The sequence below is a fragment of the Pseudomonas sp. FME51 genome (assembly GCF_014897305.1).
This window is the reverse complement of sequence record NZ_JABUYN010000004.1, coordinates 57672-173014: the sequence shown is the minus strand read 5'-3', so window position 1 is coordinate 173014 and position 115343 is coordinate 57672. Positions and strand designations below refer to the sequence as shown.

110 protein-coding genes, 1 other RNA gene and 2 pseudogenes (2 of these 113 cut by a window edge) are annotated in these 115343 nt (G+C 59.6%); 51 read left to right on the top strand and 62 right to left on the bottom strand.

The window, feature by feature from the left end; genetic code table 11:
- A protein-coding gene (gene argE / locus INT39_RS09085; RefSeq protein ID WP_193073586.1) for an acetylornithine deacetylase crosses the window boundary here: on the top strand, positions 1–127 show its final stretch. It extends 1019 nt beyond the left edge of the window; the window shows 127 of its 1146 coding nt (coding positions 1020–1146); its start codon lies beyond the left edge, outside the window; it ends in the stop codon at positions 125–127.
- Positions 128–193: 66 nt separating this feature from the next.
- On the opposite strand, the gene amn is transcribed toward argE, so the two are convergent.
- Complete coding sequence (gene amn, locus INT39_RS09080) at positions 194–1666, bottom strand: AMP nucleosidase (RefSeq protein ID WP_193073585.1); 1473 nt, start codon at positions 1664–1666, stop codon at positions 194–196.
- A 145-nt stretch (positions 1667–1811) separates the two neighbouring features.
- On the opposite strand from amn, the gene argA reads away from it, so the two are divergent.
- Both argA and ilvD read left to right on the top strand, forming a co-directional pair.
- On the top strand, positions 1812–3095 hold the full coding sequence (gene argA, locus INT39_RS09075) for an amino-acid N-acetyltransferase (RefSeq protein ID WP_193073584.1): 1284 nt from the start codon (positions 1812–1814) through the stop codon (positions 3093–3095).
- 113 nt (positions 3096–3208) lie between these two features.
- Complete coding sequence (gene ilvD, locus INT39_RS09070; protein ID WP_193073583.1) at positions 3209–5047, top strand: dihydroxy-acid dehydratase; 1839 nt, start codon at positions 3209–3211, stop codon at positions 5045–5047.
- A 25-nt stretch (positions 5048–5072) separates the two neighbouring features.
- Here ilvD and INT39_RS09065 read toward each other — a convergent pair whose 3' ends face one another.
- The 7 genes from INT39_RS09065 to INT39_RS09035 all read right to left on the bottom strand — a co-directional run bounded on the left by INT39_RS09065 (position 5073) and on the right by INT39_RS09035 (position 9993).
- Positions 5073–5432, bottom strand: a complete 360-nt coding sequence (locus INT39_RS09065; RefSeq protein WP_193073582.1) for a DUF1090 domain-containing protein — start codon at positions 5430–5432, stop codon at positions 5073–5075.
- 322 nt (positions 5433–5754) lie between these two features.
- Positions 5755–6126 (bottom strand): DUF1090 domain-containing protein, encoded by a 372-nt coding sequence (locus INT39_RS09060; protein WP_193073581.1) that lies wholly within the window; start codon positions 6124–6126, stop codon positions 5755–5757.
- A 77-nt stretch (positions 6127–6203) separates the two neighbouring features.
- Positions 6204–6719, bottom strand: a complete 516-nt coding sequence (locus INT39_RS09055) for a dihydrofolate reductase (protein ID WP_193073580.1) — start codon at positions 6717–6719, stop codon at positions 6204–6206.
- A 38-nt stretch (positions 6720–6757) separates the two neighbouring features.
- Entirely contained in the window at positions 6758–7531 is a 774-nt protein-coding gene (locus INT39_RS09050) for a ParA family protein (RefSeq protein WP_193073579.1), read from the bottom strand.
- 85 nt (positions 7532–7616) lie between these two features.
- The gene (locus INT39_RS09045) at positions 7617–8411 is read right to left on the bottom strand and encodes a thymidylate synthase (protein ID WP_193073578.1); all 795 of its coding nucleotides are present in this window, start codon (positions 8409–8411) and stop codon (positions 7617–7619) included.
- Positions 8395–9201: a prolipoprotein diacylglyceryl transferase gene (lgt, locus tag INT39_RS09040; protein ID WP_193073577.1), complete on the bottom strand. Its 807-nt coding sequence runs from the start codon at positions 9199–9201 to the stop codon at positions 8395–8397. Before lgt ends, INT39_RS09045 begins: the two co-directional genes overlap by 17 nt.
- 9 nt (positions 9202–9210) lie before the next feature.
- Positions 9211–9993: a sulfite exporter TauE/SafE family protein gene (locus INT39_RS09035; protein WP_193073576.1), complete on the bottom strand. Its 783-nt coding sequence runs from the start codon at positions 9991–9993 to the stop codon at positions 9211–9213.
- 173 nt (positions 9994–10166) lie between these two features.
- On the opposite strand from INT39_RS09035, the gene INT39_RS09030 reads away from it, so the two are divergent.
- A complete protein-coding gene (locus tag INT39_RS09030; RefSeq protein WP_193073575.1) occupies positions 10167–10913 on the top strand; it encodes an NRDE family protein in 747 nt (248 codons plus the stop codon).
- A gap of 12 nt (positions 10914–10925) precedes the next feature.
- Here the strand turns inward: INT39_RS09030 and ptsP are convergent, their stop codons facing one another.
- A complete protein-coding gene (gene ptsP / locus INT39_RS09025) occupies positions 10926–13193 on the bottom strand; it encodes a phosphoenolpyruvate--protein phosphotransferase (RefSeq protein ID WP_193073574.1) in 2268 nt (755 codons plus the stop codon).
- A gap of 2 nt (positions 13194–13195) precedes the next feature.
- Positions 13196–13687, bottom strand: coding sequence for an RNA pyrophosphohydrolase (gene rppH / locus INT39_RS09020; RefSeq protein WP_193073573.1), 492 nt, complete (start codon positions 13685–13687; stop codon positions 13196–13198).
- A gap of 144 nt (positions 13688–13831) precedes the next feature.
- On the opposite strand from rppH, the gene INT39_RS09015 reads away from it, so the two are divergent.
- Positions 13832–14488, top strand: coding sequence for an HAD family hydrolase (locus INT39_RS09015; RefSeq protein ID WP_193073572.1), 657 nt, complete (start codon positions 13832–13834; stop codon positions 14486–14488).
- A gap of 94 nt (positions 14489–14582) precedes the next feature.
- Here INT39_RS09015 and INT39_RS09010 read toward each other — a convergent pair whose 3' ends face one another.
- Positions 14583–15776 (bottom strand): class I SAM-dependent rRNA methyltransferase, encoded by a 1194-nt coding sequence (locus INT39_RS09010; protein ID WP_193073571.1) that lies wholly within the window; start codon positions 15774–15776, stop codon positions 14583–14585.
- A gap of 134 nt (positions 15777–15910) precedes the next feature.
- Between INT39_RS09010 and INT39_RS09005 the strand changes: the two genes are divergently transcribed.
- On the top strand, positions 15911–16426 hold the full coding sequence (locus INT39_RS09005) for a glycine cleavage system protein R (RefSeq protein WP_193073570.1): 516 nt from the start codon (positions 15911–15913) through the stop codon (positions 16424–16426).
- A 4-nt stretch (positions 16427–16430) separates the two neighbouring features.
- Here the strand turns inward: INT39_RS09005 and mgtE are convergent, their stop codons facing one another.
- The 10 genes from mgtE to INT39_RS08955 form a co-directional block, all read right to left on the bottom strand.
- Positions 16431–18053: a magnesium transporter gene (mgtE, locus tag INT39_RS09000; protein ID WP_193073569.1), complete on the bottom strand. Its 1623-nt coding sequence runs from the start codon at positions 18051–18053 to the stop codon at positions 16431–16433.
- Between the two features lie 142 nt (positions 18054–18195).
- Positions 18196–21090, bottom strand: coding sequence for an aminomethyl-transferring glycine dehydrogenase (gcvP, locus tag INT39_RS08995; RefSeq protein ID WP_193073568.1), 2895 nt, complete (start codon positions 21088–21090; stop codon positions 18196–18198).
- Positions 21091–21184: 94 nt separating this feature from the next.
- Complete coding sequence (gene gcvH, locus INT39_RS08990; protein ID WP_193073567.1) at positions 21185–21565, bottom strand: glycine cleavage system protein GcvH; 381 nt, start codon at positions 21563–21565, stop codon at positions 21185–21187.
- Between the two features lie 80 nt (positions 21566–21645).
- Positions 21646–22731 (bottom strand): glycine cleavage system aminomethyltransferase GcvT, encoded by a 1086-nt coding sequence (gcvT, locus tag INT39_RS08985; protein WP_193073566.1) that lies wholly within the window; start codon positions 22729–22731, stop codon positions 21646–21648.
- Between the two features lie 92 nt (positions 22732–22823).
- Positions 22824–24437, bottom strand: a complete 1614-nt coding sequence (locus tag INT39_RS08980; RefSeq protein WP_413468914.1) for an ABC transporter permease — start codon at positions 24435–24437, stop codon at positions 22824–22826.
- A gap of 118 nt (positions 24438–24555) precedes the next feature.
- Positions 24556–25557 carry an extracellular solute-binding protein gene (locus INT39_RS08975; protein WP_193073565.1) on the bottom strand — a complete coding sequence of 334 codons (1002 nt, stop codon included), beginning with the start codon at positions 25555–25557 and terminating at the stop codon, positions 24556–24558.
- A gap of 94 nt (positions 25558–25651) precedes the next feature.
- On the bottom strand, positions 25652–26905 hold the full coding sequence (locus INT39_RS08970) for an FAD-dependent monooxygenase (RefSeq protein WP_193073564.1): 1254 nt from the start codon (positions 26903–26905) through the stop codon (positions 25652–25654).
- A gap of 22 nt (positions 26906–26927) precedes the next feature.
- The gene (gene ubiH / locus INT39_RS08965) at positions 26928–28121 is read right to left on the bottom strand and encodes a 2-octaprenyl-6-methoxyphenyl hydroxylase (RefSeq protein WP_319021338.1); all 1194 of its coding nucleotides are present in this window, start codon (positions 28119–28121) and stop codon (positions 26928–26930) included.
- A complete protein-coding gene (gene pepP / locus INT39_RS08960; RefSeq protein WP_193073563.1) occupies positions 28118–29458 on the bottom strand; it encodes a Xaa-Pro aminopeptidase in 1341 nt (446 codons plus the stop codon). The genes ubiH and pepP overlap by 4 nt, the downstream gene beginning before the upstream one ends.
- A gap of 9 nt (positions 29459–29467) precedes the next feature.
- Positions 29468–30040 carry a UPF0149 family protein gene (locus tag INT39_RS08955; RefSeq protein ID WP_226944646.1) on the bottom strand — a complete coding sequence of 191 codons (573 nt, stop codon included), beginning with the start codon at positions 30038–30040 and terminating at the stop codon, positions 29468–29470.
- A 220-nt stretch (positions 30041–30260) separates the two neighbouring features.
- Between INT39_RS08955 and INT39_RS08950 the strand changes: the two genes are divergently transcribed.
- From INT39_RS08950 to INT39_RS08935, 4 genes are all read left to right on the top strand, one after another.
- Positions 30261–30470, top strand: coding sequence for a TIGR02449 family protein (locus INT39_RS08950; protein ID WP_193073562.1), 210 nt, complete (start codon positions 30261–30263; stop codon positions 30468–30470).
- Positions 30467–30769, top strand: coding sequence for a cell division protein ZapA (locus INT39_RS08945; RefSeq protein WP_193073561.1), 303 nt, complete (start codon positions 30467–30469; stop codon positions 30767–30769). Before INT39_RS08950 ends, INT39_RS08945 begins: the two co-directional genes overlap by 4 nt.
- A 41-nt stretch (positions 30770–30810) precedes the next feature.
- Positions 30811–30989, top strand: a non-coding RNA gene (ssrS, locus tag INT39_RS08940) — 6S RNA.
- A gap of 4 nt (positions 30990–30993) precedes the next feature.
- Positions 30994–31590, top strand: coding sequence for a 5-formyltetrahydrofolate cyclo-ligase (locus INT39_RS08935; protein WP_193073560.1), 597 nt, complete (start codon positions 30994–30996; stop codon positions 31588–31590).
- A 293-nt stretch (positions 31591–31883) separates the two neighbouring features.
- Here the strand turns inward: INT39_RS08935 and ilvA are convergent, their stop codons facing one another.
- Positions 31884–33404: a threonine ammonia-lyase, biosynthetic gene (gene ilvA, locus INT39_RS08930; RefSeq protein ID WP_193073559.1), complete on the bottom strand. Its 1521-nt coding sequence runs from the start codon at positions 33402–33404 to the stop codon at positions 31884–31886.
- A 130-nt stretch (positions 33405–33534) separates the two neighbouring features.
- Here ilvA and rpiA point away from each other — a divergent pair, with 130 nt between their 5' ends.
- Positions 33535–34215, top strand: coding sequence for a ribose-5-phosphate isomerase RpiA (rpiA, locus tag INT39_RS08925; protein WP_193073558.1), 681 nt, complete (start codon positions 33535–33537; stop codon positions 34213–34215).
- An 88-nt stretch (positions 34216–34303) separates the two neighbouring features.
- Here the strand turns inward: rpiA and INT39_RS08920 are convergent, their stop codons facing one another.
- From INT39_RS08920 to serA, 4 genes are all read right to left on the bottom strand, one after another.
- Positions 34304–35677, bottom strand: a complete 1374-nt coding sequence (locus tag INT39_RS08920) for an ATP-binding protein (RefSeq protein ID WP_226944645.1) — start codon at positions 35675–35677, stop codon at positions 34304–34306.
- Entirely contained in the window at positions 35674–36351 is a 678-nt protein-coding gene (locus tag INT39_RS08915; protein WP_193073556.1) for a response regulator, read from the bottom strand. Before INT39_RS08915 ends, INT39_RS08920 begins: the two co-directional genes overlap by 4 nt.
- Before the next feature lie 98 nt (positions 36352–36449).
- A complete protein-coding gene (locus tag INT39_RS08910) occupies positions 36450–37055 on the bottom strand; it encodes an outer membrane beta-barrel protein (RefSeq protein ID WP_193073555.1) in 606 nt (201 codons plus the stop codon).
- 243 nt (positions 37056–37298) lie between these two features.
- Complete coding sequence (serA, locus tag INT39_RS08905) at positions 37299–38528, bottom strand: phosphoglycerate dehydrogenase (RefSeq protein WP_193073554.1); 1230 nt, start codon at positions 38526–38528, stop codon at positions 37299–37301.
- 173 nt (positions 38529–38701) lie between these two features.
- Here serA and INT39_RS08900 point away from each other — a divergent pair, with 173 nt between their 5' ends.
- From INT39_RS08900 to INT39_RS08890, 3 genes are all read left to right on the top strand, one after another.
- Entirely contained in the window at positions 38702–40096 is a 1395-nt protein-coding gene (locus tag INT39_RS08900; protein ID WP_193073553.1) for an FAD-binding oxidoreductase, read from the top strand.
- Between the two features lie 27 nt (positions 40097–40123).
- Positions 40124–40792, top strand: coding sequence for a fumarylacetoacetate hydrolase family protein (locus tag INT39_RS08895; RefSeq protein ID WP_193073552.1), 669 nt, complete (start codon positions 40124–40126; stop codon positions 40790–40792).
- Between the two features lie 78 nt (positions 40793–40870).
- Positions 40871–41776, top strand: a complete 906-nt coding sequence (locus INT39_RS08890; protein WP_193073551.1) for an SdiA-regulated domain-containing protein — start codon at positions 40871–40873, stop codon at positions 41774–41776.
- On the opposite strand, the gene INT39_RS08885 is transcribed toward INT39_RS08890, so the two are convergent.
- Together INT39_RS08885 and INT39_RS08880 are read right to left on the bottom strand one after the other, a co-directional pair.
- Positions 41757–42236: a DUF523 domain-containing protein gene (locus INT39_RS08885; RefSeq protein ID WP_193073550.1), complete on the bottom strand. Its 480-nt coding sequence runs from the start codon at positions 42234–42236 to the stop codon at positions 41757–41759. The two genes, INT39_RS08890 and INT39_RS08885, sit on opposite strands and share 20 nt — an antisense overlap.
- Before the next feature lie 2 nt (positions 42237–42238).
- On the bottom strand, positions 42239–42883 hold the full coding sequence (locus tag INT39_RS08880; protein ID WP_226944643.1) for a 2OG-Fe(II) oxygenase: 645 nt from the start codon (positions 42881–42883) through the stop codon (positions 42239–42241).
- A gap of 133 nt (positions 42884–43016) precedes the next feature.
- Between INT39_RS08880 and INT39_RS08875 the strand changes: the two genes are divergently transcribed.
- Positions 43017–43760, top strand: a complete 744-nt coding sequence (locus INT39_RS08875; RefSeq protein WP_193073549.1) for a DUF2059 domain-containing protein — start codon at positions 43017–43019, stop codon at positions 43758–43760.
- Between the two features lie 27 nt (positions 43761–43787).
- Here INT39_RS08875 and INT39_RS08870 read toward each other — a convergent pair whose 3' ends face one another.
- On the bottom strand, positions 43788–44720 hold the full coding sequence (locus INT39_RS08870; RefSeq protein WP_193073548.1) for an alpha/beta hydrolase: 933 nt from the start codon (positions 44718–44720) through the stop codon (positions 43788–43790).
- Between the two features lie 175 nt (positions 44721–44895).
- Between INT39_RS08870 and INT39_RS08865 the strand changes: the two genes are divergently transcribed.
- The 3 genes from INT39_RS08865 to INT39_RS08855 all read left to right on the top strand — a co-directional run bounded on the left by INT39_RS08865 (position 44896) and on the right by INT39_RS08855 (position 48547).
- Positions 44896–47073, top strand: a complete 2178-nt coding sequence (locus INT39_RS08865; RefSeq protein WP_193073547.1) for a malate synthase G — start codon at positions 44896–44898, stop codon at positions 47071–47073.
- Between the two features lie 507 nt (positions 47074–47580).
- Positions 47581–48237, top strand: coding sequence for a glutathione S-transferase (locus INT39_RS08860; protein ID WP_193073546.1), 657 nt, complete (start codon positions 47581–47583; stop codon positions 48235–48237).
- Between the two features lie 58 nt (positions 48238–48295).
- A complete protein-coding gene (locus INT39_RS08855; RefSeq protein WP_226944642.1) occupies positions 48296–48547 on the top strand; it encodes a hypothetical protein in 252 nt (83 codons plus the stop codon).
- A gap of 14 nt (positions 48548–48561) precedes the next feature.
- On the opposite strand, the gene INT39_RS08850 is transcribed toward INT39_RS08855, so the two are convergent.
- The 3 genes from INT39_RS08850 to INT39_RS08840 all read right to left on the bottom strand — a co-directional run bounded on the left by INT39_RS08850 (position 48562) and on the right by INT39_RS08840 (position 49770).
- A complete protein-coding gene (locus tag INT39_RS08850; protein WP_193073545.1) occupies positions 48562–48831 on the bottom strand; it encodes a cell division protein ZapA in 270 nt (89 codons plus the stop codon).
- Positions 48828–49055, bottom strand: coding sequence for a hypothetical protein (locus INT39_RS08845; RefSeq protein ID WP_193073544.1), 228 nt, complete (start codon positions 49053–49055; stop codon positions 48828–48830). Before INT39_RS08845 ends, INT39_RS08850 begins: the two co-directional genes overlap by 4 nt.
- A 70-nt stretch (positions 49056–49125) precedes the next feature.
- Complete coding sequence (locus INT39_RS08840) at positions 49126–49770, bottom strand: TetR/AcrR family transcriptional regulator (protein WP_193073783.1); 645 nt, start codon at positions 49768–49770, stop codon at positions 49126–49128.
- A gap of 88 nt (positions 49771–49858) precedes the next feature.
- Between INT39_RS08840 and INT39_RS08835 the strand changes: the two genes are divergently transcribed.
- From INT39_RS08835 to INT39_RS08760, 17 genes and pseudogenes are all read left to right on the top strand, one after another.
- On the top strand, positions 49859–50956 hold the full coding sequence (locus INT39_RS08835; protein ID WP_193073543.1) for an efflux RND transporter periplasmic adaptor subunit: 1098 nt from the start codon (positions 49859–49861) through the stop codon (positions 50954–50956).
- A gap of 3 nt (positions 50957–50959) precedes the next feature.
- A complete protein-coding gene (locus tag INT39_RS08830) occupies positions 50960–54037 on the top strand; it encodes an efflux RND transporter permease subunit (protein ID WP_193073542.1) in 3078 nt (1025 codons plus the stop codon).
- 60 nt (positions 54038–54097) lie between these two features.
- Positions 54098–54322: a hypothetical protein gene (locus INT39_RS08825; RefSeq protein WP_193073541.1), complete on the top strand. Its 225-nt coding sequence runs from the start codon at positions 54098–54100 to the stop codon at positions 54320–54322.
- Positions 54323–54508: 186 nt separating this feature from the next.
- Positions 54509–56599, top strand: a complete 2091-nt coding sequence (gene nosR / locus INT39_RS08820; RefSeq protein WP_226944667.1) for a transcriptional regulator NosR — start codon at positions 54509–54511, stop codon at positions 56597–56599.
- A gap of 40 nt (positions 56600–56639) precedes the next feature.
- Complete coding sequence (nosZ, locus tag INT39_RS08815) at positions 56640–58553, top strand: TAT-dependent nitrous-oxide reductase (protein ID WP_193073540.1); 1914 nt, start codon at positions 56640–56642, stop codon at positions 58551–58553.
- A gap of 136 nt (positions 58554–58689) precedes the next feature.
- On the top strand, positions 58690–59991 hold the full coding sequence (locus tag INT39_RS08810; RefSeq protein WP_413468911.1) for a nitrous oxide reductase family maturation protein NosD: 1302 nt from the start codon (positions 58690–58692) through the stop codon (positions 59989–59991).
- Entirely contained in the window at positions 59991–60917 is a 927-nt protein-coding gene (locus INT39_RS08805) for an ABC transporter ATP-binding protein (RefSeq protein ID WP_193073539.1), read from the top strand. Before INT39_RS08810 ends, INT39_RS08805 begins: the two co-directional genes overlap by 1 nt.
- On the top strand, positions 60914–61741 hold the full coding sequence (locus INT39_RS08800) for an ABC transporter permease (RefSeq protein ID WP_193073538.1): 828 nt from the start codon (positions 60914–60916) through the stop codon (positions 61739–61741). The genes INT39_RS08805 and INT39_RS08800 overlap by 4 nt, the downstream gene beginning before the upstream one ends.
- Positions 61742–61760: 19 nt before the next feature.
- Positions 61761–62342, top strand: coding sequence for a nitrous oxide reductase accessory protein NosL (locus INT39_RS08795; protein WP_193073537.1), 582 nt, complete (start codon positions 61761–61763; stop codon positions 62340–62342).
- A gap of 68 nt (positions 62343–62410) precedes the next feature.
- Positions 62411–62605, top strand: coding sequence for a twin-arginine translocase TatA/TatE family subunit (gene tatA / locus INT39_RS08790; protein ID WP_226944641.1), 195 nt, complete (start codon positions 62411–62413; stop codon positions 62603–62605).
- Between the two features lie 205 nt (positions 62606–62810).
- Positions 62811–63437: pseudogene (locus tag INT39_RS22985) on the top strand (methyl-accepting chemotaxis protein); the annotation flags it as partial.
- A gap of 48 nt (positions 63438–63485) precedes the next feature.
- A complete protein-coding gene (locus tag INT39_RS22980) occupies positions 63486–63908 on the top strand; it encodes a CZB domain-containing protein (protein WP_413468913.1) in 423 nt (140 codons plus the stop codon).
- Between the two features lie 86 nt (positions 63909–63994).
- On the top strand, positions 63995–64240 hold the full coding sequence (locus tag INT39_RS08780; RefSeq protein WP_193073535.1) for a glutaredoxin domain-containing protein: 246 nt from the start codon (positions 63995–63997) through the stop codon (positions 64238–64240).
- 129 nt (positions 64241–64369) lie between these two features.
- Positions 64370–64819, top strand: a complete 450-nt coding sequence (locus tag INT39_RS08775; protein ID WP_193073534.1) for a hypothetical protein — start codon at positions 64370–64372, stop codon at positions 64817–64819.
- Positions 64820–64908: 89 nt separating this feature from the next.
- Positions 64909–65175: a DksA/TraR family C4-type zinc finger protein gene (locus tag INT39_RS08770; protein ID WP_193073533.1), complete on the top strand. Its 267-nt coding sequence runs from the start codon at positions 64909–64911 to the stop codon at positions 65173–65175.
- 38 nt (positions 65176–65213) lie between these two features.
- A complete protein-coding gene (locus tag INT39_RS08765) occupies positions 65214–66197 on the top strand; it encodes a diacylglycerol/lipid kinase family protein (RefSeq protein WP_319021337.1) in 984 nt (327 codons plus the stop codon).
- Positions 66194–67000 (top strand): metallophosphoesterase family protein, encoded by an 807-nt coding sequence (locus tag INT39_RS08760; protein WP_193073532.1) that lies wholly within the window; start codon positions 66194–66196, stop codon positions 66998–67000. Before INT39_RS08765 ends, INT39_RS08760 begins: the two co-directional genes overlap by 4 nt.
- 15 nt (positions 67001–67015) lie before the next feature.
- On the opposite strand, the gene INT39_RS08755 is transcribed toward INT39_RS08760, so the two are convergent.
- Entirely contained in the window at positions 67016–67732 is a 717-nt protein-coding gene (locus INT39_RS08755) for a YebC/PmpR family DNA-binding transcriptional regulator (protein WP_193073531.1), read from the bottom strand.
- Between the two features lie 165 nt (positions 67733–67897).
- Between INT39_RS08755 and INT39_RS08750 the strand changes: the two genes are divergently transcribed.
- The 3 genes from INT39_RS08750 to INT39_RS08740 all read left to right on the top strand — a co-directional run bounded on the left by INT39_RS08750 (position 67898) and on the right by INT39_RS08740 (position 71079).
- Complete coding sequence (locus INT39_RS08750; RefSeq protein WP_193073530.1) at positions 67898–68617, top strand: transporter substrate-binding domain-containing protein; 720 nt, start codon at positions 67898–67900, stop codon at positions 68615–68617.
- Entirely contained in the window at positions 68614–69570 is a 957-nt protein-coding gene (locus INT39_RS08745) for a cation diffusion facilitator family transporter (RefSeq protein ID WP_193073529.1), read from the top strand. The genes INT39_RS08750 and INT39_RS08745 overlap by 4 nt, the downstream gene beginning before the upstream one ends.
- Positions 69571–69870: 300 nt before the next feature.
- Positions 69871–71079, top strand: coding sequence for an NAD(P)/FAD-dependent oxidoreductase (locus tag INT39_RS08740; RefSeq protein WP_193073778.1), 1209 nt, complete (start codon positions 69871–69873; stop codon positions 71077–71079).
- Here the strand turns inward: INT39_RS08740 and lnt are convergent.
- On the bottom strand, positions 71027–72694 hold the full coding sequence (gene lnt, locus INT39_RS08735) for an apolipoprotein N-acyltransferase (protein ID WP_193073528.1): 1668 nt from the start codon (positions 72692–72694) through the stop codon (positions 71027–71029). The two genes, INT39_RS08740 and lnt, sit on opposite strands and share 53 nt — an antisense overlap.
- A gap of 86 nt (positions 72695–72780) precedes the next feature.
- On the opposite strand from lnt, the gene INT39_RS08730 reads away from it, so the two are divergent.
- The 3 genes from INT39_RS08730 to dbpA are packed head-to-tail and all read left to right on the top strand — an operon-like array spanning position 72781 to position 74687.
- Complete coding sequence (locus tag INT39_RS08730; protein ID WP_193073527.1) at positions 72781–73089, top strand: hypothetical protein; 309 nt, start codon at positions 72781–72783, stop codon at positions 73087–73089.
- Positions 73086–73250: a hypothetical protein gene (locus INT39_RS08725; protein WP_193073526.1), complete on the top strand. Its 165-nt coding sequence runs from the start codon at positions 73086–73088 to the stop codon at positions 73248–73250. The genes INT39_RS08730 and INT39_RS08725 overlap by 4 nt, the downstream gene beginning before the upstream one ends.
- A gap of 57 nt (positions 73251–73307) precedes the next feature.
- Complete coding sequence (gene dbpA, locus INT39_RS08720; protein ID WP_193073525.1) at positions 73308–74687, top strand: ATP-dependent RNA helicase DbpA; 1380 nt, start codon at positions 73308–73310, stop codon at positions 74685–74687.
- A gap of 61 nt (positions 74688–74748) precedes the next feature.
- Here dbpA and INT39_RS08715 read toward each other — a convergent pair whose 3' ends face one another.
- The 6 genes from INT39_RS08715 to tkt form a co-directional block, all read right to left on the bottom strand.
- The gene (locus INT39_RS08715) at positions 74749–75222 is read right to left on the bottom strand and encodes a hypothetical protein (RefSeq protein ID WP_193073524.1); all 474 of its coding nucleotides are present in this window, start codon (positions 75220–75222) and stop codon (positions 74749–74751) included.
- 3 nt (positions 75223–75225) lie between these two features.
- The gene (locus tag INT39_RS08710; RefSeq protein WP_193073523.1) at positions 75226–75501 is read right to left on the bottom strand and encodes a hypothetical protein; all 276 of its coding nucleotides are present in this window, start codon (positions 75499–75501) and stop codon (positions 75226–75228) included.
- Between the two features lie 54 nt (positions 75502–75555).
- Entirely contained in the window at positions 75556–76620 is a 1065-nt protein-coding gene (gene fba, locus INT39_RS08705; RefSeq protein ID WP_193073522.1) for a class II fructose-bisphosphate aldolase, read from the bottom strand.
- Positions 76621–76764: 144 nt separating this feature from the next.
- Positions 76765–77925, bottom strand: coding sequence for a phosphoglycerate kinase (locus INT39_RS08700; protein WP_193073521.1), 1161 nt, complete (start codon positions 77923–77925; stop codon positions 76765–76767).
- A gap of 48 nt (positions 77926–77973) precedes the next feature.
- Positions 77974–79017 carry an erythrose-4-phosphate dehydrogenase gene (epd, locus tag INT39_RS08695; RefSeq protein WP_193073520.1) on the bottom strand — a complete coding sequence of 348 codons (1044 nt, stop codon included), beginning with the start codon at positions 79015–79017 and terminating at the stop codon, positions 77974–77976.
- A 2-nt stretch (positions 79018–79019) separates the two neighbouring features.
- Positions 79020–81020, bottom strand: a complete 2001-nt coding sequence (tkt, locus tag INT39_RS08690; protein ID WP_193073519.1) for a transketolase — start codon at positions 81018–81020, stop codon at positions 79020–79022.
- A gap of 229 nt (positions 81021–81249) precedes the next feature.
- On the opposite strand from tkt, the gene INT39_RS08685 reads away from it, so the two are divergent.
- Positions 81250–82239, top strand: coding sequence for an ArsR/SmtB family transcription factor (locus INT39_RS08685; RefSeq protein WP_193073518.1), 990 nt, complete (start codon positions 81250–81252; stop codon positions 82237–82239).
- 60 nt (positions 82240–82299) lie between these two features.
- Positions 82300–83490, top strand: coding sequence for a methionine adenosyltransferase (metK, locus tag INT39_RS08680; RefSeq protein WP_193073777.1), 1191 nt, complete (start codon positions 82300–82302; stop codon positions 83488–83490).
- 30 nt (positions 83491–83520) lie between these two features.
- On the opposite strand, the gene INT39_RS08675 is transcribed toward metK, so the two are convergent.
- Complete coding sequence (locus INT39_RS08675; RefSeq protein ID WP_193073517.1) at positions 83521–83982, bottom strand: c-type cytochrome; 462 nt, start codon at positions 83980–83982, stop codon at positions 83521–83523.
- A gap of 72 nt (positions 83983–84054) precedes the next feature.
- Between INT39_RS08675 and ahcY the strand changes: the two genes are divergently transcribed.
- From ahcY to INT39_RS08660, 3 genes and pseudogenes are all read left to right on the top strand, one after another.
- The gene (gene ahcY / locus INT39_RS08670) at positions 84055–85461 is read left to right on the top strand and encodes an adenosylhomocysteinase (protein ID WP_193073516.1); all 1407 of its coding nucleotides are present in this window, start codon (positions 84055–84057) and stop codon (positions 85459–85461) included.
- A gap of 118 nt (positions 85462–85579) precedes the next feature.
- On the top strand, positions 85580–86419 hold the full coding sequence (gene metF / locus INT39_RS08665) for a methylenetetrahydrofolate reductase [NAD(P)H] (RefSeq protein ID WP_193073515.1): 840 nt from the start codon (positions 85580–85582) through the stop codon (positions 86417–86419).
- 293 nt (positions 86420–86712) lie between these two features.
- A pseudogene (locus INT39_RS08660) lies at positions 86713–87852 on the top strand (DEAD/DEAH box helicase); the annotation flags it as partial.
- Between the two features lie 471 nt (positions 87853–88323).
- Here INT39_RS08660 and INT39_RS08655 read toward each other — a convergent pair.
- From INT39_RS08655 to INT39_RS08645, 3 genes are all read right to left on the bottom strand, one after another.
- On the bottom strand, positions 88324–91131 hold the full coding sequence (locus INT39_RS08655; RefSeq protein ID WP_193073513.1) for an FAD-binding and (Fe-S)-binding domain-containing protein: 2808 nt from the start codon (positions 91129–91131) through the stop codon (positions 88324–88326).
- Positions 91132–91143: 12 nt separating this feature from the next.
- Complete coding sequence (lldD, locus tag INT39_RS08650; protein ID WP_193073512.1) at positions 91144–92298, bottom strand: FMN-dependent L-lactate dehydrogenase LldD; 1155 nt, start codon at positions 92296–92298, stop codon at positions 91144–91146.
- Positions 92299–92366: 68 nt separating this feature from the next.
- Complete coding sequence (locus INT39_RS08645) at positions 92367–94061, bottom strand: L-lactate permease (RefSeq protein ID WP_193073511.1); 1695 nt, start codon at positions 94059–94061, stop codon at positions 92367–92369.
- A 205-nt stretch (positions 94062–94266) separates the two neighbouring features.
- On the opposite strand from INT39_RS08645, the gene INT39_RS08640 reads away from it, so the two are divergent.
- The 3 genes from INT39_RS08640 to INT39_RS08630 all read left to right on the top strand — a co-directional run bounded on the left by INT39_RS08640 (position 94267) and on the right by INT39_RS08630 (position 96596).
- Entirely contained in the window at positions 94267–95031 is a 765-nt protein-coding gene (locus tag INT39_RS08640) for an FCD domain-containing protein (protein WP_193073510.1), read from the top strand.
- Positions 95032–95129: 98 nt separating this feature from the next.
- On the top strand, positions 95130–95732 hold the full coding sequence (locus INT39_RS08635; RefSeq protein ID WP_193073509.1) for a DUF3617 family protein: 603 nt from the start codon (positions 95130–95132) through the stop codon (positions 95730–95732).
- Positions 95733–95795: 63 nt separating this feature from the next.
- Positions 95796–96596, top strand: coding sequence for a universal stress protein (locus INT39_RS08630; RefSeq protein WP_193073508.1), 801 nt, complete (start codon positions 95796–95798; stop codon positions 96594–96596).
- 54 nt (positions 96597–96650) lie between these two features.
- Here INT39_RS08630 and INT39_RS08625 read toward each other — a convergent pair whose 3' ends face one another.
- The gene (locus INT39_RS08625; protein ID WP_193073507.1) at positions 96651–97835 is read right to left on the bottom strand and encodes an acyl-CoA dehydrogenase; all 1185 of its coding nucleotides are present in this window, start codon (positions 97833–97835) and stop codon (positions 96651–96653) included.
- A 164-nt stretch (positions 97836–97999) separates the two neighbouring features.
- Between INT39_RS08625 and INT39_RS08620 the strand changes: the two genes are divergently transcribed.
- The gene (locus tag INT39_RS08620; protein ID WP_193073506.1) at positions 98000–98932 is read left to right on the top strand and encodes a LysR family transcriptional regulator; all 933 of its coding nucleotides are present in this window, start codon (positions 98000–98002) and stop codon (positions 98930–98932) included.
- Between the two features lie 46 nt (positions 98933–98978).
- Here the strand turns inward: INT39_RS08620 and INT39_RS08615 are convergent, their stop codons facing one another.
- From INT39_RS08615 to INT39_RS08565, 11 genes are all read right to left on the bottom strand, one after another.
- Positions 98979–99737, bottom strand: a complete 759-nt coding sequence (locus tag INT39_RS08615) for an ABC transporter ATP-binding protein (protein WP_193073505.1) — start codon at positions 99735–99737, stop codon at positions 98979–98981.
- The gene (locus INT39_RS08610) at positions 99734–100699 is read right to left on the bottom strand and encodes an iron chelate uptake ABC transporter family permease subunit (RefSeq protein ID WP_193073504.1); all 966 of its coding nucleotides are present in this window, start codon (positions 100697–100699) and stop codon (positions 99734–99736) included. The genes INT39_RS08615 and INT39_RS08610 overlap by 4 nt, the downstream gene beginning before the upstream one ends.
- Positions 100690–101700, bottom strand: a complete 1011-nt coding sequence (locus INT39_RS08605; RefSeq protein WP_193073503.1) for an iron chelate uptake ABC transporter family permease subunit — start codon at positions 101698–101700, stop codon at positions 100690–100692. The genes INT39_RS08610 and INT39_RS08605 overlap by 10 nt, the downstream gene beginning before the upstream one ends.
- Before the next feature lie 32 nt (positions 101701–101732).
- Positions 101733–102662 (bottom strand): siderophore ABC transporter substrate-binding protein, encoded by a 930-nt coding sequence (locus INT39_RS08600; RefSeq protein WP_193073502.1) that lies wholly within the window; start codon positions 102660–102662, stop codon positions 101733–101735.
- A gap of 197 nt (positions 102663–102859) precedes the next feature.
- Positions 102860–103435: a YceI family protein gene (locus INT39_RS08595; protein ID WP_193073501.1), complete on the bottom strand. Its 576-nt coding sequence runs from the start codon at positions 103433–103435 to the stop codon at positions 102860–102862.
- Positions 103432–104016, bottom strand: a complete 585-nt coding sequence (locus INT39_RS08590; protein WP_193073500.1) for a cytochrome b — start codon at positions 104014–104016, stop codon at positions 103432–103434. Before INT39_RS08590 ends, INT39_RS08595 begins: the two co-directional genes overlap by 4 nt.
- Positions 104017–104568: 552 nt before the next feature.
- Positions 104569–105369, bottom strand: a complete 801-nt coding sequence (trpC, locus tag INT39_RS08585) for an indole-3-glycerol phosphate synthase TrpC (protein ID WP_193073499.1) — start codon at positions 105367–105369, stop codon at positions 104569–104571.
- Positions 105366–106415 carry an anthranilate phosphoribosyltransferase gene (trpD, locus tag INT39_RS08580; protein WP_193073498.1) on the bottom strand — a complete coding sequence of 350 codons (1050 nt, stop codon included), beginning with the start codon at positions 106413–106415 and terminating at the stop codon, positions 105366–105368. The genes trpC and trpD overlap by 4 nt, the downstream gene beginning before the upstream one ends.
- A 20-nt stretch (positions 106416–106435) precedes the next feature.
- A complete protein-coding gene (locus INT39_RS08575) occupies positions 106436–107038 on the bottom strand; it encodes an anthranilate synthase component II (RefSeq protein WP_193073497.1) in 603 nt (200 codons plus the stop codon).
- Positions 107031–107297, bottom strand: a complete 267-nt coding sequence (locus INT39_RS08570) for a hypothetical protein (RefSeq protein WP_193073496.1) — start codon at positions 107295–107297, stop codon at positions 107031–107033. The genes INT39_RS08575 and INT39_RS08570 overlap by 8 nt, the downstream gene beginning before the upstream one ends.
- A gap of 287 nt (positions 107298–107584) precedes the next feature.
- Positions 107585–108241 carry a LysR substrate-binding domain-containing protein gene (locus INT39_RS08565; RefSeq protein ID WP_193073495.1) on the bottom strand — a complete coding sequence of 219 codons (657 nt, stop codon included), beginning with the start codon at positions 108239–108241 and terminating at the stop codon, positions 107585–107587.
- A gap of 223 nt (positions 108242–108464) precedes the next feature.
- Here INT39_RS08565 and INT39_RS08560 point away from each other — a divergent pair, with 223 nt between their 5' ends.
- Positions 108465–108785 (top strand): helix-turn-helix domain-containing protein, encoded by a 321-nt coding sequence (locus tag INT39_RS08560; RefSeq protein ID WP_193073776.1) that lies wholly within the window; start codon positions 108465–108467, stop codon positions 108783–108785.
- A gap of 9 nt (positions 108786–108794) precedes the next feature.
- On the opposite strand, the gene INT39_RS08555 is transcribed toward INT39_RS08560, so the two are convergent.
- The 6 genes in view from INT39_RS08555 to INT39_RS08530 are tightly spaced (at most 15 nt apart) and all read right to left on the bottom strand, a layout consistent with a single transcriptional unit that may run on beyond the window.
- Positions 108795–109676, bottom strand: a complete 882-nt coding sequence (locus tag INT39_RS08555) for a LysR family transcriptional regulator (RefSeq protein ID WP_193073775.1) — start codon at positions 109674–109676, stop codon at positions 108795–108797.
- Positions 109657–110487 (bottom strand): 4'-phosphopantetheinyl transferase family protein, encoded by an 831-nt coding sequence (locus INT39_RS08550; protein WP_193073494.1) that lies wholly within the window; start codon positions 110485–110487, stop codon positions 109657–109659. The genes INT39_RS08555 and INT39_RS08550 overlap by 20 nt, the downstream gene beginning before the upstream one ends.
- Positions 110469–113402: a salicylate synthase gene (locus INT39_RS22800; protein WP_319021336.1), complete on the bottom strand. Its 2934-nt coding sequence runs from the start codon at positions 113400–113402 to the stop codon at positions 110469–110471. The genes INT39_RS08550 and INT39_RS22800 overlap by 19 nt, the downstream gene beginning before the upstream one ends.
- Positions 113403–113417: 15 nt before the next feature.
- A complete protein-coding gene (locus tag INT39_RS08540; RefSeq protein ID WP_226944638.1) occupies positions 113418–114203 on the bottom strand; it encodes a thioesterase II family protein in 786 nt (261 codons plus the stop codon).
- Positions 114196–115323 carry a Gfo/Idh/MocA family oxidoreductase gene (locus tag INT39_RS08535; RefSeq protein WP_193073772.1) on the bottom strand — a complete coding sequence of 376 codons (1128 nt, stop codon included), beginning with the start codon at positions 115321–115323 and terminating at the stop codon, positions 114196–114198. The genes INT39_RS08540 and INT39_RS08535 overlap by 8 nt, the downstream gene beginning before the upstream one ends.
- Positions 115324–115337: 14 nt before the next feature.
- Positions 115338–115343 carry the end of a polyketide synthase gene (locus INT39_RS08530; RefSeq protein WP_319021335.1) on the bottom strand. Its footprint extends 9720 nt past the window's final position, so the window shows 6 of its 9726 coding nt (coding positions 9721–9726); its start codon lies off the right edge, out of view; its stop codon occupies positions 115338–115340.

Below are 115343 nucleotides of genomic sequence, written 5' to 3'. Positions count from 1 at the left end.
GCAAACCATCATCCTCGGTCCCGGCGACATCGCCCAGGCGCATCAACCGGATGAGTATCTGGCGATGGACCGGATCGCGCCGACGGTGGAATTGTTGAAGCAACTGATTGGGCGGTTTTGTTTGTAGGCAGCTCCCCCCCTCCCTCGCCGGGCGCCCCCGCCCCTTTCCCGCAAGGGGAGAAGGGCCGCTTACCTACCGAAACGGCGGCTCATCAAAGCTGCGCAGCTTGCGTGAATGCAGACTGTGCAGCTGGTCGCGCAGTAGATCCAGTGCAGCGATGCCGATATGCAAGTGCTGAGTCACGGCGCGTTCATAGAAAGCGCCGGCTGCACCAGGAAGCTTGAGTTCGCTGTGCAGCGGCTTGTCCGAGACACACAACAAGGTTCCATAAGGTACCCGCAGACGGTAACCCTGGGCAGCAATAGTGCCGCTTTCCATGTCCACGGCGACAGCGCGAGAAAGGTTGATCAACGGCCGTTCCTGCGCCCAGCGCAGCTCCCAGTTGCGATCGTCGTAGGTCAGGACAGTGCCGGTACGCAGGCGTCGCTTCAGCGAATCACCCTTCTCCCCCGTCACCTGCGCCGCCGCATCCTGCAGCGCCTGCTGTACTTCGGCCAACGCCGGCAACGGTATATTCGGCGGCAGAACCCGATCAAGAATGCCGTCGCGGCGCATGTAAGCGTGAGCCAGCACGTAGTCGCCAATAGTCTGTGACTGACGCAGGCCGCCACAATGGCCGATCATCAACCAGCAATGCGGGCGTAGTACGGCCAGATGATCGGTGATGTTCTTGGCGTTGGATGGGCCGACACCAATATTGACCAGGGTAATGCCATCTCCATCAGCGGCCTGCAGGTGATAGGCCGGCATCTGGTACTTGTGCCAGACCACGCTGTCGAGGATCGCCTGCATCTCGCCCTCGGCCATGCCACGCTCGACGATCACGTTACCCGGCAGCACCATGCGGCAGAAGCGCGAATCGGCGAGCAGCATATCCAGACCGTGGCGAATGAACTGGTCCACGTAACGGTGGTAGTTGGTCAACAGAATCCATGGCTGCACATGACGCCAGTCGCTGCCGGTGTAATGCACCAGTCGGCGCAGGGAAAAGTCCACCCGAGCAGCGTCAAACAGCGCCAGGGGCAGCGGGTCGGTATCTTCCCAGTCCACCAGGCCATCGGCTGTGCCATCGGTGGCAGCAGCCAGGTCGGTACTGGGAAAGACCCTTGCCAGTTCGCCGGCCGTGACACCGGAACCGGCCAGCTCATCACCCTGCTCAACCACATAGGGATAGGGAATCGCCTGCTGACTGACGCCCACCTCCAGCCGCACGTTGAACTCACTGGTCAATGGGTGCAGCTGCTGCAACAGGTAGCTGCGGAAATTCTCGGGATGGGTGATGGTGACACTGTAGGTGCCCGGCACCTGCACCTTGGCCCAGGCGCGCACGCTGGTCGGCGCCGGATCATTCCCCATCCAGGTCAACCGCAACTCCGGATAGCGGAACAGGCACAGCTGTTGCGCGTCGGGTCGGGTGCGGTCCTTGAGATATCGCTTCAGTGAATGCCCCAGCGCGCCAACCGCCTGGTCATACAGCGCGGCCAGACGATCGACAGCCTCTTCGGGTGTCTGCACAACAATGAAATCTTCAGTACCTGGATGCACGGCAATCTCTCTTCTGTCTCTGAATCCGGTTTCGGGAAAGCCCTTCTATCTTGCCTGCAATTCCTTCACGACGGCAATTGCGCGCCTTGCTCTTGAAGCCAAGGGCTGAATATCTCTAAACTGGTGTTTTTCACGGAACAGCCGCATGTCCGACTACGTCAAATGGTTCCGCCACTCCACACCCTACATCAACACCCATCGCGATCGCACCTTCGTGGTGTTGTTGCCAGGTGAAGCGATCGCGCACCCGAATTTCAACAACATCATCAACGACATCATGTTGCTCAACAGCCTGGGTGTACGTCTGGTGCTGGTTCACGGCTCGCGTCCGCAGATCGAGGAACGACTGGCGGCCCGCGGCCTGACTTCACATTTCCACAGGGACCTGCGGATTACCGACAGTGACACTCTGGGCTGTGTGATGGATGCAGTCGGTAGCCTGCGTATAGCCATCGAGGCACGCCTGTGCACCCTGGCCGGTCAGGGCAGTCGGCTGCGCGTGGTCAGTGGCAACCTCGTCACCGCCAAGCCGATCGGCGTGATCGACGGCGTCGACCTGCACCACTCCGGTGAAGTACGGCGCATTGATCGCAAGGCCATCAGTCGGCACCTGGACGACGCGTCCATCGTATTGCTGTCGTCGATTGGCTATTCACCGACCGGCGAGGCATTCAACCTTGCCTGTGAAGACGTGGCAACCAGCGCGGCCAGTGCGCTGGAAGCGGACAAACTGATCCTGTTCGGCCCGGATACCGGCATCTTCAATGCCGATGGCCAACTGCTGCGCGAACTCAAGCCCAGCCGAGCTCAGCCGCTATTGGCCGCGCTGGGCAACAGCCTGCCCGGTTCGCTGCTGGCTGCCGCCTGCAAGGCCTGCCATCAGGGTCTGCGGCGTAGCCACATCATCAGCTACGCCGAAGACGGCGCCATGCTCACCGAACTCTTCACCCGGGACGGCGGCGGCACCCTGGTTACTCAGGAGGCCTTCGAAACGATCCGCAGCGCCAGCGTCGATGATGTGGCCGGGCTACTGGACCTGCTGCGCCCATTGGAGCAAGCCGGGATTCTGGTTCGCCGCTCGCGGGAGATACTGGAAACCGAAATTGATCAGTTCACGCTGATCGAGCGCGACGGCATGATCATCGGCTGCGCCGCCCTGTATCCGCTGGATGAAAGCAGCGCCGAACTGGCCTGCGTGGCGATCCATCCGGACTACCGGCATGGTGGACGCGGCGACCAGTTGCTCGAACACATCGAAGCCGACGCCCGGCGGCGCTCGCTGAATACCCTGTTCGTGCTCACCACGCGCACCGCACACTGGTTCCGTGAACGTGGCTTCGAGCCAAGCTCGGTGGAACGCCTGCCCCAACAACGCGCCTCACTGTACAACTACCAGCGCAACTCCAAGGTTTTCGAGAAGTCCCTCTGAGCCGGTCTGCCTCGCCCATCCGGCGGGTCGGGCTGCAGGCTCGGCGGCAAATTGATATGCTAGGGCTCATTAGCTCCTGACGTTTTCTGCATCGCACAACGAGATAAACCACCATGCCTGATTATCGCTCCAAGACATCCACCCATGGCCGCAACATGGCCGGCGCCCGTGCTCTGTGGCGCGCTACCGGTATGAAAGATGATGACTTCAAAAAGCCGATCATCGCCATCGCCAACTCCTTTACCCAGTTCGTGCCCGGTCACGTGCACCTGAAAGACCTGGGACAGCTGGTGGCCCGGGAGATCGAAAAGGTCGGTGGTGTCGCCAAGGAATTCAACACCATCGCGGTGGATGACGGTATCGCCATGGGTCATGACGGCATGCTGTACTCCCTGCCCAGCCGCGAAATCATCGCCGACTCGGTGGAGTACATGGTCAACGCGCACTGCGCCGACGCTATCGTCTGCATCTCCAACTGCGACAAGATCACTCCCGGCATGCTGATGGCCGCCCTGCGCCTGAATATTCCGGTGGTATTCGTTTCCGGTGGCCCTATGGAAGCTGGCAAGACCAAGCTCTCCAAGGACCCACTGAACCTGGTCGATGCCATGGTGATCGCCGCTGAAGAATCCGCCACCGACGAAGAAGTAGCCGAAGTGGAACGCAGCGCCTGCCCTACCTGCGGCAGCTGCTCGGGCATGTTCACCGCCAACTCGATGAACTGCCTGATGGAAGCGCTGGGCCTGGCCCTGCCCGGCAACGGCTCTGTCCTGGCCACCCATGCCGACCGTGAACAACTCTTCCTGCAGGCCGCGCGCACTGTCGTCGAGCTGACCGAACGCTATTACCGCGACGGTGACGACTCCGTCCTGCCGCGCAACATTGCCAACTTCAAAGCCTTTGAAAACGCCATGACCATGGACATCGCCATGGGTGGCTCGACCAACACCATCCTGCACCTGCTGGCCGCCGCTCAGGAAGGCGAAGTGGAATTTGATCTGCGCGACATCGACCGCCTGTCCCGCGAAGTACCGGAGCTGTGCAAGGTGGCCCCGAACATTCAGAAGTACCACATGGAAGATGTGCACCGTGCCGGTGGCATCTTCGCCATTCTCGGTTCACTGGCCCGTGGCGGCCTGCTGCATACCGACCTGCCCACCATCCACAGCAAGACCATGGCCGAAGGCATCGCCAAGTGGGACATTACCCAGACCACCGATGAAGCGGTACATACCTTTTACAAGGCGGGGCCTGCGGGCATCCCGACCCAAACCGCCTTCAGCCAGAGCACCCGCTGGCCGAGCCTGGATCTGGACCGTGAAAACGGCTGTATCCGTAGCGTCGAGCATGCCTACAACAAGGAAGGCGGGCTGGCGGTACTCTACGGCAACATCGCACTGGATGGCTGCGTGGTCAAAACCGCCGGTGTTGATCCATCCATCTGGGTGTTTGAAGGCACGGCGAAGATCTTCGAAAGTCAGGACAGCGCCGTACGCGGCATCCTCGCCGATGAAGTGAAGGCCGGGGATATCGTCATTATCCGCTACGAAGGCCCCAAGGGCGGTCCGGGTATGCAGGAAATGCTCTACCCGACCAGTTACCTGAAATCCAAGGGGCTGGGCAAGGACTGTGCGCTACTGACTGACGGTCGCTTCTCCGGCGGCACTTCGGGCCTGTCCATCGGCCACGCCTCCCCCGAAGCGGCTGCCGGCGGCGCCATCGGCCTGGTACAGGAAGGCGATCGCGTTCTGATCGACATTCCCAACCGCACCATCAACCTGCAGATATCCGACGAAGAACTGTCCCACCGTCGCATCGAGCAGGACAAGAAAGGCTGGAAGCCGGTTGAAAAACGCCCACGCAAGGTGTCCACCGCGCTCAAGGCCTACGCCCTGCTGGCCACAAGTGCCGACAAGGGTGCGGTGCGCAACAAGGCGATGCTGGAAGACTGACAGGTTGGTAAAAGCGGGGTATTCCTTACTCCGCTTTTATCTCCGCCAGCTCACGCATAGCCCTGGCCAGCTTGCGCTCGCGCTTCTCAATCTTTTCCTGGCTCTCCCGCCTTGCCTCGGCCAACTCCTCACGGCGCTCTGCCACCTCGGCTTCACGATCGGCAATATCGTCATAGCGTCCATACCTCAGGTCGTCTCTGCAATACCTGCGCACATTATCCAGCGCCCTGGTCAAACCAAGCACCTGCCCCCGATGGCCTCCAGCCTTGGCCCATTCCAGCTTACTGGCGATCCGTTGTTCCTTGATCGCGCACCCGCCGCCAAAGCCAGCCTGCGCGTAGCCCGCCACAGCCAAACTACCGACCAGAAAAAGCACTCGTTTCATTTGACACTCCATGGTTGAATACAGATATCGGAGCGGGACAGTTACTCAGTTGGCTGACCTGATCCAGGTTTCGCAAGGACAAATTTCTTGCCGGAAAGACGGATTGCCTGCTGCTCTCAGCTTGATACGAGGCAGGCACGAATGACGATAGGGGAATGTGGCAATACGGCTTTCATGGACGCAGAATAGCGGTCCGCATGGGGGCACAACAATACGACATTTCCCATTTATGGCCGGCTTCAGCCAGCTGCCTTGAGCAGGTCGTGACGATACTGAAGGTTGAGCGCGACGACGCTGAACCTCCTTCAGACAGGGCGCGCGATTACTCCGCTTGGGCTTCGTCCAGCTCTTTCAGGGCCTCGGCCAGCTTGCCCTCGCGCTTCTCGATCTTGTTTTTATCACCGTCGCGGATCGCTTCAGCCAGATCCTCCCGGCGCTCTTCCACCTCTGCCTCGCTCTCGGCGATACGCCGTTGCCGCTCGGCAGCCAGTCCTTCCTCGGTGCAGTGGTCGCGCACTTCCTGCAGCGCCTTGTTCAGGCCCCGCACCTGCCCCTGGTTCTTCGCGGCTTCAGCCCGCTGCAGCCGCTCCATGATGCGCTGCTCCTTGTCGGCACAGGTTTCCGGATCATTCGCCGGGGTATCTGCGTGAACCGGCGTAACGAGCAACAGGGCTATCAGCAAGACCTTCTTCATCAGCATTACTCCGTATATGTGACACTTGCCATCAGCATAGACAATCCAGCGCCAGCGCAAGCCGTGCAGGCAAGCGATCAGTTCCTGGCCGAGGGAACCCAGGTTTCGAAGCGGTAAGCAGGTGTGGTTTCCCCAGCGGCGTGGGCTTCACTCTCGATCAGTTGCCAACCAGTGAATTCCGGAAAGAAGGCATCCCCCGCCACCGCCAGGTCGATCCGGGTCAGGTAGATGCGTGCGGCCAATGGCAGCGCCTCGGCATAGAGCTGGCCGCCTCCGATCAGCATGATTTCATCTACGCCTTGCTCCCGCGCCCAGGCGTCGGCCCGGGCAATGGCGGTAGTCAGGTCGCTGAATACCTCTGCGCCATCGAGCTGCAGGTCGGCCTGGCGGCTGACCACCAGATTGAGCCGGCCCGGTAAGGGTCGCCCCAGGGAGTCCCAGGTCTTGCGCCCCATGATGATGGGTTTACCCAAGGTGGTCTGCTTGAAGTGCTTGAGATCCGCTGGCAGATGCCAGGGCATACGGTTGTCCAGCCCGATCACACGGTCATGTGCGCAGGCGGCGATCAGGGAAAGCGGAAGATGGTTTTTCATCGGCCCAGAATACCTTTCCGCACACCGGGCGGCAAATGTCAGCCGGCCGCTTCCAGATAGTCATGCAGGGCGACGAATTGCTGCGTCAGCTTGTGCCGGGGGTCCAGGTGCACCAGCGGCAAGCAGGCCTGGTGCGACTCGCGCATCTTCACCGAACTCGACAGGTATACCGGCAGAACCGGCAGACCTTCTTTCAGCAGCTCGGCGACCATCTGCTGCGGCAATGCCGCCCGCGGCTGGAACTGATTGACGATGATTCCTTCAACCTCCAGGCGTTCATTATGGTCGTCGCGGATATCGTCAATCTCCTCCAGCAGTGCGTACAGCGCCTGGCGGGAGAAACTGTCGCAGTCGAACGGGACCAGGCAACGGTCAGCCGCGATCAACGCCGAGATGGAATAGAAATTCAACGCCGGTGGGGTATCGATATAGAGACGCTCGTAATCACCGTCGAGCTTGTCCAGCAGTCGGTTGAGCTTGTTGATCTTGTGCTTGGCCTCCAGCCTGGGCTGCAGGTCCGCCAACTCGGGTGATGCGGTGATCAGGTGCAGATTGGGATAGGCGGTTTCCAGGATCTGCGGCCTGGCTTTTTTCGCGGCAATACCCGAGGTGAGGAGCAGATGGAAGAACTCGGCGATGCCGGTGGGAATATCAGCGCCGGTGAGCCCCGTCAGGTACTGGCTGGAATTGGCCTGGGCATCGAGATCGATGAGCAGGGTTCGATAGCCCTGGGCGGCGCTGATCGCCGCCAGATTACAGGCGATGCTGGATTTACCGACACCGCCCTTCTGGTTGAAGATGACCCTGCGCATTGCCGCACTCCGCTGCCATAGATAAGCCGATCAAGCATATGACGGAATTATTGCAGTACGATGACATGCGCCACCCACCCCAACATCACACCGCTACTGGCGCCTTTATATGTGGATGGGATTGATAGCCGTCCAGGATGAAGTCTTCGAAGCTGAAGGCAAACAGGTCCTTGATCTCGGGATTGAGCCGCATCGTCGGCAGCGGATAGGGCTCACGGCTCAATTGCAGATCAGTCTGCTCGATATGGTTGGCGTACAGGTGGCAATCGCCGCCGGTCCAGACAAACTCCCCAGGCTGCAGATCGCAGACCTGCGCCACCATCAGGGTCAGCAGGGCGTAGCTGGCGATATTGAACGGCACGCCGAGGAAGATATCCGCCGAGCGCTGGTACAGCTGGCAGCTCAGCTTGCCGTCAGCGACATAGAACTGGAACAGCGCGTGGCACGGCGGCAACGCCATTTCGTCCACCAGCGCCGGGTTCCATGCGGAGACGATCAGCCGGCGGGAATCGGGGTTGGTCTTGATCATCTGGATCAGCTTGCTGATCTGGTCGATCGACTCGCCATTGGGCGCCGGCCAGCTGCGCCACTGGTAGCCGTAGACCGGCCCCAGGTCGCCATTCTCATCGGCCCACTCGTCCCAGATGGAAACGCCGTTTTCCTTCAGATAACGGATGTTGGTATCGCCCTGCAGGAACCACAGCAGCTCATGCACGATGGATTTCAGGTGGCATTTCTTGGTCGTGACCATGGGAAAGCCATCAGCCAGATCAAAGCGCATCTGGTGGCCGAATACGCTCCAGGTACCGGTGCCGGTGCGATCGCTCTTGAAGGTGCCGGACTCGCGCACCCGGCGCATCAGCTCAAGATACTGTTTCATGCCTTGCATCCTCTTTGCGGTAGGCCCACCACATCAACGCGGCGCCTGCCAGAATCATGGGTATACACAGCAGCTGACCCATGGTCAGCCAGCCAAAGGCCAGATAGCCAAGATGGGCATCCGGCTCGCGGACGAACTCGACGATGAAGCGGAACAGCCCGTAACAGATGCCGAACAACCCGCTGACCGCCATGGTCGGGCGCGGTTTGCGCGAATAGATCCACAGGATGGCAAACAGCGCCACGCCCTCAAGGGCAAACTGGTACAGCTGGGACGGGTGCCGCGCCAGCTGCGCCGGGTCGGTGGGAAACACCATGGCCCAGGGCACATCGCTGGCCCTTCCCCAGAGTTCGGCATTGATGAAGTTGCCGATGCGCCCGGCACCGAGGCCGATCGGCACCAGCGGCGCGATGAAATCCATCAGCTGGAAGAAGCTCTTGCCATGACGCCGGGAGAACCACAACACCGCCAACAGCACGCCGACCAGCCCACCATGGAAAGACATACCGCCCTTCCATATCTGCAAGACCAATGACGGGTCGTTCAGGTAGGAGGCCAGATCATAGAAGAGTACATAACCCAGTCGCCCACCGGCGATCACCCCCAACGCCACCCAGAACACCAGATCGGATAGGGTTTCTGACGTCCAACTGGGGTCGAAGCGCTTCAATCGACGGCTGGCCAGCCACCAGGCACCGCCGATACCGATGAGATACATCAGGCCGTACCAGTGAATCTGCACCGGGCCAAGTGTGAGGGCAACAGGATCAATCTGCGGATAAGTCAGCATAGGTGCTCTCTAAAGTAGAAAATTGATGCCTACCGACACCAGCAACAGGGCAAAGAGCCGCTTGAGCAGGCGTTGGGACAGCCGATGAGCCAGCCGCGCGCCGTAGCCGGCAAAGAATACACTGGTTGCAGCAATGCCGATCACTGCCGGCAGATAGACATACCCGAGACTCCAATCAGGCAATGCCTCGGTCGACCAACCAGTCCACATGAAGCTGACCGCACCCGCCACGGCAATCGGCATACCACAGGCAGCCGAGGTCGCCACCGCCTGCTGCATCGGCAGACTGCGCCATACCAGAAAAGGCACGGTCAGCGAGCCACCGCCGATACCGAAGATGGTCGACGCCCAGCCGACAACGCCTCCGGCCACAACCAGACTGGGCTTGTCCGGCTCACTCAGAGCAGCCTTGGGTCGAAGTTCGAAGGCCATCTGGATAGCCACACAGATGGCAAACACCCCGATGATCTTCTGCAGCACGGGCCCGCTGAGTATCGATGCGGTAAGCGCGCCGAGGATGCTGCCAAAGACAATGCCCAAGGCCATCCAAAGAAACAACGACCAGCGCACCGCACCGACCTTGTTGTGCGCACGCACCGAGTTGATCGAGGTGAAGGCAATGGTGGCCAAGGACGTGCCTACTGCCATATGCGTCAGCACCTCGGGAGCAAAGCCCTGTAACGCAAAACTGTAAACCAGCACCGGAACGATGATCATGCCGCCGCCCACGCCGAACAGGCCAGCCATCACGCCGGCAAAGCCGCCCAGTACCAGATAGATGATGAATTCCATTACATTCCTCGCATTGCCTCGGTTGCGACTGGTTGCCGCGCCGCGAGCCAGCGCGCTAGTGTATCGAAAACTGACCGTCGCCGCTGCCCCCAGCCGAACCAGACGCCACGCTCTGGAAGTCGGTACACTAGGTCTGTTGACGTTTCATCCTTGCGCTTTGAAGAGGTTTCTCCATGTGTCTGATTGCTTTCGCCTGGCAAGTTACCGAGCGGCCGTTGGTATTACTTGGCAATCGGGACGAATTTCACCCCCGGCCGACACGGGCGGCAAACTTCTGGACCGATGAAGGTCATCCCGAGCTATTGGCCGGCAAGGACCTTCAAGCTGGCGGCACCTGGCTGGGGGTAACCCGCAATGGGCGTTTCGCTGCGCTGACCAACATACGCTCACCCGGCGCACGTCCCGGTCCGCGTTCGCGGGGCAAACTGGTGCTGGACTATCTGACCGGCGACCTGTCACCGGCGGATTACCTGCGCAGTCTGACAGACGATATCGACGGCTATGCGGGTTTCAATCTGCTGGTCGGAACGACAGACCAGCTCTGGCACCTGAACAGCGAAGAACGCCAGGCACATGCGCTACAGCCGGGCATCTATGGTCTGTCGAACGCCTCGCTGAACAGCCCCTGGCCCAAATTGCAAACGCTGTGTCAGCGCCTGGAAGCGAATCTCAGTGCCGACAGCGAGACATTCCTGGATCTGCTCAAAGACAGCAATGAATACCCCGACGCACAGCTGCCCGACAGCGGCGTCAGCCTGGAATGGGAGCGTCGCCTGTCAGCGACCTTCATTCTCGGTGAAGACTACGGCACACGCGCCAGCAGCCTGCTGATCATCGACGCCGACCAAAACATCAGCTTCCGGGAACAGAGCTTCGGGCCGCAGGGTACTGATCAGGGCGGCTCCAGCTGGCATGTCTGAACAGGGTGCTGTTCAGCGCACCGGCATGAGGACTTTGCCCAGTCCCATTCTGCGCAACGCCAGATGCAGGATACTCTGCACCAGATAGGCATTATCCAGGGTCAGCGCTTCGTTGAGCAACGCCTGAGCATCGCTGAGGCGGATCTGGCGCAGCAGCCATTTGACCCGCGGCAGGTTGGTCGCGTTCATGGACAGCACATCACAACCCATTGCCAGCAGCAGCACCGCCGCCGCCGGATCGCCGGCCATTTCGCCGCATACACTCATCGGTTTTCCGGCTTCCTTGCAGGCCCGGGCGATCAGCATCAAGGCCTGCAACACCGCCGGATGCAGCGAGTGGTACAAATCCGCTACCCGCGGGTTGTTGCGGTCCACTGCCAGTAAATACTGAGTCAAATCGTTGGTACCAACCGACAGAAAGTCGACGCGCTGCGCCAGATCCCGCGCCTGATAAACTGCAGCCGGTACCTCGATCATGACTCCCACCGGAGGCATAGGAACCGTAATGCCCTCGTCCAGCACCTCGCTGTGGGCGCGGTGAATCAGGTGCAATGCTTCCTCAACTTCGGTCACGCTGCTGATCATCGGCAGCATGATGCGCAGATTTTCCAGCCCTTCGCTGGCCTTGAGCATCGCGCGAATCTGCACTAGGAAGATTTCCGGGTGGTCCAGGGTGACACGAATCCCGCGCCAACCGAGGAAGGGGTTGTCTTCCTTGATCGGGAAGTAGCTGAGGGCCTTGTCACCGCCGACATCCAGAGTGCGCATGGTCACCGGCAACGGATGGAAGGCTTCCAGCTGGGCCCGATAGGTGGCCTGTTGCTCTTTCTCACTGGGGAAGCGGTCCAGAATCATGAACGGCACTTCGGTGCGGTACAGCCCTACCCCTTCCGCACCACGATCCAATGAGCGGGCAATATCGGCAAACAGACCGGTATTGACCCACAGCGGCACGCGGTGGCCATCAAGAGTGACACAGGGCTCAGCACGCAGTTTTTCCAGCCCGTGGGACAGCTCAATTTCTTCGCGGATCAGCTCGCGATAATGCCGGCGCAGTTCCTGGGATGGGTTGGAATAGACTTCGCCGGCATTGCCATCGACGATCAGTTCCAGCTTGTCCATGCGCAGGTAGGGCAAATCCACCGCGCCCATGACCGTGGGAATACCCATGGCCCGCGCCAGAATCGCCACATGCGAGCTGCCCGAGCCCAGTACCGAGACCAGGCCGACCAACCTGTCCTTGGGCACTTCGCCGAGCATCGCCGGCGTCAGCTCTTCGGCCACCAGAATGGTCTTTTTCGGGAACACCAGTCGCTGACGTCCGGCTTCCTGCAGGCAGGCCAGCAATCTGCGGCCCAGATCCTTGATATCCGCAGCGCGCTCCTGCAGATAGGGGTCATCCATCAGCTCAAAACGTGCCACATGGGCATTGATGACATCGCGCAAGGCGCCCTGAGCCCACTGCCCCTGACGGATACCCGCGATGATCTCATTACCCAGGGAGGAGTCGTCCAGCATCATCAGGTAGACGTCGAACAGGGCCAGCTCTTCAGGGCGCAGCTGGGCTGCGAGCTTGGCTGACAGGCGCTTGATATCGGCATGAACGGCCTCCACCGCCTTGCGGTACAAGGCGATCTCCGCATCGATGTCCTTCACTTCCTTGTCCGGCACCGCCTTCAGATCCGCCGGCGGCAGCATCACCACAGCACGCCCGATGGCCACCCCGGGGGCACCGGGGACCGCATCGAAGCGAGTATCCTGAATCACTTCACCAGCCCAGCCCAGGCCACGCATCGCCCCGGTAGCCTCGGCATGGGCGATGACCCCGGCCAGCTGCGCGCTCATGGTGACGAGGAAGGATTCCTCCACTTCATCGAACTGACGCCGCTCCTTCTCCTGAACGACCAGCACACCCATGACCTGTCGGTGATGAATGATGGGCACACCGAGAAAGGACGCATAGCGCTCTTCGCCGGTTTCGGCAAAATAACGGAAACGTGGATGGGCGGCGGCGTCTTCGAGGTTGACTGGCTCTTCGCGAATACCTACATAGCCCACCAGGCCTTCATTGCTGCCCAGGCTGACGACACCAACCGCATCCTTGTTCAGGCCCTCGGTGGCCATCAGTTCATAGCGATCGGTATCCGGATTCAGCAGGTAGACGGAACACACATGGGTCTCCATCGCTTCCCGCACGCGGTATACGATGATGTTCAGCGCCGAGGCGAGGTCCTTGGCCGCATTGACCTCCTGGACAATACGCCGGAGCGTATTCAGCATGTTCAGCATTCGCTCAGCTCACTCAGCGGCAGACGCGGCGCCAGCTCCTTCATTGCCCGGCGATAGACATCCCGCTTGAACGCCACCACCTGGCCCAGTGGATACCAATAGCTGACCCAGCGCCAGCCATCAAACTCGGGCTTGGCGGTGCGGGTCATGCATACGCGTTCATCAGCGCAGGTCAGGCGCAGCAGGAACCACTTCTGTTTCTGGCCAACACATACAGGCTGGGAATGGCTGCGGATGAGGCGCTGCGGCAAACGATAGCGCAGCCAGCCGCGGGTGCAGGCCAGAATTTCAACGTCTTCGGGGAACAGGCCGACCTCTTCATGCAATTCACGGTACAGCGCCTGCTCGGGGCTTTCATGATGATGGATTCCGCCCTGTGGAAACTGCCAGGCCTCCTGACCGATGCGCCTGGCCCATAGCACCTGACCCAACCCGTTGGTCAGGATAATGCCTACATTGGGACGAAAGCCGTCGGAGTCGATCACTGCCAGTATCCTTATTTGTTGTCCACTGCATTGTTCCACAAAGACGCGCGTGCCAGCAATTGCATAAACACCCCCTTCCCCAAGCATTTATTCCGCGCCTGAATTATCCTTGCTGCTTCGCTACACCGATAACAGGAGCATTCCGTGGCACTGGCCATTTTCGACCTCGACAATACGCTACTGGGCACCGACAGTGACAATGCCTGGGGAGAGTTTGCCGTTGCGCACAACATCGTCGATGCGCAGACCTACGGCAAACTCAACACCCAGTTCTTCAATGACTACTTGGATGGCAAGCTGAACGTCAGCGATTATCTGGACTTCTGCCTGGAGCCGCTGGGGCGGCATAGCCGAGAGCAGCTGAATGAGTGGCATGCCCAGTTCATGCAGGAAAAGATCGAGCCCTTCATTCTGCCCAAGGCGCTGGAGCTGATTGCCCGTCACGAGCAGGCTGGCGATACCACCATGATCATCACCGCCACCAACCGCTTTGTTGCCGGCCCCATTGGCAAGCGTTATGGCATCGATATCATGCTGGCTTCCGAGTGTGAAGAGATCGACGGACGTTACACTGGCCGCTCCTGCGATATCCCCTGCTTCCGCGAAGGCAAGATCACCCGGCTGGAGCGCTGGCTGGAGGAGACGGGGCATAATCTCGACGACGCCTGGTTCTATAGCGACTCACGCAACGACCTGCCATTGCTATCAATAGTCGACAAGCCCGTCGCCGTCGACCCGGATGATGTGTTGCGCGCCCATGCCCAGCAACATGGCTGGCCCGTCATCAGTTTGCGTGACTGATCCTGCTCTCGACAAACCGAAAAGGCCCCGGCAGTTTTCTCCTGCCGGGGCCTTTTCATAAGGGTTTCAGTTCAACGGGACGCGTTGCCTCCCGTCAGACCGGCAGCACCCGGCAGAAATAGCTCTTGATGTAACCGGTTTCCGGAATGGCCGGATGCAGCGGGTGATCGGCACCCTGAAAACCCCGTTCGGCGATGACCAGATGCCGATCCAGGTGCCGACTGCCGGCCAACAGGATATCGCGCAGGCTGTTTTCCGCCAGATGCATGGAGCAGGAGGCTGACACCAGAATGCCGTCCTTGTTGAGCAGACGCATGGCCTGTTCGTTCAGGCGACGATAGGCATTTTCGCCATTGCGAACATCCTTGCGCTTCTTGATGAAGGCTGGCGGATCGGCAATCACCACATCGAATTTTTCACCGGCGCCCTTCAGTTCGCGCAGGGCGTCCATAACGTCGCCTTCGACCACGGACATTTTTTCCGCCACGCCATTCAGTGAAGCGTTATGTTCAACCAGATCCAGCGCCGGAGCAGAGCTGTCCACGCACATGACCTCACTGGCACCGAATACCGCTGCCTGTACGCCCCAACCGCCAATGTAGCTGTACAGATCCAGCACCCGCTTGCCCTTGACGTAGGGAGCCAGCCGCGCGCGGTTCATGCGATGGTCGTAGAACCAGCCGGTTTTCTGACCGGTATGTACCGGCGCTTCGAAAGCCACGCCATTCTCTTCCAGCGCCACTCGCTCCGGCACCTCACCGAAAGCCACTTCGATGTAGGAGTCGAGTTTCTCCGCCTTGCGTGCCGCACCGTCGTTCTTGAACAGCACGCCCGCAGGGGCCAGAACCTGAACCAGTGCCTCGATGACCTCACCACGTACCCGCTCCATCCCGGGGGTAGTAACCTGCACTACCAGGTAGTCACCGAAACGGTCCACCACCAGGCCAGGTAACAGGTCAGACTCACCATAAACCAGACGGTAGAACGGCTTGTCGAAGAGTTTTTCCCGCAGGCTCAGAGCAATCTTGATGCGGTGCACCAGCAGCGACTTGTCCAGCGAATGCGCAGCATCGCGGCTGTGCAGGCGCGCACAGATCAGGTTGTCCGGGCTGACGGTAGCCAGACCCAGCACCTTGCCGGAGGTAGTCTCGAGCTGGACTTCCTGTCCCGCTTCCAAGGCGGTAAGTGGGGTCTGGGCGATATCGACTTCGTTGCTGAAGACCCACAGGTGGCCACCCTTGATTCGACGATCACTGTTGGTCTTGAGGCGCAGGCTGGGCAGACTCATCACGAACTCCTGAATATTGCTGGCTGGAACATTCCGCCGGTGCGGCAGTATACAGACGCCGCAGCACTCAGTCTCCGACTACACTGAGCAATCCGGCCCCGATCATCTGACAATAACAAACCTGGAGCGTGCCCATGACCATCCCGCTGATTCTCACCGTAATTTCCGCTGACAAGCCCGGCCTCGTGGAGAGCCTGGCACAGGTCATCACTCGGCATGGGGGCAACTGGTTGGATAGCCGCATGGCACGGATGGCCGGGCAGTTCGCCGGAATCCTGCGGGTTGACGTGCCCGCCGCCCAGGTCGAGGCACTGCGCACCGAGCTGGAAAACATGAGTAGCGGAGGAATGAATATCCAGTTGGCGGTCAGCAGCCAGGCCGATGATCAGCCGATGGCGACGCTGATGCTCAGCCTGGTGGGCAATGATCGTCCGGGAATCGTACATGAAGTGTCCGCCGTGCTGGCGCGTCACGGGGTGAATGTCGAACAACTGGACACCAGTTGCGAACCCGCTCCGATGAGCGCCGACCTGTTGTTTCGCGCCAACGCCCGATTGGGTCTGCTACCTCAGACCGACGCCGACGCGTTGCGCGCCGACCTGGAAAATCTGGCCGATGACCTGATGGTGGAACTGAACGATGTACCCTGACCGGCTACAGCAGAAATATCGTAGCCAGACCGAGGAAGGAGGAGAACCCCACCACATCGGTGACTGCCATCAACACCATGCTGCCGGCCAGCGCCGGGTCGATGCCAAAACGGCGTAAAATCAGCGGGATCAGCAGCCCGGCCAGGACCGCGCAGACCAGATTGATCAGAATCGCCAGACCAATCACCCAGCCGATCCCCAGACTGCCGAACCAGAGTATAGCCACAGCAGCAACCAGTACCGCCCATAACACGCCATTGAGCGTGCCGATGCCCAGTTCCTTGACCAGCAATACCTTGAGGTTACCGGTGTCCACCTGGCCCAGCGCCAGCCCTCGGATCACCAGAGTCAGGGTCTGACTGCCGGCAATTCCGCCCATACTGGCGACGACCGGCATCAGCACCGCGAGGGCGACTATCTGTTCCAACGCCCCCTGGAACTGGCCGATCACCGAGGCGGCCAGAAAGGCGGTGATCAGATTGCACCCCAGCCAGACGGAACGGCGGCGGGTACTGGTCAACACAGGTGCGAACATGTCAGCCTCGTCATCCAGACCGGCCATACCCATGATCGCCCGCTCGGAATCATCACGAATGCTGTCCATCACGTCATCCACTGTGATGCGCCCAAGCAGGACACCATCCGGGCTGGTGACCGCCGCCGACAGCATGTCCAGATCTTCGAACTGGCGCTGTACGTCCTGACTGCTCATCAGCACATCCAGCGCTTTGAAGTCGCCATCCATCACATCACTGACCAGGCCATCAGCCGGGCTGGTGACCAACCGACTCAGCCGCAGCACGCCCAGATAGCGATTATCACGATCAACCACCATCAGCTTGTCGGTGTGATCGGGCAGATCTTCCAGCAGGCGCAGGTAGCGCAGCACCGAGCTGACCCGAACATCAGCGCGCACGGAGATATGGTCGATGTTCATCAGACCACCGGCGGACTCTTCCGGATAGGACAGCATGTCCGCCAACTGCTGACGTGTTTTGACATCCATGGACAGCAACAGCTGCCGACCCGGGCCAAACGGCAGCGCCTGAATAAGATCCACCAAGTCATCAAGATCGAGCTGATGGGCCGCGTCCAGCAGCTCGGCGTCGGACATTTCCATTGCCAAGCCGGCGCGCACTTCCTCGCGCAGGTGGACCAGAATCTGCCCTGCCCTGGCGCTGTCCAACCGCGACCAGATACTGCTGCGCTCGGCCGGCGGCAGTGCTTCCAGCAGACCGGCTGCCTGCGACGGATGCAGCTTGCCGAGAATCTTCAACGCCCGCTTGAATCGACCCGCATCCAGCGCCTCGCGCACCTGGGCGATCGGGCTGATATCTTCCTCGTCTTCCGCTTCCGGCTCCAGGCTATCCGGATGGTCATCGCTGTTGGTCAGCAGACGCTCTGCCAGTGCTGGGTCCAACACCGCCAGAATGCCCGGCTCCTCTTCATCCCCAATCTGGTTCCACACCAGCTGTTGCTGCTCGGGATCCAGATGATTCAGCAGTTCGACAACCTCCGCCGCGGTCAGCTCGCGCAGAATGCGCCGCACACGCTTGAACTTGCCCCTGGCCAGCGCATCGACAACGGATTCCTGGGTTTCGGCAGCGGACAGGGCTTCTTCACTCATGGCATATTTCCATCAGGCGGTGATTCGGTTGACGCACGGCAAGCCGTATAGGTTACACGGAAGTGATGGTGGGATACTGAAATACCGCAGCGGTCGGACCCGCCCATGATAGCCGGGTCGACCCTCGTCTCTGCCAGCGCGGTCAGCTTTGATCTTCGGCCCAGTCTTCCAGTGGCGGGCAGGCACAGAACAGGTTGCGATCACCGTAGACGTTGTCGATGCGGTTCACTGCGGGCCAGAACTTGTTGGCTGCCACCCAATCCAGCGGAAATACCGCCTGCTCCCGGGAATAACCGCGCTGCCAATCCCCCATGATGTCAGCCAGAGTATGCGGCGCATGGTACAGCGGGTTGTCTTCGGCACCCCACTGGCCCTTCTCCACCTGGGCGATCTCACTGCGGATGGTCAGCATGGCATCGACGAAGCGGTCCAGTTCCGCCTTGGACTCGCTTTCAGTAGGCTCGATCATCAAGGTACCCGGCACCGGGAACGACATGGTCGGCGCGTGAAAGCCGAAGTCCATCAAGCGCTTGGCAATATCTTCTTCGGAAACGCCCGACGCCGCCTTGAGTGGCCGTATGTCGATGATGCATTCATGGGCGACCCGGCCGTTCCGCCCACTATAAAGCACCGGGTAGGCCTCGCCGAGCCGCTGGGCGATATAGTTGGCATTCAGGATCGCTACCTCGGTGGCCTGACGCAGACCGCTGGCGCCCATCAGCGCAATATAGGTCCAGCTGATCGGCAGAATGCTGGCGCTGCCCCAGGGTGCAGCGCTGACCGCGTCGTTCTCCGGGTTCGGCCCATCCAGCGGCACCACCATGTGATTGGCGACATAGGGCGAAAGGTGGGCTTTCACGCCAATCGGCCCCATACCCGGGCCACCACCGCCGTGGGGTATGCAGAAGGTCTTGTGCAGATTCATGTGCGAGACATCCGCGCCGAAATCCGCCGGCCGCGCCAGTCCGACCAAGGCATTGAGGTTGGCACCATCCATGTACACCTGCCCGCCGTGCTGGTGCACGATATCGCAGATCTCCCGCACGCCCTCTTCATAAACACCATGGGTCGAGGGGTAGGTGATCATCAGACAGGACAGGTCATCGGCGTGGGCGGCCGCCTTGCTGCGCAGGTCATCGACATTGACGTTACCCTGTTCATCACAGGCAATCAGCACCACCCGCATGCCGGCCATCATCGCCGAGGCCGGGTTGGTGCCGTGAGCAGAGGTCGGGATCAGGCAGACATTACGATGCTGATTACCGGCCTCCTCATGGTATTTGCGAATCGCCAGCAACCCCGCGTACTCGCCCTGGGCACCGGAGTTGGGTTGCATGCTGATGGCATCGAAACCGGTAATGGCTCGCAACATGGTTTCCAGTTCGTCGATCATTACCCGATAACCTTCAGCCTGAGCCAATGGCGCGAACGGATGCATACGTGCAAACCCCGGCCAGGTAATCGGGATCATCTCGCTGGTGGCATTCAGTTTCATGGTGCAGGAGCCCAGTGGAATCATGGCGTGGTTCAACGCCAGATCCTTGTTTTCCAGCGATTTTATATAGCGCAGCAAGGCGGTTTCCGAATGATGCCGGTTAAATACCGGATGGACCAGAAACGCCGACTGGCGCTGCAGCTGCGCCGGGATACCGCTATCGTCATCACGCACAGCCTGGTCCAACGCTGCCATATCCTGACCGTGCGCCTGCCCAGTGAAGCAGCTCAGCAAGGTTTCCAGGATCGCCGCTGTGGTGGTTTCATCCAGGCTGACGCCCAGATGATCGGCATCAATCAGTCGTAGATTGATATCGTGGCTACGCGCGCGGCCGACGATGGTGCCAGCCTGGCCCGGGACATTCAGCGTCAGGGTATCGAAGAAGTGCTGATTGCTGCGCTTGATCCCGCAACGCTCCAGTCCTGCCGCCAGTATGCCGGTCAGCCGATGAACCCGCTGCGCAATGGTCTTCAGCCCTGCGGGGCCATGATAGACCGCGTAAAAGCTGGCGATATTGGCCAGCAATACCTGCGCGGTGCAGATATTGGAGTTGGCCTTTTCCCGACGGATATGTTGTTCGCGGGTCTGCAGTGCCATGCGCAGGGCGCGGTTGCCGTGGGTATCCACCGACACGCCGATGATACGTCCGGGCATGGCCCGCTTGTAGGCATCTCGCGTAGCAAAGAAGGCCGCATGCGGACCGCCGTATCCCATGGGGACGCCGAAGCGCTGGGAAGAACCGAATACCACATCAGCGCCCAGTTCACCCGGCGGAGTAAGCAGTACCAGACTCAGCGGATCCACCGCCACACAGGCCAGACCTTGCTGCGCCTGCACCTGCTGGATCAGTGGCTGCAGGTCACGTATCTCGCCCCAGGTGGTGGTGTACTGAAACACCGCCCCGAATACCTCGTGCTGCTCCAGCACATCGACGGAATCCACCAGCAACTCGAAACCGAAGGCCTCGGCGCGGGTGCGCACCACCGAAATGGTCTGCGGATGGCAGTCCTCGTCAATGAAGAAGACATTGCTCTTGCTTTTCGCTACTCGCCGCGCCAGCGTCATAGCCTCCGCCGCCGCGGTGGCCTCATCCAGCAACGAGGCGTTGGCCAGCTCCATGCCGGTCAGATCCAGAGTCATCTGCTGAAAATTCAGCAGCGCCTCCAGGCGGCCCTGGGAAATCTCCGGCTGATAGGGCGTATAAGCCGTATACCAGCCGGGGTTTTCCAGCACGTTCCGCAAAATCACCGTTGGTGTAAGGGTGTCGTAATAGCCCATACCGATGCAGGATGTGAAGACACGGTTGCGACTGGCAACCGACTTCAGATAATCCAGCACCTGCGCCTCGCTGCGTGGCTCGCTCAATGCCAGTGAGCAGGGAAGACGAATGCTCTGCGGCACAGTCTGCCCGATCAGCTCTTCCAGCGAGGTTACCCCCAGCACATCCAGCATGCTCTGCTGCTCGGCAGCGTCCGGACCGATATGCCGCCTGACGAAGGCATCATGCTGCTCCAGCTCGCTGAGACTTGGGGTATGGCTCATACGTTTCACCTTCTTCTGCGTGGAAACCTCTGAAGACGACTGCACTGGGCCAGGCTGCGCCTTTCAGGCTCTACGGATTCGGTTTATCAGCGTATCAAAGACTTGCCTGGTAACCCTCGGCATCCAGCAATTGGTCCAGCTCACTGGCATCGGCAGGCTGGATCTTGAACAGCCAGGCGGCACCGTAGGGATCACTGTTGAGTAGCTCAGGTGCATCGACCAGCGCCTCATTGTTCGCCAGCACCTCACCGCTCACCGGCGCGTAGATGTCGGAGGCTGCCTTGACCGATTCAACCACTGCACACTCCTCGCCGGCCTGAACCTGGCGGCCGACTTCCGGCAGCTCGACAAAGACCACGTCACCGAGTGCGTCCTGGGCGTGGTTGGTGATGCCCACGGTGACCGTGCCATCAGCTTCCTGACGGGTCCATTCATGGCTGCTGGCGTAACGCAATTCGCTGGGGGTATCGCTCATTTCAATTTCCTCAGTGGGGGGAAGCATTCCATTGAACACCACTGCACGCTGACGCGGACGGGGCGTTCAGGCTCATCAAATCATTCGAATATTTTCTTGCCGTTACGCACGAAGCCGGGGCGAATTACCTGCACCTCCAGCAACTTGCCGCGAATCTCGACACTGGCGGTCGCACCGGTGGCCGCCGGCACCCGAGCCAGCGCTATGGAGCAGCCGAGCGTGGGAGAAAAGCTGCCGCTGGTGATTTCACCTTCACCAACACCATCCACAATCACTTTCTGGTGACCCCGCAACACCGCCCGCGCATTCAGCACCAGGCCCACCTGCTTGGGTTGGTCGCCAGCCTGACGCTGTGCTTCCAATGCCTGGCGACCAATGAAGTCACGATCCTGCGGCTCCCAGGCAATGGTCCAGCCCATGTTGCCGGCCAGCGGCGAGGTCCGCTCATCAATGTCGGAACCGTATAGATTCAATCCCGCCTCCAGCCGCAAGGTATCCCGGGCACCCAGACCACATGGTTTACAACCAGCCTCGTTCAGTGCTTGCCAGAAAGCCATCGCTTCCTCGGCTGGCAGCATGACTTCCAAACCGTCCTCGCCGGTGTAACCGGTACGGGCGATGAACCAGGTGCCTTCCGGCAGTCCCTCGAAGGACTTGAGAATGGAGATCAGCGCTGCACGACTCTCGCTGACAATGCTGGCGCACAGCTCTCGGGCGCGCGGGCCCTGGACGGCAATCATGGCCAGCTCATCGCGCTCGGTGATGGTAACGGAGAAATTGTCGGCCTGCTGCTGCATCCAGGCCAGATCCTTGCTGCGGGTGCCGGCATTGAGCACCAGCCGGTAACCGTCTTCGGTGCGGTAGACAATCAGATCGTCGAGAATGCCGCCCTCGGTGTTGAGCATGGCCGTGTACAGCGCCTTGCCGGGCGCGTTCAGTCGCGCCACATCGTTGGCCAGCAGATATTGCAACCAGGCTGTGGCGTCGGCGCCAGTCACATCCACCACCGCCATATGTGACACGTCGAACATGCCCGCATCCCGGCGCACCTGATGGTGCTCCTCGATCTGGGAGCCGTAGTGCAGCGGCATGTCCCAGCCCCCGAAATCGACCACCTTGGCGCCGGCGGCCAGGTGACTGTCATAGAGCGGCGTGCGCGAAGCCATGGGCACTCCTTGTTGTGATCAGGTCAGTGCCTGATTGTAGTCACAAAGCCGGGGCTTTTGCAGTCTTTGCCGATATCACCGACCCGGGCTGCTCAACGACGCCCGGAACGCCTGATCAATACGATCACCGGCAACAGACCCACCAGCACCAGTGTCAGCGCAGGGAGTGATGCCCGGGTCCAATCACCCTCGCTGGTCAACGCATGAATGCGCACCGCCAGGGTGTCCCAGCCAAATGGCCGCATCAGCAGCGTAGCGGGCATCTCCTTGAGCACATCAACGAACACCAGCAGTGCAGCGCTGAAGATGCCCGGCAGCAACAGCGGTACATAGATGCGCCAGAACACGACCCAGCCCGGCTGCCCCAGACTCTGCGCCGCTTCCGGCAATGACGGCCGAATCCGCGCCAGCGACGTATCCAGCGGCCCATAGGCCACCGCCATGAAACGGATCAGATAGGCCAGCAACAGGGCAAACAGGCTGCCAAGCAGAATGGGCGCCGGGTTGGTCATGCCGAGCCAGCTCTGCAGCGGTACCACCATGTGGTTATCCAGGTAGCTGAAGAAGAACATGATGCCCACGGCGAGCACCGAGCCGGGCAAGGCATACCCGAGGTTGGCCAGGGCGACGGCACTGCGCACCCGGCGGATCGGCTGCAGCCGCCGAGCCAACACCAGCAGAATGGCTACGCTGACCGTCAGCCCGGCGGCGATGCCGCCGAGAATCAGGGTGTTGCGGATCAATGACCAGTAGCGACTGTCCAGATCGGCAATGCCGCTGCTCAGCAGCCAGTACAGCAATTGGCCCACCGGGATGATGAAGGCGATCGACAGTATCAGCAGGCAGTAGCCGCTGGCCAACCAGCCCAGGGGCCCTTGCAGGCGATAGAGTGCACCTTTGCGCGGCTTGTCGTTGGCTGGAAAACGCTTGCTGCGCCCCTGCGCGTGGCGCTCGGCAAACAGTGCCAGAAACACGAACAGCAGCAGCAGACTGGCCAGTTGGGTAGCGCTTTGCAAACTGAAAAAGCCGTACCAGGTCTTGTAGATGGCCGTGGTGAAGGTGTCGTAGTTGAATACCGATACCGCACCGAAATCGGCCAGGGTCTCCATGATCGCCAGGGCCGTGCCGGCACTGATCGCCGGGCGCGCCATGGGGATGGCCACCCGCCAGAAACCCTGCCAGGGCGTCTGACCGAGAATCCGTGACGCCTCCATCAAGCCGCGCCCCTGGGCCAGAAAGGCGCTGCGCGCGAGCATGTAGACGTAAGGGTAGAACACCAGTACCAGCGTCAGGATCACCCCGCCGGTGGAGCGGATCGGTGGTAAGCGGACGTCCTGACCGAACCAGTCTCGCAGCAGTGATTGCAGCGGCCCGGAGAAGTCCAGCAGACCGACCATGACAAAGGCCAGTACATAGGCGGGCACGGCGAAGGGTAGCATCAATGCCCAATCCAGCCAGCGCCGACCGGGGAATTCGCACAGGCTGGTAAGCCAGGCCAGGCTTACCCCGAGCAGAATCACGCCTGCCCCCACACCGAAAATCAATATCAGTGTGTTACCGAGCAGCTGTCCCAGCTGCGTCTGCAGCAGGTGACTCCAGATCTGATGGTCGATATTCTGCCAACTGAACAGCAGAACCAGCAGCGGCATGAGCACCAGACCGGCGGCGACATAGGCAACCAACTGCCAGCGCACTTTGTGGGCGATGGATTGAAGGGGCACTGACAACGTCCTGTAGTTATAAACGAACACACCCGCCGGGAGACGGCGGGCGTGCAGTATATAAGCAAAAGCGGCCGCCGGGTTTATCCCTGCGGCATTCTGATCAGTTCCAGCCCAGACGATCCATCAGCATGATAGCCTCAGGCTGACGCCGACCGGCCACTTCGATATTGACGTTGTCTGCCTTGAAGTCACCCCAGGCAGCCACTTCCGCGGAGGGCTCCAGCGCCGCGTTGGCAGGGAATTCCATGTTCACGTCGGCAAATACGCGCTGCGCTTCCTCCGTGGTCATCCACTCGAGCAGCTTGAGCGCTTCCTCGGGCTGCTTGGCATGCTTGGTCACGCCGGCACCGGAGATGTTGACGTGTACGCCACGGTCTTCCTGGTTCGGCCAGAACAGCTTGGCCTTAACGTCCGGCTCGGCCTTGTGCAAACGACCGAAGTAGTAGGAGTTGACAATACCCACGTCACACTGGCCGGCGTCGATGGCCTTCAGCAGCGCTGTGTCATCGGAGAACACCGGCGTCGCCAGGTTGGCCAGCCAGCCCTTGATCACGTCTGTGGTTTTCTCTTCACCTATGGATTCGAGCATGGTGGCGACCAGCGACTGGTTGTAGACCTTCTTCGCTGTGCGCAGGCATACGCGGCCTTTCCAGCTGTCATCAGCCAGAGCCTCGTAGGTGCTCAGTTCGTCCGGGTTGACCCGCTCGGTGGAGTAGGCAATGGTCCGTGCGCGCAGCGACAGCCCCGTCCACATGTCATTACTCGAACGCAGGTGCGCCGGGATGTTCTGCTCGATGGTGTCGGACTCCATCGCACGGAACAGGCCCTGCTCTTCGGCCTGCCACAGGTTGCCAGCGTCCACTGTCATGAACATGTCTGCGGGCGTGTTGGCACCTTCAGCACGCAGACGCGCCATCAAGGGGGCTTCGCGGTCGGTGATGAAGTTGATCTCTATGCCGGTCTTTTCAGTGTACATATCGAAAACCGGCTTGATCAGATGATCCTGACGGGAGGAATAAACCACCAGCTCCTTGGCCTGCGCGACGCTGGTGAAAGCGGTGGCGGCCAGGGTCAGGGCAACAAGATTACGGGTAAAGGACATCGGATAGCCTCGGGTTCGAAAAAGCGATCCTAGATGATAATGATTTTAATTAAGCAAATCCAGAGTATGCCCGAAAAAAGCACGGCACCCTCTTTCAGTCACCGTACACGCCCAATTCAGGCGGTTGCGCCAATGCAGGCAGATTATCGCCGAGCCCCATAGCGCGGCGGATGATGCCTGCCTTGACCGCGCCCTGCCCATTCAGCCACTGCATACCGCTGTTGCGCAGCCAGCGCAGCGGCAACGCATCGGCATGGAACAAACGCTCGAAGCCTTCCATCGCCGCCATCATCGACAGATTGGCACCCATTCGCCGGCGCTCGTAGCGCTGCAGCACCGGCAGGCTGGCGATATCTTCACCGCGTCTCAGCGCCGCACCCAGCACATCGGTCAGCTCGGCGACGTCGAGCAGGCCCAGATTCACACCCTGCCCTGCCAGGGGGTGAATGCTGTGCGCCGCATCACCGATAAGCGCCAGCCCCGGCATCACGTAGCGGCGTGCATGGCGCTGGCGCAGCGGGATGCAGTGGCGCTGATCGGCCTGAGTGATCCGCCCCAGCCGCCCTTCGAAGGCACGCTCCAGCTCGCTGGCAAACTGCGCCTCATCCAGCGCCATGACACGCTCAGCTGCTTCGGGCAGCAGTGACCAGACGATGGAACAGTAATGGCCGCCATCACGCTGGTTGAGCGGCAAAAAGGCCAGCGGACCGGTGGGCAGGAAGCATTGCCAGGCCGTATCGCCGTGGTGCCGCTCGGTACGGATAGTGGTCACCACCGCATGATGCAGATAATCCCATTCACGCATGGCAAATCCGGCCAGCTCGCGCACGCGTGAACGCGCGCCATCAGCCGCCACGATCAGCGGCGCCTGCACCGCCTCGGCATTTTCCAGATTCAGACGCCAGCCGTCCTCTTCGCGCACCAATTCCGTCACCCGCCGACCACCCAGCAGCGTCACGCCAGTGCTGGCCAGGCTGTCCAGCAGCGCCTGCTGAATGCGGCGATTCTCGACAATATGGCCCAGCCGGTTTTCACCCAGCACCCCGGCATCGAAGCGGATCTCGCCAGTGCCTTCGCCGTCCCACACGCACATATAGCGATAGGGGCTGCGCAGGTCCGGCGCGATACGCTGCCAGGCGTCAAGATTCGCCAGGATATTCTCAGAAGCAGCGCTCAGCGCACTTACTCTCGGGTCATAGCCTGATTCAGTGGTGCGCGCCGGCAGCGGCTGATCCAGCGGCATGGCATCCAGCACCGCCACCCGCAGGGAGGTATCCGCCAGGGCTCGCGCCAGCGTCGCACCAACCATACCGGCACCCACAATAATCAGATCAAACTGCTGCGCCATGGCGCCTCCGAAAAAATGTCGCTCAGCCGCGCAAACCCATGCCCTGACGAGCAAACAGGCTCTTGAGCGGCGGCAGAAGATCCAGCGCCAGCAGCCCGGCATTGCGGCCTGCCACCAGTGCAGAGTTGCGGTTACTGAACAATTCGGTCAGGTAGTGACTGAAGGCGACCGTGGCCGTCTGATCAGCATATTGACCGTCGATATAGCTCTGCAGCACCGCCAGTGAGCCAGGATCACGCTGTTCGCGCTGAGCCTGCAACAGGCTATCGGCCAATGCCATGGCGTCACGCAGAGACAGGTTGAATCCCTGCCCGGCAATCGGATGCAGACTGTGTGCGGCGTTGCCGAGCACCACCAGATGCGAGCGCACCTGCTCTTCGGCCTCGATCAGGTTCAGAGGATAGCTGGCGCGCTCACCCACCTTGGTCAGTGCGCCCATGCGAAAGCCGAACGCTGCCTGCAAACGTTGCAGGAACTCGGCATCCGGCAGGGCGGCGACGGCGTCGGCAATATTCACCGGCAGGCTCCAGACCAGCGCACTGCGCTGCCCGGACAACGGCAGCAACGCCAAGGGTCCGCTCTCGGTGAAGCGCTCGTAAGCCACCCCCGCGTGCCCACCCGCCGAGGTGATGTTGGCAATCACCGCCACCTGCTGATAGGGGTTGACCTTGCGCTGGATTCCCAGCTGCTCAAGCAGCCCGGAACGCCCGCCGTCGGCGATGATCAGCAGGTCCGAGGATAACTGCTGCGGGCCGTCCGGGGTCTGCAGATCCAGTGAATAGCCGCCCGGCTGGGGCCTGGCATGCGCCACCCGTGCTGGCGCCAACCATTCAATCGCCTGATGATCCAGCGAGCCAAGCAACACTTCGCCCAACCAGGCATTCTCGACGATATAGCCCAACGCTGGCACACCTTCGTCGGCGGCATGCATCAGGGCCGAACCGGGATGCCCCTGATCGGATATGTGAATCTGCCGAATCGGCTCTGCACGTCGGGCCAGATCAGTCCAGATACCCAACCGCTCGAACAGCCGCCGGCTGCCGTGGGACAGCGCCGTGGAACGATTGTCGTAGCTTGGCTGCCAGCCACCCTTGACCGGCGGCTGGGCCTCGATCAGACGAATCTTCCAGCCGGCTTCCCGGGCGCAGTCCTGCAGCCCCAGGGCGAGGCTGGCGCCGACCATGCCGCCGCCGACGATATTCAGGCTGATAGTCACGCAAGTGCATCCGTTACGGCACGGGCGCGCGCCATCAGCGCTTCAATCTCATCCGCTTCGCGCGGTACATTGCCGGTCAGTACATCATGACCTTCGCGGGTGACCACCACATCATCCTCGATACGGATACCGATACCGCGCCATTTGAGCGGTACATCCTCGTTGTCCGGAGCGATATAGATACCCGGCTCCACGGTCAGCACCATGCCCGGCTCCAGGACCCGCCACTCACCGCCCACCCGGTATTCACCAACATCATGCACATCCATGCCCAGCCAGTGTCCGGCGCGGTGCATATAGAATGGGCGGTAAGCGCCACTGACGATCAGCTCTTCCAGATCACCACTGAGCAGACCCAGTTCCAGCAGCCCGGCCGTGATCACCCGCACGGTCGCATCATGGGCTTCGTTCCAGTCACGACCGGGGCCGATTACCGCGAACGCGGCGACCTGGGACTTGAGCACTATGTCATAGATGGCACGCTGCTCAGGGCTGAAGCGGCCGTTGGCGGGAAAGGTGCGGGTAATGTCACTGGCATAGCAGTCCAGTTCACAACCCGCATCGATCAGTACCAGATCGCCGTCGCGGATCTGACTGGTGTTCTCGGTGTAATGCAGGATGCAGGCATTGCGGCCAGCGGCAACAATCGACGCATAGGCCGGCGAGCGACTGCCGTGGCGCATGAAGGTGTGTTGCAGCTCGGCTTCCAGTTGATATTCATACATGCCCGGGCGGCATACCTGCATGGCGCGGGTGTGGGCCTCGGCGGAAATATCACCGGCGGCCTGCATGACACGAATCTCCGCCGCACTCTTGTACAGGCGCATGTCATGCAGCAGGTAGTCCAGGGCGATGAATTCCTTCGGCGGCTCGGCGCCCAGTCGCGCCTTGCTGCGAATGGTATTGACCCAGCCCGTCAGGCGCATGTCGAACTCCTGGTTCACGCCCACCGCGTAATACACCCGCTCGCGACCTTCGATCAGGCCGGGGAGAATGTCATCGATATCACTGATGGGAAAGGCATCGTCCGCACCATAGGCCGCGACAGCGCCTTCCTGGCCGGCCCGATAGCCGTCCCAGAGCTCACGCTCCTTGTCCTTTTCCCGGCAGAACAGCACATATTCACCATGCTCGCGGCCCGGTATCAGTACCGCCACCGCTTCCGGCTCGGGAAAGCCGGTCAGATACTGGAAGTCGCTGTCCTGTCGGTACAGATGCTCGACGTCCCGATTGCGAATGTATACCAGTGCAGCCGGCAGAATGGCGATGCTGCCGGGTTCCATCTGCGCCATCAGCGCCTTGCGACGACGGGCGTATTCCTGCTTGCTAATGTGCATGGGCTATTCTCAGTGCAGTGAAGCGGGCGGTTGGTCCTGCGGCTTGTCAGCCGGCTGGCATTCGCTGAACAGCAAGAGTACAGCCATCCGCACATATTCCATGACTTCCATGAAATCAGCCTCATTGGCTTCGGACTCTTCCAGATCGGCCTGTACCTGAGCGATGGCGGCAAAGTCAGCCAGCACGCTGGTAGCCTCCTCACTCAACTCACCTTCTCGTCCAACCAGACCGAAGCCACCAAGGAAACCTTCACACCACTGCCCCAGCGCCAGCGTCCGGCGATCAATGGTTGTCTCATCATCGGGCAACAGCAGCGTCAGGTCAAAGCCACTGCCGGCCAGCTGCGCCAGACTGGCATCGTGCAGCTGGATCAGCAGCACCTTGTCCGCTTCGGACAGCTGGCCACGGCCATCAATGACCTCACGGGCCGCATCCAGCCAGGCGGTGTGGTCCAGGCGGCTGCCGGCAGAGAGCCGCCCAACCAGGTGGCCGTGCAACTCAGCGGGGAATCCGGCCGCACCCTGTTCAGTGAACATCTGGTCGACACGGTCATAATCAAAAGTGGCAGACATCAGAGCCATAGTTTTCTGGTCTCTCGGGCATGGGTAGATAATGCTGGGAACCTTTCCCAGACAGCTGCCATATCCTACAGACCTGACAGCCTCAGGAACAACCTGGCTTGCGCTCCGCGTCTCGCCATCGCCGTCACCAACCAGGTTCTCACAATCGCTCATCAGGGTTTGACCACCCTGCCGGGCGGCTCTATAGTTCTCCGACAGCGGGATGACAGAATGGCGCCAAATGGACGAACCCGATATCAACAACCTGATTGAAAAAATAGACCAGCTGATCGGCATCTGTGATCGACTGCAAAAACAGAACCACCAGCTCCTGGCCCAGGAACGTTCCTGGCGTGAAGAACGATTGCAGCTGATCGAGAAGAACGATTTGGCCCGTCAGAAGGTCGAAGCCATGATATTGCGTCTGAAATCCCTGGAGCACGATTCATGAGCCAACCCCTGACAGTCACCCTGCGCATCCTCGACAAGGAATACCAGGTAGCCTGCCCCCCTGAAGAACGTTACAACCTGGAAGAAGCTGCCCGCCATCTGGACAACACCATGCGCGACATCCGCAATCGCGGAAAAGTCGTTGGCGTGGAGCGAATCGCGGTCATGGCGGCACTCAACATCAGCCACGAAATGCTCACCGGCAACCTGCAGAAGTCGCGGCTGATGAGCGATCAACAGCAACAGATCACTGAACTGGCCAACCGTCTCGATCAGGCGCTGACACGCCATCAGGAATAGCCGAGGTCTGGAGTTGCAGTGAATTTTCTGTATACTCGGTCACATCCCTGGAGTGTTTGCCAGTCGGTGATGTCCCTGAGCCGATACTCCTGTAGAAGGGGGGCAGGCGCTATCGTCGGTGTGCACGTCCGCAAGTCGGAAAGCCTAAAACGATGCCATGTCCTCCGCCTTGAACTTTCGGGTTCAAGGGCTTACCCGACAGCGGCATTCCGGGGACTCATTTCATGAATGGCAGCAACCGTTCAGCATTGCGCCGTCGACTGCGCACAGCGCGCCGCGCTCTCAGCCCTCAGCAACAACATCAGGCCAGCCTGCAGCTATGGCGCCAGCTTGCACAGCACCCCCTGTTCCGCCGCAGCCGGCATATTGCCTTCTATCTGGCCAACGACGGCGAAATAGATCCAGCGATACTGATGGAGCACGCCCACCGCCTGGGCAAGCAATGCTACCTGCCGGTCATTACCGGCTGGCCAGCCAATCGCATGCACTTCCAGCGCCTGACTCCGCAACAGCCATGGGTAACCAACCGCTTCGGCATCCGCGAACCTCTGCTCAACCCGGCACTGCAGGCCAGACCCTGGCGCCTGGACCTGATCCTGATGCCGCTGGTCGGCTTTGACGAATCAGGCAACCGCCTTGGCATGGGTGGCGGCTTCTATGACCGCACCTTCGCTTTTCGGCGACTACGCAAACACTGGTTCGGACCACGTCTGCTGGGCCTGGCTCATGATTGCCAGAAAGTCGCACAGCTGCCCGCTGCCGCCTGGGATATACCCCTGGACGGCATCGTCAGCGATCAGCAGATCATTCTGGTGAAATAGGTTCAGCTTCGAATGAAGCTGCGGGGCGGTCAAAATAACTCTGGGTATAACCCGTAGTTACCACACCCAAGGTGAACACGAGCACTAAAACCCACATCAAGTCCGGCTTACGACGCATTACTTGCCCTCCAATACTGGCCAACTTCGTTGTCTGATCCTTCAGAACGCTCCTGTTGAGCGCACACATCGTTTTGAGACAATACTTCCGACGTATCGAGCGACACCGTATAACCCATTAATTTATTGACGTCAACTTTTCTGCCATTTCGGGCGCATCGACCCGCGCGGCCGAGTCAGCCCAGATACAACCGATAGGCCGGGTTATCACTTTCATGCCAAAAGGGGTAACCGATCTCCTTCAGTGCAGCAGGCACCTTGGCTCGCTCCGCTTCGGGCACCTGGAGCCCGACCACTACCCGACCGTAGTCGGCTCCGTGGTTGCGATAGTGGAACATGGAGATGTTCCAGCGCCCGCCCAGCTTGTTGAGGAAGTTGAACAACGCGCCGGGGCGTTCGGGGAACTCGAAGCGATAGACCACCTCGTCTTCCACCTGCACTGAGTGCCCGCCGACCATATGCCGGATGTGCAGTTTGGCCAGCTCGTTATCGGTCAAATCCAGAACCGGGAAATCCTTGGCAATCAGGTCCTCCACCAGCGCTTCACGCGGGTCATTCTCCGGGTGCGTCTGCACCCCGACAAAGATATGAGCTTCCTTATGGTCATGGTAGCGATAGTTGAACTCGGTGATGGCCCGCTTACCGATAGCCTGACAGAACGCCTTGAAGCTGCCGGGGCGTTCCGGGATGGTCACGGCCAGCAAGGCCTCACGCTGCTCACCGATTTCAGCCCGCTCGGCGACATGACGCAAACGGTCGAAATTGATATTGGCGCCCGAATCGATGGCCACCATCACTTTGCCGGTGCAGCCTTCGCGCTCGACGTACTTCTTGATTCCTGCCACGCCGAGACATCCAGCAGGCTCACAGATCGAGCGGGTGTCATCATAGATGTCCTTGATCGCTGCGCACATCTCATCAGAGGACACCGTGATGACCTCGTCGACGTATTGCTTGCAGATATCAAAGGTATATTTGCCGATCTGCGCTACCGCCACGCCGTCTGCAAACTGCCCGACCTGCCCCAGCGTCACCCGCTTGCCTTTCTGCAGCGCCATCTGCAGACAGTTGGAGTCGCTCGGCTCGACACCGATCACTTTGATGTCCGGGCGCAGGTACTTCACATAGGCTGCAATACCAGCGATCAAGCCGCCACCGCCAACCGGGACGAAAATGGCATCCAGATGTCCCTGATGCTGGCGCAGGATTTCCATGGCCACGGTACCCTGACCCGCGATGGTGTCGGGATCATCATAGGGATGAATGAATACCAGTCCCTTTTCTTCCACCTGCTTCTGCGCATAGGCCAGCGCCTCGTCGAAGGCGTCACCATGCAGCACCACCTTGCCGCCGCGCGCCCTGACAGCCTTGACCTTGATTTCCGGTGTGGTCTTCGGCATCACAATGGTCGCCTTCACCCCCAGATGCCTGGCCGCAAACGCCAACCCTTGAGCATGGTTACCCGCCGATGCTGCAATCACGCCACAGGCGCGCTGCTCATCGGTCAGTTGCATCAACTTGTTGTAGGCGCCGCGAATCTTGAAGGAAAACACTGGCTGCAGATCTTCGCGCTTGAGCAGAACCGTATTGCCAATTCGCTCGGAGAGGAAGGGCGCGCGATGAATAGGGGTTTCGACAGCCACATCGTACACGGGCGAGCAGAGAATCTTCTTTACGTAACTTTCCAGAGTAGGCATCAGGGTTTCGGCTTGGTGATAAGGTGAGATAAAGGTGCCAGTCTAAACGAATCGGTCCCGATCCGACTACACGCTGTCCGGATGGAGCCGTATAATTGCCGCTTTATTCAAATGCGCAGAGGTGACCGCCATGACCCAGGATGAACTCAAGCAGGCCGTTGGGCAGGCCGCGGTAGAAATTCTGCTGCCCAATCTGGAAGACAAGAGCATCATCGGGGTTGGTACTGGCTCGACCGCCAATCACTTCATTGATGCTCTGGCCCGGCACAAGGGCTTCTTCGACGGCGCCGTGGCCAGCTCTCAGGCCACCGCCGAGCGCCTGAAGCAGCACGGGATTCCCGTCTATGATCTGAACAGCGTGGCCAATCTGGACTATTACGTGGACGGTGCCGACGAGGCCAACCGGCATCTGGAGCTGATCAAGGGTGGCGGCGCAGCCCTGACCCGCGAAAAGATCGTGGCTGCCGTCGCTCGGACCTTCATCTGCATCGCCGATGAGAGCAAGCTGGTCAGCACCCTCGGCGAGTTCCCCCTGCCGGTGGAAGTGATTCCCATGGCCCGCAGCCACGTGGCCCGGGAAATCGTCAGACTCGGCGGCGACCCGACCTACCGCGAAGGCGTGGTGACCGATAACGGCAACGTCATTCTCGACGTCCACAACATGCAGATCCACGATCCCCGCGAGCTGGAAGAAAAGCTCAACGCGATTGTCGGTGTGGTCTGCAACGGGCTGTTTGCGGCAAGGCCGGCGGACATTCTACTGCTCGGCACGGCAACTGGCGTGCAGCGCATGGAGCGATCTGACAGCTGACTCTCAGTGAGAGTCTTTGCCGTCCCGTAGGTCGCGTGCAACTGGCAACCTACGGGGCGGTGAGAATGCCTGCCAAGTATTGCGCCGGTCAGGTAAGCCGCCTGCCCGGCGCTATCCCTTCACTGGGCAAGCGGACATGGAAAGCCGCTCCACCCAGCGCTGAATCCTCCAGATTCAGTTCGCCATCGTAGCTTTCGATGATATCCCTGACCACGGACAGCCCAATCCCCTGCCCCGGATGAGCCGTATCCAGGCGCTCGCCCCGGCCTATTATCCGCTGACGCTGGCTTTCCGGCACCCCGGGCCCGTCATCCTCGACGGTTATTTCGCAGATACCCTGGCTTACCGTCGCACTGACCTTGATATGCGCGACACTCAACCGGTAGGCATTTTCCAGCAGGTTGCCCAGCAGCTCCAGTAGCGCGCCCTCTTCCATCGGCACCTGAAAATCATCACGGATATCAAACTCCACGCGCAGGGGCTTCTCCTGATAAACCTTGCTCAGGGCCTCACAGAGCCTGGCAACCACCGGTGCCAGCGTCGCCTGATGCAACACCAACCCGCTGCGGCGCAAACTGGCTCGCTGCAATTGATAGTCGATCTGCTGGCTCATCCGCTCTATCTGATCCTGCAATACCCGGGATTGCTCGTTGCGCTCAGGTTGTTCACGGATATTTTCCGCCACAGTCTGCAGCACCGCCAGCGGCGTCTTCAGACTGTGGGCCAGGTCTGCCAGCGAATCGCGATACCGCGCCTGCTGCAGGCGCTCGCTATCGAGCAGACGATTCAAGGAGCGCGTCAGACGGGCAACCTCGGCAGGATGTTGATCCGTCAGGGCAGCTCGCCTGCCCTGCTCAATCTCGTTCAGCTCCCGTCGGACGCCGCCCAGTGAGCGCAGACTCCAGGTCAGCCCGAGCCAGAGCAGCACCAGCAGGATCAACAATCCGCCGCCCAGCCATAATCGCAGTTGCCGACTGAAGCTTTTCTGTAGAGGCGCGAACTCGCTGCTCGGTAACATGGTGATGAAACTCAGCGGCAGCTCATTATCCCCTGCCAGGTTCACTTCCACGTCGTAGACATAGTATTCCTTCTGATCCAGGTCACGTATGCGCAGGAAATCGATACGGTTGCCGCTGAAGTGCGGCAGATAGCTCAACTGCTCGTCTTCAGTGGAGCGCGAATGCCAGATCAGGTTGCCCGCCACGTCATGCACATAGCCCAGCAGCTTGGCTTCAGGCAGGTTGAACTCTTCATCCGGCATGTGTTCCGGCATGACCAGCTGGCCATCAACCACAGTCGCGACACTGATCAGGGTTGCCGCATCGGCAGCCAGGCGCTGCTGGATGACCTGCTCCAGCGTCTGCTCGAATGCATTCTGCAATGCCGGCAGCAACGCCAGTACGAAGAGCATGGCGAAGCCGGCGGCGCTGAACACCAACCGGGAACGCAGTGAGCGCATCAATGGCATTGCCCGACAAACAGGTAGCCCTGACCGCGTACCGTTTCGATCAGCTCGGGCTCTCCGGCCACCTCCAGTTTGCGACGCAGCCGCCCGACCAGCACTTCAATGACATTGGGGTCGCGGTCATCGTCGTCGGGATACAACTGTTCGATCAGTCGCTCCTTGGCCACCACCTGCTGATGATGGCGCATCAGATACTCGAGAATCCGATACTCGAAGGCCGTGAGTGACAGTGCCTGATCATCGACCACAGCCTGCTTGCGGTTCAGATCCAGCACCAGCGCCCCGGTACTGATCCGCGCCTGAACAAAACCCGAGGAACGTCGCACCAGGGCATTCAGCCGCGCCTCCAGCTCTTCGAACTGAAACGGCTTGACCACATAATCATCCGCACCGGAGGTCAACCCTTCGACCTTGTCCTGCCAACTGCCCCGGGCTGTCAGTATCAGAATCGGAAAAGTCCGACCCATGCTGCGTAATTGACGGATGAGATCCAACCCCCCCATACCGGGCAGACCCAGGTCGATGATGGCGATATCGTGATTGAACTGCTGAGCCTGAAACACGCCGTCCTCGGCGCTGTCGACAGCGTCGACAATATGACCTGCCTCACCGAAGCGCGTGGACAGGTGATGGCGCAACAGCGCCTCGTCTTCTACCAACAGGAGCTTCATGCCACCTCCGATAGTCAGGGGCTGTTGACGGGAACCGGCCCATGCAAACCCGCCCGGCATCAGGGTCTGTTGCCGGGCGGGTCGGGATCACACCGGAATCAGAAGTGATAGTTTAAACCGAGATAGGCCTGATCCGAGCTTTTCAGATCAAAAGAGCCACCGACACTGCGATCTCGGGCGTTCAGTCCGGCATCGACGGTCGTACGCAGATAACGGTAGCCGGCTTCGATCGAGAAGTCGGGGACCAGGCTGTGCAGGATACCCGCCTGCAGTCCACCGGCCAGCCCCAAATCACTGTCGCGATGGAATCCGGGGGAATCCTGCTCCAGTTTGACCAGACCGGCAGTGACGCCGCCGAACAGCCTGGTGTTATCCGCAACCGGCAGGAACAGATCGTAGCTGCCGAGCAGGTTCTGCTGGCGCAGTTTGTAGCGACTGGAATAGGTATCCGACACGTATTCATAGGTCAGGTACATGCGTCCGGTGTCATCCTGAACACCACCGCGAACGCCCCAGGTACCGGAATTATTGATGGTGTCGTCCAGACGACGGGTTTGCGAGCTGCCCTTGAGCGCACTGGAGCGGTCCATATTGTTGCTGGTTTCGCCCCATGTCAGTCCCACGAAGTTATCCTGGGCAACCGCCGGCAGGCTGGCAAATGCCATGGTGGTACCGACGGCAATCAATTTCAGTGCAGTTTTCATAGCTTGGGTCTCCGTTGAAAAATGATGGGAGACAGCATGCCAGCCCGCCGCTGAACCTAGCCTGAACTCTTGCTGAACCTGAGCTGAACGAACCGCAGTCAGCGCCCGAGTGGACAGTCGCAAGCACCCACTGTCTGTGCGGATTGCCAATTGATGGCCGCACGTGGGGGCACGTGTGGAATGGAGAGGAGAAAAAACAGCAGAAAACAACAGGTGGCGGGATTGCCCCGCCACCCAGCCACATCAGAACAGTACGCGGCAGCGAATGGTGCCGGTAATCTCGTGCAGTTTTTCCAGCGCCAGATCAGAGTAGGCAGCATCAACGTCGATAACCACATAACCGACCTTCTCGTTGGTCTGCAGATACTGACCGGAGATGTTGATGCCGTTGCTGGCGAACACCTGGTTGATCTCGCTCATCACACCCGGAATGTTCTGGTGGATGTGCAGCAGACGATGCTTGCCCGGATGTGACGGCAGCGCCACTTCAGGGAAGTTGACCGACGTGATGGAGGTACCGTTGTCGCTGTAGCGCACCAGTTTCTCAGCCACTTCCAGACCAATGTTGGCCTGGGCTTCCATGGTGGAGCCACCGATGTGCGGAGTCAGCAAGCAGTTGTCGAATTCGCGCAGCGGCGAAATGAACTCGTCCTTGTTGGAACGCGGCTCGACCGGGAACACGTCGATGGCCGCACCGTTCAGGTGCTTGTCGGCCAGTGCCGCGGCCAGTGCGTCGATCTCGACAACAGTGCCACGCGCGGCGTTGATCAGGATACCGCCCTTCTTCATGGCACGGATTTCCTTCTCACCGATCATCCACTTGGTAGCAGCGGTTTCCGGTACGTGCAAGGTGACGATGTCAGCGGTGCCCAGCAGCTCGGTCAGCGAGCCGACCTGCTGCGCATTGCCCAGCGGCAGCTTGGTCACCACGTCATAGAAAATCACCTGCATGCCCAGGCTTTCCGCCAGTACCGACAACTGAGTACCGATGGAGCCGTAACCGACGATGCCCAGCTTCTTGCCGCGGATCTCGAAAGAGTCGGTGGCGCTCTTCAGCCAGCCGCCACGGTGGGCAACGGCGTTCTTCTCGGGAATGCCGCGCAGCAACAGAATGGCTTCGGCCAACACCAGCTCGGCAACCGAACGGGTATTGGAATAAGGCGCGTTGAACACCGCCACACCCATTTCGCGGGCCGTGTCGAGATCAACCTGGTTGGTGCCAATGCAGAAGCAGCCGACGGCTACCAGTTTGCCTGCGTGCTGGAGCACGTCTGCGGTCAGCTGGGTACGGGAACGGACACCAATGAAGTGCGCATCAGCGATCGCTTCCTTGAGTTGTTCTTCCGGCAACGAGCCAGTGTGATAATCGATATTGGTGTAACCGGCTGCCTTCAGAGTGTCGACGGCAGTCTGGTGCACACCCTCGAGGAGCAGAAACTTGATCTTGCTTTTGTCCAGCGAGGTTTTAGCCATGTGTCAGTTACCCGTAATGCTGATGTATGATGGTCCGTCAGGTTTTTCGGCGTTTTCTCCGTCACTGACCTGTTTCGGAAGCCGCATATGCTAGCATAATCTCCCTTTTCCAGATGCCTGTTCGCAGCATGAAATGTGTTCAGGCGCTGCATGAATTTTGTTTGAGAGCCGCCATGACCCCTGAAGCCATCATTGAAACCCTGAAAACGCTGGTCGACGCCGACAAGGTTCGTACCGACAGTGAGTCACTGACCACCTGGGGAAAGGACTGGACCAAGCAGTTCGAGCCAGCCCCGCTGGCCATCGTGTTCCCTAAAAGCATCGAGCAGGTCCAGGCCGTGGTGCGCTTCGCCAATGAACACAAACTGGCCCTGACCCCGTCCGGCGGCCGCACCGGTTTGTCGGCCGCTGCCGTGGCCGCCAATGGCGAGATCGTCGTGTCCTTCGATTACATGAACCGGATTCTCGACTTCAATGCCTATGACCGCACCGTCACCTGCCAGCCGGGCATGGTGACTGCACAGCTGCAACAGTACGCTGAAGATCAGGGTTTGTATTATCCGGTGGACTTCGCCTCTGCCGGCTCCAGCCAGATCGGCGGCAACATCGGCACCAACGCCGGCGGCATCAAAGTCATCCGCTATGGCATGACCCGCAACTGGGTGGCCGGCTTGAAGGTAGTCACCGGCGCTGGCGAGTTGCTGGAACTGAACAAGGGGCTGGTCAAGAACGCCACCGGCTACGACCTGCGTCAGCTGTTCATCGGCGCCGAAGGCACCCTGGGTTTCGTCGTCGAAGCCACCATGCGCCTGGAGCGGGCACCGAAGAACCTCACCGCCATGGTGTTGGGCGCCCCGGATTTCGACTCCATCATGCCGGTACTGCATGCCTTCCAGGGCAAGCTCGACCTGACCGCCTTCGAGTTCTTCTCCGACAAGGCCATGGCCAAGATCATGGACCGCGGCGACGTACCCGCACCCTTCGAGACCGATTGCCCGTTCTACGCCCTGCTGGAATTCGAGGCAGTCAGCGAGAATATCGCCAACCAGGCGCTGGAAACCTTCGAGTACTGTGTGGAGCAAGGCTGGGTACTGGATGGCGTCATGAGCCAGAGTGAACAGCAGCTGCAGAACCTGTGGAAGCTGCGCGAGTTCATTTCCGAGACCATCTCTCACTGGACCCCGTACAAGAACGATATTTCGGTCACCATCAGCCAGGTACCGGCGTTCCTGCGGGATATCGACGCTATTGTCGGTGAGCATTACCCCGACTTCGAAATTGTCTGGTTCGGCCACATCGGCGACGGCAACCTGCACCTGAACATCCTCAAACCCGACGCCATGCCCAAGGAAGAATTCTTTGCCAAGTGCGCCAGCGTCAACCAGTGGGTGTTCGATATCGTCAAACGCTACAACGGCTCGATCTCCGCCGAACATGGCATGGGCATGACCAAGCGCGACTATCTGGGCTACAGTCGCAGTGCCGAGGAAATTGCCGTGATGAAGGCAGTCAAGGCGGTGTTCGATCCCAACGGCATCATGAACCCGGGCAAGATTTTCGCTGTCTGAGCAGTTCAACGATCAAAGGACAGAGTCATGGCATATCAGCACCAATACTTCGACGGCACCTCGATCCCCTTGCCCATGGGCAAGGTGGTCTGTGTGGGACGCAACTATGCCGAACATGCGCGCGAGCTGAACAATCCGATCCCAAGCGAACCGCTGCTGTTCATCAAGCCCTCTACCTCTGTGGTGTCGATGGTCGACGGCTTCCGTCTGCCGGTCGGCCGTGGCGCTGTGCATTACGAAACGGAAATCGCCCTGCTGATCGGCTCGCCGCTGTCCGGCACCGTGAGCCCGGCAGATGCCGCAGCCGCCATCACAGGTGTCGGCCTGGCACTGGACCTGACCCTGCGCGAACTGCAGGATCAGCTCAAGAGCAAAGGGCATCCCTGGGAGCGAGCCAAGGCATTTGACGCCGCCTGTCCGCTTTCACCCTTTGTCCAGCTCGATCAGGCACCAGCACTCAATGCCATTGCGCTGGAACTGAAGATCAATGACGAGCTGCGCCAACAGGGCACCAGCGCTGACATGATCACGCCGATTGTTGCGCTTCTGCAGCACATCGCCGGGGTATTCAGCCTACTGCCGGGTGACGTGGTGATTACCGGCACGCCCGCAGGAGTCGGTGTACTGAATCCCGGCGATGAGCTGGAATTGGCTATTCCCGGCGTCCTGCAGCAGGCCAGTCGCGTACTCAACTGAAACGAAGAAGTCCCAGCGGGGAACTTTCCTGCTCAGGTGCAAGTCCTGACAGCTTTCACTTATTTAAGGAAAATCCCTTTGAGACGTCTTCTGCTGGCCATCATTCTGCTGTTGCTGGTCGCAGGCTACAGCCTCCTGCATGTCACCCATCTCGATACCCTGCTATGGCAGAGCTGGAAGCTCAATCGCCAGTCGATGCCCGAGCAGGCGCTCGACCTGGGTCGCTACCGGGTCGATATCGAAGCTCTGGCAATCCCTGAACTGGCCGATGATCTCTCGGCATTGACCTACAACGAAGACAGCGACACGCTGTTCGGTGTGCTCAATGGCAATCCCCTGATCGTCGAGCTGAGCCTGGATGGCCAGCTGCTGCGCCACATTCAGGTCAAGGGCGTGGAAGATATGGAAGGCCTCACCCATATCGCCGGCAATCGCTATGTGATTGCCGAAGAGCGCAAACGGCGCCTGCTGGAAATCGAGATTCCCGATGATGCCGTCGAACTGGACGTCACCGACGCCCCCAGCTTGACGGTATCGCTGGACGAGGAACAGAACAACAAGGGGCTGGAAGGCCTGTCCTGGGACGCCCAGCGTCAGCGGCTGATGGTGGTCAAGGAACGCGACCCCATGCAGGCATTCATCGTCACCGGCTTCGTTGGCCAGCCGGAGGGCGCCTCAATCAGCATCCAGCTCGAGCCTTCGCTGCAGCCAGACAACCTGTTCATGAATGACCTCTCCTCCCTGAGTGCCGACAACCACACAGGCCATCTGCTGTTGCTCAGCGATGAGTCGCACATGGTGGTGGAATACAGCGCTGACGGCGAGCCTCTGAGCCTGTTGGGTCTGTGGCGCGGGATGAGCGGCCTGAGCCGGACGGTGCCCCAGGCTGAAGGATTGACCATAGACAGCCAGCGGCGGATCTATGTGGTCAGCGAGCCGAACCTGTTCTATCGGTTTACGCCAATCAATCCGTCAGCAGAGTAGCCAACAGCTCCAGCTCGTTCTCATTGAACACCTGCACCCCGCAGCGGCGCAACGCGGCCGCGGCCACACCTTCGCCGGCAACGCGGTTGCCGCTGAAACTGCCATCATAGGTTTCCTGATTACCGCAGGAGGGACTGCGCGCCTTGAGCACCGCGAACCTGATGCCGTGGCGGCTGGCCAGTTCCACCGCAGCGGCAGCACCAGCCAGAAACGCCGCACTGACATCGCGCCCATCCACATCAACCACCGGCACCCGCCCCTCCAGCACGGCTGCGCCCTGGCCGCCGGGGATTTCCGCGGGCGGCCGGGGCGTAGGCAGACCGCCGCTGACTTCCGGGCAGAGCGCAACGACCCGCCCCTGCGCCTGCCACTGCTGCAGCAGGGAGTAGGGTCCAAGGGCGCCGCCGTCGTAGCGGACCGGCCGGCCCAGCAGGCAACTGCTGACGAGAATCTTCTGCATGATCAACGCATCAACGGGTTGTCTGGCCGGCGGCGGAACCAGCCCACCAGACTGGCCCGGTCACGCTGCGCCTGAAGCACTTCGTGAGGCAGGCTGGCGCTCATGAATACCGCGAGGGTTCCCGCCCGTGGAGGCACATCCATCACGCCATCCGGCAAATGCAGCCGCAATTCGCCGCCATCACCCGGCTGCCATTGGCTGTTCAGATACAGAACCACCGAGACAGTCCGCAACGGACTGTCCTGGAACCTGTCCACATGACGCTGGTAACCGGCGCCGGGCGGATAGAGTGCGTAATGGGTTTCGAAACTGTCCAGCCCGAGAAACAGTGTCCGATTCAGGGTGTGGCGCAGTTTTTCCATGGCTGCCAGATAGGCTGCGGTGGCCTTATTGGCCGGGCAGTCATCCAGCCAGCGGATATGGTCACCACGAATATCCGGCACCACCACCTGCTCACCGGCCCGCCCCACGGCGGCGGGTTTCAACGCATCACTGACCCAGAGCGAACGGCAATCGCGCTCCAGCTCGCCGAGCAGCTCATCGGGCAATGCACTCTCGGTGATCGACCAGCCATGCACAGCCAGGCTGTCAGCCACACAGACCAGACGGTCTGCCGCAGCAGCAGGGAACTCGGGCATCGTATTCATACTCAAATCAGGATAGCAGCGCCGTGCCACGGAGGTGGCACGGCGGACAAGACCCAGGATTCCGGGCGCCGTACAGTGTAAACGGCCCGCCTCCCCCATGACACTCCCCCTGATCCGATAATTGCGAGGTTCCATGCGTTCGCTCCCCCTGCACTCTCTGTGGTTCATTTTCGTCGCCCTGCTGCTATGCAGCCTGTACGCCAGCGCCAGCCCGGCCGAGCTGTATCAGCGCTCCGGCATGAATCAACATCAGCAGCATTTCCAAGGCGCGCTGCAGAGCGCCCAGCAGCGCTATGCCCAGCAACTGCCTCCAGCTGTGCAGCAAGCCCTGTTGCGCAACAGCAATCAGCGGTTTGCCCCTCAGGGCATGCATGACCGCGCTCAGGCGCGGTTGGCCCTGGCGCTGGAGCCAGCGGATATCCAGCAGGCGCTGACCTTCTTCAATAGCCCACTGGGGCGCAAGATAGTTGCAGCTGAAACGCAAGCCAGTTCGCCGGCCTCGGTCGCAGCCATGCAGCGGGGGTTGCCAGCGCAGCCATTGAGCCCCGAACGCCGGGCGATCATCGAGCGACTGGCTGCGCGGCTACCGGCTCTGGAGCTGGGCGTGGAGGTCTCTACCGCACTGACCGGGCTGGCTGCCCAGAGCGCCAATGATCTGCTCGGCGGACTGATGAAAATCCCGCAGCAAGCGGGCACCGGCGGTCGCGACCGCCTGCGCGAACAGATGCGCCCGAACCTGCCGGACACCCTGGCGCACATATATCGAGATCTGGATGATGACGAACTGACCCGCTTTACCGAGTGGAGCGAGTCTTCCGGCGGCCAGGCGTTCTACCGCGCGACGGAACAGGCCGTGCGCGATGCACTGAACCCCTGAAGCACCGCGAGCGAGGGCGATCCGGCGTCAATACCCCAGCCGATCGCCCAGCCAGTCGAGGTATTGTCCGCGCAGCTTGGCCTTTTCATTGGCCAGATGATGGCGCGCCTGGGGCAGGTAGAACAGCTCCGGGGCATCGAACTTGTCCTGTAATACCTTTATGTTGTGCTGCCAATCCACCGTCCCATCGGCCTGCCCCTGCACGATCAAGGGCCGATGCGCCGCCGGCACGGCCGTCTCGATACGCGGAATCCACTTATCCAATGCCTGAACCCAGGCCACAGGCAATACCTGCGCTTGCAGCGGATCATGCTGGCGAATGAATTCCAGGAAATCGGCATCGGTGGAATTATCGGTAAAACGACGCCCCAGTTGCTGGATGAAACCACCGAGCAGCTTGAGGCTGAATTGGGACACCCCCCACTGTCGTGGGCGTACCAACGGCGCCATCAATATGGTCTGCCCCGATTGCTCGGGCATGGGGCCATGCAACAGCCGATCAATCAGAATCGCCCCGCCGGTGCTCTGTCCGAGAAAATGCCAGGGTGCCGGCAGCTTCCACAGCCGTCCCTGCTCAAACACACCATCAAGCACCTGCTGGTAACGCAGGAAGCAATCGATACTGGCCCGCTCTCCGCTGGACAACCCGTGTCCAGGCAGATCGAACGCCAGCACAGCCAAACGGTGCTTGAGCGCCCAGCGGATAAGGTGCTGATACAACCCCATGTGGTCGTAATAGCCATGCAGCAGCACCAGCGTGCCGCGCGGCGCTGACGGCCGCCAGACCTGCACGGCGAGGTCGAAACCATCTACGCTGATGCGCCCCAGATGCTGATCCACCTCTTTACTGAAATCGATACCGTAATAAGCCGCGTACTGTCGAGCTGCCTGATTGAAGGGCTGACCCGGCTCAAGCTCGGGTAACTGCTCGACAAGGGTATTCAGAAACGCTTGATCCATTGGAGTTCTTCCAGGGGGCAGCTGACGGGAAATTGTCTGCCGCTTTAGTCTGACACCGACACAATTCCATGTTTTGAACATGCTTTGCAAACGATCATCGTGTAACATGCTGCGTCTCCAAATGCCACGTCCTTATGCGCCCAGGCGCAGTATCTCAGTAGAGTGAGGGGTTTTCATGACTGAACGCGTCCAAGTCGGTAACCTTCAGGTTGCCAAGGTTCTTTTCGACTTCATCAATGAACAGGCCATTCCCGGTACCGGTGTGGAAGCCAACGCTTTCTGGGCCGGAGTGGATACGCTGATTCATGATCTTGCCCCAAAAAACCGCGCCCTGCTGGCCAAACGTGACGACCTGCAGGCCAGTATTGATGGCTGGCACCGGGAACACGCTGGTCAGACTCATGATGCAGCTGCCTATAAGACATTCCTCCAGGAAATCGGCTACCTTCTGCCGGAACCGGCCGACTTCAGCATTACTACTGAAAATGTCGACGAAGAAATCGCCACCATGGCCGGCCCGCAACTGGTAGTGCCGATCATGAATGCCCGCTTCGCCATCAACGCCGCCAACGCTCGCTGGGGCTCCCTGTATGACGCCCTCTACGGTACCGATGCCATCAGCGAAGAAGGCGGCGCCGAGAAAGGCAAAGGCTACAACAAGGTTCGCGGTGACAAGGTTATTGCCTTCGCCCGTGCATTCCTTGATGAGGCAGCTCCACTGGCCAAAGGTTCCCACGTGGATGCCACCGCCTATGCCATCAAGAACGGTCAATTGACCGTATCCTTGAAAGACGGCAGCGAGACCGGCCTCCAGCAAGCCGACAAGTTCATTGCCTTCCAGGGTGATGCCGCCGCGCCGCAAGCCGTGCTGCTGAAGAACAATGGCATGCATTTCGAAATCCAGATCGATCCGACCAGCGCTATCGGCCAGACCGATGCTGCAGGGGTCAAGGACGTGTTGATGGAAGCTGCCATCACCACCATCATGGACTGCGAAGACTCCACCGCGGCCGTCGATGCCGAAGACAAGACCATCGTCTATCGCAGCTGGCTGGGCCTGATGAAAGGCGACCTGGCAGAGCAGGTGACCAAAGACGGCAAGACCTTTACTCGCACCATGAACCCGGATCGGGTCTACACCTGCGCCGATGGCAGTGATCTGACCCTGCACGGTCGCTCCATGTTGTTCATCCGCAACGTTGGCCACCTGATGACCAATGACGCGATCATCGACAAGGAAGGCTTCGAAGCGCCCGAAGGTATTCTGGACTGCGTGTTCACCGCCCTCTGCGCATTGCATAATATCAAGGGCAACAGCAGCCGCGCCAACAGCCGGACCGGCTCGATGTACATCGTCAAACCGAAGATGCACGGCCCTGAAGAAGTGGCCTTCGCCAACGAGCTGTTCAACCGCGTGGAAGATCTGCTCGGCGTTGAGCGCAATACGCTGAAAGTCGGCATCATGGATGAAGAGCGTCGCACCACTGTCAACCTAAAAGCCTGCATCAAGGCTGCCAGTGAGCGCGTGGTATTCATCAACACCGGCTTCCTCGACCGTACTGGCGATGAAATCCATACTTCCATGGAAGCCGGCCCGGTGGTGCGCAAGGCGGCCATGAAAGCCGAGAAGTGGATCGGCGCCTACGAGAACTGGAACGTTGACCACGGCCTGAATTGCGGTCTGTCCGGTCGCGCCCAGATCGGCAAAGGCATGTGGGCCATGCCTGACCTGATGGCCGACATGCTGGAACAGAAGATCGGTCACCCGATGGCCGGTGCCAACACCGCCTGGGTTCCATCACCGACCGCAGCCACCCTGCATGCGCTGCACTACCACAAGGTCAACGTGTTCGAGCGGCAACAGGAACTGGCCAAGCGCACCTTCGCCTCGGTGGATGACATCCTGACCATTCCTCTGGCTCAGGACACCAGCTGGAGCGATGAAGAGAAGAAGAACGAGATCGACAACAACGTTCAGGGCATCCTCGGCTACGTTGTACGCTGGATCGACCAAGGCGTAGGTTGCTCCAAGGTGTTGGACATCAACGACATCGGCCTGATGGAAGACCGCGCCACCCTGCGCATCTCCAGCCAGCTGCTGGCCAACTGGCTGCGCCACGGCATCATCACTGAAGCACAGGTAGTCGAAAGCATGCAGCGCATGGCTGCAGTGGTCGACCGCCAGAACGCCAACGACCCGGTATACCGCAAGATGGCGCCGAACTTCGATGACAGCGTCGCCTTCCAAGCATCGCTGGAGCTGATCCTCGAAGGCGTCAAACAGCCGAACGGCTATACCGAGCCGGTTCTGCATCGCCGCCGCCGCGAGTACAAAGCCAAGTACGGCATGTAATACCCGCTGCAACCTGAAAAGCCCGGCCAGAGAAATCTGCCGGGCTTTTTTGTGAGGCATGGAAAGTACTCATGTGCTGGCAGCGACCTGCACGGAACGGCGCTGCAGAGGGGGAAAGACTCGCTTCGCCTAACGGGGAACCATGCTAAACGAGCCCAGGATCTGCAGGCCCAGTTCGGCCGCCAGCGATGCCCTAAAACCGCTCGACCCCAATATCCACAGCGGCACATTGGTTCCGGCGGCTGGGACGGCAGTGATGCGCGCCCGAACGAATGTCTGCGCGACCAGAGCATAGAGATGGCGATATTGCGGGCGACGGTATGGCCAGGCCTTGCTTGTCGCCGTAGTCATGTGCTGTTTTTTGAATTATGTTGGTAGCCAGCAAGGGAATGCTGCAACCCTCACACCCCAGGCAAGGACAGCCTTCATCCCCCCCTTTTATCGCCCGTTAAGGGGGCGGGCGCTAGCGTGCCTGGTGGGATGGTTTATTCAGTCAGGAAGCACGTTATGCCCGTTTCACTACCTCGTTTGTACTCCTTCCGCCGTTGCCCTTACGCGATGCGCGCTCGATTCGGCCTCTTGTTTGCCGAGCTGAAGGTAGAGCTACGGGAGGTAGCGCTGAAAAACAAGCCGGCGCAGATGCTGGCTATCAGCCCCAAAGGCACTGTTCCTGTTCTGGAAGTGGCCGAGGATGGCAGCTCTGAGAGACTCGTTATCGAGGAAAGCAGGGAAATAGTGGAATGGGCGCTGCGACAGAAGGATCCGCAAGGTCTATTGAACATCGATTTAGTAAGCGCTAACACTCTGATCGACCAGAACGATAACGAATTCAAACACTGGTTGGATCGCTACAAATACGCCGACCGCCATCCAGAGTTGACCCAGTCAGAGTATCGGCAGCAGGGTGAGGTGTTTTTGCAGGTGTTAGAACAGTGTCTCGCTAAAAACAAGTATCTGCTGGGAGGCAATATCAGCATCGCTGATATCGGCATCATGCCGTTTGTACGCCAGTTCGCTCATGTCGATCAGGAGGTATTTTACAGCCTGCCCTATCCGAATCTACAGCAATGGCTGAGGGGTTGGCTGGAACACCCCGTTTTTCAGCAAGTCATGATCAAGGTCCAACCTTGGCAGGAAGGCGATGAAATAATGGCGTTCCCATGACCACGAACCGAAGCGAACCCAGACGGAACGCGAGCGTACCGGTCCGGTCTGATCGGTTATGGATATAGATAACCTGATAAATCTGCTGCAATGGCCGGCGATGGTCGTCACGCTCGTGGCGGCCTGGCTGGTAGGTTCACGCAACCGGACAAAGCGCCTGTTCGGCTTTCTCTGTTTTATCGGCAGCAACCTGCTGTGGGTTATCTGGGGTTGGCACGCAGATGCCTGGGCGCTGATCGCGCTGCAGGTTGGTCTGTTTCTGATGAATCTTCGGGGAACCCGGAAAAACGCCGAGCCGGCGCTGGACTGACCTTTTTCGACCCTTCAGTCGGGTGAATCCAGCATATCGACCATGGCAGCGAGGCGCTGCTCGGCATCCTGCATCTGTTCTGTCTGGCGAACCAGCGGCACACACAGGCTCAGGGCGGTCGCTACCAGCAGCTCGGTATGACCACTGCCGTGATGGCGGGCTTTGGTTTCTGCGAGCTTCTGCTGCAGTAGATCCGCAGCCTGCTGGAACAGCACCGCCTCATCCGCAGCGATGCGGAACGAGTAATCCTGTCCCAGCAGGCTGATGATCTGGATATCACTCATGCCTCAGCGCTGACACCGCCACGCTGCACCAATGCCTGCAGTCGCGCCAACATCGATGCCTGCTGCTCCTCTTGCTCCATGGCGGCCAGTTGCAGGCTGTCATTCTCTTCCTTGGCCTGCTGTAACTCTTGCTCCAGGCGATTGATACTTTCGCTCTGCGTGCGGTTTTGCTGCAGCAGATCGGTAACCAGTCGCTCGAGCTGGGTGAGAGTGGTTTCCAGCATGTCATACCCCCTGAGAAAAGGCGCTGAGGATATCCCAAAGCGCGGCATATCACCAGCTGCGACGTGTCTATCAGGCGGATAGCGGCCTATAAATACGCAAAAAGATCTCTACCACCTCATCGACGTGCTGCTGACGATCCGCTGTGCTCATTGTCTGGTCATAACCAATCAGCAACCGGAAGTTATGGTCGCCCTTGAGCAGGCAGAAAAAGTGCCGCGCCGCACTGACCGGGTCAGCCACCTGCAACTCGCCCGCGGCCTGGGCCCGCAGCAACACCTGCACCATGCCATCACATACCCGTTGCGGCCCCGCCTCGTAGAACAGCTGCGCCAATTTGACATCCTGCCCTGCCATACCCACCAATAGCCGGTGCAGCGCCAGCGACTCGGGGCTGTTGACCAGAGTGCAGAAGCCATCACCAATACGGTAAAGCCGGCGGCGCAGATCGGGCTCGGCGGAATGATCGAAGAACAGCTGTGGCATCTGCATCTCGCAGACGTAGCGGATAGCCGCGACGTACAGCGTTTCCTTGTCAGTGAAATGGCTGTAGACCGTAAGCTTGGAAACGCCCGCCTCTCCGGCGATGGCATCCATACTGGTACCTTCAAAACCGTTACGCAGAAACAGCGCCTGGGCTGCGCTCAGGATGGCCTGCCGTTTGGCAGGATCTTTCGGCCGGCCGGGGCCGCTGGACTGCAATTTCTTTTCAGACATGCTTTTAAATACTGGACTGGCGGGTTTGCTATTCATATTATACTCACCAGTACAGTTATTCCCAACCCTTTGTGACAGGTTGTTGCCCATGCTCCGCCATGCCCTGCTCGGCCTATTTGCCCTGGCCCTCGCCGTCCTGACCGGATGCCGTGAACCCGAGATCGTCGAATCCCCGCCGCGCCCGGCGGTTGCGGTACAACCGCAGCCCGCGCAGGCGCAGGTGCAAAGCTACCCCGGCGAGGTGCGCGCTCGCTTCGAGCCGGAATTGGCGTTCCGTATCGGTGGCAAGGTGTCCAAACGCATGGTGGATGCCGGCGAACGGGTACGCGAGGGGCAGGCACTGGCCGAACTCGACCCCGAGGATGTACGTCTGCAACTGGAAGCAGCACGTGCTCAGGTGGCCGCAGCCCAGGCTAATCTGCAGCTGGCCAAGACCGAGCGTGACCGTTACAGCACTCTGCTTGAGCGCCAGATGATCAGCTCGTCGCAATTTGACAATGCCGAGAATACCTACCGTTCGGCTGCTGCACGGCTGAAACAGGCTCGAGCCGAATTCGATGTGGCAGACAACCAGGCCACCTACAGTGTGCTTCGCGCACCGCAGAACGGCGTGATCGCCCGCCGTGCGGTGGAAGTCGGCCAAGTGATTGCCGCGGGTCAGACAGTGTTCGTGCTGGCCGCCGATGGTGAACGCGAAGTCCTGATCAGCCTGCCGGAAAGCAGCATCGGGCATATTCTGATCGGCCAGACGGTGGAAGTGGAACTGTGGTCGCGCCCCGAGGAACGCTTTGTCGGCACCCTGCGCGAATTGTCGCCGGCCGCCGATCCGCAATCCCGTACCTTCGCCGCACGGGTCAGCTTCGATGCCGATGAGCAACGTGTCGAGATCGGCCAGAGCGCCAGAGTATTCATCCATCACCCGGATCAGGTCGCACTGTCGGTGCCGCTGTCTGCGGTGAGCTCGGAGCAGCAGCAAAGCTTTGTCTGGGTGATCGACCCGCAGACTCACACCGTCGTGCGCACGCCGGTTCGCATGGGCGCCTACAGTCAGGACCAGGTGACCATTCTGGAGGGGCTGACGGCCGATGACTGGGTCGTGGCCGCGGGCGTGCATATGTTGATCGAGGGCCAGACAGTGCGACCGGTGGATCGCCAGAATCGCAATGTCATGGGCGCTGGAGAATAGATGATGTCCTTCAATCTCTCCGCCTGGGCACTGCGTAACCGCCAGATTGTCCTGTATTTCATGCTGGTCTTGTCGGTGGCCGGTGTGTTGTCCTATGGCGAGTTGGGCCAAAGTGAAGATCCGCCGTTCACCTTCAAGGCCATGGTGGTCCGCACCAACTGGCCAGGGGCAACGGCCGAGGAAGTCGCCCGCCAGGTGTCCGACCGAATTGAGCAGAAAGCCATGGAAACCGGCGTCTACCAGCAGGTTGTCTCCTACTCCCGCCCCGGGGAATCCACCATCACTTTCGTTGCGCTGGACAGTCTGGATTCCAAGGATGTGCCGGAACTCTGGTATCAGTTGCGGAAAAAGATCGGCGATATCCAGCACACCTTGCCGCCGGACATCGTCGGTCCGTTCTTCAACGATGAATTCGGCACTACCTTCGGCAATATCTATGCCTTGACCGGCGATGGCTTCGACTACGCATTGTTGAAGGATTACGCCGAGCGCCTCCAGCTTCAGTTGCAACGGGTCACTGACGTCGGCAAGGTCGAGCTGATTGGCGTCCAGGAAGAGAAGATCTGGATCGAGCTGTCCAACGTCAAACTGGCAACCCTGGGCCTGCCGCTGACGGCAGTACAGCAGGCCTTGCAGGAGCAGAACGCCCTGCGCGAGGCAGGCTTCTTCGAAACAGCCAATGAACGGGTGCGCCTGCGCGTATCCGGGCAGTTCGAGACGGTCGAGCAGATCCAGCAATTCCCCATCCGCGTCGGCGACCGCACCTTCCGCATCGACGACATAGCGGATGTACGGCGTGGATTCAATGACCCCATGGCACCGCAGATGCGCTTCATGGAGCAGGATGCACTGGGGCTGGCCGTATCGATGAAGGACGGCGGCGACATTCTGGCTCTGGGCAAGACCCTGGAAACCGAGTTCGAGCGCATGCGCCAGACGTTGCCCGTCGGCCTCGAGCTGCACAAGGTATCCGACCAGCCGGAGGCGGTACGCGAGAGTGTTGGCGAATTCGTCAAGGTGCTGGCCGAGGCCGTGATCATCGTACTGCTGGTGAGCTTCTTTTCTCTTGGTCTGCGCACCGGCCTGGTAGTCGCGCTGTCGATTCCGCTGGTGCTGGCGATGACCTTCACGGTGATGAATTACTTCGACATCGGTCTGCACAAGATCTCCCTCGGCGCCCTGGTACTGGCGCTGGGGCTGATGGTGGACGATGCCATCATCGCGGCGGAAATGATGGTCATCAAGATGGAACAGGGTTTCGACCGGATCAAGGCCGCCAGCTTCGCCTGGACCAGCACCGCCTTCCCGATGCTCACCGGCACGCTGATCACCGCCGCCGGCTTCCTGCCCATTGCCACCGCTGCTTCCGGCGTAGGCGAATATACCCGGGCAATCTTTCAGGTAGTGACCATCGCGCTGCTGGTCTCCTGGATCGCCGCTGTCGTCTTCGTGCCCTATCTGGGTTACAACCTGTTGCCCGACATGGCGAAGCGGCATGCAAAAAAACACGGCGGCCAGCCGGACGGCCATGACCCTTACGCCACGCGTTTCTACCAGCGGGTACGCAGCACAGTGCACTGGTGCGTGTCCCATCGCTGGCTGGTAATAGGCGTCACTCTGGGACTGTTCGTCGGCTCGATATTGCTGTTCCGGCTGGTTCCACAACAGTTCTTCCCGCCTTCTGGGCGCACCGAACTGATGGTGGATATGACGCTGGCCGAAGGTGCCTCACTGAAGGCCACCCAGGAGCAGGCGCAGCGTCTGGAAGAACGCCTGCGCGACCACCCGGGCATCGACAATTTTGTTGCCTATGTCGGCACCGGCTCGCCGCGCTTCTATCTGCCGCTGGATCAGCAGCTGCCGGCGACGCGCTTTACCCAGTTCGTCATCAAGGCCAAGTCGATCGACGAACGCGAGCAACTGCAGGAATGGCTGCTGGAGGTGCTGGAGCAGGATTTCCCGGATGTCCGGACACGCATTTCTCGGCTGGAGAACGGCCCGCCGGTGGGCTATCCGATCCAGTTCCGCATCTCCGGTGAACACATCGATGAAGTGCGGCGTATTGCCCGCGAGATCGCCGCCAAGGTCCGTGACAACCCGGGTGTGGCCAACGTGCACCTCAACTGGGAAGAGCCCAGCAAGGTGGTCTATCTGAATATCGACCAGGAACGCGCACGCGCGCTGGGCATGAGTACCGATGATGTGTCCGGGTTTCTCGCCAGCCAGCTGACCGGCACCACCGTCAGCCAGTTCCGCGAGGGTGATGAGCTCATCGCGATTGCCTTGCGCGGCACCACGCAGGAGCGCGAAGCACTGCAGAACCTGCCGAGCCTGGCGATTCCCACCGGTGACGGACGCAGCGTAGCGCTTGAGCAGGTAGCCACCTTGGAGTACGGCTTCGAAGAAGGGGTCATCTGGCGCCGCGACCGATTGCCGACGGTTACCGTACGCGGGGATGTTCATGGTGCGGACCAGCCGGCCACCCTGGTGCAACAGATAATGCCGACGCTCGATCCGATCCGCGCCGAGCTGCCTACCGGATATCAGTTCGAAGTGGGCGGCACCGTGGAAGACGCCGGACGCGGCCAGCAATCGATCATGGATGGTATACCGCTGTTCGTGCTGGTGGTGATGACGCTGCTGATGCTGCAACTGCGTAGCATCTCGCGCTCGATCATGGTGTTTCTCACCGCCCCGCTGGGATTGATCGGCGTGACTGTCTTCTTGCTGGCATTTCGTGAGCCCTTCGGCTTTGTGGCCATGCTCGGCACCATCGCGCTGTCCGGCATGATCATGCGCAACTCGGTGATTCTGGTTGACCAGATCGAACAGGATATCGCCGCCGGCCATGACCGCTGGCATGCCATCATCGATGCCACGGTTCGCCGCTTCCGGCCTATTGTGCTGACCGCATTGGCCGCCATTCTGGCGATGATCCCCCTGTCCCGCAGTGTATTCTTCGGCCCCATGGCCGTAGCCATCATGGGCGGCCTGGCCATTGCCACGGCGCTGACCTTGCTATTTCTGCCGGCGCTGTATGCTGCCTGGTTTCGCGTACGCGAAAACGAGCAGCAGAGTTGACGCAGCAACGATGGTCCTGAAATAGCGATCGGCGGCTGGCGCCCATCCCTGGCTGAGCGAATGGCAGGGTCGCCACCGTCGCCCAGTCAGGAAAGCCAACCTCCTCAAGGAGTATTGGCTGCATGCAGCCGATTGCCCAGCCTGGAAGCCCTCACCCGCCTGGCTTCGGCCACAGTCAAAGCATGCGAGCGCATGCACAGCCTGACACGGCAAGCCGAAGACAAACGTCGGCTCAGGATCGTCTGCCGCAGCAAACCCGAGCGCCATACCGATATGCCCCGCTGATGGCGGCCACCTTGATAGCCCCAGAAATTTGACAGGCACTTGATCCTGATCAAGTCTTGAGAGCACTGGAGACACTAGAATGGGACTGCTCTTAATATGGAACGCTCCGCTATGAAGTTGTTGATGGTTGCTCCAGTCATCTGCAGATGGATACTGGCCGTTATTCTGATCTCAACTCTGTCACTGATGCCGGCGTTCGCCGCAGATCAATCCCTCATCGAACAACGTGTCGAGCAATTCTTCCCTCAGGTAACCGTCATTTCTGAACCGGAAGGCGATTACGACGTTCGCACGCTTACCGATGGCGTCGGCACGGTTCACGGTTACGCCTTCGAAAGTATCAATGTATTCAGTATCCCGGCCTATTCGGGCAAACCGGTCAACATGAGCGTACTGCTGGATACCGACGGCGTGATTCTGGATGCTTACGTTCTGGAGCATCACGAGCCCATACTGCTGATCGGTATTCCTGAGCAGCGGCTGCATGATTTCAATGCGCTCTATGCTGGTGTGAAAGCCGACCAGCGCGTCGTGGTGGGCCGCTCGAAAGACCCCAATGCCATCACCGTGGATGCCGTATCCGGCGCCACGGTAACCGTCATGGTGATCAACGAGATCGTCATGCGCGCCGCCCATGAGGTCGCGGCCTCGCTGGGGCTGGTCAAGGGCAACCTCACTGCACGCGGCAGACCCTCAACAGCGCTTGAAGATGTATACCAACCCGCCAGCTGGGCCGAACTGACCGGTGACGGCTCGGTTCGTCGGCTGCTGCTGACCAATGCCGATATCGATCGCGCCTTTGAAGGCACCGAAGCCGAGGGCGTTGACCAGGCTCCCGCCGAGCGCAGCGGCGAGACCTTCATCGACTTGTATACCGCCTGGCTGAACGCTCCAACCATCGGCCGCAACCTGTTGGGCGACAATCAGTACCGCTTTCTGATGGAAGACCTCAAGCCCGGCGAACATGCCATCGCCGTGCTGGGCGGCGGCGAGTATTCATTCAAGGGCTCCGGTTATGTGCGCGGCGGCATCTTCGATCGGGTGCAGGTACGCCAGTTCGGCAACATCATCAGCTTTCGCGACCGCGACCATATCCGTCTGAACGATGTATTCGCCGAAGGCATCCCGCCGTTCCGGGAAATGGCCATCTTCATCGTACGTGAAGAGAACCTGTTCGACCCAGGTACGCCCTGGACACTGGAACTGCTGGTGCGCCGTCAGACCGGCCCGGTGGACAGTACTTTTGTCAGCTTTGAACTGCCCTATGAGACACCCGAGCAGTATATCGACCGCCCTGTCCCCACTGCCGAGGAGCTGCGTGCGATAGAAGAAGCCAACCGTCCGATGTGGGTCAATATCTGGTACCAGAAGAGCTTCCAGGTGGGCGTGATCCTGGTTGCGCTACTACTGTTGACCGTCATTCTGTTTTTCCAGGACAACTTCGCCAGACATCCGAACTTCCTGCGCTGGCTGCGGCATGGCTATCTGACGTTCACCGTGGTGTTCATTGGCTGGTATGCGCTGGGGCAGCTGTCGATCGTCAACGTATTGACCTTCGTGCATGCCCTGGTAACCGATTTCCGCTGGGAGCTGTTCCTCAGTGATCCGGTGATCTTCATTCTCTGGACCTTCACCGCGGGCAGCATTCTGCTATGGGGCCGCGGCGTATTCTGCGGCTGGCTGTGCCCCTTCGGTGCCCTGCAGGAGTTGATCAACGAAATCGCCCGCAAGCTGAAGATACCCCAGTACGAACTGCCGTTCGCAGTGCATGAGCGCCTGTGGGCAATCAAATACATCGTGCTGCTGGTGCTGTTCGGCATGTCTCTTGAATCGATGATGCTGGCGGAAAAGGCCGCCGAGATTGAGCCTTTCAAGACCGCCATCATGCTCAAGTTCGACCGCCAGTGGTGGTTCGTGCTGTACGCGGTGATTCTGCTGGTGATCAACATTTTCACCCGCAAAGTGTTCTGCCGCTATATGTGCCCACTGGGCGCAGCCTTGTCGGTAAGCAGCCGGGTACGGCTGTTCGACTGGCTGAAACGGCGCAAGGAATGCGGCAACCCCTGCCAGCTGTGTGCCAAGGAATGCGAGATTCAGGCGATCCACCCGGATGGGCATATCAATCACAACGAATGCCACTACTGTCTGGACTGCCAGATGACCTATCACAACGAGAACAAGTGTCCGCCGCTGATCCTGAAGAACAAGCGCAAGACGCGCAGCAAGAAAACGCCGGACGATCAGTTGATACCGGTAGTACAAGTAGTCGAACCCTGACCCCGTCGGTCAACCAAGTGTGCTAACAAGGAGTTTGAACATGAGCGACAAGAGCAACAACCCTCCAGCCACCCTGGACTCCAAAGGCCTGAGCCGCCGTGGGTTCCTCGGTGCCAGCGCCATGACCGGCGCCGCGGTTGCCGCAACCGCCTTTGGTGGTGCGGTGATGAGCCGTGAAACCTGGGCGCAGGCCGTCAAGGATGCTCAAGCGAAGATCCACGTCGGTCCCGGCGAGCTGGATACCTATTACGGTTTCTGGAGCGGCGGTCATCAGGGTGAAGTGCGCGTGCTGGGCGTTCCGTCCATGCGCGAACTGATGCGGATTCCGGTGTTCAACGTCGACTCGGCCACCGGCTGGGGTCTGACCAACGAAAGCAAGGCGATCCTGGGTGACAGCGCCCGCTTCGCCAACGGTGACTGTCACCACCCGCACTTGTCCATGACTGACGGCAAGTACGACGGCAAATACCTGTTCATCAACGACAAGGCCAACAGCCGCGTTGCGCGTATCCGTATCGACATCATGAAGACGGACAAGATCACCACTGTACCCAACGTCCAGGCGATCCACGGCCTGCGTCTGCAGAAGGTGCCCTATACCAAATATGTATTCTGCAACGCCGAGTTCATCATTCCGCACCCGAACGATGGCAAGAACTTCGCCATTGATGATGAAAACAGCTACACCATGTACAACGCGCTTGATGCCGAAACCATGGAAGTAGCGTGGCAGGTGATTGTCGACGGCAACCTCGACAATACCGACATGGACTACACCGGCCGTTTCACCGCCTCCACCTGCTACAACTCGGAAAAGGCGCTGGATCTGGGCGGCACCATGCGCAACGAGCGCGACTGGGTTGTGGTATTCGACGTGGACGCTATCGAAGCCGAGGTCAAGGCTGGCAATTTCATCACCCTGGGCGACGCCAAGGTGCCGGTGGTTGACGGACGCAAGAAGGACGGCAAGAACAGCAAGGTGACCCGTTACATTCCAGTACCGAAAAACCCCCACGGCCTGAACACGTCGCCAGACGGCAAGTACTTCATCGCTGCCGGCAAGCTGTCGCCGACCTGTTCGATCATCGCCATCGACAAGCTGCCCGATCTGTTTGCCGACAAGTTCGAAGACCCGCGCGAAGTGATTGTCGGTGAGCCGGAGCTGGGCCTGGGGCCACTGCATACCACCTTTGATGGTCGCGGCAACGGTTACACCACGCTGTTCATCGACAGCCAGGTGGTGAAGTGGAATATCGAAGAAGCCATCCGCGCGTACAATGGTGAGAGCGTCAACTACATCAAGCAGAAGCTGGACGTACACTACCAGCCCGGCCACACCCACGCGTCCCTGACCGAGACCTCGGAAGCTGACGGCCAGTGGCTGGTGGTATTGAGCAAGTTCTCCAAGGACCGTTTCCTGCCGGTAGGCCCACTGCATCCGGAAAACGATCAGCTGATCGACATTTCCGGCGAAGAAATGAAGCTGGTGCACGACGGCCCCGCCTTTGCCGAACCACACGACTGCATCATGGCTCGCCGTGATCAGATCCGCACCAAGAAGATCTGGGATCGTAATGACCCCTTCTTCGCGGAAACCGTGAAGATGGCCGAGGCCGATGGCATCAACCTGACCAGCGACAGTAAGGTCATCCGCGACGGCAACAAGGTGCGGGTATACATGATCTCCATGGCTCCGGCCTTCGGCATGAATGAATTTACCGTCAAGCAGGGCGATGAGGTCACAGTCATCATCACCAACATCGACCAGATCGAAGACGTATCCCACGGCTTTGTGATGGTCAACCACGGCGTGAGCATGGAGATCAGTCCGCAACAGACCTCCTCCATTACCTTCACCGCTGACAAGCCGGGTGTGTACTGGTACTACTGCAGCTGGTTCTGCCATGCACTGCACATGGAAATGTGTGGCCGCATGCTGGTCGAACCGGCCTGATGCTGATACCCGGAGCGTCCGCGGACGCCCCGGGTAGCGGTATTTCGGTGTTGCGCGAATCCGCCTGAGGTTCGCGCATTCTGTTCAGGTCCATCACCGAGACCAGAACATTCTCAAACGGCATAAGGAAACAGCATTGCTCAAGCATCAGGCCATACGCCGGCGCCTTGCGCCGCTCATGATACTGTGCGGCCTTTCAGCCACTATCCACGCATCCCCCCTACCAATCGACAGTCTGCCGCTACAGGCAGCCGCTGACGGTTGGATTCTACCCGCCGGAGACTATTCCGGCCAATTCATTATCGATACCCCTATCACTCTGCGTTGCGAGCCCGGTGCAGTGCTCCAGGCCGATGGCCAGGGCAGCCTCCTGACCATCAGCGCCAGCAATGTCACCATCGAGGGTTGCTCCCTGCGCAACTGGGGACACAACCTGACCGACATGGACGCGGCGATCTTCGTCAAACAGACCGCCACTGATGCGGTGCTACGCAACAACCACCTGCAAGGAGCAGGTTTCGGCATCTGGCTGGACGCTGTTCGCGGTGCCGTGGTTGAGAATAACCGTGTCGAAGGCGAGCCGGAGAGGCGCTCCCAGGATCGCGGCAATGGTATCCATCTGATCAGCGCCAATGACGCCAGAATCGTCAATAACCACCTGGTCAACACCCGCGACGGCGTGTATCTCGGCAACTCCAATAACAACCTCATCCAAGGCAATCTGATGGAAGATCTGCGCTTTGGTGTGCATTACATGTTTTCCCAGAACAACAAGGTGATCGGCAATACCACCCGCCGCACCCGCACCGGCTATGCCCTGATGCAAAGCCGCATGCTGACAGTCGAGGATAACCGTTCGGAGGATGATCGGAACTACGGCATTCTGATGAACTTCATCACCTACTCGACCATCCGCAACAACGTCGTCTCCAACGTTCAGCGCGGCCAGACCAGTGATGACAGCATGATCAAGGGCGGCGAAGGCAAGGCCCTGTTCATCTACAACTCGCTGTTCAACACCATCCAGGGCAACCACTTCCGGGGCAGTAACCTGGGTATTCATCTGACTGCCGGCTCAGAGGACAACAAGATCAGCGACAACGCCTTTGTCGGCAACGAACAACAGGTCAAGTACGTCGCCACCCGGACCCAGGAATGGTCTGTCGAGGGCCGCGGCAATTATTGGAGTGACTACCTGGGCTGGGACCGCAACGATGACGGCCTCGGTGACATACCCTACGAGCCCAACGACAACGTCGACCGGCTGCTGTGGATGTATCCGCAGGTGCGGTTGCTGATGAACAGCCCGGCCATCGAACTGCTGCGCTGGGTGCAGCGCGCTTTCCCGGTCATCAAGATGCAGGGCGTGCAGGACAGCCATCCGCTGATGCATCAGCCCACTGAGCATCTGACTCAACGTACACAGGAAACCCATTGATGAATGCTGTTGATATTCAAGGCGTCAGCCAGCGTTACGGCAGCATGACCGCGCTGCGCCAGCTGAGCCTGCATCTGGAACCGGGCGAGGTTCTGGGCCTGTTCGGCCACAATGGCGCCGGCAAAACCACCACCATGAAGCTGATCCTCGGCCTGCTCAACCCCAGCGAAGGTCAGGTCAGGGTGCTCGGCCGGGGGCCGAATGATCCGGACGTGCGACGTCAACTCGGCTATCTGCCGGAAAACGTCATGTTCTATCCGCAGCTCAGCGGCCGCGAAACCCTGCACCACTTTGCCCGCATCAAGGGCGCTGCCCTGCAGCAGGCCGACGAACTGCTGGAGCAGGTCGGCCTGGCCCATGCCGCCGACCGCCGGGTCAAGACCTATTCCAAGGGTATGCGACAGCGCCTGGGGTTGGCCCAGGCGCTGTTGGGCACGCCGCAATTGCTGCTGCTCGACGAGCCCACTGTGGGCCTGGACCCGATCGCCACTCAGGATCTGTATATCCTGATCGACTGCCTGCGTCAGCAGGGCACCAGCGTGATTCTCTGCTCCCATGTGCTGCCGGGAGTGGAGGCCCATATCAATCGCGCGGCGATTCTCGCGGGTGGTCAGCTGGAGGCCATCGGCACCCTGGCCAGTCTGCGCATGGAGGCCGGCCTGCCATCGCGCATCCGCGCCAGCGGTCTGCAACAACGCGAGCAGCTGTTGCAGAATTGGAGCAGTAGTGGCCACACCACCCAACTGCTGGGCAGCGACGGCATCGAGGTCGTCGGCACCAGCGCGGGTAAGATTGCCCTGCTGCGCCAATTGCTGGCAGAGGATCAGCCAAGCGATATCGAGATTTTCCAGCCTTCTCTGGAGGATCTGTACCGTTATTACACGGAGCGCGCAGACAATGCACGCGCTGCGGAGGACAAGGCATGAACCAGATCTGGAACATCGCTCGCAAGGAACTGAATGACGGCCTGCGCAACCGCTGGTTGCTGGCCATCAGCTTGCTGTTCGCGGTACTGGCCGTGGGCATCGCCTGGCTCGGCGCCGCTGCTTCAGGGCAGCTAGGATTCACCTCCATTCCGGCGACCATCGCCAGCCTGGCCAGTCTGGCGACCTTCCTGATGCCTCTGATTGCCCTGCTGCTGGCCTACGATGCCATTGTTGGCGAGGACGAAGGCGGCACTCTGATGCTGCTGATGACCTATCCCATAGGTCGCGGGCAGATTCTGCTCGGCAAGTTCGTCGGTCATGGGCTGATCCTGGCATTGGCGGTACTGATCGGCTTCGGCTGTGCGGCACTGGCCATTGCGCTGCTGGTCGACGATATTGAAGTGAGCTTGCTGGTATGGGCCTTTGGCCGGTTCATGCTGTCATCGACTCTGCTCGGCTGGGCCTTTCTGGCCCTGGCTTATGTACTGAGCAGTCTGGTCAATGAGAAGTCCAGCGCTGCGGGACTGGCCCTGGGCGTATGGTTTCTGTTCGTGCTGGTATTCGATCTGGTGCTGCTGGCCCTGCTGGTATTCAGCGAAGGCAAATTCAACCCGGAACTGCTGCCCTGGCTGCTGTTGCTGAACCCAACCGACATCTATCGATTGATCAACCTATCCGGCTTTGACGGCGCCAATGCCATGGGTGTGCTGTCCCTGGGCGATGATCTACCGGTACGCGGTGCCCTGCTCTGGCTGTGCCTGCTGGCGTGGGCGGGTGTCTCCCTGCTTCTGGCTTATGCTGTATTCCGGCGCCGTGCCGCCTGACAAGAATAGGAAAACTGTCATGAAAACACGTTACAACCTTGGTCTGCGCACTGTGATCGTATTGCTGTTCGGCTTGGCTCTTGGCGCCTGTGGCGAAAAGGACAAAACCCCGGTGAATCTGGATCCCGTTGCGTTCCATGCCACAGATGAGTGTCATGTCTGCGGCATGGTCATCTCCGACTTCCCGGGCCCGAAGGGTCAGGCGGTGGAGAAAGAGGGGATCAGAAAGTTCTGCTCCACGGCGGAAATGCTCAGCTGGTGGCTGCAGCCGGAAAACCGCATTCTGGATGCCAGGCTGTATGTGCATGACATGGGTCAGAGCCATTGGGACCAGCCTGATGACAGCCATCTGATTGATGCCACACAGGCCTGGTATGTCACCGGCACACCGCTGGCAGGTGCGATGGGCGCGTCATTGGCCTCCTTCGCCGACCAGCAGGCAGCTGAAGCCTTGGCGGCCGAGCACAACGGGACGGTCATGCGGTTTGACGAGATCGATCAGGAATTCCTGCAACAGGCAGCCGCGGCGCAGCACGGCGATCTGCATGAGGCGATGCAGCACGGTGATATGCACGACATGATGAACAGCGAAATGCATTAAGGCCTGAACACCAGGCAACCACGCCGGCCGTCAAGGTCGGATCACTGCAAGTAACGGAGTAAATCGAGATGATGGGCATCAGTATCTGGCAACTTCTGATCATTCTGCTGATCGTGATCACCCTGTTCGGCACCAAGCGGCTGCGCGGCCTGGGAAGCGATGTGGGCAATGCCATCAGCGGCTTTCGCAAGGCGGTCAATGACGGCGAAAGCAACCCGCAGGCACTGGAAGCCGAGAAGCTCAAGAGTCAGCAGCACTCCTGAGTCTCTGACCATATTCACGGGTGCCCGGGGCTCTCCCGAGGCGCCCTTTTTCACTTCCCGCCAAACACCTGAGCCGGATAACAGCGTCATAACCGACACGCGTGAGACGCCGTTTTTCAAAGGTGTGACAAATTGCCATCCTGCCTCATGTCCTGATTACTTCTGCCGATAAAAACAGCAAGGACATCTGCAGGCAGAGGCAACCATGTGGCGCAGCGGTAAGAATGAAATACAGGCACTGCAGCAGGACAAGCAGCGACTTGAAGCGGAAGTAACCAGACAAGCCAACCACATACAGCAACTGGAACAGGAGCTGGCAGACAGCCAGCGCCGACACCAGCGCCAGCTGGACTACCACCGGAAGGTGTCGGGCAACCTGATCCGCTTCAGCACCTCTGTCACGCACCTCGGTGATTCCTTTGAATATCTGGCCGGACAGCTCAACCTCGACAAAGAGCATGCCGGTCAGGTAGCCACTGCCGCGCTGAGCAACCAGCAACGCTTCGACGACCTGCAACACAAGGCGACAGCCATGGAGCACGGGCTGATTGGTGCTTCTCGTCAGGTCGAGACGCTCTCGGACCACTCCGCGGAAATCAACGGCATCGTCGATCTGATTGGCGGCATTGCCAGTCAGACCAACCTGCTGGCGCTGAACGCCGCCATCGAAGCCGCCCGTGCCGGTGAGGCAGGCCGCGGTTTTGCGGTGGTGGCCAGCGAGATTCGCCATCTGGCAGAACGCACCGCCCAGGCTACCAGTGAAATCGTCAGCAAGATTGACGAGCTGCAGCACATCACCGGGGCGGTACAGCAGTACATACAATCCCAGAGTTCGCTGGCCGAAGACTTCAGCAGCACCACCCGGGATGCCGTCGCCGGCATGGATGTGCTGCACAGTCTGGCTGGGGAAATGCGTCGCGGCATCGAGAAATCCGCCTTCCGCGCCGGTGTCGAGTTGGCCAACCTGGATGAGCTGTCACTCAAGTTCATTGTCTACAACCACTTGCTTGGTAGCAGCGGCCCGCCCCTTCCGGTGTTGCCCAGCGAGCGCGAATGCCGCTTCGGCAAGTGGTACTACGGTGACGGCAGTCAGAATATCCAGCAACTCGCACACTTCCGCGAAATCGAGCGGCCACATACCGCCGTGCACAACGAGGGTATAGCAGCGATGCGCTCCTTCAATGCGGGTGCGCTGGAAACCGCCGTCCAGCACCTGGGCGAGATGGAGGAAGCCAATCTGGCAGTCATGCGCATCGTCACCGAGGTGACGAGCGCCTTCGAGCGCCGACAAGCGTCATCATGAGCCCGGGGCTGACACAGTAAAAAACCGAATCTTTCCCCGCGCGGCTCGTCTCAATAGGAGATACCAGCCATCAGCGGGAGTTGAACATGAACAACACAGCGAATTATGTCTATCAGAAGGAAGGTTGCCCCTTCGCAGCCAAGGCCACGGAGCTGCTGGACAGGCAGCAAGTCCCCTACCGTCTGCATGTCTTTGCCGATGCGACGGAAGAAAGACTGTTCAAGGAAGAACATGCTGTCGACACCACGCCTCAGGTGTTCATCGACGGCCAGCGTATCGGGGGTTATACCGAACTGGCCGAACATTTCGGCGAGCAGCCGGAGCCAGTCTGAGGGTTATTCAGCACCGTTACACAATTTCGATGAATGCCCTATTGTATTTACGTTTCGGATGATTGATTCTCTGGCGGTCAGCATTGCTGTTTGCTCTGCATCAGCGACATTTAAAGGGAGAAAGAGAATATGCTCAGAGCATATCTGGACACGGAATTCACCAACCTCGGCAGTAATGCCCGCCTTATCAGCCTTGCGCTCGTGGCCAATGATGGCCGGGAGCTGTACCTGGAATTGATCGACAATTGGAAAGTGGACGATTGTTCGGGATTTGTTCAGGACACTGTGCTGCCCAAGCTCAATCTGCAATCCCATGGTTTGACTACCGCTCAGGCCCGTCAGCGCCTGCAGGCCTTTCTTTCCGAGATCTCGCCAGTCGAAATTCTTACCGCTTCACCGCACTGGGACAAGCCGCTACTGAACTGGCTGATCGGCCCGGATGGGCTACCCTTGGATGTATGTATACGGGCCATCCCCAATAACACACCCAACTGGGAGGAGATCATGGAGGGGCCACATCACGCACTGGCAGATGCGCGCCTGCTGGCCGGCCAGGCTGAACGTGCCTGCATGGCCTGATCACGACTCCGGCGAGCTGGGTTTTCTCGCCCACAGGCATAGGAGTACCATCCGATACTGTACAGAGGCCAGGTTATCCGGAGGTGCTTATGGCAACGGGATGGGCGCAGGACGGTGCAGTACAGGAGCAGATCGACGACACCATCAAGGATGCAGTCGAACGGGCTCGCAGCAAATTGCCGGCAGGTGACAGCCTGAGCCATTGCGAAGAATGCGATGCAGTCATTCCCGAGGCACGCCGCAAGGCGGTTCCCGGCGTGCGATTGTGTATCGATTGCCAGACCATCCGGGACCGTGAGCAACAGGAAGCCAGTGGCTACAACCGCCGAGGCAGCAAGGACAGCCAACTTCGCTGAGGCCCACCTGCCACTGGCAGCCACACAAGGACCTACAGGTGACTCTTCCTCACCAAGACCAACCAACTCGCTCGCTGGTATCACTGACCGGTAACGAGCCGCTGTTCATGGTCATGAACGCCGGTTCGGGGAAAAACAATAGTACCGAGATCCAGGTGACCATCAAGACCGCTTGCGAACAGGCTGGCCGTGACTGCCAGCTGATCATCGTGGAGCATGGCGATCAACTGCAAGCAGCAGCTGAGAAAGCCGTGGCGCTGGCCCAGGCGCATGCCGGGATAGTGGTCGCCGTCGGCGGGGACGGCACCCTCAATGCGGTTTGTCAGACGGTGGTCGGCCAGAACGTGCCGTTCGGCGTGTTGCCTCAGGGCACATTCAACTATTTCGGACGCGCCCATTACATATCCCAGGACACCACGCAGGCGGTACACGACCTGCTCAATGCACGCCTCGAGCATATAAGTCTGGGCCGCCTTAATGGGCGCTATTTCCTGGTCAACGCCAGTCTCGGGCTCTATCCGCGGCTACTGGAAGACCGTGAAGCTTATAAGCAGCGTTATGGACGCAGCCGCTGGGTCGCATTGTGGTCAGCTCTGGCAACCCTGACCAAGGCACACCGCCAATTGAATATACAGTTGGATTACGCCGGTCAGCACCAGCAGCTGCGCACGCCGACCCTGGTGGTCTGTAACAACCCCCTGCAACTGGAGCAGATAGGTATCGACCCGCAGCTGCCCGAGGGCGTCGACCACCTGGTAGCACTGACCTCACGACCTGTCGGTGCCCTATCACTGTACGGTTTGCTGATACAAGGCCTGTTGAGTCGCATGGGCGAGGCGGACAATGTGATCAGCATCGGCTTCCAGAAGATGTCTGTACACCTGGGTCGACGGCCCCGCATGGTCAAGGTGGCCATGGATGGTGAGATCTTTCGCATGCGCAGCCCGCTCGAGTTCAGCGTCGCGGTCAAGGCGCTGCCACTGCTGATTCCTCGCACAGCGCCGTCACCGGAACATCCATGAGCAAGATTCTGCATCTTTCCGATCTGCATTTCGGCACCGAGGATGCAGACGTGACGCAGGCCCTGCTGCACCTGGCTGAGCAACAACAACCCGATCTGTACCTGCTCAGCGGCGACATTACCCAACGCGCACGACGCAGCCAGTTCGCAGCCGCTCGCGCCTTCATCCAGCGGTTACCGGCAAAGCCGCTGCTGGCCGTACCCGGCAACCACGATCTGCCCCTGTTCAACCTGCCGCTGCGCATGCTCAACCCCTATGGCAACTATCGGCACGTATTCGGCAATGAGCTGGAGCCAGAGTTCGAGCGCGACGACCTGCTGGTCATCGGCGTCAATTCCACACGCCCCGGCCGACACAAAGACGGGGAAGTGTCAGATGAACAGATCCATCGAGTGGCACAGCGCTTGAAACAAGCGCGCCCAGGTCAATTGCGCCTGGTCATGCTGCACCATCCGGTGCGCGCGGTGGAGGAGTCGGATGTCAGCAACCTTCTGATGGGCCGCGAACGGGCGGTACCCTCCTGGGTCGATGCCGGCGCAGACCTGTTGCTGGCCGGACACATACATCTGCCCTACGTGGTGCCACTCACCGGCACCTCCGACCGGTCAGCCTGGGCGATACAAGCTGGCACGGGCATATCACAGCGTGTTCGCGGCAATATCCCCAACTCCATAAATCTCATCGAGTACGAGTCAGAAAATGGACAGTCCCGCTGCCATGTCACACGCTGGGATTATGCTCATGAGGGCAAGCGCTTCGTAGCAGGAAAAACAACCCTGCTGCCGCTGGGTCGCGCTGCTTAAACGGCTGACTAGCGCCTAGACCTCTGCGTTGTGGTAGATATTCTGCACATCTTCAACCTCATTGAGCATCTCGATGAAACGCTCAAACAGGGGCATGTCTTCTTCGCTGATCGGCGTCGAGGTCTGTGGCAGGAACTGGATCTCATCCACTTCAAAATCGATATCACCCAGCGTGTCAGTCAGTGCCTGACGCGCTTTGGCATACTCGATATTCGGCGTGAATACGGTGATGATGCCGTCCTCGTTCTCGATATCGGTAACATCCACATCAGCCAGCATCAGCGCTTCGAGCACCGCTTCTTCATTGTCACCCTTGAAAGCCAGGATGGCGCAATGGTCGAACATGTGGCTGACGCTGCCGGGCGTGCCCATCTTGCACTTGGTCTTGGTGAAGCAATGCCGCACATCGGCAATGGTGCGGTTGGGGTTGTCGGTCAGACAGTCGACGATGACGATACAGTTGCCCGGACCAAATCCCTCATAGCGAGCCACGGCAAAATCTTCGCCGCCGCCGCCCTTGGCCTTGTCGATGGCCTTGTCGATAACGTGGCCTGGCACTTGGTCCTTCTTGGCCCGTTCGATCAGACCGCGCAGCGCCAGATTGCCGTTGGGGTCGACACCGCCTGACTTCGCACTGACATAGATCTCACGAGCATATTTGCTGTAGACCTTGGTTTTGGCATCAGCCGTTTTGGCCATGGATTCTTTGCGGTTTTGGTAAGCGCGTCCCATCGTGCAACCCCATCAATTCAGAAAGCTCGATTTTACGCCAGTTGCCCGGGAAGTTGACGGTTTTTTGCGTCAGCCGCTGCGGATATAGCTTGAACCCCCACCGCTACGCCAAGTCTGACCCTCCAGAGCGTCTTCTTACATCCTGTATCAATATAGAGGCCAGGCATGCAAACTCCTTCAGTGTTCAGGGCAGCGCTGTTACTGAGTCTGCTGATGCTATTGCTGCAAGGCTGCGATCGCTGGCCAGCCGACCCTCGCCACTCCCTTGATGCTGCCATCGAGCGCGGCACCCTGAAAGTAGGTGTAGTGGCCAACCCACCGTGGGTCAGCGTCACCCACCCCGACGCCCCGGAGGGCCTGGAAAGCCAGCTGGTGACGCAATTCGCCCAGGAACTGGATATGACCGTCGAGTGGAGCACTGGCGGCGTGGAAGAACAGATCGAGGCGCTGAAGTCGTTCCAGCTGGACCTGCTGATTGGCGGCTTTACCGCGTCCAACCCCTGGAAGGCCGACGTCGGCAACACCTTCCCCTATTACATCGAACGCGTCCTGGTAGGCAGTAAGGGCACTCCGCCAACCACCGTCGACGGCGAGACGGTATCCATTCTGCCCAACACCGTGCTGGGGCCGCTGTTGCAAGACCGGAACGCCATAAGCGATATACGCGAGACCCTGGAGAATAGTCCTCACCCGGTAGCAGCCGCGCAATGGCGACTCGGCGGACTGGGATTGAACAGCTCCAAAATAGAATTGCTCAAGCACAAGCATGTATTGCTGACACCGCCTGGAGAAAACGCCCTGCTGATGGAGCTGGAGCAGTTCCTGTTCAGAAACAAGGATGAGCAACAGCTCTCCACGCGCCTGTGGCAGGAGACGCAGCCATGAAGATTCGCCAAGGGTACGAACTGCCCGCAGACAAGGAAAAACTACTACGCAAGACCATACGCCTGGAATGGATTTCCATGTTCTTCTCGTTGACCATTGTCATCACCGTGTACCTGACCATGGGTTCCTCCCAGGCCATGAAGATGGCCCTGCTGGAAGATCTACTGGCCTTTGTGCCGCCAGCGGTGTTTCTGCTGGCAATGCGGGTTCGTAAACGTTCGCCGGATGAAGGGCATCCCTACGGTTACAGCAGAGCGATCCTGCTGGCGTTTCTCGCCGCATCAGTCGCCATCCTGATGTTCGGCCTGTTCATGCTATTGGATTCCGCCTCGTCGCTGATCAAGCGCGAGCACCCGACTATCGGTCACTTTCAATTGTTCGATTGGCAATACCCCATCTGGAGCGGCTGGGTCATGATCCTCGCCCTGACATATGCCATGGTTCCGCCGGTCATCCTCGGACGCATGAAGATGCCACTGGCCAAGGAACTGCATGAAAGCACCCTGTACGCCGATGCCGACATGAACAAGGCCGACTGGATGACCTCGGCAGCTGCGATTTTCGGCGTTATCGGCATCGGTCTGGGTTTCTGGTGGGCCGATTCGGTGGCCGCGGCCATCATCTCGCTGGATGTATTGAAAGATGGCGTCACCCATGTGCGCAAGGCCATGCTCAATCTGATGGATCAACGCCCTACCGAAACAGTCGGCAACAAACCGCTGGGACTGGAGGACAAGATCGCCGATGCACTGCTGCGCGAGCCGGACATTCTGGATGCATCTTCCCGCTTACGCGAGGAAGGTCATCTCGTCGGCGGAGAAATCTTCGTGGTGCTGGCGCCCGACCAGACCAATGTGGCGCGCCGAGTGCAGGACATTGCCGAGCAGGCGTGCACGCTGGACTGGCGGCTATACGATCTGATCGTGATGCCGGTGGAAAAAATAGAACGCTGAAGAGGACCCTGCCATGTGGAACCCCACCCCACCGAGATCGCAGTTACCTTCCACCAACTCCACATTCTGGTGGTGCCGCTCCTTTGCCGCTCCGGCAGTCCCGGTGTCGCCGGGCCGCCGGTCCCGGCCATTACCGGCCTGGAGAAAGAAAGTGCTGCTGTAGGGCAGATTGGCTGGCCCCCTGGCCTGATCTCGCCCAAATCGGCGTGCTATCATTGCGCGCCGGTGTGAGCGCGTTGCGCCGTCACCGTGTTTATCCACCCCGCTGACGCAGGCAATGATTCTCCCGTGCAATCCTCCATACCCTCCTATGATGTGATCATTCTGGGGGCCGGTGCCTCCGGCCTCATGTGCGCTGCTACCGCTGCTCAGCGCGGTCGTCGGGTTCTGGTGCTGGAGAAGGCCAACAAGAGCGGCAAGAAGATTCTCATGTCCGGTGGTGGGCGCTGCAATTTCACCAATTATCAGGTGGAAGCAGATAATTTTCTGTCCAGTAATCCGCACTTCTGCAAGGCTGCGCTGAAACGCTATACCCAGTGGGATTTCATCGGCATGGTGGAGCGCCACGGAATCGATTACGAAGAGCGCCGACACACTCAATTGTTCTGTCGCGACTCCGCGCGGGAAGTACTCGATATGCTGCTCGATGAATGCGCGCAGGCCGGCGCTGAGATCCGCACTCATTGCGAGATCAACGAGGTTCAGGCACTGGACTCGCGCAACCTGCGCTACCGTATTCAAGGGCGGCAGGGCCAGGAACCTTTCCGACTGGACTGCCAGTCGCTGGTGGTGGCTACCGGTGCACTGTCCATCCCGACCCTGGGCGGCAGCGGCATCGGTTATGAGATTGCCAGTCAGTTCGGGCTGGCGGTCACCCCGCGCCGCGCCGGGCTGGTACCCTTCATGTTCAGTGATGCCATGAAAGCGATCTGCGAACGCTTGTCGGGACTGGCATTGGAAGTCACCGCCAGCTGCAATGGCCAGAGCTTTACCGAGAACATGCTGTTCACTCACCGTGGTATCAGTGGTCCGGCGATCCTGCAGATTTCCAGTTACTGGCAACCCGGCGACACCTTGCATCTCGACCTGCTGCCCGGCATTGATGTCTTTCAGTGGCTGCGTGACGCCAGGCAGCAACAGGGCAAACAGTTACTGAAAACACTGCTGGCCCAACAACTTGGACGCGCCCTGGTGGCTGAATTGCAGCTGTTGTGGTGGCCTGATGCGCCACCAGTACCTCTGGCCGATTACAGTGACAGACAACTGTTGGCGATTGCCGAGCAGCTCAGCCAGTGGTCACTGAAACCCTCGGCAACCGAAGGTTACCGTACCGCAGAGGTGACCTTGGGCGGAGTAGCCACAGATGGCATCAGCTCAAAAACCATGGAAGCCAGAGACTACCCCGGACTCTACTTCGTCGGCGAGGTATTGGATGTCAGTGGTCAGCTGGGCGGCTTCAATTTCCAGTGGGCCTGGTCGTCCGGTTATAGCGCCGGGCTCGCCGTCTGACAGCGAGCCTGCCGCGCCACAGCGCCCAGCCCATCAGCATGGCTGCCGAGCCATATACCAGATTCAGGAACAAGTGCGGATGGCGACTGTAGAAACTGCCGCCGACGCTATCATCGAAAGGTATCGAGACCAGTAGTTCGGCGCGGTTGAATGCTGCGGTGTTGGCCAGCCGACGGCCATTGGGCGCGGTAACTACCGAGGGCCCGTTGTTGATCAGGTGCACCATGGGCACGCGGTTTTCTACACCGCGCAGAATCGACATGTTGGCATGCTGGAAGGGCTGTGACGTTTCACCAAACCAGTTGTCCTGGGACAGGAACAGCAACATCTTGCCAGCGCCGTCGGTATTGATCGCCTCAGCAACAAAACCCGGAAATGCCGCTTCGTAACACACTTTGGGTACGACCCGCATACCGTCCAGGTTGAATGACCGATGCTGCTCGCCTGCACCAAGCGGGCGCAGAAACTCGCCGAACACCCTGTCCGTCACACTCTTCAACAGCGGCCATGACCAGGGCTCGGGCAGGTACTCACCGAACGGCATGCGCAACATCTTGCGATACTGGGCAGCCAACTCACCCTGCCCATCCAGCATCGCCACAGTATTGAAGCTGACGCGCTTTGCATCCAGCCAACGCCGCTCGACATCATGAAAAATCAGCGGTACGCCTTGTCCAGCCAACGCCTGTGCGTAACGGGCACGGACACTGTAATTATCGAAGTAGCCCTTGTAGCGCGCCTCGGGCCATGCCACCCACTGGGCACCTGCCGCGATCAAACGTTCGGTTGACGCCATTTCCCGCGGATACTCTCGACTGAAACCGGGGGCCGGCTCCGGGACGCCCAGCGTGATGGCGTCATTGGGCTGCACCAGACCGATCTGACGGGTATCCCATTGCTGCATGCGCCGGTCCCAGTCGTGCAGACTGATATAGCCATAACCCAACCAGGCGATCAGCAACGTCCAGGCCAGACAATTGATCGTCCGCGAATATCGCGCCTGAAACGGGTTTTGCGGCGCCAGCAGACGAAAGACCAGCATGCTGAACATCATCATCATCGCATCAAGCCCGGGCGCCCCGGTAAACTCGATGGCCTGCAACGCCGGTAGGAAGAGTGTCTGTCCATCGGCGAAGTGGGTCTTGAACAGCATGGGATAGGCCGCCATGACGGACACCATGACAACGGGAAAGACCAGCAGCTCCCAACCACACAGCCGTTCTGCAAGCCAGCGATAGATCATGCAGCCCAGGCCGATGACCAACCCGAGATAACACCAGAACAACGATGCCAGTCCCATGCTCAGCAGAGAATTGACCTGCTTGAGATTAACCAGGAATTCCGCCAACCAGTAACTGCCGCCGGCAAAGCACAGCGTCCCGGCAAACCAGCCAAGCAACAGAGCGGACACCGGCTGGGCATCGCGCAAGGCAAATAACAGCGGCACCCATGCCAGCCAGCCCACCCAATACAGATGTCCACTCAGCCACGGCACGCACAGTAGAAAGCCGCTGAGCCCCGCAAGCAGAAGCCGGAAGAGCATTCGCGCCAACGACTCCGGGAGTCGATCGGCACGGGCATTCCCAGCAAGGAAGTCAGAAGTGGTATCGGGCATCAGCGCAGCTTTGTGACAAGAAGTCTGACCCAACCCTAGGATGTAAATGCCTTGGTCGGCAATCCCCTGTTCGGGGGAAGATGCTCATGGTCGGGCAATATAAGGGCAACAGTAATAGCATCGACAGCGATACGGGACTGCCCCGCTGCATCATCAAAAAGCCATCACACAAAATTGTATCAGGCCTGATTAAAACGGGAACCAATACTGTCGAATCCCCTCAAACGCCATTGTCAGGACTGAAGCAGGCTGACAAAACATATCCGGTTCCAGTTTCAAGCAAGGGCGCGAGACAAGTGAATATCATCTGTACCATCCATATGGCCGTCTGCCGAAGTCGTTTTGTCATAGCTATCGGCCCCGCCGATCATGGAAATGGCAGTAGTGAACTATGAATGATTCGAAACGGGGCTGGAATTGGGCCTACCACAAGGTGCGGAGCTATCACGTCTCGCGCTTTCAGGCGTGTTACCGCGCCACACGCTTCTGGCTGTTTGGCGATACGGGATCCTTTATCAGCCATGGCGGCTTCCGCAAATCACGGATCCGCAGCTGACCGGGCACGGCGCGGCTTCTGTTACACTGTGCTGCCTACCATCTGCAGGTCACCACCGTGAGTACAAGCCCTTTCTCCTCTCTTCCATTGCCCCCTTCCCTGCTGAGTACCATCGAGCATCTGGGTTATCAGAGCATGACACCTGTGCAGGCAGCTGCCTTGCCGATCATTCTCGCCGGGCAGGATCTGATTGCGCGCTCACGGACCGGCAGCGGCAAGACGGCCGCCTTCGGTATTGGCTTGCTGACTCCCCTCAATCCGGCCTTTTTCGGCTGTCAGGCACTGGTACTCAGCCCGACGCGCGAACTGGCCGGGCAGACTGCCACGGCGCTGCGTGCACTGGCCCGCGGCATCCCCAATATCAAGATCATCACCCTGTGCGGTGGCACGCCCTTTGGTCCACAGGCTGCCTCTCTGGAACAGGGCGCTCACGTCATCGTCGGTACACCGGGTCGGGTCAAGGACCACCTGGAGCGCGGCACTCTGAGTCTGGATAAGCTCAACTGCCTGGTGCTGGATGAGGCTGATCGCATGCTGGACATGGGCTTCCATGACAGCATCAGCGAAATCATTGCCCATACACCCGAGCGGCGGCAGACGCTGCTGTTTTCCGCCACCTATCCGCCGGGTATCGAGCAGCTCGCCGGCCGCTTTCTGCGCGAGCCGCAGCAGGTGATCATCACCGAGACCGAGCCGGTCAACCCGATCACCCAGCGCTTCTATGAAGTCGCTGCCGACGACAGAATGAACGCCGTATTGCGACTGTTGGCCGCCGAACGCCCACAGCCCTGCATCGTCTTCTGTCATACCCGTCAGCAATGTCAGCAGCTGCAGCAACTGTTGGCCGGCAATGGGGTGAGCGCTCAGGCATTGCATGGTGATATGGAGCAGCGCGAGCGCGATCAGGTACTGGCCATGTTCGCCAACCAGAGCTGCAGCGTGCTTGTGGCCACCGATGTCGCCGCACGCGGCATCGATGTGGAAGGCGTCGCCGCGGTGATCAACGCAGAACTGTCACCCGACCCGGCCGTGCATACGCACCGCATCGGTCGCAGCGGTCGCGCCGGACAGCCTGGCCTGGCCCTGAGTCTGGTGGCGCCCTCCGAGCACGGACGCGCACGCAGTATTGAGCAGCTGCTGGGTCAGCCACTGCCCTGGCAGGATCTGGATACACTGCCCGACCGCCTCGACAAGCCGTTGCTGCCACCGATGCGCACGCTGGCGGTATCCGGCGGCCGCAAAGACAAAGTCCGCCCCGGCGATTTGCTCGGCGCCCTCACCGGCGAAGCAGGCTTGCCCGGCGATGCCATCGGCAAGATCAGCATCAGTGATTTTCAGGCGTTGGTAGCAGTGCGCTGGGATCTGGCCAATACGGCGCTGGAGCGACTGGAAGAAGGCAAGATCAAGGGACGCAGATTCAAGGTGCGGTTGTTGTAAGAGAGATCGCACCGCGGCGCCTCAGGCTGCAAGCCCGACTCGCCGTGGTGCGATAACCGCGTCAGCCCAGCACGCGCAATCCGCGTTTACCCCGGGGACGCGTCAGGCGGCCGAACAGCCAGCTGCCGACGCCAACCGCGGCCATGATGGCCAGCAAGCCTGGCATGTCCAGCGTTGCTGCAGGAAAGCTGTAGGCTGGCAGAAACTGACCCATGGCCTTGAAGGCCAGCCAGATACCACCCGCACCCGCCAGAGCAAACAGTAGCCAACGCCACGGACGGAATATCCGCGACAGACCCTCGGCTACCGGCAAAAACACCGCCAGTGTCACTGCCACCATGCTCAGGAATAATTGCGCAAAGCTCAGCAAATCCGGCCAGGTATTGGCGAGTCGAGCGGTAACACTGGCCGGCACCTCCAGCTGCTGCAACGCGGCCAGATGGATCTGGGTCTGCACCAGACAACCGAGAAAGGTCGCCACCAGGACGGCCAGCAGATAAAAAGCGATGATTCGCAGCGTAGCAACCAGCGACATTGTCTATTCCTTGTCAGGCAGGTCCGGCAGATTGCGCAGAGCCTGCTCATAAGCCTCTATGTCGAAAGGCGTGTCCTGTTCCAGCATCAGATTGATGTGATAGGCCAATACCTGAGCCATCAGGCCCAGAATATCCTCACGCCCGTAACCAACCAGGGTCAGTTTGTTCAGCGTAGCCTGGGCCGCCGCGGGCTCGCCTGCAGCCAGCTGGTTTTCTACCGCTTCGACCAGCTTTTCATGGGCGAAAGCCTCGTCAGCTGTGTCATCGGATGGATGCATGTCTCGGACTCGCGAAAAAGGGGCGCCGAACAGCATGTCCGGCGCCGTTACAGATCAGTTGATTTTGGGATCCAACTCGCCGCTTTCGTAACGCTGGAACATGCTTTCCAGGTTGATCGGCTTGATGCTCGATGCATGCCCGGCAGTGCCGAAAGCTTCGTAACGAGCGATACAGATATCACGCATGGCCTTGACCGTTTCGGTGAAGAACTTGCGCGGGTCGAACTCGCTCGGATGCAGCGCCATGTGGCGACGCATGGCGCCGGTGGAGGCCAGACGCAGGTCGGTATCGATGTTCACCTTGCGCACGCCGTACTTGATACCTTCAACGATTTCCTCAACCGGCACACCGTAGGTTTCCTTGATGTCGCCACCGTACTCGTTGATGATCGCCAGCCATTCCTGCGGTACCGAGGACGAGCCGTGCATCACCAGATGGGTATTGGGGATACGCGCGTGAATCGCCTTGATCCGGTCGATCGCCAGAATATCGCCTGTCGGCGGTTTGGTGAACTTGTAGGCGCCATGGCTGGTGCCGATGGCAATAGCCAGCGCATCGACCTTGGTCTGTTTGACGAAGTCGGCGGCTTCTTCGGGATCAGTCAGCATCTGCTCGAGATCCAGTGTGCCCTCGGCACCTACGCCGTCTTCCTCGCCGGCTTGTCCGGTTTCCAGGCTACCCAGACAACCCAACTCGCCTTCCACGGATACGCCGCAGGCATGAGCCATTTCGACAGTGCGACGGGTAACATCGACGTTATATTCGTAGCTGGTCGGCGTCTTGCCATCCTCGCCCAGCGAGCCGTCCATCATCACCGAGGAAAAGCCCAACTGGATCGAGCGCTGACAGATTGCCGGGCTGGTACCGTGATCCTGATGCATGCACACCGGAATATGTGGGAATTCCTCGATAGCGGCGAGGATCAGGTGCCGCAGGAAAGGCGCACCGGCATATTTCCGAGCGCCGGCTGACGCCTGCACGATCACCGGAGAGTCGGTCTTGTCGGCCGCTTCCATGATGGCACGCATCTGTTCCAGGTTGTTGACGTTGAAGGCGGGGACGCCGTAGCCGTGCTCGGCGGCGTGGTCCAGCATTTGGCGCATACTGATCAGGGCCATGATGTTCTCTCCGTAAGTAGTATCTGTTGAAGCGGCACGTTGCAAGCTTCAGGCGGCAAGCTGTCGATGCAGGCTGACAGCTTACCCTTTTGACTTCAATTAGTGAGGCCCGAGCAATCGCTCGCCCCCCCGGTCACTGGGCGCTCAGCGCGTTCTCTGCTGCAGAATCTCGACTGCCGGCAATACCTTGCCTTCAACGAACTCAAGGAACGCACCACCACCAGTGGAAATATAGGAAATACGTTCAGCTACGCCATACTTGTCGATCGCCGCCAGCGTGTCACCACCACCGGCAATGGAAAAGGCATCGCTCTCGGCAATCGCCAGCGCCAGGGTTTTGGTCCCTTCGCCGAACTGATCGAACTCGAATACGCCAACCGGGCCGTTCCACAGGATAGTCCCGGAGGATTTCAGCAGCTCGGCAAACTGCGCTGCAGTCTGCGGGCCGATATCCAGAATCATATCGTCCTCGGCCACGTCGGCTACCAGCTTGACGGTCGCTTCAGCATCCTCGGCGAAGGCCTTGGCCACCACCACATCCACCGGCAAAGGTACGCTGACCTTGGCAGCAATGGCTTTGGCGGTATCCACCAGATCAGGCTCATACAGCGACTTGCCTACCGGCAACCCGGCAGCGGCCAGGAAGGTGTTGGCAATGCCGCCGCCCACGATCAACTGGTCGCATTTTTCCGACAGGGCATTGAGTACATCCAGTTTGGTGGACACTTTCGAGCCGGCGACAATAGCCGCCATCGGCTGGGCCGGCTTGTCCAGCGCCTTGGCCAGTGCATCCAGCTCAGCTGCAAGCAGCGGGCCGGCACAGGCAACCTTGGCGAACTTGGCGACGCCGTGGGTGGAACCCTGGGCGCGGTGAGCGGTACCGAAGGCGTCCATGACGAACACGTCGCACAGCGCGGCGTACTGCCTGGCCAATTCATCGGTGTTCTTCTTCTCGCCCGGATTGAAGCGCACGTTCTCCAGCAGTACAACCTGGCCCGCCTCTATCTCAACACCACTCAGGTAATCACGTACCAGCGGAACCTCGCGGCCCAGCGCCTTGCTCAGATAATCGGCCACCGGGGCCAGACTGTTCTCTTCGCTGAATACGCCCTCTTCCGGACGCCCCAGGTGCGAACAGATCATTACGGCGGCACCTTTCTCCAGTGCCAGCTTGATGGTGGGCAGGGACGCCAGAATACGTGCGTCACTTTTCACCTGGCCGTCCTTGACCGGCACGTTCAGGTCTTCACGAATCAATACCCGTTGGCCTTTGAGATCCAGCTCACTCATGGTCAATACGGTCATTTCCTGTTCCTTGTCGATATGGATAAACGTAAGGCAGCATGCTGCAATTCAGCTATCGCGGTTCGCCCTTTGCAACCAGTAATCCGCCACATCCAGCATGCGATTGGCAAAACCCCATTCGTTGTCGAACCACACCAGCAGATTGACCAGCCGCGGACCTGCCGCCCGGGTCTGACTGCCGTCGACAATGGCTGAATGCGGGTCGTGGTTGAAATCACAACTGGCGTGCTGCAGCTCGGTATAGTCGAGCAATCCGCGATACGCAGACTCAGACGCAGATTTAAGCAGACGGTTCACTTCCTCAGCGCTGGTATCGCGCGAGGTCTGCAGGGTGATGTCCAGCGCTGAGACGTTGACCGTCGGCACGCGCATGGCCTTGGCCTGCACGCGGCCGGTCAGCTCCGGCAGCAGCCGTTCGATACCCCGTGCCAGTCCTGTGGAAACCGGAATCACCGACTGAAATGCCGAACGGGTACGCCGCAGATCGCTATGGTGATAAGCATCTATCACCGGCTGATCGTTCATCGCCGAATGGATGGTGGTAATGGATACCTGCTCCAATCCCAACTGGCGATTCAGAATATCCAGCACCGGCACACTGGCATTGGTGGTGCATGAAGCATTGGATACCAGGCGATGCCGAGCATCCAACTGCAGATGATTGACGCCATAGACCAGCGTGTCATCCACCGACTCGGCACTGGCCATTGGCTGGGAAAACAGTACCCGAGGTGCACCTGCCTGCAGAAAGCGCTCGCCATCGGCACGACTGGTGTACTGCCCCGAACACTCGAGCAACAGATCGATATCCAGCGCCGCCCAATCGATATCCTCTGGCTGCGGTGCGCACAGCACCTGCACGCATTGCCCGTTGATATGCAGGCAATCACCATCGACCCGCACTTCACCGGGGAACCGGCCATGGGTCGAGTCGAAGCGAGTCAGGTACTCGACGCTGGCCTGATCGGCCAGGTCGTTCAATGCGACGATCTGCATGGCATTGCCGCCGCGCTCATGCAGGGCACGCAGCACGCAACGTCCGATCCGGCCATAACCGTTCAGGGCGATGCGATAAGGACGATCGCGAGACATGCTCACTCGTCTTCGAGCAGTTCGTCAGCTACCTGCAGGATGTTGTCGACGGTAAAGCCGAACTCCTCGAACAACTGCCCTGCCGGGGCTGATTCACCGTAGCTGTGCATGCCGATGACACGGCCGTCCAGACCCACGTACTTGTACCAATAGTCTGCGTGAGCGGCCTCGATGGCGATACGCGCGCCGACTTCCAGCGGCAGCACCGCCTGACGGTATTCGGCGTCCTGCTGGTCGAATACGCTGGTACAAGGCATGGACACCACGCGCACCCGGCGACCCTGTTCGTTGAGCTTTTCCCAGACCTGCATGGCCAGCCCGACTTCCGAGCCGGTGGCGATCAGAATCAGTTCCGGCTCGCCTTCACAGCCCTTGAGCACGTAACCACCACGAGCGATGGACGCCTCGGTTTCATGGTCGCGGATATGACACGGTAGGTTCTGGCGCGAGAAGATCAATGCACTGGGGCCATCGTTGCGCTGCAGCGCATGCTTCCAGGCCACCGCCGATTCGACGGTATCGGCCGGGCGCCAGGTATCCAGATTCGGCGTGGTGCGCAGGCTGGTCAGCTGTTCGACCGGCTGGTGAGTCGGGCCGTCTTCGCCCAGACCGATGGAGTCGTGGGTGAATACATAGATGACCCGCTGACGCATCAGCGCCGACATGCGTACCGCGTTGCGCGCATATTCCATGAACATCAGGAAGGTGGCACCGTAGGGCACCAGGCCGCCGTGCAGCGCCACGCCGTTCATGATTGCGGCCATGCCGAACTCACGCACGCCGTAGTACATGTAGTTGCCCGAGGCATCTTCCTGCACCACCGGCTTGCAGCCGTCCCACAGGGTCAGGTTGGAACCGGCCAGGTCGGCCGAGCCACCCAACAGCTCCGGCAGCATCGGGCCGAAGGCGTTCAGGCAGTTCTGGCTGGCCTTGCGGCTGGCAATGTTCTCACCCTTCTCTGCCACTTCGCGGATGTAGGCCGAGGCCTTCTCGTCGAAGTCAGCCGGCAGTTCACCAGCCATGCGCCGGGTGAACTCGGCAGCCAGTTCGGGGAATTCAGCCTGATAGGCGGCGAATGTCTCATTCCACTGCTGCTCGGCCTTGCTGCCAGCGTCTTTTGCATCCCACTCGGCATAGATGTCGGCGGGAATCTCGAACGGACCATGCTTCCAGCCCAGCGCTTCACGGGTCAGGGCAATTTCTGCATCACCCAGGGCGGCGCCATGGGAAGACTCCTTGCCCTGCCTGTTCGGCGAACCGAAGCCGATGATGGTCTTGCAGCAGATCAACGTCGGCTTGTCGCTCTTGCGGGCGGTTTCAATGGCGGTCTTGATCTCGTCGGCGTCGTGGCCGTCGACATTGCGAATCACCTGCCAGCCGTAGGACTCGAAGCGGCGCGGGGTATCGTCGGTGAACCAACCATGGACTTCGCCATCGATGGAAATGCCGTTGTCGTCATAGAAGGCGGTCAGCTTGTTCAGCCCCAGCGTGCCGGCCAGCGAACAGACTTCGTGGGAGATGCCTTCCATCATGCAGCCATCGCCGAGGAACACATAGGTGTCGTGATCGACGACATTGTGGCCGGGCTTGTTGAACTGGGCCGCCATGATCTTTTCCGCCAGAGCGAAGCCGACCGCATTGGCAAGCCCCTGTCCCAGCGGCCCCGTGGTGGTTTCCACACCCGGCGTATAACCCAGCTCTGGATGCCCCGGGGTCTTGCTGTGCAGCTGACGGAAACTCTTCAGATCGTCGATCGACAGGTCATAGCCGGTCAAGTGCAGCAGCGAATAGATGAGCATGGAGCCATGACCGTTGGACAACACGAAACGATCGCGGTCAGCCCATGCAGGGTTAGCCGGGTTGTGTTTCATGAAATCGCGCCACAGCACCTCGGCGATATCCGCCATACCCATGGGCGCACCCGGATGACCACTGTTGGCTTTCTGCACGGCATCCATGCTGAGGGCACGTATGGCATTGGCTCGGTCACGACGACTGGGCATGAACAACTCCTGTGATTTGGCAAGGCAGAGGGCGAAACGGCTCAAAGCCGGTGCACCGTAAATAAAGGATGGCATTTTCGCCCAAACCGCCGCAACGGGCAATGAAAACCCCGAATGCGTTGTGCGAAGGCCACAATTACGTGACGAGCGGAAGCACAATCACTTCTATATCAAAATATTTTGATATAGATATTGCGATAAACCGGACACTTCACTAGACTGCTTCGCCATGAATGATCCAGTCCGTCTCGTGCCTGCCGCACCCACCGCCACCGAACAACTGGCAGCCTTCTGCAAGGCCGCCAGTGATGTGCTGCGGCTGGATATCCTGCGGGTGTTGCGCAATGATTCGTTCGGCGTACTGGAGCTGGCGCAGATCTTCGATACCCGCCAGTCCGGCATGAGCCATCACCTCAAGGTGTTGGCCAATGCCGGACTGGTCAGCACCCGACGTGAAGGCAATTCGATTTTCTATCGGCGCAGCCTGCCGGACGCCAGCGGCCCCTGCCAGCATTTGCACGAACCGCTGTTGCAGGGGCTGGATACACTGCCCTCCGCCCCGCAGCTGAGCCAGGCAATCGCTGTCGTGCATGCGCAGCGCGGCGAGATTTCCCAGCAGTTCTTCGCCCGCTTTGCCGACGGCACGCCAGCCCAGCAGGACCTGATTGCCCATTTCGGCCTGTATCGCGACCCCTTGCTGAGCCTGATCGACAGCCTGGCGTTACCCGCCAACGGTCTGGCCATCGAAGTCGGCCCCGGCGAGGGCGGTTTTCTGCCGGATCTGGCCTGTCGTTTCGACCGGGTACTGGCACTGGATAACGCACCGGCTATGCTGGAAAGGGCTCAGCAGCAATGCGCCGAGGCAGGCCTGAGCAATGTGGATTGCCTGCTGGCCGATGCCTTGCAGCCATTGGAGCTGCCCGCTGCCGACTGCCTGATATGCAACATGGTGCTGCACCATATGCCGGCTCCGGCCGAGGCGCTGAAGCGTTTTGCTGATCTGCTCAAACCCGGCGGCAGCCTGGTACTGACCGAGTTGTGCAGTCATGACCAGAGCTGGGTCCGGGATACCTGCGGCGATCTCTGGCTGGGCTTTGACAAGGACGACCTGGCCCGCTGGGCCGAGAACGCCGGATTGGTCGTCGGCGGCAGCCTGTATATGGGGCTGCGCAACGGTTTTCAGATTCAGCTTCAACAATTTACCAAGGACGACCGGTAATACACGCACAAAGTGCTGTTTGCACGGTGGCCGACCCCTGTTAACGAAAGGGCTATGACTATGAGCGACTACTCGATCTTCACTTCCGAATCGGTCTCCGAAGGCCATCCGGACAAGCTGGCTGACCAGATTTCCGACGCGGTGCTGGATGCCATTCTCTGCGAGGATAAATATGCCCGCGTGGCCTGCGAAACCATGGTGAAGACCGGGGTTGCCATCGTCGGCGGCGAAATCACCACCAGTGCCTGGGTCGATCTCGAAGACCTGGTGCGCGGCGTGATCAAGGACGTGGGGTACACCTCCTCCGAGGTCGGCTACGATGCCGACACCTGTGGCGTGATCAATATCATCGGCAAGCAATCCCCTGATATCGCCCAGGGCGTCGACCGCCAGAACCCGGAAGATCAGGGCGCCGGCGACCAGGGCCTGATGTTCGGCTATGCCAGCAACGAGACCGACGTGCTGATGCCCGCCCCCATCACCTTCGCTCACCGCCTGGTCGAGCGCCAGGCGGAAGTGCGCAAGAACGGCACATTGAACTGGCTGCGCCCGGACGCCAAGTCGCAGGTCACCTGCCGCTATGACAACGGCAAGGTCGTCGGCATCGACGCCATAGTGCTGTCGACCCAGCACAATCCGGAGATTTCCCAGGCGGACCTGCGTGAGGCGGTGATGGAAATCATCATCAAGCCGGTGATCCCGGCCGAGCTGCTGCACGCCGACACCCAGTACCACATCAACCCGACCGGCAAGTTCGTCATCGGCGGACCCGTGGGCGACTGCGGCCTGACCGGGCGCAAGATCATCGTCGACACCTACGGCGGCATGGCCCGCCACGGCGGCGGCGCCTTCTCCGGGAAGGATCCGTCCAAGGTCGACCGCAGCGCTGCCTATGCCGGCCGTTACGTGGCCAAGAACATTGTCGCCGCCGGGCTGGCCGAGCGTTGCGAGATTCAGGTGTCCTATGCCATCGGCGTGGCCCAGCCGACCTCGGTATCGATCAACACCTTCGGCACCGGCAAGATCAGTGATGACAAGATCGTCAAGCTGGTACGCGAGCACTTCGACCTGCGGCCCTATGCGATCACTCGCATGCTCGACCTGCTGCACCCGATGTACCGCGCCACCGCCGCCTACGGTCACTTCGGTCGCAACCCGTTCGAGATGACGGTCAAGGGTGAAACCTTTACCGCCTTCCCGTGGGAGAAGACCGATCGAGCTGAAGCGCTACGCGCAGAAGCTGGCATCTGACGGCCTGGCAGCCGCGAACGGGTTTCAGCGTCAGCGCCGGAAGTCGTCGTGGCAGCCTTTGCAGCTCTGCTGCACCGCAGTGAAAGCATCCGTGACCTGAGCGGGAGATTCAACGCCTTGCTCGGTGACCACAACCAGATCAGCTACCGCACTGCGGTATTGATCAATGGCCTGGGCGAAGCCCTGGGGATCAGACCAGACCTCGGGCAAAGCGGCAGTCTTCTGCTGCGTTTGACCAGGTTCAGGGAAATGCGCCCAAGGCGCTTCAACGGAGTCGGCCAGAGCCTGCGCATGGCCGGCAAAGGCCTCACCGTCGAACGGCAGGCGCTCACGCAGCATGCCGCCCATCGGCTCGCTGTGGCTGAGAAAGAGTTTGAAAGCCGCCTGACGCTTGCCTTCAGGTGAGTTCGGATCGACCTCGCTGCTGCAGCCGACCAAGGTCAAGCCGAGCGCGGCGAACAATAGAATTTTGGGGTTTGGAACAGCAAACATCGTTACATCCCTTTGGAACATTGAGGGCGCTATCTTAACGCGTCTGATACCTGAAACTGATTGGAGAAAGTTATGAGCGCAGTTATCCAAGGCCATTTCGCCGACTACAAGGTGGCTGACATCAGCCTGGCCGATTACGGCCGTCGTGAGATCATCATCGCCGAATCCGAAATGCCGGCACTGATGGCCATGCGTCGCAAGTACAAGGCCGAGCAGCCGCTCAAGGGCGCTCGCATCCTGGGCTGCATCCACATGACCATCCAGACCGCCGTGCTGATCGAGACGCTGGTCGAACTGGGCGCCGAAGTGCGCTGGTCCTCATGCAACATCTTCTCCACCCAGGACCACGCCGCCGCCGCCATTGCCGCTGCCGGCGTCCCGGTGTTCGCCTGGAAGGGTGAAACCGAGGAAGAATACGAATGGTGCATCGAGCAGACCATCCTCAAGGATGGCCAGCCCTGGGATGCCAACATGGTACTGGACGACGGCGGTGACCTGACACTGATCCTGCACGACAAATTCCCCCAGGTGCTGGACAAGGTGCATGGCGTCACCGAAGAAACCACCACCGGTGTGCACCGCCTGCTCGACATGCTGAAAAAAGGCACGCTCAAGGTACCGGCGATCAACGTCAACGACTCGGTCACCAAGAGCAAGAACGACAACAAGTACGGCTGCCGCCATAGTCTGAACGATGCCATCAAGCGGGCCACCGACCACCTGCTGTCCGGCAAGAAGGCGCTGGTTATCGGCTACGGTGACGTGGGCAAGGGCTCAGCCCAGTCCCTGCGTCAGGAAGGCATGATTGTACGTGTGGCTGAAGCCGATCCGATCTGCGCCATGCAGGCCTGCATGGACGGCTTCGAAGTGACCTCGCCGTACATCAACGGCATCAACGATGGCACTGAAGCCAGTATCAACCGCGAGCTGCTTGGCAACATCGATCTGATCGTCACCACCACCGGTAACGTCAACGTCTGCGATGCCAACATGCTCAAGGCACTGAAGAAGCGTGCCCTGGTGTGCAACATCGGTCACTTCGACAACGAGATCGACACCGCTTACACCCGTGAAAACTGGCACTGGGAAGAGGTCAAACCGCAGGTGCACAAGATCCACCGCACCGGCAAGGACAACTTTGATCCGGCCAACGATGACTACCTGATCCTGCTGGCCGAAGGCCGTCTGGTCAACCTGGGCAACGCTACCGGTCACCCCAGCCGCATCATGGATGGCTCCTTTGCCAACCAGGTGCTGGCACAGATTCACCTGTTCAAGCAGGCATATGCCAGCCTGGATGCCGCTGCCAAGGCCGAACTGCTGCGCGTGGAAGTGCTGCCCAAGGAGCTGGACGAGGAAGTCGCGCTGGAGATGGTCAAGGGCTTTGGTGGTGTTATTACCCAACTGACCCAGACCCAGGCCGACTACATCGGCGTACCGGTCAACGGCCCGTTCAAGCCGGATACTTACCGCTACTGAGGGCTTGCAGCTTGTGCGCCTGGGAGGCGTGGCGCACTTGCGCTACGCCTGCTCCGGGGGTTGAAGCCTGTCGTCGAGCGAGCGCTCGACAACCCCAGCTTGAAAGCAGAGATGAGTCATGACTACCAATAAAGATATTCCTGTCAGCTTCGAGTTCTTTCCGACCAAGACCGAGGCTGGTCACGAGAAGCTGATCGCTGCGGCCCATGTTCTGGCCGAACAGCAGCCCGAGTTCTTCTCGGTGACCTACGGCGCCGGTGGCTCCACCCGCGACCGCACCATCAATACCGTGTTGCAGCTGGACCAGCAGGTGAAAATCCCCACTGCGCCGCATCTGTCCTGCGTGGGCGACAGCAAGGAAGACCTGCGCCAGCTGCTCAATGAATACCGCGACGCCGGCATTCGCCGGATCGTTGCCCTGCGCGGCGACCTGCCTTCGGGTATGGGCCGCGCCTCCGGCGAACTGCGCTATGCCAACGAGCTGGTGGAATTCATCCGCGCTGAAACCGGCGATCACTTCATCATCGAGGTTGCCGCCTATCCCGAAGCGCACCCGCAGGCGCGCAATTTCGAGGCGGACCTGGAGCACTTCGTACGCAAGGCCCAGTCGGGCGCTGACAGTGCGATTACCCAGTATTTCTTCAACGCCGACTGCTATTTCCACTTTGTCGACCGGGTCCGCAAGGCTGGCGTGGACATCCCGGTCGTGCCGGGCATCATGCCGATCACCAACTACACCAGCCTGTCGCGCTTTTCCGATGCCTGCGGCGCGGAAATCCCGCGCTGGATCCGTAAGCAGCTGGAGTCCTACGGTGATGACACCGCCAGCATCAGCGCCTTTGGCACCGAGGTAATCAGCCAGATGTGCGAGCGGCTGCTGGCCGGCGGCGCACCCAGCCTGCACTTCTACACCTTGAATCAGGCGCAACCGAGTCTGTCGATATTGCGCAACCTGTAAGTCGGGGGCGCGGTCGCAGGCCGGTGGAAATGCACTCTCGGGAGCATACTCTGTGGGAGCGGGCTTGTCCGCGAAGCTTTTCAGCCAGGCGGCACCTGTTCGCGGCCAAGGCCGCTCCCACAAGAAAGAGACGCCTCTGGAAGTGGGATGAAGGGTTCCATGGGGCAGCCATACCGGCCCGCCCAGAAAGCTTTTTCTGCGAGGCCGGTCGATTTCTGTTACAATCCAGCCTCTTCTTTTTTCGGCCGCACGGACAGTCCTTGTTCGCAAACGGCCATCACAGGGTTATCTGAATGTCCTTTGCTTCTCTCGGCCTGTCCGACGCGCTGGTGCGCGCCGTGGCTGCCACTGGTTATACCACTCCTACACCTGTCCAGACTCAAGCCATCCCGGCCGTACTGGAAGGTCGCGACCTCATGGTTGCTGCACAAACCGGTACCGGCAAGACTGCTGGCTTCGCATTGCCGATCCTCGAATTGCTGTTCCCCAACGGCCAGCGTGCCGCGGACTACAAGCGTGTTCCGCGTCAGGTCCGTGCACTGGTGTTGACACCGACCCGCGAACTGGCGGCCCAGGTGCATGACAACATCCGCTCCTATGCCACCGAGCTGCAGCTGCACAGCACCTGTATCTTCGGCGGCGTCGGCGCCAACCCGCAGATGAAAGCCATCGCCCCGGGCCTCGACATTCTCGTCGCCTGCCCTGGTCGACTGCTGGATCTGGTCGGTCAGCGTGCCATTGATCTGTCCAAGGTCGAGTTTCTGGTGCTGGACGAAGCTGACCGCATGCTTGACATGGGCTTTATTCACGATGTGAAGAAAGTCATCGCCAAGCTGCCGGCCAAACGTCAGAACCTGCTGTTTTCCGCCACTTTTTCGGCGGAAATCACCGAGCTGACCAACCGCATGCTGCACAATCCAGCACGTATTCAGGTCACGCCGCTGAACACCACAGTCGAGCGTATCGAGCAGCGTGTGTACCGTGTTCCGGCCGGTCACAAGCGTGCGCTGGTAGCGCACCTGATCACCGTCGGCGCCTGGGAACAGGTGCTGGTGTTCACCCGTACCAAGCATGGCGCCAACCGTCTGGCTGAATATCTGGACAAAAACGGTCTGCCGGCCGCAGCGATTCATGGCAACAAGAGCCAGAGCGCCCGCACCAAAGCGTTGGCCGACTTCAAGGCCAACAAGATCCGCGTGCTGGTCGCCACCGATATCGCCGCTCGCGGCCTGGATATCGACCAGCTGCCGCACGTGGTCAACTTCGAGCTGCCGAACGTGTCGGAAGACTATGTACACCGCATTGGGCGTACCGGCCGTGCCGGTCGCAGCGGCGAAGCAGTATCGCTGGTCAGCCCCGATGAAGAAAAATTGCTCAAGGCCATTGAGCGCATGACCCGTCAGAAGTTCGAAGAAGGCGACCTGCAGGGCTTCGTCCCGCCGGCACAGGCCGAACTCAACAGCGACCGTCCGGAACGCCCACGCGGCGCTCCTGCCAACGGTCGTGGTCAGCGCCCTGCCGGCGGCCAACCTCGCGGCGGCCAGGGTCGCAACGACAAGCCACGCAGCAGCACCAGCAAGCCACGCACTCCGCAGCGCGCACGGCCGGTAGTCAGCGAGCCGGACGATGCAGTGGCCCGCGAGCGTCGCCTGCAGGCCCAAGGCAACAAGGCAATACCTGACAACCCTGGCCAGAATCGCCAGCGTAGTCGCCGCGAGAAGCCAGCCCTGCTGGGTAGCTGATCAGCGTGATGCAATCTCGGGCGTCGTTACGACGCCCGTCGATGGAAGGCCGGACTCCGCTCCGGCCAACCCTCTTTTCCTGCCACTCCAATCTGGAGCCGGTATTCGCAGCTTCCCCTCAGAAATCCACCGGCAGTTCGTCCGGATGCCGAAGGCTGTCCGTCAGGCCAGCGGCTGCGTGACGCTATCCACCAGATATACCAGCCCGTGATAATCAACGCCGCTGTGGCTGCTCAGACCTATCTCACAGGTGCGACTGGTCGACACCCCCAGCTCACAAGACTGCACCGCATATTCCAAAGTGCGTAACGCATGCTGGTTCAGCTCGGGCATATTGAAACCCTTGTCGCCGGCAAAACCACAGCAATGAATGTCTTCGGGTACCACCACCTGAGTACTGCAGCGCCGGGCAATAGCGATCAGGGCGTCAGCCTCACCCAGATGCTGAGTGCTGCAGGTCACATGCACCGCCACCGGGGTATCGATTGGCTGGAACACCAGCCGATCCAGCAGGTGCTCACGAATGAAGCGCACCGGATCATGCAACCTGAGCCGTGCCTCCACATCACCTTGCAGCAATCGCAGCGTACAGGGACTGGTATCGCAATACACCGGATAGCGACCCTGTTCACTGGCCTGCATGAGTGCGGCGAGCAGTTCGGCGCGCTTGCGCTCGGCTTGCTCTGGATAGCCCTTGGAAGCGAATGGCTGTCCGCAGCACAAGCTATCCACTCCCGGCGGGAAAATCACCTCGAAGCCGGCCTTCTCCAGTAACGCGCGGCTTCTATCAAGCAGCGACACCTGCTCGACACTGGCGGCCGCCGGTCCCATGACCCGCGATACACAAGCAGGCAGATAGACCACTCGGGGCTTCTGGTTGGCTTTGGCTGGCTGCGGCTCAACCCATTTCACTGCTTGCGGCATCGCCGGCGTCCACTGCGGCAAGCGTCCACCGGACAGCTGTCGCATGCCACTGCTCAGGCGCTGCAAACGCGGTGCACCGAGCCATCGCCTGGCGGTATCCACCGCCGACAGCGTCAGGCGCGCGCCCTTGAGCGCACTGACAAAATGCCCGGCCAACCAATCAGCGCTACCTGAATGCCGCGCCTGACCGGCGCGCAACTGCCGCACCAGATCACCCGTATTGATGCCCACCGGACAGCGCTGGGCGCAGAGTCCGGTCGCAGCGCAGCTGTCGATACCCTGATACTGATAGGCCTCCTCCAGCTCACGAGTATCGATGCCGGCCCGCTTCTTCGCCTGGATATCGCGCCAGATGACGATCCTCTGCCGCGGCGTCAGGGTCAATCCATTGGACGGGCAGACCGGCTCGCAGAAGCCGCATTCGATGCACTTGTCGACCAGCGGATCGGCTGCCGGCAGCGGCTTGAGATTCTTCAGGTGGATGCGTGAGTCCGTGGACAGCCCCACATCCGGGTTGAGAATGCCCTGCGGATCAAGCAGACGCTTGATCGACCACATCAGTGCATAGGCATCGCTGCCCCATTCCAGCTCGACAAAGGGCGCCATATTGCGCCCGGTGCCGTGTTCGGCTTTCAGCGCCCCACCAAACTCAACCGCTACCAGCTGCGCCACATCCCCCATGAAGGCGGCATAACGCGCGATCTGAGCCGGATCGTCAAAACCCTGAGTGAAGACGAAATGCAGATTGCCCTCCAGGGCGTGACCGAAGATGATCGCCTCGGCATAGCCGTGTCGATCAAACAGCGCCAACAGTCGGTTGACACCCTCGGCCAACATTTCAACCGGGAAGGTCACGTCCTCGATGATCACCGTGGTACCGGTGGCGCGCACCGCGCCGACCGCAGGAAAGGTGTCTTTGCGGATGCGCCACAGCTGATTGCAGACCAGCGGATCAGTACTGAAATCGACCTGCTTCTCCCGCGGGAAAAGGCTGACGGCAGCCATGACCCGGACGACCTGCTCATCCAGCAAGGCGGCGCTGGCGGCCCGTGACTCCACCAGCAGCGCACAGGCATTGGCTGACAGATCGCGTACCCACTCGGGCATGCCCAGCATATCCTGTACCGAGCGCAGACTGCGGCGGTCGAGCAGCTCCACGGCCGAGACCGGCTGCTGCTTCAATACCGGTACCGCACGGCAGCAGGTCTCGACATCGGGGAACACCAGCAAGGCGGTGGCCTTGTGTGGATGATCTGGCACGGTGTCATAGGTCACCGAGCTGATGAAGCCCAGGGTGCCTTCGGAGCCGACCATCAAATGCGTGAGGATATCCAACGGCTCATCGAAATCCACCAGTGCATTGAGTGACAGGCCGGTGGTGTTCTTCAAGCGATACTTGTGTCGGATACGCTCGGCCAAGGCAGTGTCGGCGCGAGTCTGCCGTCCCAGTTCGGCCAGGCCGTCCAACAACGGGGCATGGGTCTGATGGAAGGCCGCCACGCTGGCGGCGTCCTCGGTATCCAATACGCTGCCATCGGCCAGCACCAGGCGCATCCCGGCCAGGGTGTTATAGCTGTTCTGCGCTGTGCCGCAACACATGCCACTGGCATTATTGGCGACGATACCACCGATCTTCGCCGCATTGATCGAGGCCGGATCCGGCCCGATCTTGCGCTGCAAGGGTGCCAGCGCAGCGTTGGCAGCCGCACCGATCACCCCTGGCTGCAACCGGATGCGGGCGCCGCCATCGAGAACCTCGCGCCCGCTCCAGTGATCACCGAGGACAATCAGAACCGAATCGCTGAGCGCCTGGCCAGACAGGCTGGTCCCGGCAGCACGGAAGGTCACCGGCACGCTGCAGCGGCTGGCGAGCTGCAGCAAGGCTACCACCTCGGATTCAGCTTCGACCCGCACCACCAGCTGAGGAATCAGCCGATAGAAGCTGGCATCGGTGCCGAAAGCCAGGGTCGACAGCGGGTCATCGAACAACCGCTGGGCGGGAATCAGCTGGCGGACAGCAGCCAGGAACTCATCAGGCAGACTCATCGGCGCTCCAGCTTACTGAGTGGCATGCGCCAGCTCGCGCACCAGCAGGTCGGCACTGATTTCACTGATTGACCTGGCGCCGGTCAACACCATGGCTACACGCATTTCCTTGTCGATCAGCTCCAGCAGGTTACGCACACCAGCTTCGCCATCGACAGCCAGCGCGTAGATGAAGGCGCGACCGAGCAAGACACAATCAGCGCCCATGGCCAGCATGCGAACCACATCCAGCCCGGTACGGATGCCGGAGTCAGCGAGAATCTTGATCTCTCCCTTTACCGCATCGGCAATGGCAGGCAGCGCCCGGGCACTGGACAGTACACCATCGAGTTGACGACCGCCGTGGTTGGAAACGACGATGCCGTCGGCACCAAAGCTCACCGCATCACGTGCGTCTTCGGGATCGAGAATGCCCTTGATTACCATGGGGCCATCCCAGAACTCGCGGATCCATTCCAGATCCTTCCAGCTGATTGACGGATCGAAGTTCGCACCCAACCAGCCGATGTAGTCAGCCAGCCCGGTGGGATTGCCACGATAGGCGGAGATGTTGCCCAGATCATGCGGCCGACCCAGCAGACCGACGTCCAGCGCCCAGCGCGGATGAACCATCGCCTGCAACATGCGGCGCATCGGACCATTCGGACCGCTCATGCCGGAATGGGCATCGCGGTAGCGCGCGCCCGGCACCGGCATGTCCACAGTGAATACCAGAGTGGTCACGCCGGCAGCTTTGGCCCGTTCCAACGCATTCTTCATGAAGCCGCGATCACGCAGCACATACAATTGGAACCACATGGGCCGGTCGATGGCCGGCGCCACTTCCTCGATCGGGCAGACCGACACAGTGGACAGAGTAAAGGGGATGCCCTTGGCTGCTGCCGCCCGCGCCGCCTGAACCTCACCGCGCCGAGCGTACATGCCGGCCAGTCCTATTGGAGCCAGCGCCACCGGCATAGCCAGGGTTTCGTCGAACAACCGGGTTTCCAGGCTGAGCTCGGACATGTTCTTCAGCACCCGCTGACGCAGGGCGATGTCAGCCAGATCAGTGACGTTGCGCTTGAGCGTGTGCTCGGCGTAGGCGCCACCATCGAGGTAGTGGAACAGAAAAGGAGGCAACCGACTCTCGGCGGCGGCGCGGTAATCGGTAGAAGCAGAGATGATCATTGGATTAATCCCATATTGTTGTAAATGGTCAACGCCCGGTCATGGCCGCGGCGTTGTCAGTTGTGCATTCAGCCCAGGCTCACTGGATCGCTGATGCCCAGCACATAACAGCCGATCATCGTCAGGATGCCGGTCAGGGTTACATAGTAAAGGGTCGGCCAGATGGTCTTGCGCAGAATCAACCCTTCCCGCCCAAGCATACCCACTGTAGCCGAAGCCGCTACCACATTATGAATAGCCACCATATTCCCGGCGGCCGCACCGACTGCCTGCGCCGAGATCACCATCAACGTCGACAGGCCGAGGTTCTCCGCCACACCAAACTGGAACTGGCTGAACATCATGTTGGAAACGGTATTGGAGCCCGCGAGAAAGGCACCCAGCGCACCGATCGCCGGCGCGAAAAGCGGGTAGATGCCACCCACGCTGTCAGCCACGAAATGGGCCAACGCGACCGGCATGCTCGGCAGCCCGGCGTCGTTGATTCCGGAGTTGATCAGGATGCGTACCATGGGCACCGTGAACAGCAGCACGAAACCGGCGCTGAGCAATACTCCGCCGGACTCACTCACCGCCCGGCTGAGTTCATTGAATTTCATACGATGGATGAAGAACGTCAGCAGTACCACCGCAACCAGTACTCCGCCCGGTAGATACAGTGGGTCCAGACCCGCATTGATGCCAGCCTCTCCCAGTATGCCGGTGAAATTGACAGCCACCCCTTTCAAAGCGGCAGTCACCTCGGGGAAGACGCGGCTGATCACCAGCAGAGCACCCACCAGAACATAGGGTGTCCAGGCCCGAAGATTGCTCATCGGACGGTTGCCGAGATCCTCTGCGCGTATCTCGATGGTGCCCATCCAGGTCACCGGCCAGTCTTTGCGATCTGCGAACTGCCAGACTGTCTTGGGTACCAGAAAACCGGTTCGGGCAGCCAGTGTCACCAGCCCCAGACCCACCAGTCCGCCCAGCAGCGACGGGAACTCCGGCCCCAGAAACACCCCCGTCAACACATAAGGTACAACAAAGGCCAACCCGCCGAAGAGCGCAAAGGGTACCGCCTCCCAGCCAGCCTTCCAGCTTTTTTCCTTACCAAAATAACGGGCCAGCATGAGTACCATGAGCGCCGGCATGATGCTGCCTACCATGGCGTGCAGAATCGCCACCTTCACCGATACCCAGTGGATGTAATCGGTCCAGGCATAACCGTGGACCGCCAGCGCCTCGCCGATCGCGATGTTATCGACCCCGGCGGTAACACCGACAATGATTGGCGTGCCGACCGCACCAAAGGATACCGGCGTGCTCTGCAACAGCATGCCCATCAGTACTGCCGCCATGGCCGGAAAACCCACCGCTACCAGTAGTGGCGCCACGATTGCCGCCGGCGTGCCGAACCCGGAAGCGCCTTCGATGAAACAGCCGAACAGCCAGCAGATGATGATTACCTGAATTCTCGGGTCGGGACTGATGGCCACGAAGCCGGAACGAATAGCCGCGATGCCGCCGGAATACTTCAGGGTATTGAGCAGCAGAATGGCGCCGAAGATGATCCACAACAGACTGAGGGTGATAACCAGGCCCTGCAGAGTGGACGACAGGACACGATTGAAGCTCATATCCCAGGCAAACAACGCAATCAGTGCAGTGACGCCATACACCAGAGGCATTGCGGTCCGAGCGGACCAGCGCAAGCCAATGAGCAGAACACCAGCCAGAAGGATTGGCGCAAACGCCAGTACAGCGAGAAGACCAGAGGACATCAGGTACTCCGTAATTATTATTGGTGATTCAGGGTCAATTGGTAAGACCAATTAGCCTGGAATGTCGATCAGCGTAAAAAAGCACCGCCTGCATGTCAAACACAATTTCCTAGACATTGGTCTTATGAGCGGAGAAAAACTTTCCGGAAGCGGTTTTAGCCGGCATACTTCTGGAAACATTGGTCAGACCAATAGGAGCAGGCATATGGAGGTCGGTCACATCCAGCAGCGCAGGCTGTCGGACAACATCGTCGAGCAACTTGAGTCCATGATGCTGGACGGCATACTCAAGCCTGGAGAGCGTCTGCCGGCCGAACGGGTGCTGGCGGAACAGTTTGGTGTGTCCCGCCCTTCCCTGCGCGAGGCCATTCAGAAACTGGCAGCGCGTGGCCTGTTGGTCAGCCGCCAGGGCGGCGGCAATTACGTCACCGAATCCCTGGGTTCCAGCTTCAGCGACCCCCTGCTCGGTCTGCTTGAAGGCCGCCCCGAAGCGCATCGCGATCTGCTGGAGTTTCGCCACACGCTGGAAGCCGACTGTGCCTATTATGCTGCGCTGCGTGCCACCGAGGTCGACCATCAGCACCTGCGCGAGGCCTATGACGCATTGCAGGCCTGCTACGCCCGCGAAGGCGGCAGCCGCTCCGAGGAAGGCGCCGCCGATGCGCGCTTCCACCTGGCCATTGCCGAGGCCAGCCACAACATTATTCTGCTGCACACCATTCGCGGTCTGTTCGACCTGCTCAAGCGCAACGTGGTGACCAATATCGGCGGCATGTACGCGCTGCGCATGGGAACACGGGACACACTGATGCAACAGCATCGTGCCTTGTTGGAGGCGATCATCGAAGGCCGTGCAGAGGATGCCCGGCGCCACGCCAGCGAACATATCGACTATGTGCGTGAAGTATTGGCCGAGCGACAGCAGGAAGAGCAGCGTCGCAGCCGGGCCAGGCGCCGGGAAAAGCATTAACACCTGTTGCCGCTGAGAATCGCAGCATGACCGAGCGCAGCGGCTATAGTTATTGTTCCCGGTGGATTCGATGCAGCAATTTACAGGAGGTTTGATTAATGAAAGACGCTCTTCCCGCGTTAGCGGTGAGTCTGTTTTTCCCGATCGCACTCTCGGCGAATGCCGAGCAACTGAGCCCCACGCCTGAAGCGGGCTTGTGGCGCAGTGAAACACGCATCCTGATCAACGGCGAGGACCGTATGCCGGCGATTCGCCAGGCCCAGCAACAGCTGCTGGAGAAATTGCCACCAGACCAGCGAGATACGATGGAAGGCGCCATCGCACAGGGCAACCCGGGCATCCGGATGGAATGCATCACGCCGCAGCAGGCGTCGAACATGGTGCATATCGATGAAATGAGAAGGAAGATCCAGCGTAACGTGCCGGAATGCCAGCTGACGGTGAGCTCAGCGGACCGCTCCCGCTTGCGGATCAACGGCGATTGTCGCGGTGAGAACGGCTTCGATGGCGACATTCAGGGCGAGCTGGAGATCATCAGCAGCCAGGAAATCCGCTCTTCCTTTCTCGGTCGCGGCCACTTTCAGATGATCCGCGAAGACGGAACCAGCAGTCAGCCATCGAACATTCAACAACTGGAAATCTCTCGCTGGACATCACCGGATTGTGGCGCGGTAACGCCGAATGAAAGGCTGTCGTTCTGATGTTCGGCTTTCTCCGCCGCCGCCGTCGACTAGACTGTCTCTATGACAACAGGAGAATGAGCCATGCTGAAACATTGTATTCTCGGTTTTGATTATTCCGAAAGCTGGCAGAAAACCTGCGACAGATTGCCCTCGGTGGTGCAGATGGCCGACATCCGCAGACTGACGATAGTGTATGTGGTGGACACTACCCGGCGGATGAACATTGAAGACAGCGAAGCCGCTGCTGCCAACCACCTCAAGGAGCTGGCAACCCATCTGAGCGGCGAACTGGGAATCGAGGTGGATTACGAAGTGCGACGCGGCTTCGCGGCCACCGAACTGAATGAAGCCGCCCGCCACCATAACGCCAACGGCATCATTGTCCTGAATCAGAGCCACTCCGCCGGTCGCGCCCTCTTCTACGGCAATATCACCCTGAATCTGGCGCGCATCACGCGTGTGCCCCTGTTGATCCTCGCAGCGGACGGCCCGGTCGTCGAACCCACCGCCCCCGTCCTGCTGGCCACCGACGGCTCAGCACCAGCTCGTGCAGCCCAGCGCTGTTTCGAAGGTTTTCTGAAAAACGGCAGGCATGGCTTGGTATTGTGGGTGGAAACCGAGCATGACGAGGATGCCGACATCATCAACAACCTGACGGCCGACATCATCAGTCGACATGAACAGGTGGTATCTCGCCATGTGAAAGGCGACGCCGTTCAGCAGATCGTCAAGACCGCGGAGGCTGAGCAGGCAGCGCTGGTCATTCTCGGCAAGCGCGGAACCACACCGATTCAGGATCTGATGATTGGCAGCACCGCGGAAGGCGTTGCACGACAAAGCCGTCAACCGGTTCTGCTGATTCCTGCCAACACCGCGTTCTGAAACAAAAAAGCCCCGGCATGATTGCCGGGGCTTTCAGTAAGACGCCAGTCTTGCTTAGAAGAACGCCTGCAAACCTGTCTGAGCACGCCCCAGAATCAATGCGTGCACATCGTGAGTACCTTCATAGGTATTCACCACTTCCAGATTCACCACGTGGCGAATCACGCCATACTCGTCGGAAATCCCGTTACCACCCAGCATGTCTCGCGCTACCCGGGCGATATCCAGCGACTTGCCGCAGGAGTTGCGCTTCATGATCGAGGTGATCTCCACCGCAGCGGTACCTTCGTCCTTCATGCGACCCAGACGCAGACAGCCCTGCAGCGCCATGGTGATTTCGGTCTGCATGTCAGCCAGCTTCTTCTGTACCAGCTGAGTCTGCGCCAGCGGGCGGCCGAACTGCAGACGATCCATGGTGTACTGGCGGGCGGTGTGCCAGCAGAATTCAGCGGCGCCCAGGGCACCCCAGGCGATACCGTAACGGGCCGAGTTCAGACAGGTGAACGGACCGCGCAGCCCGGTCACACCCGGCATCAGGTTTTCTTCCGGCACGAATACATCTTCCATCACGATCTCACCGGTGATGGAGGTACGCAGACCGACCTTGCCCTTGATCGCCGGAGCGCTCAGACCTTTCCACCCCTTCTCCAGAATGAAGCCGCGAATCAGATCGTCTTCCGTCTTGGCCCAGACCACGAACACATCGGCAATCGGGCTGTTGGTGATCCACATCTTGGCACCCTTGAGAAGATAGCCGCCGTCGACTTTCTTCGCCCGGGTGATCATCGAACCCGGATCGGAACCGTGGTTCGGCTCGGTCAGACCGAAGCAGCCGATATATTCGCCGCTGGCCAGTTTCGGCAGGTATTTCTGCTTCTGCTCTTCAGTCCCAAATTCGTTGATCGGCACCATCACCAGCGAGGACTGCACGCTCATCATGGAGCGGTAGCCGGAGTCCACACGCTCCACTTCACGGGCGATCAGGCCGTAGCATACGTAGTTCAGGCCGCTGCCGCCGTACTCGACAGGAATGGTCGCACCCAACAATCCCAGCTCACCCATTTCGCGGAAAATGGACGCATCAGTCTCTTCGTTGCGGAACGAATTGAGCACCCGCGGCATCAGCTTGTCCTGGCAATACTGCGCTGCAGAATCGCGAACCATGCGCTCTTCTTCGGTGAGCTGCTGGTCCAGCAACAGTGGGTCTGCCCAGTTGAAACTTGCTTTGGTGTCAGCCATGAGAACTCCGTAAACGATTGTTGTAGTGATGCAGGTTGGCACTCCTGCAGCGATGGAACAAGACTAGCCACCCAGCACTGCTGAGGCAAACGCGTTTTCCTCAACAAGCTGTGCTAAATTGGAACTCCGTAAAACCAAAGACCGCCCGTCCGCAGGAGCTCCACATGCGCCGCAAGATCCCTCCGACCCAAGCCCTGATCTGCTTCGAATCGGCCGCTCGCCATGAAAGCTTTACCAAGGCGGCAGACGAACTGGCCTTGACCCAAAGCGCCGTATGCCGACAGATTGCCAATCTGGAAAGCTTCCTGGATGTACAGCTGTTCCGCCGTACCCGACGCGGCGTGCGATTGACCGAGACCGGCCAGACCTACAGTCGGCGCATTGCCGGTCGGCTCGATGCAGTGGAGCGCGACACCCTTTCAGTGATGGGCAATCAGGGCACCGCAACCCTGGAGCTGGCACTGGTACCGACCTTCGGCACGCAATGGCTGTTGCCGCGTCTCAGCGATTACCTTGTGCAACATCCGCAAGTGACCATCAACATGACCAACCGTACACGCCCTTTTCTGTTCGCCGACACCGAGTTCGATGCAGCCATCTATTTCGGCGATGGAGACTGGTCAGGTACCGAGGTGCATTTTCTGATGAACGAGTCGCCGGTGCCGGTGTGCAGCCCCGGATTACTGGCAGGCCAGACGCAACTCACAGCGGAGCAGATCAGCCAGTTCCCGCTATTGCAGCAGTCCACCCGCCCTTATGCCTGGCGCCAGTGGTTCGCCGCTACCGGCATGCGGGTAGAGCATGATCTGAACGGCACCCGGCTGGAGTTGTTCTCCATGCTGGCTCAGGCCGCCATGCACGGCATGGGAGTGGCGCTGATCCCGCCTTTCCTGATTCGCAGCGAACTGGAGACCGGCAAGCTGGTCATCGCCTGCCCGCAGAGCTTCGACAGCAGCAATGCCTATTATCTGGTGATTCCCGAGCGCAAGGCGGAGTCTGCCACGCTGCAGACATTCCGCGACTGGCTGATCAGCGAGGCGCAGGCGTATGGACGGGACACCGCGGCGTCTGCCTCAGGCAGCATGGCAACTACCTGATACTTGACCAGACCGCCCTACAATGGCTGGGGCGCCACCAGCGCCGTCAGCGGTAATAAGTGCAGATCCGCTGCCCATCGACCTCATGCACTGCGATATCCATTTCATACAGATCGCGCAGCACTTCACCGCAGATGATCTCCTGTGGCGTGCCCTGATACGCCGGCTTGCCCTGGCGCATGGCGATGATGTGATCGGAATAGCAGGAGGCGAAGTTGATGTCGTGCAGCACTACCACCACAGTCTTGCCCTTCTCATCGGCGGCGCGGCGCAGCAGCTGCATCATGTCCACGGCAAAACGCATGTCGATGTTGTTCAGCGGCTCATCCAGCAGCACGTACTCGGTATCCTGGCACATGACCATGGCCACATAGGCCCGCTGACGCTGGCCGCCGGACAACTCGTCGATCGGCCGGTCGCGGTATTCGTTCAACCGCAGGTAATCCATCGCCTCGTCCACATGGCGCAGGTCGTCGGCGGTCAGTCGTCCGCCCGAATGCGGGAAGCGACCGAAGGCGACCAGATCCCGCACGGTCAGGCGCAGCGCGGTCTGGTTGTCCTGACGCAGGATCGACAGCCGGCGAGCCAGTTGATTGCCCGGCGTACGGGTAACGTCCATGCCATCGACCATCACCGTGCCGGCGCTCATCGGCGTCAGACGGCTGATCATCGACAGCAAGGTTGATTTTCCGGCGCCATTGGGACCGATGATCGAGGTGAACCCACCTCGAGGGATGCTCAGGCTGACATCATCGACGACCAATACATCGCCATAGCGTTTGGATACGCCCCGGGTTTCAATCATTGTCTGACTCCGCGCATCAACAGCGCTATGAACAGCAGGCCGCCAGCCAGCTCGATGACCAGCGCCAGCGGCAGGGTTGAGGACAGCAGGTGTTCCAGCAGCAGCTGACCGCCGACCAGGCAGATGATGCCAGCCAGCACACTGGCCGGCAGGGTCCAGCAGTGCTTCTGCGAACCGGTGAACCAGTAGGCCAGGTTGGCAATCAGCAGCCCGAAGAACAGCGTCGGCCCGACCAGCACCGTGGCCACCGACACCAGAATGGCGATCACCGCCATGACCCCGAGCACCACCCGCCCGTGGGCCACGCCCAGGTTGATGGCGATATCCCGCCCCAAGCTCAGCACATCCAGACTCCGCCACCAGCGCCACAGCAGCAGTCCCGCCAGCGCCAGACCCGCCGCTGCAGCGCCGAGCAGCTGGGTATTGACCCGACTGAAACTGGCCTGGGCCACACCGGTGCTGATGCCGAACTCGCTCGGATCAAGCACCCGCGCACCCAGCTCCGACAATTCACGGAACAGCATACCGGCCAGCATGCCGAGCAGTATCATCAAGTGCAGGCTGCGTACCGAACCGGAGAACAGCAAGCGAAACACCAGCAGCGCCAACGCCACCATCAACAGGACCTGCACGGCAAAGCGCAGCGAAGGTACCCATTCGGCCAGCACACTGCCGCCCAGCACCAACAAGGTCAGTGTGTTGACCAGCACATAGAGCACATCGAACCCCATCAGCGAGGGGGTCAGCAAACGGCTGTGGGTAATGGTCTGGAACAGCACGGTGGACACGCCGATGGCGCAGGACGTGAGTAGCAGCGCCAGCAGGCGACTACCGCGGTATTCGAGGATGAAGCTCCAGTCGGTCTGCACATTCACGGTCATGAAACCGAGCATGCATAGCAATGCGAGCAGACCGAGCAGCAATACCCGGGTACCCGGACGGCGCCACAGATTCAGGACCATTTCGCCCTCCCCTGCAACAGCACGGCAAGAAATATCACGCAGCCGGCAATCGACAGCAGGTTGGACGAAGGTACTTCATAGGGATGAATCAACAGTCGACCGAGCAGGTCAGCTGCCAGCAACAAGGCGGCCCCCAGTAGCGCCATCAGCGGCACCGCTCGACGCAGATTGTCGCCGGCCACCAGTCGCACCAGATTTGGCGCCACCAGCCCGATAAAGGGGATCACCCCGGCGGTCACCACCACGCTGCCGACGATCATGCCCACCAGCACCACCCCGGCGCCCATCAGCAACGAATAGTTGACGCCTATATTGGTCGCAAAATCACGACCCATACCGATCACGGTGAACCTATCTGCCAAGATCATCGCCGCCACCGTCAACCCGGCTGCGACCCACAGCAGCTCGTAACTCCCGCGCAAGATGGCCGAGAAATCACCGCTGTTCCAGGCCCGCAGCGACTGTGAAAGATCGAAATGGTGGGCGATCAGTCCGCTGGCGGCATGCACTACCCCGGCCATCACCAACCCCACCAGGGGCACGATCAGCGCCGAACGCAGCGGCATGCGCTGCAACACACCGAGAAACAGCAAAACACCGCCGGCGGCAAAGGCGCTCACCACCAGAAACCGCGCCCACAGAGGCAATCCCTGAGGCAGCACGATAGCCAGCACCAGCATGCCCAGCGCCGCAGCCGCCATGGGCCCGGTGGTCGAGGTATCGACCAGCCGGTTGCGCGCCATCATCTGCAGAATCGCCCCGGCCACAGCCAATGCGGCGCCAGCAAGAATCAGGGCAATGGTGCGCGGCAAGCGGCTGACGAAGAGAATCTTGGAGATTCGATCATCCGGGTCGGCGGTGAAGACATTCAACAGGTTCATGCGGCTGGCACCGACGTTCAGACTGCACAACGCCAATACCACGACCACCACTATGAGCAATAACAACCAAAGGGCACCCTTGCCGGGTGCCCTCGGTGATGAAGAAAGGGAATGTGACATGCATCCTGCCTGAACAGCGAAAGGGCGATGGCTCAGCGCGCCGCGGAAAACACCTTGATCAGCTCGTTGACGCTGTTCTGCATCACGCCGATACCACTGTTATCCAGCAGATACCAGCTGGCCGGGTCCAGATAAACGATCTGATCCTTGCTGCCGGCACTGGTGACCTTGACCAGCTCGTTATCCATCAACTCGGCAGCCGCTGTGCCTTCACGACCGATAGCCGCATCCCGGTCCATCACGAACAACCAATCCGGATCCGCTTCCAGCAGAAACTCGAAGGACACTGCCTGGCCATGCCGGCCGGTTTTCAGGTCATCCACCGCCTGCTCGACACCGAACACATCATGGATCAGGCCGAAGCGAGTCCCCTTGCCGAACGCCGCCATCTTGCCGCCGGTGGTGAGCAGCAACAGACCGTCGCCCTGCTCTTTGGTCAGGCTCCGCAATTCAGCCACCGAGGCTTTCAACTGGGCGACAAGCTCGGCCGCCTTGTCTTGCTTGCCGAATACCTCACCCAGCAACAGGGTATTGCGCTCGACGCTGCCCAACAGGTCGTTCGGGTCCGGCGTCAGATCGATCGTGGTGCCGAACCTGGACACCTCATCGTACTTGCCCTGAGCCCGACGACCGAGAATGATCAGATCCGGCTCGGCGTTCTTCAATACCTCGAAATCCGGCTCGAACAGACTGCCAGCACGAATGAACTCGCCTTCGCGATACTGCTTGAGTACTTCGGGCGGATTGGAGGAAGGAATGCCGCTGACCGTCACCCCCAATTGAGCCAGGGTATCCAGTGTCGACCAATCCAGCACCACTACCTTCTGCGGCTGCACCGACACCTCGGTCTGACCACTGGAGTGGCTGACCGACACATTCTCAGCCACAGCCGTACCGGCCCCCAACGCGAGCGCGATACATACCCCTGGCAGAGCAGCGAAACGGGAAAGACCTGACAGCATGACAACTCCTTTTACAGACCATAAGCCAGCCCCAACCTCCTCTGCATCAGCAGCGGAGCGCTATTCAGGCGGTCATGAATCATATGTATTTACGAATAGTTATTGTTTGCAATCCTAGCGGAAGCGCTTTGCCAGTGCAATCAGACAGGCACCAAAAAGCGAGCCCGCAGGCTCGCCTTCTGGTACCGCGCCACTACTTACTGGCGAATGCCTTCAATGGTCAGATCCAGCTCGACCACTGCAGAGGCTGGCCCCAGATCCATGGACACATCGTAGTCAGCCAGTTTGAAGCTGGTGGTACCTTCAAAGCCAGCACGGTAGCCGCCCCATGGATCATCGCCTTCGCCGATGAAGCGCGCGTCGATCACCACTGGTTTGGTGACACCGTTGAAGGTGAAGTCACCGGTAACTTTGGCGGTATCTTCGCCAGTCATTTCCACACCAGTAGAAACGAAGGTCGCCTCGGGATACTTGCCCACGTTCAGGAAATCATCGCTGCGCAGGTGTTTGTCACGCTCGGCATGGTTGGAGTCCACGCTGGTGGTCTTGATGGTCACGTTGACCTTGCTGTTTTCCGGATTCTCGGCGTCCCAGCTGAAGGTGCCATCGAAGTCATTGAAGCGGCCGTGCAGCATGCTGAAACCCATGTGTCCGGTCTTGAAATTGATGAAGGCGTGCTGACCTTCCTTGTCGATCTGATAATCAGCTGCGTACAGCGAACCAGACAAAGCCATCAGGCCACCCAGAGCGATACCCGAAAAAATCTTCTTCATGCTTGTTTCTCCTTTGATTCAGTCAATTGCCGCGCTCGCATGCCCAGCATGCGGCGCAATGTGTCGTCACGATCAAGAAAGTGATGTTTGAGAGCGCCCAGGGCATGCAGCGCAGCCAATCCCAGTACGCCTATTGCCACCCAGTAATGCACTGCCCCGGCGCGGTCGGCCTGATTGGTCAGCCCGGTTATCGAGGCGGGAATTTCGAACCAGCCAAATACGCTGATGCCCTGCCCTTTGGCGGTGGAAATCAGGTAACCGCTGATCACGATTACGAACAGCATCAGGTATAGCAGCCCATGCACCACCCCCGCCATGCTGATTTCCCAGCGCTTGTGGTTGGGCAGATGCGCTGGGCGCGGATTGCTCCAGCGCCATACCAGACGCAACAGCATTACCACGGCCAGCGTTATGCCGATGCTCTTGTGCCAAAACGGAGCGCTCCGGTAATAGGGGCTGTAATAACTCAGGTCAGTCATCCATAACCCGAGTATGGCCAGCCCGATCACCGTCAGCGCCACCACCCAGTGCAGCAGAATGGCCACCGACCCATAGCTGTTCTGTGTGTTTTTCAGTTGCATTGGAGAACGTCCTGTATTGGATGATGTGAATAATCATACATCGGTACAGGAAAACAAAAAGCGGAAATAGTGGGAGGGAAATATCTAATTTATTGATAAATACTACGGTGTATTGCTTTGGGCGGGGAAGGTGCAGGGCCGCACTTCCCGGCTGGGCCAGCTCGACACGCTGCAAGTACATCCCTGTAAGCTCATTGATGCCATCCATGGCATCAAACGGTCGAGCTAACCCAGCCGGGAAGCACTGCTATCAACTATCGAGTTACCGGGAAGACCGCCCCCTTTTTTACAGCGGTCTTTATTGCTGATTCACACTAACGAACCACACCTAGCGTGACAGGATGAGAAAAGGCTGGCTTTCCCGACAACCACTCCGACACTGACTCGCAGTTCTGACACCCACCCTGACCGGACCGTTTGGTGGCCAGGGATGGCCACCAATGAGCGCCCATGGATGGCTTGAGCGTGTCCGGGCAGGGTGGGTGCCAGCGCAGCGTTGCACACACTAGCCACACCGCCGAGAGCATATGCCGAACCGAGCAGGGCCCCGCTTCAGTCTTGGGAAAACAGACGCTTCAACTCTGCACCCGGATCAGCGGCACGCATGAAGGCTTCGCCGACGAGGAAGCTGTATACCTCGTTGTTCAGCATCAGCTCAACATCGGCGCGGGTGAGGATGCCACTTTCGGTGACGGCGAGGCGGTCCGCCGGTACCCGGGGCAGCAACTGCAGGGTGGTATCCAGCGAGACCTCGAAGGTGTGCAGGTTACGGTTGTTGATGCCCACCAGCGGCGTATCCAGTTTCAGCGCCCGGTCCAGCTCGGCACCGTCGTGTACTTCGACCAGCACATCCAGCCCGTGCTCGACGGCAGTGGCATTCAATTCAGCCATCTGACCGTCTTCCAGCGAGGCCACGATCAGCAGTATGCAATCGGCCCCCATGGCGCGGGCTTCAATCACCTGATACGGATCGACCATAAAGTCCTTGCGGATCACCGGCAGGTCACAGGCCCCACGGGCCTGCTTGAGGTAATCAGCGCTGCCCTGGAAGAAGTCCACATCGGTCAGCACCGACAAGCATGCTGCACCGCCCTGCTGGTAGCTGGCAGCGATATCGGCAGGATTGAAATTCTCACGAATCACACCCTTGCTTGGCGAGGCTTTCTTGACCTCGGCAATCACGGCCGGCTGCTTCAGCGCGGCACGCTTGCGCAAGGCGTCGGCAAAGCCACGGGGCGCATCGGCACTGGCGCACAGCGCCTCCAGCTCAGCCAACGATACCTTGGCACGACTTTCCTGCACTTCTTCGTACTTACGGGCAACGATGTTTTCCAGAATGGTCGGCAAACTCATTTCTGCAGCGCCTCCTCGCGAAAGATTTCAGTAAAGGAGGCCAGTTCAGCCAGCTTTTCCCGGGCCATGCCCGAGTACAGCGCATCGGAGGCCAATTCCACCCCTTCTTTGAGCGTCGATGCGACATCCGCCGCATAGAGCGCGGCCCCGGCGTTGAGAATGATCATGTCCGCTGCCTTCTCACCGACTTCCGTTTCACGCTTGCCCAGCGCATCGCGGATCAGCTTCAACGAGGCTTCCGGGCCTTCCACGGTCAGGCCGATGAGGCTGCGGCTCTTGATACCCAGATCCTCCGGACTCACCTCGTACTCAGTGACCTTGCCATCTTTCAACTCGGCAATATGCGTCGGCGAGGCCAGGCTGATTTCATCCAGGCCATCGCGCGAATGCACGATCAATACGTGTTCGCTACCAAGGCGACCCATCACTTCAGCCATGGGCCGGCACAGCGCCTTGCTGAACACGCCGATCACCTGGTGTTTGACGCCGGCCGGGTTGGTCATAGGGCCGAGCATGTTGAACAGGGTACGCATGCCCAGCTCGCGGCGCGGGCCCACCGCGTGCTTCATTGCACCATGGTGGGCGGGGGCGAACATGAAGCCGACGCCAACGTGTTCCACGCAACGCGCTACCTGCTCGGGGGTCAAGTCCAGATTGATGCCGGCGGCTTCCAGCAGGTCGGCGCTGCCGCTCTTGCCGGATACCGCGCGGTTGCCGTGTTTGGCCACCTGGCCACCGGCGGCGGCCACGACAAAGGCCGCAGCGGAGGATACGTTGAAGATATTTGCGCCATCACCACCGGTGCCGCAGGTGTCGACCAGGTTGTCTCCCGGGATGGCCACATTGGACGCCAGTTCACGCATGGCCAGCGCCGCGCCGGTGATTTCGTCCAGGCTTTCACTTTTCATGCGCAGGGCGACCAGCATGCCGCCGATCTGCGCATCCGTGCACTGGCCGGTCATGATCTGCCGCATCACGTCCTGCATTTCCTCGGTGGACAGGTCGATCTGTTCGACGACCCTGGCCAGTGCTGTGGTGAAATCCATATTGCTCTCCTGATATTCGTTCAGCTGCGCATTCCGCCTTGCTGTTTGAGAAAGTTGGCCAGCAGTTCGTGGCCTTGTTCGCTGAGGATGGACTCGGGGTGAAATTGCACCCCTTCGATCATGTACTGGCGATGACGCAGGCCCATGATCTCATCCACGGTGCCGTCCGCGTGCTGCGTCCAGGCGGTCAATTCCAGGCAGTCCGGCAGACTATCACGCTGCACCACCAGTGAATGGTAACGGGTCACCGTCAGCGGATTGGCCAGACCGGCGAAAACACCCGTGCCCCGGTGATAAACCGGGCTGGTCTTGCCATGCATGACCTCGCGGGCGCGGACCACCTCCCCGCCGAAGGCCTGGCCGATGCTCTGGTGGCCCAGACAGATGCCGAGGATCGGCAGCTTGCCGGCAAAGTGCTTGAGCACCGGCACCGATACGCCCGCTTCATTGGGCGTGCAGGGGCCGGGGGAAATAACGATGCGCTCCGGTTGCAGGGCTTCGATCTGCTCGATGTTCAGCTCATCGTTGCGCACCACTTTCACGTCGGCACCCAGCTCGCCGAGGTACTGCACCACGTTCCAGGTAAAGGAGTCGTAGTTGTCGATCATCAATAATTTAGGCATGATAAGTCCCTGATTTATATGTGTTTATCTTCCTGAATCCCTGCGTGTTATACACACTGTTATACACATTTGCAGTGGATTTCAGTGGAACAAGGGTCATCAAGCGCTTTTTATTGCTGGTCGAAACAGAAAGCAGCACTCCGCCGTCAGCCAACATATGCGGCAACGGGTGGAAATGAAAAGGGGGTGGTATACGGTCTCTAGCTGGCACCGGCGCGGTGTGCAGCAGATACGTTGAAATAGAGGGAAGTAGGGGCATCTGGCAATCTCCTTGAGTCTTGGAGCCGCCGTGCCGGAGAGCCATTTGCTTAACCTTACTGCCGGTACGACGGCAAGGTGCGGGACGAAACCGCAACGACGTGCCGCTTCCTATTGGAAGCGCCACCACTGGTTAGCAATGTTGATCGATGCGGTACGGGTCATGGCAGACCGAAATCCATTCGAGTGATTCGAAAGAAGTGTGCAAGAAACAGAGTTTCCCCCAACAGCTTCATATCTTTTTATTGTAACACAGTCATTTGCCACTTCGTCTACTTTTGTGCGCGCTCAGCGAGAGCTGGCAAGAGCCGATACTATCCGACGCGCACGCTCGGCTAACTGCTCAACGGCTGCTTCTTCAGGCCGCAGTGGCCACAGAAGCTGTGTCTTGACCCGGTAACGCGTGTGATCAAAGGGGCGCATCACTACGCCCCAGTTCCGCGCCTCGACGATGCGAGACCGCAGTGCGATACCGACGCCATACCCTGCCGAGGCCAGTGTTGCCATCAACTCGAAGGAGTCCACGCACTGCATTGATGTCCGCGCAGTATTGTCCCTGGCCAGCAAGGTCTTCATCTCTAGGTCAAAATCCGGACAGGTCGGTGCGGTCCACCGGATGAGCTGGTAGGTTTGCAGGGCGTTGAGAGGGATTTGGGGGTGAGCCAGCAATGGCGACCGCTCAGGCAAGGCGACTGCAAGGTCATCCAGCCACATATCGAGTGCCTGCAGATTGGGTGAAGCAGCGCCTGCTGTGTAGGCAATGCCGGCCTTGTAGCGTCCAGTATGTACGCCCTGGAGAAGATCAGGGATAGAAACTTGATGTAGCTGAATTCTAAGTTCAGGCTGCTCAGCCCGCTGCAAAGCCAGTAACGAAGCCAAAACGCGGCAAGTTACCCCCGGGGCGATTGCCAGATCAAATACAGTGTATAGCGATTGAACCCTCATCGATTCCCTCCTGGGAAGACTCGCAGTGGTTGTGTGTTTCGCCACCTGACGCGCCCCATGCCCATACCTGGCCGAAACTGGGATTTAGTGGACGAGTTCACTTTCAGCTGAGACAACCCGGAGATTAACGGTAACCGACAAGGTCGCTATGCAGCTTCATTAACTGTATCATGAGTTAAATTTAACGTGGTTTAATTCAAGCTATTGACTGACGCTTTGCATGATGACAAAGCGTTCGATTAAAAAGGGACGGCCTCCCGGTTCTACTACTTTTCAGCGGACAACCGCCATTGCCTTCGGCGATGCGGTTCGTTCCGTGCGAATGCAGCAAGGCATGGCCCAGGAGACACTGGCAAATCTTGCGGGCATCGAACGCTCTCACATGGGAAAGGTCGAGCGCGGAGAGCACCTACCCACCTTGGCCCTAATCTTTCGGATTGCAAAAGCGCTGAAATGCGGTGCAGGTGATTTGGTAACAGCAGCAGAACGGAATCTGCAAGATGATGAAGCCGATTCCATTCAAGGCGATCGTCATGAAGATTAAGACAAACCTTCAGATGATTTCCTGTATTCGTTCAATAAATCCCCCCAGCTGCTGAGGGCTGGCAGTAGCGGAGGTCAATAAATAGGTAGTAAGCAGTGAGTTCTCTACTGCAAGCGGCCGTGACACTATCTCCGGATGCTTATAGATTTCAGTGTGAGACAGCGTGGTGAACCCTAAACCGTATCCAGCAGCGACAAATGTCAGCATCATATCCATTGAGGTGACGTGCTCGATCACGATGGGTTCGGCATTGCCGCCACGCAATATTTGTCTGAGCTGATGATTATAGCCAGCACAGGTTTCAGGATGGCCGAGCACCAGCGGATAGCGAAGCAGCTCGCCCAAGGGAATTGCCGAGTGAACTAAAAGGGGATGTCTGATTGGCACAGCAACCGCTAAAGAGTCGTGCCAGACAGGTCGCGCGATGACCGAATCCCCGACCTGCGCAGAACGAGAAAACCCAGCATCAAACGTGTTGTCACGAAGCCCGCGCAGCTGTGCAGAGAGAGACACCTCTGTGAGCCGTATTTCAACATCCGGCTCCTCCTCCCGGCAGCGAGCCAATATCGTTGCCAGGTGTGGTTGTGCGGCGCCATCAGATAAGGCGATTCGCAATGTATTGCGATAACCAGAGGCCGCTGCCATGACACTTTTCTTCGCGTTCTCCAGAGTCGCAAACACATGCCTTACTTCTTGTAGAAACACCTCGCCGGGATGCGTTAAGTAAGTGCCACGACGATTTCGCTTGAAAAGCATGATACCAAGCTCTGTTTCCAGCTCCTTTATAGTGCGTGACAGTGGAGAGGGTTCGATGTGCAGGCGCTCGGCGGCACGTGAGAAATGCAGCTCTTCGGCTAAGACTATAAAAGATCTAAGGTGCCGCAAATCCATGAGGCCTCCAATACCATTGGCGAAACTTTTCATGCGTTTCTCTTTTTGTTAAGTCAAGATATCTTGGTAGGCAGACAGCGGAAATAACCTCCTGTCCCAGCCATGCATAGCGGACTTTTATCTTTGTTTCGGCGCGCCAGCATGAAGTCCAATCATGGGTCAGCCGAAGCACCACAGAACAGGGTTCAAAACCAACGAACTCTGCAGCGTGAAAATCCTTGAACCTACCGACCAACGGAAACAGTGCCTTATACAGTGCCTCCTTAGCCGAAAAGAGTATGGTCAATGAGCGGCTTCTGCATGGAATATATCTTTCCAAACGATCCAGTTCTTCGTCGCGGCAGACGTACTGTTGTATCCCTTGCGCGGTGTCAGGGTCGAGCAACGATTCCACGTCGATCCCCAAGGCACAGTATCGGGACTTCGGCGCTGTCATTGCTACCGCTATGGTGTTGCAATGGCTGATACTGCCCACCACGCCAAGCGGCCACACAGGCAGACGATTGCGTACGGGTAGCGGAAACTCAGCGATCAACCCCATGCCACGTAAAGCTTCGGAGGCGCACACCCGACCCGCTGCGAATTCGGTACGGCGCTTGGTGTTCATGCCTGTGACTGCGAGTTGCAAGGCTGAACCGGGAGACAAATGGGTCTCCATCGCCTCACGCACCACTGCAATCGAAATTCCCGATAGCGTTACGTCCTCCGGCAAATCCAGCATTGCTGAAATTACCGGAGTCCACCCTCCCATAAATGGATCATGCAGGGAATGGCCGCCGAAGCAGTGGTCTCTTACTTCTTCGATGCGCACAGATAGGGCCCGACGGATGTCAGCTTCTCGCAGGTTTCCTCCCACTCGCGTTCCGGCGTCGAATGCGGCACCAGCCCCGCGCCCGCCTGCAGCCAATACCGATCTCCATCGCGGTACGCAGATCGCAATACCAAGGTCGCATCCAGTGCGCCATCGCTGCCGGCAATCAGAACGCACCCACTGTAGAGTCCGCGCTTACGGCCTTCATGCCTGTTGATGCTTTCAAGAGCTTCCTTCTTCGGTATGCCGGATGCCGTAACCGCGGGAAACAGCTTCTCGAATGCGGTCCAGGCGCTGGCGCCAGGTTCCAGCACACCTTTCACATGCGAAGCCAGGTGCTGGACGCTGCCGCGTTTCAGCACATTCATGAACTCATCCACGAGAATGGATTCTTCATGGCAGGCCTGCGACATTTCCTGGACTGCCAGCTTCACGGATACCGCATGCTCGGCAATCTCCTTGACGTCCGATTCCAGCTCCTGTCTGAGCCGTTCGTCAGTCTCCTGGTTGCCCGTCAAGGCACGCGTACCCGCCAGCGGCTGGGTTGTCACGTTGCCTTCGGCATCCACCGTTACGACGATTTCCGGACTGAAGCCATACGCTTGGAAATCGCCATCTTTCAACAGGAAAGAGCGAGCTGGGGTATTGGATTGGCGCCCAACGTAGTAACTGGCCACCATATCAACGGCAACAGGGATATCCACTGCCCGCGACAGAATGACCTTTTGATAAAGTCGATCCTGCATCTGGGCTACGGCTGACGCAACGATCTGCTGATACGACTCACGTCCTGTCGAACGCACATCCATCTTGATTGGAGCATCACTCTGTGGCAACTCTCTCGTTTTGGCTGCGTCGAGTGCTGCTTTCAGGCGAGACATTTCTTCAGCGCTCAAGGCGCGCAACAGTACCGACTCCTTTTGGAAGCGGATTTCGCTTCTGGGAATCGCAATCCTCATCAGTGGCCCAAGATGTACGGTATTTTCAACGCCATACGTCAGGTAGGCGAACTCGAAGTCAGCCCGGCCATAAGCCCTCCAATCTTCAAATGGAAGATTGGCCAGAGCTTGCTGGATGCCTTCGCTGGGCGAGGCCGTTTTCCAGGATTTCCCGTCACTGCGATGAACCGAGCCATCTGCATCGACGGTGATCTCCATGGCGCAATCGAGCCCCAGCGTCCATTCACCGTGCCGTTCATAGAGCACATAGTTGCTGTCTTCCGATTGGATATGGTCGACCAGTCTGACCGCCATCTCAAAGGGATCGCCAATGAACGGTACAGTCTCCTGCTGGTAATGCAACGGCGTGGATGCGGGTGTTTCAGAAGCCCGCTGCGCTGCGATGGTGACCAGTTTGCGCTTGTCGATTTTCTTGGCGGCGGTCAACGGCCATTCGTCAATCGTCTCGACCTGATCCGGTACCTTGTAGTCGCTCAGCCCACTTGCACGCAACGCGGCCTTGAGTTGAGGCGGCTCAACCGGCTGACCCTCGGGTTTGATAAAAACGCAGATCCTCTCACCCAGCAGATCATCCGGAACGCCCACGGCAGCCACTGCGTGCACCCCGTGCAGAGCGCTAATTGCTTCCTCCACCTCGGTGGCAGAGATTTTCTCTCCGCAGCGGTTTATCTGTTCCTTGATGCGGCCTTCTACAATGAAATTACCCTGCGCATCACGCCGCACCAGATCACCAGAAAGATAGAAACCATCTTGGGTAAAGCTGGACGCATTCTGCGCTGGTGCCCGGAAGTAGCCTCGAATGGTGTACGGCCCGCGCGTCATGAGCTGACCAAGCTGGCCCTCGGCAACATCCCGATCTTCTTCATCGACGACACGGATCTCATCGTCGGGCGACAGCGGCCGACCTTGTGTATGAATGATAGTTTCCAGTGGATCATCAAGGCGTGTGTAGCAAAGCAGCCCTTCAGCCATGCCGAACACCTGCTGCAAACCGCAGCCAAGAGTGTCGAGCAGCTGCTTGGCCAGCCCAGCTTCGAGCCGTGCACCGCCGACCTGCATCAGCTTGAGACTCGAAAGATCACTGTCCTCCCATTCCCGCCCCTCTACCCACAGTTTCGCTAGCGGTGGAACCAAAGCGACATGGGTAACGCCTTCCTTCTCGATCAGCGGCATGGCCTCGTCGCAACTGGCTGAGATTGAAGTGACAACCCGTCCACCGCACTGGAATGTTCCCAGCACGCCCGGAGACGCCAGCGTGAAATTATGGGCGACAGGCAGAACTGCCAGGAAAACCATTTCACTATTGAATCCGCATAATTCGGCAGAAGCGGTGAAATTGTAGAAATAATGGCCGTGCTTACGAGGAATCAGCTTGGGGGTACCCGTCGTGCCACCGGAGAGTAAAAGAAAAGCCGTATCTTCTCGATCTTTTTCAGGCCAGGGGCATGCTGGGCCCTGCAAATCCTCAAGCAGCAGGATGTCCTCTTGGCCTTGGTTGACGTTTCCATCCAGACCGACAAAGAGCAGGCTCCTATGCTTTTCCAGCATATTCTGCGCCAGTGCCAGATAGTCGTGTTCCGCCACGTTATCCGAAATAAAGTATGCCGCCGGTTGCGCCAGTTCCATCAGGGCATTGATGTCCTGTTCCCGTTGGTTCGGCATTGCCATTACCGGAACGGCCCCCAAGCGAAGCAGCGCGAAGATGACAGTGAACAGCCCGCTGGTGTTTGGCATATGCACCATCGCATGGTCGCCGTCCCGCAGGCCCGCCGCGTAAAGGCCGCTAGCGAGGCGTTCCGCACGTTCGTTCAGTTCTGCATACGACAGATGTTCACCAGCCTCGTTGGTCAAGGCAATCCGTTCCCCATATTCCTTCGCCCAATGGTTCAGGCAGTGGCTGAGGGGAATGGTTTTATCGAATAGTTTCTCGTACGCAATAGACAGATCAGTCATCATGAAAGCCTTCCTTATTCACTTGATAGCGCATGCTTGGGCATGCGTGAAACCAGGTTCAAAGCAGCGCCGGATATGCTCCAGAAACGCTCTAGGGCGCCGAATGACATAAAAGTGGTCACCAGCGATCGAAATGAGATCCCGCACATCGTTCAGCCAGCAGCTCCAGGCCTCGACTTCACTACGCCAGGCCTCATCATCAGTGCTCCCAAACACCAGGAGCGCTGGTGTCTGCAGCCGTCCAGAATCGTCTGGCGGCTTTGCATGCCAATAGCTTTCCGTGGCGCTAAAGTCAGCACGCAGCATGGGCATGAACACAGGCCACAATGTCTGGTCGTTGAGCAGTTCAGGTGAGCACCCACCAATAGCTGCCAATTGCTCAAGAAAAGCTAGATTCTGAAGATGGCTGAGCGGCCGACGTCCTCGAAGGTGTGGTGCGTGGCATCCGGACAGAACCAGCCCGCGCGCAAGCGTGCCTTTGGCTTCAAGAAGCACGCACACTTGGTGGGCGACTTGTGCTCCCATGCTGTGGCCGGCCACAATCAACGTACTGGGGTCTATCCCCTGCGCCTCTATCTCCTGGAGCACCTGCGCCGCCAGCTCCTCAATACTGTCCATGCACTCTTCGCCCATGCGATGGTCCCGCCCTGGATACACTGCCAGAGACACGTCCATACCTACTGCCCCCAAATCACGCCAACTACGAAACGCACTGGCACTTCCGCCGGCGAAGGGACAAAGCACCACATGCATCGAAGCCATTGCCTGGCCGTCCTTACTGCAGAGCGACAGAAACTTATTCATGGATGCCTCCCGTCGGTTCCGCATATGTTTCAATGCCATGCAGTTGCTCGCGGGTGATCAGCTTTGGAGGGGTGAGAAGGCGCTCGACAACCGGGGGTGAACAATGCAGCACAGTCAGCCATAGCCGGGCCAGCGACAATTGGTGAGCAGAACTGAACGCGGTGGGCAGGTTTGCGCCATCCAGACTCTGACATAACGCCTGCAGGACATGCGCTACCCCGGCTGCGGCTTCGATCTCGAAGGCATCCCGCCAGGTTTCGGGCGCTTGATGGAGCACCAGGGAAGGCGCTTGCCCGTAATCGGGATTCGTGTCGATATAGCGATACATTGTCCGGTCAGGGCTATCGTGCTCTTGATCGTGGAAGGCTCCTGTCCACACCACAGGCCCATGGCTGGCTTCCAGAGACAGGTAGCCAGAGGGCCAGGCCAGGCTGGCCTGATGCATCACCAGACTGAACATATCCGGGTCAGATGGGTTCAGATACGACTGCAAGCGCAGCGTGACCGGGCAACCACCGGGCAGCGTCAGGCGCAGCGGAGCGAAGCAATCATCCGCGCCGTCCAGCACCTCCACCTGCACCTCATTTGCATCCTTGACTCCGCATGCTTGCAATAGCAGATCGAGCGAGGAATACAGCAATTGACGGCTGGTGGTCAGTTGAGCCGAGCACGGCAAGTCTCCCTCCAATAGGCTCCGGATACGCGCGGCATGAGCTATCCAGCTGCGGCCAGCCGACAGATGCGGATAAAAGCTGTTGACCCAGTAGACCAGTCCCCGCTCGTCAGCGAACTTCTGCAGTCTGGCGACATCGTCCGGGTGCAAGGGATGCTCTTGCACGACGTGCATGCCCCGCTGCAACAACTGCTCCGCCAACTGACTGCCTTCTCCTTGTGCGATAGTTGAACGAACCACCACGCAAGCGATGTCGATATCGCCTGGAACCTGATCCAGACTGGTGTAGAGAGGAATGCCGAAATCGCGGGCAAGTTGTTGTGCACGGCGACTGCCGCGTGCCAGCAGTCCGGCCAGCTCAAGGCCTGGCTGTGGGCGCAGAAAGGCATTGATATAGACTTCACCGAACTTTGCCCCGGCTATCAGCACGCGCCTGTTTTTCTTGATGGGTGTGCGAATCATTAGGT

Bases quoted from the DNA above. Each gene is read 5' to 3' on its own strand.
- INT39_RS09030 (WP_193073575.1), top strand. From the start codon at position 10,167: ATGTGTCTGATTGCTTTCGCCTGGCAAGTTACCGAGCGGCCGTTGGTA.
- lldD (WP_193073512.1), bottom strand. From the start codon at position 92,298: ATGATCATCTCTGCTTCTACCGATTACCGCGCCGCCGCCGAGAGTCGG.
- lgt (WP_193073577.1), bottom strand. From the start codon at position 9,201: ATGCTGACTTATCCGCAGATTGATCCTGTTGCCCTCACACTTGGCCCG.
- INT39_RS08610 (WP_193073504.1), bottom strand. From the start codon at position 100,699: ATGGTCCTGAATCTGTGGCGCCGTCCGGGTACCCGGGTATTGCTGCTC.
- INT39_RS08950 (WP_193073562.1), top strand. From the start codon at position 30,261: ATGGACGAACCCGATATCAACAACCTGATTGAAAAAATAGACCAGCTG.
- INT39_RS08875 (WP_193073549.1), top strand. From the start codon at position 43,017: ATGCGTTCGCTCCCCCTGCACTCTCTGTGGTTCATTTTCGTCGCCCTG.
- INT39_RS08855 (WP_226944642.1), top strand. From the start codon at position 48,296: ATGGATATAGATAACCTGATAAATCTGCTGCAATGGCCGGCGATGGTC.
- INT39_RS08630 (WP_193073508.1), top strand. From the start codon at position 95,796: ATGCTGAAACATTGTATTCTCGGTTTTGATTATTCCGAAAGCTGGCAG.
- INT39_RS08600 (WP_193073502.1), bottom strand. From the start codon at position 102,662: ATGCTGTCAGGTCTTTCCCGTTTCGCTGCTCTGCCAGGGGTATGTATC.
- INT39_RS08835 (WP_193073543.1), top strand. From the start codon at position 49,859: ATGCTCCGCCATGCCCTGCTCGGCCTATTTGCCCTGGCCCTCGCCGTC.
- gcvP (WP_193073568.1), bottom strand. From the start codon at position 21,090: ATGAGCCATACCCCAAGTCTCAGCGAGCTGGAGCAGCATGATGCCTTC.
- INT39_RS08595 (WP_193073501.1), bottom strand. From the start codon at position 103,435: ATGAAGAAGATTTTTTCGGGTATCGCTCTGGGTGGCCTGATGGCTTTG.
- INT39_RS08830 (WP_193073542.1), top strand. From the start codon at position 50,960: ATGTCCTTCAATCTCTCCGCCTGGGCACTGCGTAACCGCCAGATTGTC.
- INT39_RS08885 (WP_193073550.1), bottom strand. From the start codon at position 42,236: ATGCAGAAGATTCTCGTCAGCAGTTGCCTGCTGGGCCGGCCGGTCCGC.
- INT39_RS22800 (WP_319021336.1), bottom strand. From the start codon at position 113,402: ATGATGACTGATCTGTCTATTGCGTACGAGAAACTATTCGATAAAACC.
- INT39_RS08725 (WP_193073526.1), top strand. From the start codon at position 73,086: ATGAATGATTCGAAACGGGGCTGGAATTGGGCCTACCACAAGGTGCGG.
- INT39_RS08655 (WP_193073513.1), bottom strand. From the start codon at position 91,131: ATGAGTCTGCCTGATGAGTTCCTGGCTGCTGTCCGCCAGCTGATTCCC.
- INT39_RS08755 (WP_193073531.1), bottom strand. From the start codon at position 67,732: ATGGGACGCGCTTACCAAAACCGCAAAGAATCCATGGCCAAAACGGCT.
- tatA (WP_226944641.1), top strand. From the start codon at position 62,411: ATGATGGGCATCAGTATCTGGCAACTTCTGATCATTCTGCTGATCGTG.
- INT39_RS08910 (WP_193073555.1), bottom strand. From the start codon at position 37,055: ATGAAAACTGCACTGAAATTGATTGCCGTCGGTACCACCATGGCATTT.
- INT39_RS08620 (WP_193073506.1), top strand. From the start codon at position 98,000: ATGCGCCGCAAGATCCCTCCGACCCAAGCCCTGATCTGCTTCGAATCG.
- pepP (WP_193073563.1), bottom strand. From the start codon at position 29,458: ATGCACATTAGCAAGCAGGAATACGCCCGTCGTCGCAAGGCGCTGATG.
- INT39_RS08840 (WP_193073783.1), bottom strand. From the start codon at position 49,770: ATGTCTGAAAAGAAATTGCAGTCCAGCGGCCCCGGCCGGCCGAAAGAT.
- INT39_RS08645 (WP_193073511.1), bottom strand. From the start codon at position 94,061: ATGTCCTCTGGTCTTCTCGCTGTACTGGCGTTTGCGCCAATCCTTCTG.
- INT39_RS09005 (WP_193073570.1), top strand. From the start codon at position 15,911: ATGACCATCCCGCTGATTCTCACCGTAATTTCCGCTGACAAGCCCGGC.
- INT39_RS09010 (WP_193073571.1), bottom strand. From the start codon at position 15,776: ATGAGTCTGCCCAGCCTGCGCCTCAAGACCAACAGTGATCGTCGAATC.
- gcvH (WP_193073567.1), bottom strand. From the start codon at position 21,565: ATGAGCGATACCCCCAGCGAATTGCGTTACGCCAGCAGCCATGAATGG.
- INT39_RS08935 (WP_193073560.1), top strand. From the start codon at position 30,994: ATGAATGGCAGCAACCGTTCAGCATTGCGCCGTCGACTGCGCACAGCG.
- INT39_RS08590 (WP_193073500.1), bottom strand. From the start codon at position 104,016: ATGCAACTGAAAAACACACAGAACAGCTATGGGTCGGTGGCCATTCTG.
- INT39_RS08945 (WP_193073561.1), top strand. From the start codon at position 30,467: ATGAGCCAACCCCTGACAGTCACCCTGCGCATCCTCGACAAGGAATAC.
- INT39_RS08895 (WP_193073552.1), top strand. From the start codon at position 40,124: ATGGCATATCAGCACCAATACTTCGACGGCACCTCGATCCCCTTGCCC.
- INT39_RS22980 (WP_413468913.1), top strand. From the start codon at position 63,486: ATGGATGTGCTGCACAGTCTGGCTGGGGAAATGCGTCGCGGCATCGAG.
- serA (WP_193073554.1), bottom strand. From the start codon at position 38,528: ATGGCTAAAACCTCGCTGGACAAAAGCAAGATCAAGTTTCTGCTCCTC.
- ptsP (WP_193073574.1), bottom strand. From the start codon at position 13,193: ATGCTGAATACGCTCCGGCGTATTGTCCAGGAGGTCAATGCGGCCAAG.
- INT39_RS08715 (WP_193073524.1), bottom strand. From the start codon at position 75,222: ATGTCGCTGGTTGCTACGCTGCGAATCATCGCTTTTTATCTGCTGGCC.
- lnt (WP_193073528.1), bottom strand. From the start codon at position 72,694: ATGCCCGATACCACTTCTGACTTCCTTGCTGGGAATGCCCGTGCCGAT.
- trpC (WP_193073499.1), bottom strand. From the start codon at position 105,369: ATGAGTTTGCCGACCATTCTGGAAAACATCGTTGCCCGTAAGTACGAA.
- INT39_RS08850 (WP_193073545.1), bottom strand. From the start codon at position 48,831: ATGAGTGATATCCAGATCATCAGCCTGCTGGGACAGGATTACTCGTTC.
- INT39_RS08775 (WP_193073534.1), top strand. From the start codon at position 64,370: ATGCTCAGAGCATATCTGGACACGGAATTCACCAACCTCGGCAGTAAT.
- INT39_RS08555 (WP_193073775.1), bottom strand. From the start codon at position 109,676: ATGGATTTGCGGCACCTTAGATCTTTTATAGTCTTAGCCGAAGAGCTG.
- ilvA (WP_193073559.1), bottom strand. From the start codon at position 33,404: ATGCCTACTCTGGAAAGTTACGTAAAGAAGATTCTCTGCTCGCCCGTG.
- INT39_RS08800 (WP_193073538.1), top strand. From the start codon at position 60,914: ATGAACCAGATCTGGAACATCGCTCGCAAGGAACTGAATGACGGCCTG.
- INT39_RS09035 (WP_193073576.1), bottom strand. From the start codon at position 9,993: ATGGAATTCATCATCTATCTGGTACTGGGCGGCTTTGCCGGCGTGATG.
- INT39_RS08880 (WP_226944643.1), bottom strand. From the start codon at position 42,883: ATGAATACGATGCCCGAGTTCCCTGCTGCTGCGGCAGACCGTCTGGTC.
- ilvD (WP_193073583.1), top strand. From the start codon at position 3,209: ATGCCTGATTATCGCTCCAAGACATCCACCCATGGCCGCAACATGGCC.
- fba (WP_193073522.1), bottom strand. From the start codon at position 76,620: ATGGCCCTGATCAGTATGCGCCAAATGCTGGACCACGCCGCCGAGCAC.
- INT39_RS08770 (WP_193073533.1), top strand. From the start codon at position 64,909: ATGGCAACGGGATGGGCGCAGGACGGTGCAGTACAGGAGCAGATCGAC.
- INT39_RS08570 (WP_193073496.1), bottom strand. From the start codon at position 107,297: ATGCCCCTACTTCCCTCTATTTCAACGTATCTGCTGCACACCGCGCCG.
- INT39_RS08970 (WP_193073564.1), bottom strand. From the start codon at position 26,905: ATGGCGCAGCAGTTTGATCTGATTATTGTGGGTGCCGGTATGGTTGGT.
- INT39_RS08750 (WP_193073530.1), top strand. From the start codon at position 67,898: ATGCAAACTCCTTCAGTGTTCAGGGCAGCGCTGTTACTGAGTCTGCTG.
- argA (WP_193073584.1), top strand. From the start codon at position 1,812: ATGTCCGACTACGTCAAATGGTTCCGCCACTCCACACCCTACATCAAC.
- INT39_RS08845 (WP_193073544.1), bottom strand. From the start codon at position 49,055: ATGCTGGAAACCACTCTCACCCAGCTCGAGCGACTGGTTACCGATCTG.
- INT39_RS08710 (WP_193073523.1), bottom strand. From the start codon at position 75,501: ATGCATCCATCCGATGACACAGCTGACGAGGCTTTCGCCCATGAAAAG.
- INT39_RS08760 (WP_193073532.1), top strand. From the start codon at position 66,194: ATGAGCAAGATTCTGCATCTTTCCGATCTGCATTTCGGCACCGAGGAT.
- INT39_RS08560 (WP_193073776.1), top strand. From the start codon at position 108,465: ATGACAAAGCGTTCGATTAAAAAGGGACGGCCTCCCGGTTCTACTACT.
- INT39_RS09050 (WP_193073579.1), bottom strand. From the start codon at position 7,531: ATGCGCAGGGTCATCTTCAACCAGAAGGGCGGTGTCGGTAAATCCAGC.
- nosR (WP_226944667.1), top strand. From the start codon at position 54,509: ATGCCGGCGTTCGCCGCAGATCAATCCCTCATCGAACAACGTGTCGAG.
- INT39_RS08860 (WP_193073546.1), top strand. From the start codon at position 47,581: ATGCCCGTTTCACTACCTCGTTTGTACTCCTTCCGCCGTTGCCCTTAC.
- trpD (WP_193073498.1), bottom strand. From the start codon at position 106,415: ATGGATTTCACCACAGCACTGGCCAGGGTCGTCGAACAGATCGACCTG.
- INT39_RS08795 (WP_193073537.1), top strand. From the start codon at position 61,761: ATGAAAACACGTTACAACCTTGGTCTGCGCACTGTGATCGTATTGCTG.
- INT39_RS08625 (WP_193073507.1), bottom strand. From the start codon at position 97,835: ATGGCTGACACCAAAGCAAGTTTCAACTGGGCAGACCCACTGTTGCTG.
- INT39_RS08870 (WP_193073548.1), bottom strand. From the start codon at position 44,720: ATGGATCAAGCGTTTCTGAATACCCTTGTCGAGCAGTTACCCGAGCTT.
- INT39_RS08805 (WP_193073539.1), top strand. From the start codon at position 59,991: ATGAATGCTGTTGATATTCAAGGCGTCAGCCAGCGTTACGGCAGCATG.
- INT39_RS09065 (WP_193073582.1), bottom strand. From the start codon at position 5,432: ATGAAACGAGTGCTTTTTCTGGTCGGTAGTTTGGCTGTGGCGGGCTAC.
- INT39_RS09060 (WP_193073581.1), bottom strand. From the start codon at position 6,126: ATGAAGAAGGTCTTGCTGATAGCCCTGTTGCTCGTTACGCCGGTTCAC.
- INT39_RS08575 (WP_193073497.1), bottom strand. From the start codon at position 107,038: ATGCCTAAATTATTGATGATCGACAACTACGACTCCTTTACCTGGAAC.
- INT39_RS08955 (WP_226944646.1), bottom strand. From the start codon at position 30,040: ATGGCTCTGATGTCTGCCACTTTTGATTATGACCGTGTCGACCAGATG.
- INT39_RS08915 (WP_193073556.1), bottom strand. From the start codon at position 36,351: ATGAAGCTCCTGTTGGTAGAAGACGAGGCGCTGTTGCGCCATCACCTG.
- INT39_RS09045 (WP_193073578.1), bottom strand. From the start codon at position 8,411: ATGAAACAGTATCTTGAGCTGATGCGCCGGGTGCGCGAGTCCGGCACC.
- INT39_RS08615 (WP_193073505.1), bottom strand. From the start codon at position 99,737: ATGATTGAAACCCGGGGCGTATCCAAACGCTATGGCGATGTATTGGTC.
- INT39_RS09055 (WP_193073580.1), bottom strand. From the start codon at position 6,719: ATGAAAAACCATCTTCCGCTTTCCCTGATCGCCGCCTGCGCACATGAC.
- gcvT (WP_193073566.1), bottom strand. From the start codon at position 22,731: ATGGCTTCGCGCACGCCGCTCTATGACAGTCACCTGGCCGCCGGCGCC.
- ahcY (WP_193073516.1), top strand. From the start codon at position 84,055: ATGAGCGCAGTTATCCAAGGCCATTTCGCCGACTACAAGGTGGCTGAC.
- nosZ (WP_193073540.1), top strand. From the start codon at position 56,640: ATGAGCGACAAGAGCAACAACCCTCCAGCCACCCTGGACTCCAAAGGC.
- INT39_RS08825 (WP_193073541.1), top strand. From the start codon at position 54,098: ATGGCAGGGTCGCCACCGTCGCCCAGTCAGGAAAGCCAACCTCCTCAA.
- INT39_RS08745 (WP_193073529.1), top strand. From the start codon at position 68,614: ATGAAGATTCGCCAAGGGTACGAACTGCCCGCAGACAAGGAAAAACTA.
- INT39_RS08675 (WP_193073517.1), bottom strand. From the start codon at position 83,982: ATGTTTGCTGTTCCAAACCCCAAAATTCTATTGTTCGCCGCGCTCGGC.
- mgtE (WP_193073569.1), bottom strand. From the start codon at position 18,053: ATGAGTGAAGAAGCCCTGTCCGCTGCCGAAACCCAGGAATCCGTTGTC.
- INT39_RS08900 (WP_193073553.1), top strand. From the start codon at position 38,702: ATGACCCCTGAAGCCATCATTGAAACCCTGAAAACGCTGGTCGACGCC.
- INT39_RS08685 (WP_193073518.1), top strand. From the start codon at position 81,250: ATGAATGATCCAGTCCGTCTCGTGCCTGCCGCACCCACCGCCACCGAA.
- INT39_RS08730 (WP_193073527.1), top strand. From the start codon at position 72,781: ATGGTCGGGCAATATAAGGGCAACAGTAATAGCATCGACAGCGATACG.
- INT39_RS08605 (WP_193073503.1), bottom strand. From the start codon at position 101,700: ATGTCACATTCCCTTTCTTCATCACCGAGGGCACCCGGCAAGGGTGCC.
- INT39_RS08635 (WP_193073509.1), top strand. From the start codon at position 95,130: ATGAAAGACGCTCTTCCCGCGTTAGCGGTGAGTCTGTTTTTCCCGATC.
- INT39_RS08640 (WP_193073510.1), top strand. From the start codon at position 94,267: ATGGAGGTCGGTCACATCCAGCAGCGCAGGCTGTCGGACAACATCGTC.
- epd (WP_193073520.1), bottom strand. From the start codon at position 79,017: ATGTCTCGCGATCGTCCTTATCGCATCGCCCTGAACGGTTATGGCCGG.
- rpiA (WP_193073558.1), top strand. From the start codon at position 33,535: ATGACCCAGGATGAACTCAAGCAGGCCGTTGGGCAGGCCGCGGTAGAA.
- metF (WP_193073515.1), top strand. From the start codon at position 85,580: ATGACTACCAATAAAGATATTCCTGTCAGCTTCGAGTTCTTTCCGACC.
- INT39_RS08540 (WP_226944638.1), bottom strand. From the start codon at position 114,203: ATGAATAAGTTTCTGTCGCTCTGCAGTAAGGACGGCCAGGCAATGGCT.
- INT39_RS08975 (WP_193073565.1), bottom strand. From the start codon at position 25,557: ATGTCCTTTACCCGTAATCTTGTTGCCCTGACCCTGGCCGCCACCGCT.
- INT39_RS08565 (WP_193073495.1), bottom strand. From the start codon at position 108,241: ATGAGGGTTCAATCGCTATACACTGTATTTGATCTGGCAATCGCCCCG.
- tkt (WP_193073519.1), bottom strand. From the start codon at position 81,020: ATGCCCAGTCGTCGTGACCGAGCCAATGCCATACGTGCCCTCAGCATG.
- INT39_RS08700 (WP_193073521.1), bottom strand. From the start codon at position 77,925: ATGACCGTATTGACCATGAGTGAGCTGGATCTCAAAGGCCAACGGGTA.
- metK (WP_193073777.1), top strand. From the start codon at position 82,300: ATGAGCGACTACTCGATCTTCACTTCCGAATCGGTCTCCGAAGGCCAT.
- INT39_RS08780 (WP_193073535.1), top strand. From the start codon at position 63,995: ATGAACAACACAGCGAATTATGTCTATCAGAAGGAAGGTTGCCCCTTC.
- INT39_RS08865 (WP_193073547.1), top strand. From the start codon at position 44,896: ATGACTGAACGCGTCCAAGTCGGTAACCTTCAGGTTGCCAAGGTTCTT.